This window comes from Mesorhizobium sp. WSM4823 (assembly GCF_055811195.1).
Window position 1 is genome coordinate 560,822 of record NZ_JBVVQL010000001.1, and the last position, 115,343, is coordinate 676,164.

A 115,343-nucleotide genomic window follows, 5' to 3' on the forward strand; every position below is an offset into this window, starting at 1 on the left:
TCACCGATCTCAACGAGTGGATCAAGGATCCGGCCAAGACCAACCCGAACTATGCCTGGGACGACTTCCTGCCCGGCGTCAGGAAATCCTGCGCCTGGAACGGCCAGCCCGGCGGAGTGCTCGGTTCCGACGACGCCAAGCAGTGGTGCATTCCGTGGGGTTTCGAACAGAACAACATCACTTACAACAAGGCGATGTTCGACACGGCCGGTGTCACCGTTCCCGGCAATATGGACGAGATGGTCGCCGCGGCGGCCAAACTCACCAAGGATGTCGGTGGCGGCGTCTACGGCATCGGCGTGCGTGGCTCGCGCTCCTGGGCGACGATCCATCCCGGCTTCCTGTCGGCTTACGCCAACTTTGACCAGAAGGACCTGAACGTCTCGGCTGACGGCAAATTGTCGGCCGCGATGAACACCGCTGAATCCAAAGCCTTCCACAAGCAGTGGGTCCAGATGATCCAGGAGAGCGGTCCCAAGGACTGGTCGACCTACACCTGGTATCAGGTCGGCACCGATCTTGGCGCCGGCGCCTCGGCGATGATCTTCGACGCCGATATCCTCGGCTACTTCATGAATGGCGGCGACAACAAGATGGCCGGCAAGCTCGCGTTTTCCGCCTTCAAGGCCAATCCCGCAGCCAAGGCGCCGACGCCCAACATCTGGATCTGGTCGCTGTCGATGTCCAATTTCTCGAAGGACAAGGACGCCACCTGGTACTTCATGCAATGGGCATCAGGGCCCGAGCATGCGCTGTTCGGCGCGACCAAGATGGATTTCGTCAATCCGGTCCGTCAGTCGGTGTGGAAGGACGAGATGTTCCGCGAAAAGCTGAACAAAAGCTATCCGGGCTATGTCGAAATGTTCGACGTCTCGGCGCCGGGCGCCAGCATCAAGTTCACCCCGCAGCCGCTGTTCTTCGATCTGACCACCGAATGGGCGGCGACGCTGCAGAAGATGGTGGCCAAGGAAGTGCCGGTCGACGAAGGCCTCGACATGCTGGCCACCAGCGTCGACGGCCAGCTCAAGGAAGCGGGGCTCGGCTAAGCCCAAGCGACGGCTGGCCCGCTTTTGCGGGTCAGCCAGCATTCCACTGCGAAGCGGCGCCTGCAGCATCGGACCCAAGGTGGAAACGGTTTTGGGAAAATCCGCTGCTCGACTACTGGCGGTGCCGCCACTCGCCCAACCGGCCGCCTAGCTCCCTGGGCGGCCGGCAGGGCGAAGCAACAGAGATGACGGAAACACCACGATGACTGCGGCGACAATGCAAAGAAACAGGCCTTCCGGCTTCAGGATCAGCAAGAGGGTGCTGCCCTATGTGCTCAGCCTGCCGGCCTTGCTCGTCTGCATCGGTATCCTGATCCCGTTCTTCACATCGGTGGTCTATTCTCTCCAGCGTTATCGGCTAAGCCAGCCCTGGGCGCGGCAGTTCAACTGGGGCGACAATTACATCTCCTTTTTCACCGACCCGAGGTTCTGGAATACGCTGGAGATATCGCTGCTCTATGCCGGTATCACCGTCCTGCTCGAACTGCTTCTCGGCCTCGGCATAGCCATGCTGCTGCAGAAGCGCTCGACGCTGAATAACTTCATCTCAATCATGCTGTTGATGCCGCTGATGACGGCGCCCGCGCTGGCCGCGCTGATGTGGAAGCTGATGACCAATCCCGGCTTCGGCGTGCTGAGCTATCTCGCCAGCCTGATCGGGCTGCAGGATTTCCGCTGGGCCTCCTCTCCGTCGACCGCGCTTTTCACCGTGGTTCTTGTCGACATCTGGGTCTACACGCCCTTCATCATGATCCTGCTGCTTGCCGGCCTGCGCAGCCTGCCGACGCAGCCGTTCGAGGCGGCAGCACTCGACGGCGTGCCGAGGAGTTTCGTATTCTTCCGCATCACCTTGCCGATGCTGACGCCCTACATCCTGACGGCGACGCTGTTCCGGCTGCTTGATTCAATCCAGCAGTTCGACATCATCTATGCCATGACCCAGGGCGGTCCGGGCGATACGCTGACCGTTTTCCAGGTCGAGGCCTACCTCAACTTCTTCCAGTCGACCAATGTCGGCCGTTCGGCGGCGCTGATGATCATCCTGTGGGCGATCACCTATTTCCTCTCGAACATTTTCATCAAGAATTGGCTGCGCCTGCGCGAACGCGCCCGCGGCCAGGCATAGGAGGCCGAGATGGAACACACCTCGCTTCTCGAACGCATCCTGCGCGGTGTAGCGCTGACGCTGGTCGTGATCTTCTTCATGTTCCCGATCGTCTGGATCTTTATGATGTCGTTCCAGACCAACGAGACCATCCTGCGGATTCCGCCGCAGCTTGTCTTCAAGCCGACGCTGGCCAATTACACCGCGCTGATCACCGGAAAGCTGACGACGGCAGCCGGCACGCTCGACATCGCCTTCATGCGCAATCTCTGGAATTCGGTGTTCCTGTCGGTCACCTCGGTCGCTGTCGCGCTGCTGCTCGGCGTTCCCGCGGCCTACGCCTTTGCGCGGCATAAGTTTCGCGGCTCGGAAGAGATCGCCTTCACGCTGCTGTCGTTCAGGTTTGCGCCGGCGCTGCTGGTGCTCCTGCCGCTGACCCTCTATTTCCAGAAGCTTGGATTGGCCAACACCTATATCGGGCTGATCTGGGTCTATCAGCTGATCTGCCTGCCGCTGATCCTGTGGATCGTGCGCGGCTATTTCGAGGACATCCCGGCCGACATCGAATATGCCTATCGCATCGCCGGTCATTCCTGGTTCGCCACCTTCCGCAAGATCGCGCTGCCGCTCGCCGGCCCCGGCATTGCGGCTGCCGGCCTGCTCGCCTTCATCTTCGCCTGGAACAACTTCGTCTTCGCGCTGGTGCTCGCCTCGGCCGACAAGCAGCCGGTGACGGTCGGCGCGCTGGCTTTCATTACCTCCTCCGGCATCCAGTATGGCCAGATCTCGGCGGCGATCGTGCTGTCGATCACGCCGACGCTGGCGCTCGCCCTCTATGCGCAGCGCTATCTCGTCGAAGGCCTGTCGCTCGGCGCGGTAAAGGGATAGTTCTCATGGCCAGCCTCGAACTGCGAAACGTCGTCAAGCGCTACAAGAGCCAGACTGTTCTCGACAATCTGTCGCTGACCGTCGCCGACGGCGAAACCCTGGTCCTGTTCGGACCGTCCGGCGCCGGCAAGACGGTGCTGCTGCGGCTCGTCGCCGGCGTCATCGATCCTGATGAAGGAAAGATACTCATCGGCGGCGAGGATATGACCGATCTTGACGCCGAATTCCGCGGCGTCGGCATGGCGTTCCAGAACTTCGCGCTCTTTCCGCACATGACCGCCTTCGACAACATCGCGACGCCGCTGGAAGCCAGCCGCTCGTCGCAAAGTGCGATCAAGGCCGGCGTCCAAAGCGTCGCCAACCTCCTTAAGATCGGCCATGTGCTCAGCCATAAGCCACGGGCGTTGTCCAACGGCCAGAAGCAGCGCACCGCGCTCGCCCGCGCCCTGGTCGGCTCGCCGCCGGTGCTGCTGCTCGACGATCCCCTGCGCAACGTCGATGCCAAACTGCGCTTCGAGATGCGGCTCGAACTGCCGAGGCTGCTGGCCGACCGTGGCGCGACCGTCGTCTACGTCACCCAGGACTACAAGGAGGCCATGGCGCTCGGCGATCGCATCGCGGTGATGTCGCAAGGTGTCATCAAGCAGCTCGGCACGCCCGAGCAGATCTATCGTGAGCCGGCGAACATCGAGATCGCGCGGCTGTTCGGTGACCCGACCATCAACCTGCTCGACGTCAAACCGTCGCGCGATGCCAAGGGCATCTATGTCGGCCTGTCGAATGTGCAGGTTCATCTGACAGGCGCCTATGACGCGACGGTCGGCCGCGATTGCGTGATCGGTTTGCGGCCGGAAGCGCTGAGCTTCGTCGACGAAGGCACGCCGGCTGCCATTCCGGTGACCGTCGAGGCCGAGACGCCGCTCAACGAAAAGATCGTCACACTGGTGCGCACCGTGCGTGGTCGCGAAATCCTGGTCTCCCGTCCGGCCGGGACACCGGGTCAAAGCGAGGGCAGGGCCTATATCGCCGTTGACGGCAAAAGCGCCCTTTTGTTCGATCGTGCGAGCGGCGACCGCATCGGCTCGAAGAACGTTGTCAATTTGCGCAGCGGAGAAGCGGCATGAGCCAGAGCGCACTCGCCATTTCAGGCGTCGACAAGTTCTACGGTCCGATCGACAGGGGCGTGCATGCCGTCCAAAATCTGACGATCGAAATCGACAAAGGCGAGATCGTCGCCCTGCTCGGCTCGTCCGGTTGCGGCAAGACCTCGACATTGCGCATGATTGCCGGTTTCGAGGAAGTCTCGCGCGGCACCATCTCGGTTGCCGGCCGCAAGGTGCACACGCTGCCGCCGGTCAAGCGCAATGTAGCGATGGCGTTCGAGGGCTATTCGCTCTATCCGCCGCTGACGGTGCGCGAGAACATGGCGTTTGCGCTGAAGGCGGCCAAGCTGCCGAGAAGCGAGGTTGACGCGAAGGTTGCCAGCATCGCCAAGCTGCTCGAGATCGAGGACATTCTCGAGCGCTATCCGAGCTCCATCTCCGGCGGTCAGCAGCAGCGCGCCAGCCTAGGCCGGGCGCTGATCCGCGAGGCGAACCTGCATCTGCTGGACGAGCCGATGGGCCAGCTCGAACCGCAGCTTCGCGCCGTGCTGCGCGGCCGCATCAAGCACTTCATCAAGGAGCGTGGCTTGACCGCGATTCTGGTCACCCACGACCAGACCGAGGCCAACGCGTTGGCCGACCGGATCGCGGTAATGGAGGGCGGCGTGCTGCAGCAGTTCGACACGCCCGACATGATCAAGCAGCGGCCGGCCAACCTGTTCACCGGCACCTTCGTCGGTGAGCCGCCGATGAATGTCTTCGAGGCCTATGTCGGCACGGCTGCCGACAAGATCAATCTGCGACTGCCCGACGGGCTTTCGCTCGACTATGACAAGGACGCGTTCAGCGGCTCGGTTCGCGACGAGTTGCTAAAACGGGAGCGGGTCGTCATCGGTATCAGGCCCTATGCGGTTCGCCGCTCGAAGGACGGCGTGCCGGCCACGGTTTCGGCCAACCAGTGGCTCGGGGACCAGACGCATATCGCGGCGGATTTCGCCGGCGGCTCACTGGTCCTGGTCGAACATGACCGGACCCGGCTGGAGCTTGGCGCGCCGATCAAGATCAGCATCGATCCGAAGAACCTGCACGTCTTCGACCAGGCCAGCGGCATGGCCATTTCGCACGGCATGGAGCTTGCCTGATGCGGGATGTGCTGATCGGCATCGACGCCGGCACGTCTGTCATCAAGTCCGTCGCCTTCGACACGGCGGGCCGGCAGCTCGCGGCCACGGCGGTGCCGAACCGGTACGAGACGTTGCCGGGTGGTGGCGCCGAGCAGGATCTGGCGCGCACCTGGGCCGACACCGCGACCACCTTGCGCCAACTTGCCGACAAGGTGCCGGACCTCGCCAGCCGCACCATCGCCATCGCCGTGACCGGGCAGGGCGATGGCACCTGGCTGATCGACAAGGAGGGTGAGCCGGTCACGAAGGGCTGGCTGTGGCTTGACGCGCGCGCTGCAGGGATCGTCGAGGAGATCCGTGCGCGGCCCGATGACCGACTTCGCTTCGAAAAGACCGGCAGCGGTCTGGCCGCCTGCCAGCAGGGATCGCAGTTTGCCTTCATGAAGCGCAACATGCCCGAAATGCTTGGCAAGGCGGCGACGGCGTTCCACTGCAAGGATTGGCTCTATTACAAGCTGACTGGCGAGCGCGCCACCGATCCGTCGGAAGGGACCTTCACCTTCGGCGACTTCCGCACGCGCGGTTACAGCGACGATGTGCTTGAGGTGCTCGACGTCGCCGATCTCAGGCATCTGCTGCCACCGATCGTCGACGGTACTAAACATAGCGCCGGCCTGTCGACGGCGGCTGCCGAGGCGACCGGGCTGCTTGCGGGTATGCCGGTCGTGCTCGCCTATGTCGATGTGGCCTGCACTGCGCTTGGCGCCGGCCTGCTCGATCGCGAGCGCAAGCCCGGCTGCTCCATCATCGGCTCCACCGGCATGCATATGCGGCTTGCGCAGACGCCGGACGAAGTGCTGCTCAACGAGGCCAGGACCGGCTACACGATGACGATGCCGGTGCCCGGCGTCTTTGCGCAGATGCAGTCGAACATGGCGGCGACCCTCAACATCGATTGGGTTCTGAGTCTGGCCTCCGGCATACTCGCCTCGCAAGGCATCACGCGCACCAATGGCGAGATGATCGCGCTGGTCGATGAATGGATATTGTCATCGGAACCAGCCTCGCTGCTCTACCAGCCCTATGTGTCGGAAGCCGGCGAGCGCGGGCCATTCGTCGATGCCAATGCCAGGGCCGGTTTCGTCGGCATTTCGTCGCGGCACGGCTATGCCGACATGGTCCGTGCCGTTTTCGAGGGACTGGCCTTCGCGTCGCGCGATTGCTATGCCGCCATGGGGCCGCTGCCGAGCGAAATCCGGCTGACCGGCGGTGCTGCCAGAAGCCCGGCTCTGCGCAAGATCCTGGGTGCTGTCGTCGGCGCCGCCATTCGCACCAGCGAGCGCGAGGAAGCCGGTGCTGCGGGCGCCGCAATGATCGCTGCGGTCTGCGTCGGCCAATACAAGTCGATGGATGAATGCGTCGGCGAATGGGTCACGCCGCTGCTTGGTGCAGCGGAGCCGAGCGACCGCGAACTTGCCGCGATCTATGAGCGGGCGGTTCCGTCCTACACATTGGCGCATGAGGCGCTGCGGCCGGTCTGGCGGTCGATGGCCGCATCCAGGGCAAACTGAGAAGTCGAGTATGCGTAGAAAGATTGCAATCATTGGCGACCGCTTCATGCTTCCCGAAGTGTTTCGCGAGAAAATCGAGAAGGCCTGCGGCGACAATCTCGACATCCGTACGCTTGAGGCGGCATGGCCCGACGAGCCGATGGAATTCGGCAATGCTGCGCTCGGCCTCGACAAGGTCAAGGAGTATTTTGGCAATCCGGACGAGGTGGTCGAATTCATCGGCGACGCCGAGATCTTCGTCACCCAGCTTGCGCCGCTCTCCGAGACCATGATGCAGCGTCTGCCCACGCTGAAGCTGGTTGCGGTCTCTCGCGGTGGCCCGATCAACATCGACATGGCCGCCGCCAAGGCCCACGGCATCACCGTCGTCAATGTGCCGGGCCGCAATGCAAGTGCTGTGGCCGAGTTCACCATCGGTGCCATCCTTGCCGAGACGCGGCTGATCCGGGTCGGGCACGAAGCCTTGCGCAAGGGGGAATGGCGCGGCGATCTCTACCGGGCCGACCGCACCGGCCGCGAGCTCAATGAAATGACCGTCGGCGTCATCGGCTATGGCAACATCGGCACCCGACTGGTCCGCCTTTTGCGCGCCTTCGGCTGCCGCATCCTGGTCTCCGATCCCTACGTGCAGTTGAGCGCCGAAGACCGCAATGCCGGCGTCGAGTTAGTCGCGCTCGACGATCTCCTGTCCCGCTCCGATGTGGTCACGCTTCATTCCCGAGTAACCGAGGAGACCCGCGGACTGATCAACAAGGACACCATCGCGCGGATGAAGCCCGGGGTGATCTTCGTCAACACTGCGCGTGGGCCGCTGGTCGACTACGACGCGCTATGCGATGCGCTCGTCTCAGGCCACATCGCCAGCGCCATGCTGGAGACGTTCGCGGTCGAGCCGGTGCCTGACGACTGGCCGCTGTTGCAGCTCCCGAACGTGACGCTGACGCCGCATATCGCCGGTGCCTCGGTGCGCACGGTGACCTATGCGGCCGAGCAGGCCGCCGAAGAGGTGCGTCGCTTTATCGCCGGTCTCCCGCCCATCAATCCATGCTGAAAGCGCAGCAGCCATGAAATACCTGTTACGCATAGAGGACCCGGCGAGATGAGCGGCGCCACTGAAATCGTCGATCTCTTCGTCATCGGCGGTGGCGTCAACGGTGCGGGCATCGCGCGCGACGCCGCCGGCCGCGGCCTTTCCGTCATTCTGTGCGAAAAAGACGATCTTGCCGAAGGCACCAGTTCCCGATCGGGAAAGCTCGTCCATGGCGGCCTGCGCTATCTCGAATATTACGAGTTCCGGCTGGTGCGCGAGGCGTTGATCGAGCGCGAAGTGCTGCTTGAATCCGCTCCCCACATCATCTGGCCGATGCGCTTCGTGCTGCCGCACAGTCCTGACGACCGGCCGGCCTGGCTGGTCCGACTCGGCCTGTTCCTCTACGATCATCTCGGCGGCCGCAAACGGCTGCCGGCCACCCGAACGCTCAACCTGCGTACCGCGCCCGAAGGCGCGCCGATCAAGGACGCGTTCAAGCGTGGTTTCGAATATTCCGATTGCTGGGTCGACGATGCCCGCCTCGTCATCATCAATGCGCTCGATGCCGCGGAGCGCGGAGCCAAGGTCTTCACCCGAACCGCCTGCACCGCCGCCCGCCGTGAAAACGACCTGTGGTCGGTGGAGATGCGCGACAGCCGAACCGGCGTCAGGACGACGGTTCGGGCACGCGCGCTAATCAACGCCGCCGGTCCCTGGGTCAACGACATCATCAACCGCGTGGCCGGCCAGAACTCCAAGCGGAACGTCCGCCTGGTCAAGGGCAGCCACATCGTCGTGCCGAAATTCTGGGAAGGGCGGCAGGCCTATCTCGTCCAGAACAGCGACAAGCGCGTGATCTTCATCAATCCCTACCAGAACGATCTGGCCCTGATCGGCACCACCGACATTCCCTATGACGGACGGCCGGAAGACGTAGCGGCGGATGCCAGCGAGGTCGACTACCTGATCAAGGTGGTCAACCGCTACTTCAAGCGCGGGCTTGCCCGCAGCGATGTCATCTATTCGTTCTCGGGCGTCCGGCCGCTCTATGACGACAACGCCGACAATCCGAGCGCGGTGACGCGTGACTATATTTTCGAACTCGACGCGCCGGCCGGGCAGGCGCCGCTGCTCTCCGTCTTCGGCGGGAAGATCACCACCTTCCGCAAACTGGCCGAGCATGCGCTGGACCGGATCGCCCCGTTTTTTCCGAAAATGGGCAAGCAATGGACATCGAAAGGCTATCTGCCTGGCGGCGATATCGCCAATGCCGACTTCGAACAGTTTCTCGGCGACCTCGGCCGCGAATATCCCTGGATGCCGGCATCCCTGGTCAAGCATTATGGCCGGCTCTACGGCACCAGGACGCGCGTTCTGGTCGGTGCGGCCAAGTCGCTAACTGACCTGGGGCGGTGCTTCGGCAAGGATTTTTTCGAACGCGAAGCCAATTATTTGTTCGAGCACGAATGGGCGCTGACATCAGCCGATATTCTCGAACGGCGCACCAAGCATGGGCTGCATCTGTCCGCCGCAGAAAGAGCCGCTTTCGAGGACTGGTGCGCGAGCCGGCTGGTGAAAGCAAGCTGATGACCTTTACGCTTTCCCTCAACACCAATCCGCTGGTCAACCGTTTCGCCGAACCGGACGATCTGATCGACGCGATCGCCTACGATATCGGCATCCGGGACGTGCAGCTCACGCATGAATTCGTCAATCCCGGGTGGCCGGCAGCGACGATCTCGAAATTCGTCCGCCTGTTTCGCGCCGCGCTCGACCGCACCGGCGTGCGCGTAACGTCAGGGATGACCGGCCCCTACGGAAGGCTCAACCATTTCGGTCATCCCGACGCCGACGTGCGCCGCTACTATGTCGATTGGTTCAAGACCTTTGCCGACATTTCGGCCGAGCTCGGCGCCAGCGGCATGGGCACGCAGTTCGCGATCTTCACCCACAAGGATTATGACGACGCCGAGCGCCGTGCGCGGCTTCTCGACATCGCTATGGAATGCTGGCGCGAGGTCGCCGAACACGCGAAGGCGGCCGGGCTAACCTATCTGTTTTGGGAGCCGATGTCGGTCGGCCGCGAGTTCGGCCATACGATCGAGAGCTGCCGGGCGCTGCATCGGGAGATCGAGGCCGCCGGCCTGGCTATCCCGCTGAAGATGATGGTCGATATCGACCATGGCGACGTGACCTCGAGCAACCCCGCCGACATCGATCCCTATGCCTGGGCCGAAGCGTTTCCCAAGGTATCGCCGATCATACACATCAAGCAGTCGTCGATGAACAAGGGCGGCCATTGGCCGTTCATTGCCGCCTACAACAAGGACGGTCGCATCACGCCGGAAAAATTCCTGGAGACGGTTCGCCGTGGCGGGGGCGTCGACAACGAGATCTGCCTCGAACTGTCATTTCGCGAGCGTGAGCCGGTCGATCACCAGGTCGTCGCCATGATCCGCGAGTCGGTCGACTACTGGGCGCCGTTTATCGAGACCGGCAGGGCGGCACTCTTGCCGAAAGCCGGATAGATGAACAGGAGCCGATGCGGCTCCTGTTCAGAACCAGAATACGTCAGCCAAATTTCGGATCGAGACTGCCCGACTTGTAGCGCTTGGCCATTTCCGAGACCGGCAGCGGCTTGATCTTCGGAGCGTTGCCGGCGGTGCCGAACTGCTCGAAGCGCTCCTTGCAGAGCTTCCTCATAGCGGCCATTGCCGGCGTCAGATACTTGCGCGGGTCGAATTCGCTCGGGTTCTCGGTCAGCACTTTGCGGATCGCGCCGGTCAGCGCCATGCGGTTGTCGGTGTCGATGTTGATCTTGCGCACGCCGTGCTTGATGCCGCGCTGGATCTCCTCGACCGGCACGCCCCATGTCGGCTTCATCTGGCCGCCATATTTGTTGATGATCTCCTGCAGCTCTTCCGGCACCGAGGACGAGCCATGCATGACGAGGTGCATGTTCGGCAGGCGGCGGTGGATCTCTTCGATCACGTTCATGGCCAGAACGGCGCCGTCCGGCTTGCGCGAGAACTTGTAGGCGCCGTGGCTGGTGCCCATGGCGACGGCCAGTGCGTCGACATGCGTGTCCTTGACGAACTGCACCGCCTGCTCCGGATCGGTCAGCAGCTGGTCGTGGCTGACGGCGCCTTCAACGCCATGGCCGTCTTCCTGTTCGCCGCCGCCCATCTCCAGGGACCCGAGAACGCCGATCTCGCCTTCCACCGACACGCCGCCCCAATGCGCCATGTCGACGACACGGCGCGTGATGCCTGAATTATAATCGTAATCGGCCGGCGTCTTGCCGTCCTCCTTCAACGATCCGTCCATCATCACCGAGGTGAAGCCGTACTGGATCGCAGTCACGCAGGTCGCTTCATTGTTGCCGTGGTCGAGATGCATGCAGACCGGAATATCGGGATGGATCTCGACCAGCGCGTCGATCAGCTTGGCCAGCACCACGTCGTTGGCATAGGCCCGCGCCCCGCGGCTTGCCTGGAGGATAACCGGCGATTTGGTTTCCTCGGCGGCCTCCATGATGGCGAGGCCCTGTTCCATATTGTTCATGTTGAACGCGGGCACGCCATAGCCGTGTTCGGCGGCATGGTCGAGCAATTGTCTCAATGTGATGCGAGCCACCCAATAGTCTCCCGTATTTGGTTTCAAGCCTATGGTTACGGGCCTTACAATCGTCGTTCAGCCCAATGATGCTTCTGGCCGGATTTCCAGAGAACCGCAACCTTTGGCCAGGCGGCCGGGGAGCAATTCTTGTTACAGGGCAGCGATCAGAAGCGCCTAATATCCCAAAATAATGTAACATTATCACAAGAAATTCGCCGACTATGCAATTACCTATGTTATAATACCTTTGACTCGCCGCTTTTCCGCTCCTTTGGATTCGCAACGAGCCGGATTCAGGAAACAGGCTGGACAATGAAGAGCGACGGCCGACGGCAAGGCATCATGGATTTTCTGATGGACACCGGCACGGCCAGTGTCGATGACCTTGCCTCGCGCTTCGGCGTATCGAAGATGACCGTTCATCGCGACCTCGACGAGCTCGAGGAAAGCGGCTTCCTGCGCAAGGTGCGCGGCGGCGCCTCGATCCAGCCGAGCGGCCTGTTCGAAAGCGATTTCCGCTACCGTCAGAAGCAATCCGGCGAGGAAAAGCAGCGCCTGGCGGCTGCCGCCGTGGCGATGATCGAACCGGGCCAGACGGTGATCATCGACGACGGCTCGACGGCTGGCGGCATTGCGCGCCACCTTGCGGATCTCCGCCCGCTGACCGTGATCTCCAACAATCTGGCCGTCATACAGGATCTGGCGGGCGTTGGAGGGATCACCCTGATCGCGCTCGGTGGCCAGTACAGCAAGAAATTCCACGGTTTCTTTGGCCTGCTTGCCGAGGACACGTTGAGATCGTTGCGCGCCGATGTGGCCTTCCTGTCGTCATCGGCCATCCATGGCGCTTCCGCCTTCCACCAGGACCAGGAAGTGGTCCATACGAAGCGGCTGATGATGGCCGCCGCCGCGCGTAAATATCTGCTGGTCGATCACGGCAAGTTCGGCCGCATGGCGCTACATTTCCTGACCGATCTCAAGGCGTTCGACGCCGTCTTCACCGGTCGCGAACTGGAACCCCAGATGCGCGAGGTGTTGGATGGCGCCGGTGTTTCGCTAAGAATAGTCGAAAAGGATTGAGGAGGACGCATGGTTTACTGGGTCGGCACAAGCTGGAAAATGAACAAGACGCTTGCAGAGGCGACTGAATTCGCCACGGCGCTGGCGGGGTTCGTCCCCGGTTTCGACGACCGCATCCAGCCCTTCGTCATCCCGCCTTTCACGGCGGTCCGCGAGGTCAAGAAGGCGTTGGCGGCGACGCGGGTCAGGGTCGGCGCACAGAACATGCACTGGGCCGACGCCGGCGCCTGGACCGGCGAGATTTCGCCCCTGATGCTGACGGATTGCGGGCTCGACCTCGTCGAACTCGGCCATAGCGAACGGCGCGAGCATTTCGGCGAGACTGACAAGGCGGTCGGCCTCAAGACCGCGGCGGCGGTAAAGCATGGTCTGGTGCCGCTCATTTGCGTCGGCGAGACATTGGCGCAACGCAACAGCGGACAGGCCGATGCGGTGCTGGCCTTGCAGGTGCGTGGCGCGCTGCAATATCTCGAACGCCAGGCAAAGGCGGCGACGATCCTGTTTGCCTACGAGCCGGTCTGGGCGATCGGCGACAAGGGCATTCCGGCAAGTGCGGATTATGCCGATAGGCAGCAGGCCCTGATCAAGAAAATCGCCAGCGACCTTCTGCCGGCCGTGCCGCCGGTGCTTTATGGCGGCAGCGTCAATCCGCAAAATGCCGCCGAGTTGATCGGTCAGCCCCATATAGACGGGCTGTTCATCGGCCGCTCGGCCTGGCAGGCGGAAGGCTATATCGACATCCTCGGACGCGCCTCGGCGGCGATCTGAACCAATCTAAAAAGCATTCAGTCAGGAAAGGACACGACCATGAAAATAGCCATTGGAGCCGACAGCGCCGGCAAGCCGCTGCTCGACGTCATCGCCGCGCATCTTGCCACCAAACCCGGCCTCGCCGTCAGCGACCTCAGCCAGGCCGGCTACTATGCCGACCTGTCGCAGAAGCTCGCCCAGACCATCCTCGACGGCGAGAACGATCGCGGCATCCTGTTTTGCGGCACCGGCATCGGCGTTTCGATCTCGGCCAACAAGGTGCCCGGCATTCGCGCGGCACTCACCCACGACACTTACTCCGCCGAACGCGCGGCGAAATCCAACAACGCCCAGATCATCACCATGGGCGCCCGCGTCATCGGCCCGGAACTGGCCAAGTCGATCGTCGACGCCTGGCTCGCATCGGAGTTCGACGAAAAGGGACCGTCGGCCGGCAATGTCCAGGCGATCGACAGGCTGGACGCGGCGAAGCTGGGCTAGAGCGCTTCATCGTTTCACGGAAACGCCGAACCGCTCTATCTCTTTGTTTTTGCGCAATTCCCTAGGGAAAGCGCTACGCGCTTTTCCCGGGAAAACCGTTTCACACTTTCCTGGAATTGCTCTAAGCCAGACCTTTCCGCATCGCGCCGATGACAGTGACAGCCGATGCTGCGCCCGGATCCATGTGCCCGAGCGAGCGCTCGCCAAGCCGCGACGAGCGGCCCTTCGCAGCGATCATGTCCTTGGTCGCCTCGGCGCCGCGCTCAGCGGCGGCGAACGCCGCGTCAAGACTTTCGGCCAGGGTCTTGCCGGCGGCATGCGCGGCCGCCGCCGCTTCGGCCGCCGGCTGCCAGGCGTCGACCATCGTCTTTTCGCCGATCTCGGCCTTGCCGCGATCTCTGATGCCTTGCGCCATCGCCTGGAACAGGGCGACCAAATCAGCGTCCGCCAGCACCGCCTTGCCCTTGACGGCGGCGGCACCGCGCATGAACGCCGTGGCATAGAGTGGACCGGACGAGGCACCGACCGCGTTGAGGAACGATTTCGCCGCGGTGTTGAGCAAGGCCGTCGGCTCGATCGCCGAAAGGTCGAGCGCGGCCAGCGCATCGCGCACCGCGCCGAAGCCGAGTTCCATGGCGATGCCGTGATCAGCGTCGCCGATGACGCCGTCGAGTTGGCAGAGCCTGTCCTTGTCGGCTTCGATCGCCACCGCGATCGCATCGAACATTCTTTTCAGATCGGCTGCGTCGATGGATGTCATGGATGCTGCTTTCAGCCGGCGCGGAACATGGCGCAGTCGCAAGGATGGTCGAGCATCGTCTGCAACTCGCCGTCGAGATGCATCAGCGTCACCGAGGCGCCGGCCATTTCGAGCGAGGTGCAATAATTGCCGACCCAGGTCGCGTGAACTGAAACGCCGATGTCATCCAGCCGACGCTTCACGCGCCGGTTCATGATGTAAAGCTCCATCAGCGGCGTCGAGCCGAGCGAATTGACAAGCACGGCGACCTTGTCGCCGCGCGCTGGCGCCATCTCGTCGAAGATCTTGTCCAGCATCTCGTCGGTGATCTCGTCGGCGGTTTTCAGTTTTCCGCGCGCAATGCCCGGCTCGCCATGAATGCCCATGCCGATCTCCATCTCGTCCGGCCCGATCTCGAAATTCGGCCGGCGGGTCTGCGGCAGCGAACAGGGCGATAGCGCCACGCCCATAGTGAAAGTGTGGTCGTTGGCTTTCCGGGCGATGCGCTCGCATTCGTCGAATGAGAGCATCCGGTCGCAGGCAGCACCGGCAGCCTTGAAGATGAAGAAGTTGCCGGCAACACCGCGCCGCTTCTGCCGCTGGTCACGCGGCGCCGATGCCACGTCGTCGGTAGTCAGCACGGTGCGCACCTCGATGTCGTCCATCGCCGCCATCTCGGCGGCCATGTCGAAATTCATCACGTCGCCGGCATAGTTGCCATACATGAACAGCACGCCGGCACCGCCGCTGGCCGCCTTGGCGCATTCGAGGATCGGGTCCGGCGGCGGCGAGGCGAAAACGTTGCCTATCGCCGCCGCGTCGGCCAGCCCCTTGCCGACGAAACCGAGGAAGGTTGGCTCATGGCCCGAGCCGCCGCCGATGACGAGGCCAACCTTGCCATCTCGCGGTCCGTCACGCGCGATGATGGAGCGCGGACTTCCCTCAGCGCTTTTAAGATGGCGGGGATGCGCGGCGAGAATCCCTTCCAGCATCTCGTCGACGGTGCGGTTGCCGTCATTGATGATCTTTTTGGTCTGCACCTGCATCCTCCCGATTTCGGTATTTTCGCAGATAGTACAGCGTGTTACCGGGATTTCCACCCGGCGGCGGATATTTCACGCCGCGATGCGTTCGCGCGCGGCCAGGATCTGCACACAGGCATTGGCTGCCTCTTTGCCCTTGACCTGGAAGTGCTCGGAGAAGAAGCGGTGATGCTCCGCACTGTCATGGTAGTTGTGCGGGGTGAGCACCGCCGAAAGCACCGGCACGCCGGTGGACAATTGCACATCCATCATGCCGTCGATGACCGCGCTCGCCACGAATTCATGCCGGTAGATGCCGCCATTGACGACAAATGCCGCGCCGAGGATTGCGGCATAGCGACCGGTCTGGGCCAAGGTCTTTGCATGCAGGGGAATCTCATAGGCGCCGGGCACGTCGAAGACGTCGACGGCAAAGCGGTTCTCCCCGAGGGCCGCAAGTTCGGCCTGGAAGGCATCGACGCACTGGTCGACGATGTCGGCGTGCCAGCGCGCGCGAATGACAGCAACGCGGACAGTTTCGTAGTCTTTTGGGGAATGCTGATTCATGGGTCCATCCTTCCGTTTCGAACCAGAATCAGGACGCACGATACGGAATCCGAACCGCGAACGCGGACCGTCTTCTGTTCGTTCTCTTCCATCCGGACTGTGACCGTCGGCTCCGGAATCACACCGGATCTGCTGACCTTCCCCGAATCAGAGAAGCGCTCGCGGGCTTGGGTCCCCCGCGCATGACCCCGAAAACCGGAACGGTTTTCGGAAAGGAATCATGCGCAACTAGGAGTTCTTACCGCCGGTGGGGACTTTCACCCCGCCCTGAGAACATCGACGGTGTTTGTATGGAAGGGCAGGGCGATGCTGTCAACTGCCGAGACCGTCGCGGATGACGGAGAAATAGCGATCGGTTCCGACCTGCCCGCCCTTCAGCGCGACCTCCAGTCCATCGATTGCCTTGACGCGCGAGTGGGCAACGCAGAGCGGCGAACCTGGCGAGGCGGGCAGCGGCATCCGCACCGTCAGCGCATCGACGCCCATCTGGCCGAGTGCGTGGCTCGAGGTGTCGCCGCCGGCGATGACCACGCGCTGCAATTTCTGCTCGACCGTCAGCTCGCGAAGAAGTTCGCCGAGGCCACGGCCAAGCTTGTGGCGGGCGCCTTCCTGCCGGTCGATTTCGGCGCCCCGGTCGGCTGCTGGTCCAAGCGCCGTGTAAAGGACGACGCTGCGCCCGGATTCCAGGCTGGCGCGACCGGCCAAGACCGCGCGCGCGATCGCCTTGTCGGAATTCTCCGAGACCAGTTCGACAGGGTCCACCTCGATCCCGTCGAAACCGTCCGTCAAAGCATGCCGTATCTGCCGCTCCGTTGTCGGCGAGCAACTGCCCGAGACCACTGCGATCCGGTCGGCCGCGCCCGGCGGCGAAAAGCCGGGCTCGGCACGGACGGTCCCGTTAGACGCCCATTCGGCCAGCAGCGCATATTCGATGCCCGAAGAGCCGACGACGAAAGTGCCGCCCGGCCTGCGGACGCGCCATATCTCCTTGCCGGCAAGCGCCTGAATTTCCAGGCTATTGACATCCAAAAGCACGATATCGCTGCCATTCTCGACCAGGCGATCGAACGCTTCCGAGCGGAACGCCGACTGCAGCGTCGCGAGATCGACCAGCCCTGAGGTGAGATTAGTCTGGCGCGACAGATGGATCAGCAGGTCCGACTCATCCATCGGCGTGGTCGGGTGGCGGCTCATCACGGGATGGCGGTCGATACGGAAATATTTGTCGCGGTAGGCCGCGAACAGATGGCCGAAGGCGGTATAGCGCTTGAGCTGCGGCGCGCCGACCACCAGCGGCACGCTGTCTTGGCTGAACACCGAGCGGCCGATCTCGATGGCCCGGCCGATGCTGCCGATCGTCGGGCTGGAATCGAAAGTCGAGCAGACCTTGTAATGGCAGATCTCGGCGTTCAGCGCCTTCAGCCAGGCGAAGGCGCCCTGCAGATGCGTGTCCATCCACTGCGGCGTCTCGCTGCGGCTGGTGCCGGCCAGGCCGATAGCCCGGCAATGCCTGAACTGCGAAAGCAGGGCCTCGTCCGGCTGGCGCATGAACAGCACGGTCGGCACACCGCCGAGCTCGAGCGCCTCCATGACGTCGGTCGAGCCGGTGAGGTCGTCGCCATAGTAGCTGAGAAGCAGATTTTGCATGGCGTCAGGCCGCTTTGCCGTCGCCGAATTTCTCGATCGACCGGGCCAGTTCGGGATGGGCCAAGGCAAACTCCGCCAGCGGTACGCCGTCGACCGCCGCCTGCCAGGCTTGCTGCACGGCGCGCACGCCGGCGCCCGGTCCGTCCGGATGGCTGACGATGCCGCCGCCGCAGAGATAGAGAAGATCGACCGTTCGGCCGGTTCGCTCGAAGGTTTCGGGGGCCTGTCCGCCCCACTGGCCGGAGCCGGCGACCGGCAATGCGCAATCGTCAGGCGAAAAGATCGGCGTGGTCACCGCCTTGAAAGACTCGACGAAGGACCAGTCCGGCTCCCAATATTTCGAGGCGATGCCGTTGATCTGGAACTGGTCGACGCCGAGCAGCCGCCAGAACTGCTGCCAGACCTTGAAATCCATGCCGAGGCCGGGGTGACGGGTGAGAATGTCCCAGCCGTTGCGGTGGGCATGGATCACCAGGCTGGAGCGCTTTCTGAGAAAAGCCATGCCGCCGAAGCCGACGGAATTGATGTTGACCACAGCGCAATTGCCGCCGGCCTTCGCCACCAGATCGTGATTTCGCATTATCTCGTCAGGGTCGGCATGCGAGATGCCGAAGGCATACATCACCTTCTTGCCGGTCTTCTGCTCATGGTCGAGGATCAGCGGCATGATTGCCTTCACCCGTTCCGACAGCGGCGAATAGGCCGGGCTCATCAGCTTCTCGTCGTCCTTGATGAAATCGACGCCGGCGGCAATCAGCTCGCCCACCATCTCCGCCGTTTCGTGCGGGCGCAGTCCCAGCGCCGGCTTGACGATCGTCCCGATGATCGGGCGATCCTCCACACCGGTCAGCCGGCGGCTGCCGGCGACGCCGAACTGCGGGCCTGGATGCGCGCCGCGGTATTCCTCCGGCAGCTTCATATCGATGATGCGAATGCCGGACAGGCCCTTGATCGAAAAGGCGCCGCCGATGGCAATGGTCATCAGCGCCGAAAGATCGGTGCCGATGGCATCGAGCGGGAACGCGATGTCGACATCCGCGCGCTTGAAGGGCCCGTCGCCGGCTTCAGGAAGGGAGGGGCGATCGGCGTCCGGCAGAGGCCGTATCTCCAGGACGCGCGCCGCTACCCGCGCCTTGAGCTCTTCGGTCTCGCCGGCCAGCGCGACAAAGGTTCCGGTCGACTGGTCGCTGGCGATCTTGGCCGCCAGCGCCTCGATGCTCGCCGAGGTCTCGATGCGATAGGTGAGGGTGATCATAGCTCGAAAAAAGTTCCCTGATCTTCCAAATCTGGTATAATGAGTACATAAGTATTGCAAGCGATATCCTGCTTGGGCAGGCATTCCGGGAATCGTGGTGGCAATGCTAAATAGACACCGGTCAAAGGAGTGATTCGCGACGATGAACCGTTCGGAGCCGATCGTCCGGCGCAAGCTTTCCGACGAAGTATTTTTGAGACTGAAGCGCTTGATCACCAGCGGCGAATTGCAGCCGGGTGACGACATGCCGTCGGAACGCGAGCTGATGGAGCGCTTCGAGGTCGGCAGGCCGGCGATCCGCGAGGCGATGCAGGCGTTGAGCAATATGGGTCTCGTCGCGATCTCGCATGGCGAGCGGGCGAAAGTGCTTCAGCTGACCGCCAAGTCGATCATCAAACAGGTCGACGGCGCCGCCAAGATCATTCTGTCGTCGTCGAAGGACACGCTGGAGCACCTCAAGAATGCGCGGATTTTCTTCGAGCGCGGCATGGTCAGGGAAGCCGCAGAAAAAGCCACCGCCGAGGACGTTCAGCAGCTCAGGGCGACGGTTGCCGAACAGCGCAGCTTTCGCGGCGATTCCGAAGCCTTCATATCGGCCGACATGAAATTTCATACTCAGATCGCGGCGATATCTCGAAATCCGATTTACGTCGCGGTCAGCGAAGCCATGCTTGGCTGGCTGAAGGAATATCACACCGAAATGCTGATCTGGACCGGCAAGGAAAATTTCACGTTGACCGAGCACGAAGAGATCATTGGGCGTATCGAGCAGAAGGACGCCGACGGCGCCGAGAAGGCGATGATCAAGCACCTCGAGCGCTCACGCGCGCTCTATGTGATGAATTCCGGCAACTGAGTTCACCCGATCCGGGTGATCGCGTAGGGCGCCATCACAAGCTGGCCTTGGCCAAGCACGGAAACATCAACCGTCAAATCGTTCGCCGTCAGGTTCGCCAGCCACATGACGGTCTCGCCCGAGGCAGAACGGCCAGCCTCCGCGAGCACCTTGGTCTCGTCGCTCGTGCTTGTCGCAACATGCGCAAGGCCGGCCATTTCACAAAGCCCCTGTACGGCCTGGAAGATCGGCCTGACATCACCTTCGCCGACGGGTTCCCCTGTAGCCGCCAGTACACCGAACGGTCCGGTAAAACCGGACAACGTGAGCATCTCCAGCCCGGCCGGGGCGACGCGTGCGGCATAGCCGATCGTCCATGCTGCCGCGAACAGGCCGGCATGGCGAGGATCCCGATCGGCCATGGCGATGCGCTGACCGCTAGCGTTGGCCTTGGTCGCGCCGCCATAGGGGTTCTGCCGCATGGCGATGGTCGATGGGCCGATCCGGTAGGGTTTTGGCCCGAAGATCGCCCGCGTCGAGGCGGTGATGAAAGGCAGCGCCTCCAGCGATTGCATGACGCTGAGATCGTCGGCGGCGTGCACGATCGGGCAGGTGCAATGGGTGACGAAATCGAGCAAGTCGGCGGGAACGCGCTTGCGGTTGAGTTCGGTGAAATAGCTGAACATGCCACCGCCGAGGCGGATATCGGGAAAGGCGCGGCGGGCGGCAGAATAGACGTCTTCGAGCGGCGGACATTGCGGCCATGCGCTGCCCGGCGGCGTCGACTGCCGGTCGACCGAAGGCGAAACGGCAATGGCTGAGAGCTTCAGCCCGGCCTGTCGCACCATGCCGGCGACTCCTGAAAGCTCCGCATCGAGATCGCCGACGCAGGAAACGACGCATTCGAGCGTCGTCTTGGCCGGATAGGCGGCGGCAAGCCGGGCATAGGACCGCAAGGTGTCGAGGCCGTCGCCGCGCGTCGGATCGTAGTGGAACATCAACTGTTGCGGGCCAAGCGCCGACAGTATCGGCAGGTTTGCAAGCGCTGCCTCGACCTCGTCCGGGTAGACAATCACGCCGATATCCGGCAGCACCGCTCCGGCTTCGCCGAGTTCGATGCGGACAGGTTCGGCGGTTGCTGCGGCAGCCGGCACCTTGTCGCCGCCGGTCATCCGCAAGCTGATCGTCTGGCGCACGGTCTCGCCGGCAGGCAGCACATAGGGCCATGGCAGCGCGAGCGGCCGAACATAGGTCTTGTAGGAGGCGTCCGACCAGTTCCTCTGGTCCTCCATCTCAAACGCGTCGCCTTCCATCCGGCATTCGGCGGTGACGCCGGGCCGGACTTCATGGGTGATCGCCCGCAAATCCTTGAAGGGCTGCCAAGGGTCGATCAAAAACGGAAGCTTTGTTTCCACCACGCTGCCGTCGGTGTGCTCGACCGTGACCGGGCTGCCGGCCAGGCCGGCGATCGGATGCAGGATGCAGAAGCCGCAGCGATTGGTCTCGAAATCGCTTTCGGGCAGCGCGCTGACGTCGAAAACCAACTGGCCGTCGGCGGAAGCCTCGATCGTCGCGCGAAAGTCGAGCCGGCTCCCCTTCGGTCCGACGCAACTTGCCGAATAGCTGACGGAGAAATTATCGGCACCCTGGTCTACAGTCAGGTCCGTGAGCGCCGGCTCGTAGGTGCCCCAGTCGCGATCCCTGACGATATAGGCGATGGCACGCAGCACTTCGACGCCGCCATAGCGGATGGTGCGCAGATTGCCATTAATGAAGTCCGCGGTGAGCGCGCCGGCGCGCAACCTGACGGGCTCGGCCTCGACCGCAGGCGTGCCATAGAGGAGAAAGGCGTCGGCGGTCATCTGAGCAGAGCGCCGAGCTGCACCGGCTCCCGGCTCGCAGCACCCGCATAGGCGGCCTCGACCAGCGCCAATGTCCTAAGATTGTTCGCACCCGAAGTTGCCGGCTCGGTCCCGTTCGCCAGGCAATCGACCCAATGCTTTTGGATAGCGACGACGCTTTCCTGGATGTTGTGCCACGGTCGCGATGCCCAGGACAGCAGCGGCGGTGAGACGTCGCTTACTACCGTTCCGTTCCTGCTGGTGACGGTAAGCTGGTAATCCTGTGCAAGCCGGATCGTGCCGTCGCTGCCGTCGATCTCGACCAGCGTCTGCGGAAACGGCTCAGTGGCGAGCTTGGTCGCATAGCTGCAATCGACCACGGACGTTGCGCCGCTCTGGTGGTCCATCAGCATGGTTGCGACGTCCTCGCCGGCGATGTTGGGATTAATGCGAGCGGTTCGTGTCGTGATCGTCGACACGTCGCCCAGCAGAAAGCGGGCAATGTCGAGGATGTGGATGCCAAGATCCTCGATGATGAAGCGCTTTCCCGTCGCCAGATAGGGTTGGCCGGAAAACACGTCATAGGCCGAGCGGAACGAGATCCGTCCGAAGAAGGGTGTGCCGATGTCGCCGCTGTCGAGCACGGCACGCACCGCCTGGACGGGTGACTGCCAGCGAAAGTTCTCGTGCACCATCAGCGGCACGCCTGCGTCAATGCAGGCCTTCACCATGGCCTTGGCGTCGGCCAGAGTCGGCGCGAACGGCTTTTGGCAGATTGCGGGAACGCCGTGCCGCGCCGCCATCTCGACAAGCGGACGGTGGCTCGGCGCGGTGGTGGCGATATCGACGAAATCGAGGCTTTCGCCGGCAAAAAGTGCTGCCGCGTCGGTGTAGCGCCGCGCAATGCCGAACTGTTCGCCGACCACCTCGAGCCGTTCCGGATCGCGGTCGCAAATGGCGACGATCGAGGCACCGGCGATGTCGCGCCAGGCGTGCATCTGGTTGACGGCAAAGAAGCCGCAGCCGATCAGCGCTCCACGCAGCTCCGCCATGCTCAGCCCGCCTTTGCCATCTGCATCAGTGTAACGCGTTGTTGCAGCCGGCGCTGCGCCTGGTCGACGACGACGGCGACGATGATGACGAGGCCCTTGATCACCATTTGCCAGAAGGAGCTTACGCCCATCATCACCAGCCCGTCGGAGAGAATGCCGATGACGAAGGCGCCGACGATGGTGCCGCCAATCGTGCCGCGGCCACCCGACATCGAGGTGCCGCCGAGCACGGCCGCGGCGATGGCGTTCAGCTCGAAACTTTCGCCGGTTGCCGGATGCGAGGCCATCAGTTCGGACGAGATGATCAGCCCGACGATCGCCGCGCAGAAACCGGAGAACATATAGACGAACATCTTCACCATGTTGACCCGGACGCCCGAAATCCGCGCCGCCCGTTCGTTGCCGCCGACGGCGAAGATGTGGCGGCCGAGCGGGGTGTATTTGGCGAGGTAGGCCGCCCCAAGTGCTACGACGACAAGAATCCATATCGAGACCGGCAGGCCGAGCAGCCGGCCGGCGCCGAGGAAGCCGAAGCCTGTCGTGCCCAGATCGGGTTTGCCGACGAGGTTCGGAAAAGTGCGGCCATCGGACGACAGCAGCGCCAGGCCGCGCGCCACATAGAGCACGCCGAGCGTGGCGATGAACGGCGCGACATTCAGCCTGGTGATCAGCAGTCCGTTGACTGCGCCGATCAGTATGCCGACCGCCAGCGTGATCAGCGCGATCTCGAAGACGTTGAAGTAGATCGTGTAGCCGATCTGCAGGTCGATGCCGTTGAGCACGAGATAGCCGGCCACCATGCCGCATAGGCCGACGATCGAACCGACCGAGAGATCGATGCCTCCGGTGATGATGACGAAGGTCATGCCCATGGCCAGGAACGCGTTCAGCGCCACGTGCTTGGACATCAGGATCAGGTTGGCGGCCGACAGGAAATTCGGTGCTGCGATCGAGAAGAAGATCAGGACGGCGATCAGCGCGATGAACGTCCTCGCCTTCATCAGCGTCAGCAGCACGGAGCCGTTCGAGGCGGAGGCAACGGAAGCCTTGGCGGGGATGTCAGTCATGGGCGGGGCTCTCCGTGCGGGACCGGTCCGTGGCCAAGCGCCGAAGCGGCGACGAGTGCCGCCTCCGTCGCCTCGGCGCGATCGAACATGCCGGTCAGTTTTCCATTGCTCATCACCGCGATCCGGTCCGACAGTGCCATCACCTCGTCGAGATCGGAGGTGGCGAAAAGTATGCCCAGTCCGTCGCGGGACAGTTTGCGCATGGTGCGGAAGACATCGGCCTTGGCGCCAACGTCGATGCCGCGGCTCGGCTCGTCCATCAGCAGCACCTTGGGTCCGGTGAGCAGCGCCTTGCCGATGACCACCTTCTGCTGGTTGCCGCCCGACAGCGACGAGACCTCCTGTGCCGGGTCGGCGACCTTGATCGCCAGCTCCCGCACCATCTGCGTCACCGCCTGGTTTTCCTTGGCGCCGCTGATATGGAACAGGCGCACAAACCGCGACAGGCTGGCCAGCGTCAGGTTGCTGGCGACGGAGAGGATCGACACCAGCCCTTCGCGCTGGCGGTCCTCGGGGATCAGCGCCAAACCGCGCCGGATGCGTCGCGTCGTGTCGCGCTCTTTCACTTTCTTGCCGGCGATGAAGATCGCTCCGGTCGCATGGCCGTGGCGTCCCATGATGCAGTCGAACAGCTCGCTGCGTCCGGCGCCCATCAGGCCATAGATGCCGAGGATCTCGCCGGCACGCAGCGACAGCGAGACGTGATCGACCGCAAGCCCGCCGGTCACGCGCGGCAGGCAGATATCCTCGGCGCGAAAGATCTCTTCGCCCGGAACATGACCGTCGGCCTTCGCAAAATCCTTGGCGTCCGAGCCGATCATCTGCCGCACGATCCATTGCGTGTCGACGTTTTTCATCTTCTCCTGGCCGGTGATCCGCCCATCGCGCAGCACGGTGATGTAATCGCCGATACGGATCAGCTCCTCGAGCCGGTGCGAGATGTAGACGATCGCCACGCCGCGCGCCTTGAGGTCGGCAATCACCTTGAACAGGATCTCGACTTCCGCCGCACTCAGCGCCGAGGTCGGTTCGTCCATGATCAGGATGCGCGCATCGAGCGAAACCGCCTTGGCGATCTCGACCAGTTGCTGCTGGCCGATGCGCAGGTCCTCCACCAGCATGTCCGGCCGTATACCGGCTTCCAAGCGCTCGAGAAATTCGGCCGCGCGGCGCTCTTGTTCTCGGCTGTCGATCTTGCGGAACCGGTTGGTGATCTCGCGGGTGGCGAAAATGTTCTCGGCGACCGTCAGGTTGCCGAACAGGTTCAGCTCCTGAAACACCATGCCGATGCCACGGTCCACTGCATCTCCGGATGACGAGAACGAAACCTCCTCACCCTCCAGGAGAATGCGGCCGAGCGTCGGCTGTTCGACGCCGGCGATGATCTTCATCAGCGTCGATTTGCCGGCGCCATTTTCGCCGACCAGCACGTTGACCGCGCCCTTGCGCACCTCGAAATTCGCGCGCTTGACCGCGACGGTCCCCGAATAGACCTTCGAGACGTCTTCCAGCTTCAGGATGACATCGTGATCGGCAGTCATGGCTTTGGCCCGATCTCTGCCTCCGCCGGCGTCACCAGCGGCAGGTCCTGGCCGCTGCCCATGACATAGGCGCCGACAATCCTGACGCTCCGGCCCTCCAGCGCTTCGCGCGGCAGCTTGGAAAGCACTGTCTTGTCGGCATGGATATTGAACGCCTTGCCGAACTGGGCGAAGTCGATCTGGTTGGTGAAGTCGTTGAACTGGATGAAGTCGAGGCTGTCGCGCAGCGCGGTGCCACGCACCGCGGGTCCGATCTGCACCCGCGCATCGGCCTTGCCGTCGCCGTCGGCATCGACATCCATGGTTGCCGCGCGCGATTGCGTATTTGCGGCGACGACCTTGCCTTCGAGGCGAACCGCGAAGGTCCATGGCGAATTCGCCTGCTTCTTCGGATTGCCATACTTGGCGCCGGCAGCCGCTGGATCGGCTTTTGCCAGGGCGTGAACCTCGGGAAATGGCCCGGCCTTCTTCTGGAGATAGGGCACCACCTTGGCAGCCCAGATATCCCCGACCATCTTGTCCGCATTGAAGGCTGGCGCATTGCCGCCGTTGTCCCCGGACGGTGTCGGCAGGATCTTGCAGGCGGTCAGGCTGATGCCGACCATCGCGGCAAGGATCGGCGCGGCAAGGATCGGCCAAGTTGGCTTGTTCAACATGTCGGCTTGTTCGGCATGGCGGTCAGGGCACCCAGGAAAATGGAAGCAAGGGACGAGCCGGAAGCTCGTCCCTTGCGATTGATGTCACGCCGGCTCAGTTGGTCAGCGCGAAGGTTTCCAGCTTGGCGGCATTGTCGCCATTGATCAGGACGCAGTCCATCAGCTGCTTTTCCTCGGCCGGAGACTTCTTGTTCTTGATGAAGTCGTTGGCCTGCTCGACTGCCATCTGCGCCTGCGCATAGGCCGGCTGCAGGACGGTGGCCTTGATGCCGCCTGAGGCGATCGAGTCGCGCACGTCGTTCGATCCGTCGAAGCCGACGACGATGACGTCCTTGCGTCCGGCGGCAGCAAGCGCAGCATAGGCGCCCATCGCCATCGTGTCGTTGCCGGAGATCACGCCCTTGATGTCAGGATTGGCCTGGAGGATAGATTCCATCTTGGAATAGGCCTCGGTCTGGCTCCAGTTGGCCGACTGCTGCGCCACCATCTTCAGGTCCGGATAGTCGTCGATGACGTCGTGATAGCCCTTCGAGCGGATGCCGGCATTGGTGTCGGATTCCTTGCCGACCAGCTCGACGAAATTGCCCTTCTCGCCCATCAGCTTGACGAATTCCTGCGCGCCGAGCTGGGCGCCCTGGTAGTTGTTGGAGACGATCTGCGCAACGGCGACGCCTGTGGCATTGATCTCGCGATCGATCAGGAACGACGGAACGCCGGCGTCCTTGGCCTTCTGCACGGCCGCGACCGTGGCGTCTGCGCCGGCATTGTCGAGGATGATCGCCTTGGCGCCGCGGCCGATCGCCGTGTCGATCAGCTCGGACTGCTTGTTGGCGTCGTCGTCATGGACGAGCACCAGCGTTTCGTAGCCGAGTTCCTTGGCCTTGGCTTCAGCGCCGACGGCTTCTGCCTTGAAGAACGGATTGTCATGCGAAGGCGTGATGATGGCAATGAGATCCGCCGCATAGGCGGGTGCGGCAGTACCAAGCGCCAGCATGCCGGCGAAGGCCGCAAGTGTCATTCTGCGAGTGAGTTTCATGATTTCCTCCCGTTTTGAAAAAGCCCTGATCAACTCAGGTCATTGTCTGCATTTCAATTCGTCATGTGGCACACGAGATCGCGGATCGCCTCAGTTCGAAACCGTTTGCCGGCTCCCTCTAGACGGATCGTCGCGCCCCGTCCCCCGGCCGTCCTCCGCTTGCCCAGGCCTCGAATTCCCTGGAGCGGCCAGATTGGCCTGAGCCTATGAACAGCTAAGCCAACTGGTATGATGAGTCAATCACTAATTCAGATGATATGTACCCGACCTTGCCTTCCCTGGGAAAGGAAAAGCGCCGCCGCCTCAGGTGATGCGCTGGATACTCGCTGCAATCTCTTCCGGCTCGAACACCCGCTTCCAGTCATCGCGCATCAAGACCGGCTTGCCGAATTCGATGGCCTTGTTGCAGGCATCGGAGAACACGCCTTTAGTCTCGCCGAAGATGACGGCGCCGAGCACGTTCATATGGCCGAGCAGGAAGTCGAGCGCAGCCTGCTGTTCGACACCGCGCGCGACGACCTCGTCGACGGCTTCCTTCATGACGACGAGCAGCGAGGCGCAGACGGTCTCCGAAAGACCCGGCTCGAGCAGCGCCATCTGGTCGACCGTGACGCGATGCGAGCGCATGACAGGAGCCCAGATGATCTTGGCGATCGCTTCGCCCTTGGCGAAATCTTCCTCCGGCCCCTGCATCAGCGCGCTGACCATGTGCTGCTTGGCCTTGACGCCGCCGAAATAGTCCTTCTTGGCCGCCATGTCGGTCTCGTCGTTGAAAATCGGCGGATGGCAGGGATGGGTGACGAAATAGGTCAGGTCCGGTCGCTTCGGCAAATGGCCGGCGAAAGGTGCTGCGGCGTCGAGCACGACGACCATCGTGCCCGAAGCAAGCTTGCCCTCGATGCTGGCCGCGACCTTGCCGATATGGGTGTCGGGAACCGCCAGGATAACCACTTCGGCGCTATCGAGGGCTTCATCGGCGCTGACCGCGTCGATGCCCAGCCCCGTCTTCAACCGCTCGCGGCCGGCTTCGCTGACCTCCACATGGCGTATCGTATAGGGAGAGCCGCGAAAATTCGTCGACAGGCGGTACCCCATTTTGCCGCCGGCACCGAACAGCGCAATCGTCGTCATCTAACCGTACTCCTGATCTCGAACGATGGCCCTGCCGATCGTCATCTTGTTAACTGGTATAATCACACTACCATGGCTTTGCAATCCGAATAGGATGGAAGCGGGCTATTTACGACGGCCCGCCCTTCGCCAGCGCCGCGGGGCCGTCGTCATCGCTCGCTGGGTCGACAGACGTTCGCCGTGCCATCGCCTGTCTGCCGGCAAGAGCGAGGACGAAGATGACGACGATGCCCTGGACGATGTCCTGGGCGCCGGGAGGCAGGCCGATGATCTGCATGGTCGTGACGATCAGGACGAGAAGAATGCTGGCAAACAAGGTGCCGACCGCGGTCGCCGAACCGCCGAAGATGAGCGTTCCGCCCAGCACCACTGCAGCGATCGACTGCAGCAGATAGGGCTGACCCATCTCGAGGAAGGCGCCGCCGATATAGGCGCCGAGCAGCAGGCCGTTAAGCGCCGCCAGCACCGACGAGATGATGAATGCCGACGCAATTATCGGGCCATTCCTGATAGCCGCCAGCCGCGCCGCGGTGCGGTTCTGGCCGACCGCCGACAGCAAATGCCCGAACACGGTGTAGCGTAGCACGAAGGACGCGATCGCTACGCCCAGGATTGCGATGATGGCCATGATCGGCACGCCGGAAATGCGGCCCGTCGCCAGATATTTAAGTGCCGGGCTGACGGCAAAGCCCGATATTGCCCGGTTCGACAGCAGCGTCGCGGTCGCCAGCACATAGCCGGTTGCCAAGGTTGCGATGATTGCGGGTATGGCGAGTTTGACGACGAGCAGTGCATTGAGGGCGCCGACGGCGAGGCCGAGCAGGATCGCGGCAAGGACGCCGATGGCGAGGTTGGCGTCCTGCCCCTTGATGGTGAGCAGCGCGACGAAGGCGCTGAGCGTTATCACCGAGGCGACCGAGAGATCGATATTGCCGCGACCGGTGGTCACGACGAACATCTGGCCGATGCCGACGACCGTCAGGAATGACGCCGAAAGCATGATGCCCGACAGGCTGGACAGGCTGAAGCGGTTGGTGACGACAGCAAGCACCAGCCACAGGACCAGCACGCCGATCGCCGACCAGACCCAGCGGTTCCGCTGAGCCCAGATGCTGAAGGCGATCAGCGCGTTCACTGTTCGCTCCTGCGGTCTGCGGTCAGGCTACGGAGCGTCAGCAGCGCGATGAGGATCAGCCCTTGCGTCGCGGCGTTGAAATCGCTGCTGACGTTCAGCATGCCGAGCAGCGCTCCGATCAGCGACAAGGTGACGGCGCCGACGACGGCGCCCACCGGCGAAATGATCCCGCCCAGCAAGGCGCAGCCGCCCATGACGACGGCAGCGACACTGAGCAGCGTGAACGAATTGCCGGAATTGATGTCGCTCGCCGTGTTGATCGCCGTCAGCGACAGGCCCGCGGCAGCGGCAAACAGCCCCGCCACGAGATAGCGCACCAGCGCATAGCGCGTCGGCGACCATCCGGAGCGGATCATCGCGGCCGGATTGTTGCCGAAGCCGCGCAGCACCACGCCGAGCGGCAACCGGTCGATCACCAAGACGATCACCGCGACGATGCCAATCATGATGATGGAGGTTGGCACGAAGCCGACCGACCAGTTGACCAGCGCCGACAGCCATTCCGGACTGGTACCGCCGGGCGTCGGCTGCAGCGAATAGCCCAGGCCCATCCAGATGAACGAAGCACCAAGCGTGACGACGATCGCCGGGATCTTTCGCGCCTGGATCAAGCCGCCCAGCCCCGCGTAAGCCGCCACGGCTGCCACCAGCGTTATGGCGCCAAGCCATGGCTGGTCATAAAGCAGCGTGGCGCTGAGCACGCTGACGAGACCGGCGAACGCGCCGACGCCGAGGTCGATCTCGCTGCCGCCGACGATGAACATCTGCGCAGCCGTCACCAGCACCAGCGACAGCGCCGGAAGCAGGAGCAGGTCAAGCCCAAAGATCGAGGCGACCGCCGGGTTGGCCCAGATCATGACGGCCAGAACGACGGCAAGGCCGACGAACGGCGCCGCATTCACCAGGCGACGGGCAAGCCTCGCCGCAATTCCGCTCCCGTCTCGATCACCGGCAAGCTTGTCGGTGGGCTGGGCGAAGGATGCCCCGACGATTGCCGATTCCGTGATCGCATCGCCGGCCAGTTCCCTGACAATCCGTCCGCCGGCGAAGACCAATACGCGATCGCAGGCAAGCAGTTCGGCATCCTCGGTGGTATGCCAGACCAGCGCCCGTCCGCCGCGCGCGATCTCGTTGCAGAGCCGGTAGAAATCCTGTTTGGTGGCGATGTCTACGCCACGCGTCGGGTCGTCGAGAAGGATGATCGGCGTGTTGGCGACCAGCGCTCGGGCGACCAGCGCCTTTTGCTGGTTGCCGCCGCTCAGGTCGGTGATATCAGATCCGAAGCGCTTGTCGTCGAGCCGCAGCCGGCCGGCGGCGTCTGCGGCCGCATCCCGGTTGACGCGGTCGGAAACGAGACCCAGTGCCGGGCGGCGGGCAAGGCTGCCGATGCTGATGTTCGACAGCACGCTCCACAGGGGGAACACGCCTTCCTTCTGGCGGTCTCCTGCTATGAAACCGGCTTCAGCATGTCTTGTGACCGCACCCTGTTTGCGGTCGGGCTTGAAGATCGCGTGCAGCAGGGCCTTCTGGCCGCTGCCCTCGAGGCCGGCCAGGCCGATGATCTCGCCGCGGACGATGTCGAGATCGCGACCGAGATCGGCCGTCAGAGGACCGGACAGCCGCACCAGCACGTCTGCGGTGGAGGCGGCGGTGGCGGCGTGCTGATGGATCGGATTGGCGTCGCCGCCCATGAGTTGCACCAGCTTGCCGATCGAGGCGTCCGCGACATGGCCGTGCCATGCGGTGCGTCCGTTGCGCAGCACCACGATCTGCGTGGCGATGTCGATGATTTCCTGGAGCTTGTGGCTGATGAAAATGAAGGCGAGGCCCGATTTCGCCCGCTCGCGGACGAAAGCCCTGAGCTGTTTCGAACGATCAAGGTCGAGAGACGATGTCGGCTCGTCGAGCACGATGAGCTTGACGCCGGGCGTTGCTGCCGCGCGCGCAATCTCCACCATCTGCCGTTCGGCGATGGAGAGGTGACCGACCTCGGCATCGACGTCGATGCCGTTTCCGGGAAAGACCGCGTCGAGCGCCGAGCGTGCCCGGGTCTTGTAGAGCGTTCTCCAGCCAGGCCGGCTCGCCGCGTCCTCGGGCGTCTCCAGAAAGAAATTCTCTGCGACGGAGAGATTGCCGCACAGCGACAGTTCCTGATGCACCATGCGGATACCGCGCTTCTGCGCCTCGGCGGTATCGTAATCGCTGAAGTTCACCACTTCGTCGGCAAACGAAATCGAGCCGAGCGTCGGCCACATCGTGCCGCACAGGATGCGCATCAACGTGGATTTTCCCGCGCCGTTGCCGCCGACGAGCCCAATCACATCCCCGGCATGGACGGAAAGATCAATCCCGGCATTCGCCAGCGTTGGCCCGAAACTCTTGCTTATCTGGGCAAGCGAGACGACGCTGTGCCGGGCGGGAGCAGGCGCCGCCGACGCAGCGCCTGCCTGATCGGCAACGGCAAGGTGGGACATTCTCGTCTCCGTTCTTTTAGAGTCGGGATCGGGCGCGGTCCGTCGAAGACGCGCCCGATCAAACGACGGCTAAGGCATGTCGCGCAAAAGTGCGCAGCGGTTTTGCGGTAACGACATGCATAAAAACAAGACTTTAAAGCGCGTCGCCTTTATCCGTTCAAACGCGACGCGCTTTAAGACTGGGTTACTTGGTCAGGAGATTTTCCTTGACCCAATCGAGCGAATAGCTGGGGCTGATGATCTGGCCGCCCGGCAGCTTCGCGTAGTCCTTGAGGTTGCCGTCGTCGACGGTTGCCACCGGCATGATCATCAGCTTGGGCGCCTCGGCCCCCTTCAGAAGCGACAGGCCGAGCCAGAACGCCGCGCCGCCGATGCCCGGGGTGGTGTTCATCGAGATGGTCTTATAGCCATTCTTGGCGTTTTCTTCGGCCCACCATTTGACGAAGTCGGTGCCGCCGCCGCCCTCGATGATCGGCATCTTGCCCTCATACTCGCCGCCATACTGGACGAAGGCCTGCGCGATGCCGACATCGTCGCTGCCGCCCTGGGCAAGCACCGCGTCGACATGCGGCAGGCTGGGCAGGACATTGGCGATGGCCGCCTGCGCGACCGAGGCGGTCGCCTGGCCGTAGACGGTCGCCAGCACCTTGATGTCTGGATATTTGGCAAGCACCGCCTGCTGCGCATTGTACATGTCGTTGTCCGGTGCCGAGCCTTTGACGCCGCGCACCTGCAGGATGCTGCCCTTGCCGCCGAGCATCTTGATGACGGCTTCGGCCTGGGCTGCCTTGTAGCCCTTGAAGTCGAAATTGAGCTGGTAATTGCATGGCGCGGACGCCACCGAATCGAAGGAAACGACAATGATGCCTGCGGCGCAGGCCTTCTGGATCACGCCGTTGACCGCGGTTTCCGAAGCCGCGTCGACAGCGATCACATCGACCTTCTTGAGGATCAGTTCGGCGATCTGGCTGTTTTGCTGCGCCACCGAACCGTCACCATTCATGATGATATAATCCGCGATCTGCCCGGCGGCCTTCGCTTCCTTGGCCGAGGCTTCGAACGCCTCCACCATCTGGTGCCGCCAGGTATTGCCGTAATAGGCATTGGCGAGCGCGATGACCGGCGCGTCGGGCGACGCCATTGCCGGCAGCACGGAAACACTCGCCAGCGCGGCGCTGGCAAGCGCCGCCACAATTGAAAACTTCATGGTATTTCCTCCCAAAAAGACCGGCCAACATGGTCGGCTTGCCTGCCATTCCACTATAGCGCACCCTCCGGTAGACGCTATATCAGGTACATGTTATACCAGCATACCAAATAGGCAAGCCGGCCCGGAACGTCCTTCCATGATTGTTGAGAGCGCGGCATCAGCCTTGACCGATCGGGCGGATCGTTCGCCGTTCCAGCCGGTCGATGATGCGTGTTCTCACTCCGTCGATGGCAACGGCGACGAAGATGATCGCTGCCGTGACCAGCGGGTAGATGTATGGATCTGCATTGATGATGTTCAGCCCGTTCTGGACCGTTTTGATGAGGATGGCGCCGAACACGGTCCCGAGTACGCTGCCGCGCCCGCCAAATAGCGAGACGCCGCCGAGCACCGCCGCGGCAATCGCCGAAAACTCGATCTGATCGCCATATTTAGGGCCGACCGCGCCGATTTGTGTAATCGATACAAAGCCGCCAATGCCAGCGCAAACACCGGAGATGACGAAGCAGAGGAAGACGATGCGGCGTACCGCCAGACCAGCCTTGCGAGCCGCTTCCGGATCGCCGCCGACCGCATAGACCTGACGGCCGAAAGATGTCTGGTGCAGCACCACCCAGGCGACGGCAAAGACGGCAACGAATGCAATGATCGCCGAGGGGATGCCGAACAGGGACGCGCGGTTGAGATCGGTGATCTGATCGGAAAACATCAGCGTGCGTGTATTGGACAGCCACATGGCGATGCCGCGCAGAATGAACAGTGTGGCCAGAGTGACGATAAAGGACGCAACTCCGAGCCATGTGATGATGGCTCCGTTGACGGCGCCGAGCAGACCCGCGACCACGATCACGGCGAGCAGGCCCTGCGGCCAGGCAATGTCGCCGCCATAAAGAGCGAGAAGGCTTGCGGTCAGGTACATGCTGGCGCCGACGGACAGGTCGATCTGTCCGGTGAGAAGAACGAACGTCATGCCGATGGCGAGAATGGCGATGGGCGCCGCCTGGATGATGATGTTTCGGAAGTTCGCAACGGCCAGGAAGCGATCGGACATCAGTCCGAAGACGACCAGGAGAATGATAAAAAGGACGTAGGGGGCATTCTGCAGGATAAGCAGGATGGCTCGATTGCCGGGTTTCATTGGACGGCCTCAATCTTTGCGGCAAGTATCTTTCCGGCAAGTATCTTTCCAGCAAGTCCGGTCGCTGCCGTCATAATCGCCTCACGATCGAAATTCTGCCGTTCGAACGAGCCTGTGAGTTCGCCGCGCGAGATCGTCAGGATGCGATCGGAAAGGCCGAGCAGTTCCTCGATCTCGGACGAGATCAGCAAGACGGCGCTGCCATCTTCCACCAACCGGTTGATGATCCGGTAGACCTCCTGCTTCGCTCCGACGTCGATGCCGCGCGTGGGCTCATCCAGGACAAACAGGCGCGGCTTGCGTCGCAGCCATTTGCCGATCACCACCTTCTGCTGATTGCCGCCCGATAGATGCTTGACGAGCGTATCGTCGACGCGGGTGGTGGACAGATGCATGGCCGTGCCCATCTCGCTTGCGGCTGCCGAGATCCGGCTGCCGTAGAGCAGGCCAAGCATGCCGGAAACGCTATCAAGCGATGCAAGCACGATGTTTTCGGCAATGCTGAAATCCATTATCAGCCCCTCGCCACGCCGATCCTCCGTCAGGAATGCCATTCCCGCCGTCATCGCCTTGGCGGGCGAGGGGTCGTGAAGCTCCTGACCGTCGAGATGAATGGTCCCGCTTGAAAAGCGATCGAGTCCGAAGAGCATGCGCGCCAGCTCTGAGCGACCAGACCCCATCAGACCTGCCAGGCCGACGATCTCACCGGCATGAATGTCGAAGGAGATGGCCTCACAAACGCCGGGCTGGCTGAGACCGCGAACCGACAGAACCGTTTCCGACGCCGGCCTGGCGTTGCGTTCCGGGTAGATTGCGTCGATCGAGCGGCCGACCATCATCGAGATGATCTGCTGCATCCCCAGCGTCGGGCGCGCGCCGCCGCCCGCTACGCGACCGTCCCGCAGCACGATTATGCTCTCGCAGACCGACATCACGTCCTCAAGAGCATGGCTGATATAGATAATGCCGATGCCGCGTTTCTTCAGCCTGCCGATAATGGCGAACAGTCGCTCGACCTCCGGTCGGGTCAGCGAAGTCGTGGGCTCATCGAAGATGATCAGCTTTGCGCTGCGTGACAAGGCCTTGGCGATCTCAACCAGTTGCCGTTCGCCTTGGCTCAGCTTCGAGACCGGCGTCGAGGGGCTATGATCAAGGTCGACCTGCAGCAGCAATTCAGCCGTGCTGCGGCGGATCCGCGATCGATCGATCAGCGGCAGACCGGCGCGGCGTGGGAAGGCATCGATGAAGAGATTCTCCTCGATCGTCAGGTTGGGAAAGAGGTTCAGCTCCTGATGGATGAAGGCGATCCCAGCCGCCGTGGCTGCCTTTGGATTTGCCGGCTGGTACGACAGGCCTTCAAGCCGCATCGTGCCGGAATCGGCCTGATACACGCCGCCAAGAATATTCATGCTTGTGGACTTGCCGGAGCCGTTTTCACCGACCAGCCCCAGCGCCGCGCCCCGATCGACGGCGAACCCGACGCCATTGAGGACCGTGACTCCAAAGAACGACTTGCTGAGGCCTTCGACTTCCAGAAGAGGTGCCACGATATCGTCCTCAACGTCCTGTCAGCAGCCGGTGGCGCAGCGTATCGACCATCGCCGCCAGCAGGATGACGCCGCCCTTGATGATGTAGATCGCAAACAAGGATGATCCGAGCAGCTTCATCGAGGTGTCGATCAGCAGCAGAAAGAGCACGCCGAATACCGTCCAGACGATCTTGCCCTTCCCGCCGAACAGGCTTGTTCCGCCGATGACGACAGCACCGATCACATCCAGCAGGATTTTTTCGCCAGCGATGGGCGAGCCCGTCTGCATACGCGAGGTGTACATCATGGCGGCTACCGAAGCGCATGTGCCGCTGATGATGAAGGTGATCATGATCGTGCGGCTGACGGGAATACCTGAAACCCGGGCCGCGCTTGCGTTGGCGCCTACCGCGTAGGCCCAGCGTCCGAATTGCGTCCGCGACAGCAGCATATGGGCAATGACGGCGATGACAGCCGTGAGAATTACCGTATAGGGAACACCCGCCAGGTCGCCCGTGGCGAAGGCTGCAAAACTGTCCGGCAGGTTGGCGATGGAGGACGATGTCGAACGGAAGGTGACGTACCAGATCGCCAGCCCGGCAACGAACATGCGCGTGGCGAGTGTCACGATGAAAGACGGCATGTTGAGTTTCACCACGGACAAGCCGTTGATGGCGCCGATCGCAAAGCCGACGAGTAGCATGGCCACGATCGCACCGGGAACGGCGAACACCGACCCGGCCAGATAACCGCCCGTCCCCGTCATGATCGATGCGCCGACGACGGCTGCCAACGACACAATCGCCGTTACGGAAAGATCGATACCGGCGACGATCAGCACGAAAGTCTGACCGATAGCGACAACCAGCAAAGGCATCATGTCGCCGAGAATATTCGAGGCCACTTCCCATGACAGAATTTCGGGCACGAAAGGATAGATGGCCGCGACATAAACGACGCAGAGCACCAGAACGAAGTACTCCGAAAGCAGAAGCTTTCCCAACCTCAGCGCGCGGGCTTGTTTATGCGCCGGAAACAGCGTCTCCGCTGGCGGTACGGCAGCCATCTCAACTCCCATGAATGCATGATGCGATACGGATATTTCCGGAGTGGACCCGTGGAAACCGCCACGGGCCCGTTGCCGGGAGAAATGCCGTTTCGGCTCAGCCGGGGTTCTTCTCCTTCCACAGGATGTAGCCCCACATCTCGCCCTGCTTCTCGGCTATATTGGCCTGGGTGATTGCAAAACCCGGGTCGATCAGCAATTTTTCGACCGTCTTGTCGGCTTGAAGGTCAAGGATTGCCTGAATGGCAAGTTCGGCTTCCAGGAACAGGTTCTGCACGCCGCAGGATTCCATGTAGCCGTCCTTCATGAGGCCATAGGCACTCGGGAACCCGTCGAAGCCGGCAAAGATCACGTGCCCTTCTTCTCCTATCTTGTGCCACTTGTCGGCCGACTTCAGTGCTTGCTGGATCTGCGGGATCAGGAAGTCCGACGACGTGAACAGGAAAGAGATATCGGGATTGGCCTGGAGTGCGTTGGTCAAGCCGGCAAAAGCGGTATCGGCATTCCAGTCAGTCGGGATCTTGGCGACAACCTCGATGACATCGGGAAATTGCGCGACAGCTTCTTCGAATCCGTCGCGGCGTTGAATGGCGTTTGGATCTCCGAGGTCGCCAATCAGGATGGCCGCCTTGTGCTTCTGGCCGGATTTCTTGGCGACGTCACAGGCATATAGGACCGCATCGCGGGCGATCTTCTGATTGTCCGCCTGGATGGCGACCGAAAATGCGTCTGACGGCGCCGGCGGTCGATTGAAATGCACCATCGGGATCTTGGCCGCGTTCGCGGCCTTGATCGCCGGAATGACGGCGTTGGAATCGGTCTGAACGATGATGATGCCGTCGACCTTGCGGGCGATCGCGGCGCGGACCTGTTCAAACTGCTTGTTGTCGTCCTTGTCCGATATGGCTTCCATGATTTCGAAGCCGCGTTTCTTTAGGTCGTCGCGAATGATCTGGATGCCTGCGACCCAGAACTCCGAATAGAGCCCATCGAAAAGGACAGCGATCGTTTTTGTCCCTTCGGCGCGCACGGCAAGCGTCATGCCACTGGTGGCGGCAAGGCTGGCGAGTGTCGCCACGGTGAATTCACGTCTTGTCAGCGCCATGAAGTTCTCCTCCCAAGAAACTCGGCTCATTTTCGGCAACCGTGTTGCCGCTCGGACCGGCGATATATCGACACCGACCCGCGACTGGACGTTAGGTCATCATATATGTAATGTCAATTGGCGAAAGAAGCCTTGTTTGTCGATGCGATTCGGATCGATATGCCGGGAAGAATGATCACGGAATGGAGGGGCAGATGGAGCCGGTCCAGAAGAAGAAGTTGTATGTGGAGGTGCTTGACCGGCTGATGGCGGCAATCTCGACGTCCGAGTTTCCGCCTGGTTCTCAATTGCCTTCGGAAAAAGAGCTGATGACGATGATCGGCGTGGGGCGCCCATCGATCCGGGAAGCAATGCTGTCGCTGCAGCAGATGGGGCTTATCAAGATTTCCCACGGAGAACGTGCCCGCGTGATCAACCCGACGCCCGAGGTGATCGTCGATCAGGTCTCCGCGGCAATGGTGATGATGCTTGCGACCAACTCTCGGGGCCTGGAAGAACTCAAGGAAGTCAGGCTCTTACTGGAAACCGGCCTTGTCCGGATAGCCACGCGGCGCGCCACGGCCAAGAATCTGGAACGCCTTGCCGAGACCTTGCGCCATTTGCAGGACGCAAAGGGCGACCAGGCGCGATTTGTTGCTGCCGACATGCAATTCCATGAAGTCATCGCCGAAATGAGCGGCAATTCGATGATAGCGGCGGTGGCAAAGGGAATGCTTGAGTGGTTGTCTCGATTCAAGCGGGACCTTGTGGCGGTCAAAGGTGCCGAGCGTCTGACGGTCGAGGAGCACGAACGGATCTACAAAGCGATCGCCAGCGGCGATGCCGAAGGCGCGAGCGCCGCCATGGCCGAGCATATTGGCCGCGCCAATGAACTCTATTCGAAACTGGCCGGCGGCGGGGCCGGCTGAATATTCCGATTGGCGGAATTTTTTTCCGGAGAAAGTCATATGATGACATAATGTCTTTTTGGTGCTAACGCTCGTCGCCATGAGTGTGATTGCAGCCGGGACGCGTGCATTGACGGGTCGAATCTCTGCCGCCTATCTGATCGAAACCCGCTACCCGCTGGAGGTGGCTGCAGCTGCAATGGCGGGCGAGCAATCAAGCGGAACGTTCCGGGCGGTTCCCGGAGAGACGCCGGAGCTTCTGCAGAGGTTTGGAGCCCGCGTCGAATTCATCGAGGATATCGCAGAGGTCGAGACGGAGGCATTGCCGTTTTCGCGTTCGCCGAAAACGCTTGGTGACACCAAACCTCGCCGGGCCAAGGTCGGGCTTTCCTGGAACATTGAAAATACAGGCACCGTTCTTGCTTCGGTATGGTCGACGGTTCTCGGCAACCTGTTTGAATTGCACCATTTTTCGGCCATGAGGCTGCTGGACGTCGCTTTTCCCGATGTCTTTGCCGATGCCTATCCAGGACCGGCTTTCGCTGTCGCGGGAACACGTCGCCTGACAGGTATCGAACGGCGCCCGCTGATCGGCACGATCGTCAAACCGAGTATTGGCCTCTCGCCGGAGGCAACGGCGGCCCTTGCCGACACGCTGATTGCCGCGGGCCTCGATTTTATCAAGGACGACGAACTGATGGGCGATCCACCGCATTCGCCATTCGAATACCGGTTTGAAGCGGTCATGGCGGTGATAGACAGGCACGCCGACAGAACGGGCCGAAAGGTTATGTATGCGGCCAATATTTCCGGAGATTTCGATGCCATGCGTCGTCAGCTGGATCTGATCGAGCGTCGTGGCGGGACCTGCGCCATGCTTGTCCTGAATTCCGTCGGCCTGTCGGGCGTCATCGAGGTGCGCCGTCATTCCGCTGTTTCGCTGCACGGTCATCGTGCCGGCTGGGGCCTCTTTGGCCGTTCCCCCGACGTGGGCATGACCTATCTCGCCTATCAGAAGTTCTGGCGGCTGGCCGGCATCGACCACATGCATGTCAATGGACTGTCCAACAAATTCTGCGAGCAGGACGAGTCGGTGATGGCCTCGGCTCATGCCTGCCTGACGCCGATGTTCGAGCGGGCGGACCGCCCCGATATAGCGATGCCGGTGTTTTCGTCCGGACAGACGGCGGTGCAAGCGGCAGAGACCTACAGGAGGCTTGGCTCGAACGATTTCATCTATTGCTGCGGCGGCGGCATCATGGCGCATCCAGGTGGACCGGCCGCGGGTGTCCAAAGCCTCCACGATGCTTTTGATGCCGCGGCGGCAGGCATTCCCGCGCATGATTATGCCGCCACACATCCAGAGCTTGAAGCCGCGCTGCAAGCGTTCGGTTAAATCTGCGCCATCGGCGCTTCATCAAGACAAATGGGAGAGAAGGAAATGACAATATCCGTAGCGTTGCTGGGAGCAGGCGGGAAGATGGGCTTCCGCGTGTCTCGCAAGCTGATCGAAGCGGGCTACGATGTCCGCGCCGTAGAGCTCGGCGATGCGGGCCGCTTACGCTTGGCGGAGGCCAACATCCAGGCTGTCGCCATGGAAGAGGGCATTCCCGGCGCCAAGGTCGTGGTGATGGCTCTGCCGGACAATATCATTGGCCAGGTGGCGCGGCAGATTTCGCCGATGCTGGCGAAAGGCACCATGCTTCTCATTCTCGATGCCGCGGCACCATACGCCGGCGACCTGCCGAAGGATCGGCCGGATCTGACCTATTTTGTCGGCCATCCCTGTCATCCGCCCTTGTTCAACGACGAGACGGAGTGGGCGGCTCGCCGCGACTATCATGGCGGCATCGCTAGGCAATCGATCGTCTGCGCCCTGATGCAAGGCCCGGAAGAGCACTACGCGCTTGGTGAAGAAGTGTGCAAGGCGATGTGGTCGCCGATCATCGAAAGCCACCGCGTGACCGTCGAACAGCTGGCGATCCTCGAGCCCGGTCTGTCGGAAATGGTTGCCATGCCATTCGTCGACACCATGGTCGAGGCTGTCTCGGAATGCGAGCGCAAATACGGCATTCCCAGACAGGCTGCCCTTGATTTTCTGATTGGCCATCTGAACGTCGAGATCGCCATGTGGTTCGGCTTCTCTCCGAAAGTACCGTCCGACGCAGCCCTGCGCCTGATGCGGTTCGCCAAGGGCGTCGTGGTCCGCGACGACTGGCGCGAGGCGCTGTCGCCGGCCAAGGTGAAGGAAGCCTCCGAACTGATCGTCTACGGCAAGGGGGCCTGAGCGCTGCCTTCGACGTCGCGCATCATATCGGTTTCGACCGCACTCTTCGACGGTTACTCCATGGAGTTGGCCATCGCGGAAATGGCGGCGGCCGGCGCCCATCATGTCGAACCGGCCTTCATTCGCGGTTATGTCGATTTCGATGAAGGCATGTTTACCGGCACAAAGGCGGTGAAGCTGCGCCAGACAGCCGAGAATGCCGGGCTTGGTATCAATGTCGTGTCGGCCCATCTCGACCTTTCGGCGCCCGATGCGGTGGATGCGTTGGTTCGACGCGTCGCCTTTGCCGCCGGTCTTGGTGCATCCTTCCTGATCACCAATGCCGGCCCGATCGTGGGCCGGGCGATCATCCGCAGAACGATCGATGCCGTTCTGCCGAGACTGGAACAGACCGGCATCGTTCTGGCGCTAGAAAACCCCGGACATGGCCATGGTGACTTGCTCGGCAGCGCTCAACTTGGGGCAAGCTTCATCCGCGAGATCGGATCACGGCATGTACGCCTGAACCACGACGCCGGAAACGTTTTCACCTATAGCTGCGAGACAGTGCAGCCGGCGCAAGATATCGCGGCCGCCATCGACACGGTCGGTCACGCTCATCTGAAGGATGTTGTCAGCACCGGGGCTGGGTGGGCATTCTGTGCCGTCGGTGACGGCTCGATTGACTATGGAGCGTACTGGGCAATCCTTCCCGCGGCGCTGCCGGTCAGCATCGAATTGCCGTTGCGATTGGAGCGCCCACGACGCCATGATCCCCGGCGGCGAAATACTCCCGTCGATATCGCCACCATTCGCAGCGCTCTGCAGCGCTCACTGCATTTCGTAAGCTCGCTGGAGATCGCACAGAGCCGCGATTTCTGAACTACGACCGGTGCCGAACTCGGGTCTTTGCGGAACTACCTAACCGCGTCCGGGAAACATCGCCTTCAAGCCTTCGCGCGACGCTTTGGCGACGCCGCGTTCGGTGATCAGTCCGGTGACCAGCCGCGCCGGTGTCACGTCGAAGGCCGGGTTTGCCGCGGGCGTCGTCTCCGGCGAGATGCGGACTTGCGCAATCTCGCCATTTACGGTCTTGCCCCAGACCAGCGAAACCTCGTCGCTGGAACGCTGTTCGATCGGAATTTCCGCCAGTCCGTCGCCCACCGTCCAGTCGATGGTCGGCGAGGGCAGCGCGACATAGAACGGTACGCCGTTGTCGGCCGCGGCCAGCGCTTTCAAATAGGTGCCGATCTTGTTGCAGACATCGCCGTCGGCGGTGGTGCGATCGGTGCCGACGATGACCATGTCGATCTGGCCGCGCTGCATCAGATGGCCGCCGGCATTGTCGACGATCAGTGTGTGCGGCACGCCGTGCCCGGCCATTTCCCACGCGGTCAGCTGTGCGCCCTGGTTGCGCGGGCGCGTTTCGTCGACATAGACGTGAACGGGAATGCCCGCTTCCGTTGCCAGATAGATCGGCGCCGTGGCGGTGCCGTAGTCGACGGTGGCCAGCCAGCCGGCATTGCAATGGGTCAAGATGTTGACCGGTTCGCCCGGCTGCTTGCGCGCCGCGATTTCCTTGATGATTTCAAGTCCGTTGGCGCCGATGGCGCGGTTGAGGCCGACATCCTCGTCGGCGATTTCGCCGGCGCGCCGATAAGCGGCCTGGGCGCGTTGCTCGGCTGGCAGAGGTCGTAGGAAACCTCGCATCTCGTCGAGCGCCCAGCGCAGATTGATCGCGGTCGGTCGGGTTTCGTGCAAAACCTCCCAGACGCCGTCGAGTGCTGCATCGGAAGGGTCGTCGGCCATTTGCATGGCGACGCCATAGGCTGCGGTGACGCCGATCAGCGGCGCGCCGCGCACCCACATGTCGCGGATCGCCGTTGCGATGCCGGCAACGGTTCCGACTTTTTCCACGCGGAAATCATGCGGCAGCCAGCGCTGGTCGATGATCTCCACCGAACGCCCGTCGTCGCTCAGCCAGATGGTGCGGTAATGGCGCTCGCCGACGTTCAAATCCTGCTCTCCTGTTCGATCAGCGCGGCCAATTTGTTGACCTCGTCGATACTATGGATCTGGCGCCGGTTGACGGCGAGGTGGCGGCCGAATTTCAGCGCCTTGGCCTCACATGTGGCGCGCAGATCCTCGTCGGCAATGGTCTCGAAATCGGCGTTGTGGGCGAGACCAAGAATGCGCCGATGGATCTCGATACCGGCAAAGCCCAGCAAATCGTCCCAGATCTGATGCAGCACATGATCGAGCGCCTGTTCGGCGCCGAGCCTGTCGCCCTGATCCTCGAACAGGCTCTTCTGGTAGAGCATGCCGGTGCGCTCGGTTCGCCACAGATGCGAGAACTCGGTGCGGAACACCGACCATGTCTCGACCGTGACGTCGAGCAGATAGGCGCGCATGGCGTCGCGCTTTCCGCTCTGCTCATGGCCGCGCTGCGAGAAGAACGCCATCCAGAAATTGGCAAGCAGCATGCCGACGTCGAAAGCGATCGGCCCGTAGAAGGCGAATTCGGGATCGATCATTCGCGTTTCGGTGTCGGTGACCATGATCGAGCCGGAATGCAGGTCGCCGTGCAGCAGTGTCTCCGCATTGGCCGCGAAGATATGCTTCAGCCGCTGCGCCTCGACCTTGAGATCGCGGTCGGCGCGCAACTCGTCGACGATGCGGTCGAGTTGTGGGCTCGTATGCCGATTCAACTTGGCATCGAAATAGGGATCGGAGAAGACCAGGTTCTCGGTGATGTCGCAGAGCTCGACATTGTCGGCGAACAGCGCCAGGTCGGCCTTGCGATCCTTGGTCGCCATGCTGAGGTCGGAGCCGCGAAACAGGGTGCGGGCCATAAACAGGCCGATGTCTCTTGCGATACCAGGCAGTTGCCGGCCCTCGATCAGCGCACGCCGCAGGATGATGTGCGGCGACAGATATTCCATGATGATCAGCGCCTGGCCCTCGTCGAAGTAATAGATGTCAGGCACCGAACCGGGCGCTCTCGCCTCTTGCCGCGTCAGCGCGTGATATTCGAAGAAGGAGCGCTTCAATGGCAGCGGCCAGCTGTCGCCGACCAGGCGGACATAGGGCAGGGCCTGCTTGACGACGGCAGCACCCGTGGCGCCCTCGACGATGAAGACCAGGTTCAGATTGCCGTCGCCGACTTCGCGGACCTTCCAGCGGGCCGTGTCCTTGCCGATATGCGAACACAGGGCCTCATTGGCGCCGAGGCGTGCCGCCAATGTCTCGACCGACAGTGCTTCGAACGGCGATTTCCCAGTCATCCTCACCCTCCCGCTTTGGTGCTCCCATCATAGTGAAGCCATGGCGGTTGGTCCAAGCTAGGAAGCTCTCTGGCAATTGTCAATCGTGTTGACAATTGCCGATATAGCCCATAGCGTCATGGCCAGGGAGGAACGAATGGGCAATGATGCCGTGTTCCGCGTGGACGGCCTGAGGAAATCCTTCGGCCATATCGAGGTGCTTGGCGGCGTCTCGCTCGAATTGCATGCCGGCGAAGTGACCGTGCTGATGGGCGCTAACGGCGCCGGCAAATCCACCCTCGTCAAGATCGTCAGCGGCGTCTACCAGCGCGGCGGCGGCATGATGAACCTCGCCGGTCATGAGTTCGCGCCGAAAACCCCGGCCGAGGCGATCCGCGCCGGCGTCGTCACCGTTCATCAAAACATCAATGACGGTGTCGTCGCAGATCTCGACGTCGCCACCAACTTGACGCTGGACAGACTGAGTGGCAGTGGCGCGCCAACACTGTTCAATCCGGGCCGGGTGCGCCGCGAAGCAAAGGCGGTCGCCGACCGCATGGGACTGACGATCGACTTGAAAGCCAGGATCAGCGATCTCTCGCTGGCCGACCGACAGATGGTGGCGATTGCCCGCGCCATGGCGCATCAGCCGAAAGTGCTGATCCTCGACGAGCCGACCTCCTCTCTGTCCAGCGCCGAGGCCGACCGGCTTTTCGCGCTGCTCGACAGGCTTCGCGAGCACGGTGTCGCGATCCTCTACATCTCGCATCGCATGTCCGACATCAGGCGGCTTGCCGATCGCATCGTCTCGATGCGCGACGGCGTCGTCTCAGGTGTTTTCGACCGCAAGCCGCTCGATTATGAAGGCGCGGTCAACGCCATGCTCGGCCGCAAGATCCACCTCGACCGGATCGTCGCCAGGAATTCGGCCAAGCCTGTCCTCACGATCGACGGGTTGCGGATTGCGGAGGGTTCCAGGTCGATCTCGCTGACGCTCGGTGATGGCGAGGTCGTCGCCATCACCGGCCTTGTCGGCGTCGGCAAGACCGCGCTCGCCGAGACGCTGTTTGGCGTGCGCAAGCCGCTCTCCGGCACCATGATGCTGAACGGCAAATTCTATGCGCCGGGATCGACGGGCGAAGCGATCGCCGCCGGCGTGTTTCTCGTCGCCAAGGACCGCGCGACGAGCGGGATCGTCGGCGATTTCAACATCCAGGAAAACATCAGCCTGCCGTTCCACAAGCGGATGTCGCGCCTCGGCGTTCTCAAGCGCCGCATCGAGCGCGCCATCGCCCGTCGCCAGATCCAGGAGCTGGGCATCGTCTGCCGCTCGGAGAAGGACGAAATGTCGGCCCTTTCCGGCGGTAATCAGCAGAAGGTGATGGTCGCCCGCTGGATGTCGCAGGCGGCAAAACTGTTCATTCTGGATGAGCCTTTTCAGGGCGTCGACATTTCGGCCAGGCGCGATATCGCGGCCAAGCTGCGGGCGAGCGCGAACGGCCGAGCGACGCTGCTGTTCGTCACTGAACTCGACGAGGCACTGGAGACCGCCGATCGCATCCTGGTGATGTCGGAGCAGACAATCGTTGGCGAACATCGCAACGCCGACATCGACCTCGATCGCCTGCTGGCTGAAGTGGCGGGCGGGCCGTTGCACAGCGCGGCCTGAGAAGGGGCGGATGATGAGAATTGGAATGGAGATGGTATGAGTTCGGGTTGGATTGAGATGGCAGCCGCGCGCGACCATGCCATCCGCTATGGCTTCATCGTTTTGCTGTTCGGGTTGATCGCCTATTTCGCCATCGCCGCCGATGGCTTTGTCTCGCCGCAAAGTGCCGTCTTCATCTTCCAGTCGGTCGCCATCACCGGCGTGCTGGCGCTTGGCGTCACCGCCACGCTGGTCGTCGGCGGCTTCGACCTGTCGATCGGTTCCGTCGCCACCAGCGCCATGATGGCGGCAGCCTATGTCATGGTGGTGCTGGAGCAGAACGCCGTCGTCGCGGTTATCGCCTGTCTCGCAATCGGCGTCATCGTCGGCCTCATCAATGGCTGGCTGATCGTCTATATGCGCGTGCCGGATCTTTTGGCGACGCTCGGCATGATGTTCCTGCTCGTCGGCCTGCAGCGCATTCCGACCGAGGGCCGCTCGATCGCCACAGGCATGACGATGCCCGACGGCTCGGTCGCCAATGGCACGTTCAGCGCCGCATTCCTGGCACTGGGCCGCCACCGCTTCGATTTCTTCATCCCGAACCTCATCCCGGTTTCGGTGGTGGTCCTGCTCGTGCTTGCAGCGCTGATCTGGTTCTTTCTCGAATACACCCGTTTCGGCCGCATGATGTACGCGGTCGGCAGCAACGAACGGGCGGCCGAGCTCGCCGGCGCGCCTGTCAAGGCATACAAAATCTGGGCTTACGTTATTTCAGGAGTTTTTGCTTCGATCGGCGGCATTTTGCTCGCTGCCCGGCTTGGACGCGGCGACATCGCCTCGGGTAATAATCTCCTGCTCGACGCAGTGGCTGCGGCGCTCATCGGCTACGCGGTCCTCGGGGCCGCCAAGCCGAACGCCTTCGGCACGGCCGTCGGTGCGGTGTTTGTCGGCGTGCTGCTGCAAGGCCTGACGATGATGAACGCGCCTTACTACACGCAGGATTTCATCAAGGGCGTGGTTCTCGTGGTCGCCCTTGTCTTCACCTTCGCCCTTTCCGGCAGGGGCAAGGGGTAGGATTTCGATCGGCTGAAATTTGAGTTCAACAAGTGGAGGAAACAACATGAAGATCACAAGAAGACTTTTGAAGGCAGCGCTTGGGCTTGCCGGCGCCGCGCTGCTGATGCAGACGCCGGCGATGGCGCAGGACAAACCGGCGCCTTTCGACAAGCCCGGCGCCGTCAAGATCGCGCTGGTCCGCTATCTCTCGACCGGCGACTTCTTCCAGGCCTACCTCTCCGGTGTCGAAGCGCAGGCCAAGGCGCTTGGCGTCGATCTGCGCGTCCTCGACAGCCGTCAGGATGCCGCCCTTCAGGCAGACATGGTCGACCAGGCCATCGCGCTCGGCGTCCAGGGCATCATCATCCAGCACGGACTGACGGAATCGATGAAGGAAGCCGCCCAGCGCGCGGTCGATGCCGGCATCAAGGTGGTCGCGTTCGACGTCAATGTCGAAAACCCCAAAATCCCGCAGATCGAGCAGTCGGACCGCGATCTCGCCCGCCTCGCCCTCGAACAGGCGATCAAGGACAATGGCGAGAGCTGGAAGGCCGGCTATGTCTACGTCGCCGGCATCGCGCCGCTCGACCGCCGCAACGAAACCTGGCTCGACTTCAAGAAGAAATATGCCGGCATCAACGAGGCTGCGATGTTCGGCACGCTCGACAATCCGATCGCCAATTCCGTCGCCAACCAGGCTCGCTCGGTGCTGTCGGCCAACCCCGACATCAAAGTGATGTTCGCGCCCTATGACGAATTCGCCAAGGGCGTGAAGATCGCTGTCGACGAGGCCGGCTTGAGCAAGGACATCAAGATCTATTCGGCCGACATCTCGACCTCCGACATCGCCGCGATGCGCGAGCCCGACAGCGCCTGGGCGGCAACCGCGGCGACCAACCCGGCCGTCGTCGGCCAGGTTTCGGTGCGCGCGCTGGCGCAGCTTTTGGCCGGCGAAGACCCCGGCCACAACGTCATCGTGCCGCCGACGCTGATCACCCAGAAGGATCTGATCGACAAGGACATCAAGAACATGGAAGACCTCTCGGCCAAGCTGCCGCAGTTCGCCCATGCCGATGTCGCGATGCCGGCCTGGATGCCGAACCCGAACGCGAAGTAGCTTCGAGACAGAGCCCTCAGCACTTGAACCTAGCCGCTTGCAGCAAGCTTGCTGCAAGCGGCTTTGTCTTCACAGCGGGGGTGCTGATAGGATCGCCGGGCTCTACTCGTTGAACAGATCGGAATGTGAGCCGGTGCGAGCAAGCTGGAGCTCGTCACCGGCAACACGATAGATCAAAAGCCAATTTGGTTCTATGTGAGCGTCACGATAGCCTTTCCAGTCCCCCTTCAGCGAGTGGTCCTTGTAGCTCGCCGGTAGTTCATTCCCGGCGAGTAGGAGGCCTAGCAGTTCGCGCAATTTCCCAAGGTCCTTGCCCCGCTTCTCCGCACGTTTCACGTCGCGACGAAATTGCCCAGAGCGAACGGGCGTCAGCACATCAGATTCCCAAATCCTTGAACAACTCCTCGGCCGAGGCGAAACGCTTGCCCTTGCCCTGCTCCAATTCGACCATAGCCTTTCGGGTGGTTGCGTTCGGCACTTTCACCGGAAAGGGAAACTCCTTGTCGGCGGCGACGCGGACAAGAAGTAGGCGGATAGCGTCGGAAACGGACAATCCCATTGCCGCCAAGGCCTCCGTTGCCTGATCCTTTGTCGCCGAATCGATCCGAGCGCGGACTACGGTATCCGTTACTGCCATGTTGTGACTCCCTGATGTTGGGCCACAATGTAGCTACAAAATACCAATTCGGCAAGGTGGTTGATCTACCTCAACGCCGCGGCGATGTTGCCGCCGTCCACCGTCGTCACATCGGCGGTGGTCCGCTCGGCTAGTGCATGATGCAGGAAGGCCTGGGCCACGTCCTCGGCCGTCACTTCCTGCCCGAGCAGATTGCCCGACATGTATTCCTTTTCCGATACGCCGCGCGCGCCCGAGCGGCTGGCGATCATGGAATCGGTCAATAGCCCGGAACGGATGCGGTCGGCGTTGACGGCATTCGAGCGGATGCCATGGGCGCCATAATCGAGGGCATATTGCCTTGACAGGAACAGCGTCGCCGCCTTCGGCACGCCATAGGCGCCGAACTTCGGGCCCGGATTGATTGCCTGCTTGGAGGTGTTGAACAGGAGCACGCCACCGGTGCCCTGTTCGAGCATGATGCGCACCGCGTTCTGCGCCGCCGACTGGTGGGCGAAGAAGTTGAGTTCAAAGCTCTTGCGCAAAGTGGCGTCGTCGAGCTCGCCAATCCTGCCCTCCCAGGCCGCACCGGCATTCGAGACGAGAATGTCGAGGCCGCCGAAGACGGCGACCGCCTTGTCGAACGCAGCGCGCATCTGCGCCGGATCTGTGATGTCGGCGCCGATGCCGATCGAACTGTTGCCGGCCTTTTTAGCCGCCTCGGCAGCCCTTGCCGCGTCGAGATCGACGACGACGGCATGGGCGCCGTTGTCGGAGAACAGCTTCGCCGTGGCGGCGCCGATCGCGCCGGCGCCGCCGGTGACCAGCACGACCTGGCCGGTCAGCGGCTTCGGCTTGTTGGAGGCGAGCTTGGCCTGTTCCAACGACCAGTATTCGAGCGGAAACAGATCGGCTTTGGAGAGCGGCCGGAAATCGCCGACCGCTTCGGCGCCGCGCACCGCCTCGATCCACATTTCACCGACGTCGGAGGCGATCTTCGCATCCTTCAGCGTGCGGCCATGGCCGAACATGCCGAGACCCGGCACCAGCGTCAGCCGCGGCATCTGGTCGAGCATCGTGCGCTTCACATCGTCGAGCGCGTCGTTGGTTTCGAAGTAGGCGCGATAGTCCTTGGCGAATTCCTCGACATGTTGGTGAATGACGGACTTGTAGTCGCCGATCTTGTCCGCATCGGGTGCCGGCAGCGCCATCGGTCCGGTCTTGATGCGGATCGACAGGTCGGGCGTGGACACGCCACGCCCGGCATAGTCGGCAATCCTGGCCGAATTGATGAAATCGACGATCGCGTCCGAGGTGCGGAAATCGCTGATCATGCGGTCGAAGCGGCCTTCGCCGCGCGCTGCCGCCACTGCGCCGCGCAGCATCGGTGCAATGTCCGCAGGCTTCGCCAGCCTGGCCGGCAAGTCCGCCTTTTCGGTGCGCGGCTTGCCGTGGCTGGCGATGAAATCCTCGGCGATGGTCACATGATGGATCATCCGATCGTAGGCCTGTTTGGCGTCGTCGCCGAAGGTGAAAATGCCGTGCTTGTCGAGGATCAGGCCTTCGATATCAGGGTCGGCGTCGAAGACGTCGGCCGCCGCCTTCGCCAGGTCGAAGCCCGGCATGATGTAGGGCACGAATCCCATCTTGTTGCCGAAGACTTTCTTGCTCAACGCCTCGCTGTCGTCCTGGTCGACGATGGCCAGAACGGCGGTCGAATGCGTGTGGTCGACGAATTTATGCGGCAGGAAGGCGTGCAGCAGCGTCTCGACCGAAGGGTTCGGCGAAGACGGGTCGATGAGGTTCACCCGCTGCAGGGCGACCATGTCCTCGTCGGAGAGTTTTTTGAGCGACCGCGCCTTCAAGAGCGCGCCGAGCTTGACCGCCGGCAGGCCTTGCGGCTCGATGACGCCCATGTCCCAGCCGCTGCCCTTGACGCAGAGCACGTCCCATTCGTCGCCGACAAGATCGGTGGCCTTTGTCTTGCAGGAGGTATTGCCGCCGCCATGCAGCACAAGCCGCGGTTCGCCACCCAGAAGCCTGGTCGTATAGACGCGCAGCGCCAGGTCGCGACTGACGCCCTTTTTTGCATAGTCGGCAACCAGCTTCTCCGCCTCGCCGTCATTCCACAGGTTCATCATGTTCGCTTCGTCCGATTTCTCTTTTTGTTGTGAACAGGAACGCCGCGACGCTTTGATGACAATGCGCCCGCGGCGGAGTTTTAATCTAGGCGACCTTCTCCGTTGCCGATCCGGCATGGTCGAGCAGCCGTCGCGCCATCCGGGCGCCGACCACCAGATGCGTGCACAGCCCACCCGCCATCGCCGCCACCAGCGGTCCGAACTTGCTGTCCTCCTGCACCACCACGAGGCGCTTTTCGATGTTGCGCAGCGATGACAGCTCTGCCGAAATGACCCGCCGGTTGTAGCTGCAGTCGAGCGCCTTGCCTTGGCCGTCGATGATCTGCCCGGCGATGACGCCGGCAGCGCCGGCCCGCCGCAGCACATCCATTTCGCTTGTCGTCAGCGCGCCGCATTTGACGACATGGCTGTCGGCGTCGACTGTGCCGACCGAGTAAAGCGCCAGATCGCATTGACTGATGCCCGACAATTGCCCGCGGATCACCGGCTCGGCGCGCAGGCCGCGCGCCAGTTCCTCCGTCGTCAGCACCAGCGGTGCGTAGAAGTTGAGCCCCTCTGCGTTGAGCCGGCGCGCGATTTCCATGGTGCATTGGTCGGGACGGTAGGAATAGGGGGCTCCGAGATTGCCGCAGAGCTGCACCACTGTGACATCCTGCAGATCGGCATAGGACATGACGTCGGCGATCGTATAAACGGTCCGCCCCCAGGCGACGCCAATACGGTCGCCTTTCTTGACCAGTTCGAGAAAGACGCTCGCCGCCAGCACCGCAATGTCGGTCGAAGGATCGGCGACGTGGCCGTTTTCCGGTGCGATCCAGACGGCGTCGAGCTTCAACGCGTCTTCGAGCTTGCGCGCCAGGACGTCGTCGGTGAAAAGCTGGGTCGATGTCGAGATATTGACGATGCCGGTCTCGCGCGCCTTGCGCAGATACATGGCCACCGAGGCTCGGGAAATTTTGAGCTGGCTCGCCACCTGGTCCTGGCGCAGGCCGTGGGCATAGTAGAGCCAGGCGGCCTTGTGAATAAGCTGTTCTGCCGGTCGGATCGCCATGCCATCTCCTTGCTGACATTATTCACGGCTCTCGACAAAAGTCAAATTGAGCAAGGGCAAACGATGCTCTTTCGTTCGCTTTATCTAGATCATCATTGTGCCAAAGGCGCTCTATCGTAACATCGTTGGTGATGACGGGCGGAAAGCCTATTGATAGAAGATCTTGATGACGACGGTGCGGGAGGACGGGATGGGCAATCCCTACGAACAGGATCTCGACAGGAATCCAGCCAATCACCAGCCGCTGACACCGCTCAGCTATCTGGAGCGGGCGGCAAAGACCTTTCCCGACCATGTCGCGATCATCCATGGCCGCCAGCGCACGACCTATCGCGATTTCTGGCGGCGATCGCTGAAGCTTGCCTCGGCGCTCGCCAAGCGCGGCATCGGCAAGGGCGACACCGTCACCGTCATGCTGTCCAACACACCGCCGATGCTGGAAGCGCATTTCGGCGTGCCGATGACCAAGGCGGTGCTGCATTCGCTCAACACCCGCCTCGATGCCGCGGTCATCGCCTTCCAGCTCGACCACGCCGAAACCAAGGTGCTGATTGCCGATCGCGAATTCGCAAATGTCGTCGGCGACGCGCTGGCGCTGGCTAAGGTAAAACCGCTGGTTATCGACTATGACGATCCCGAATACGCGGCCGATGCCCCCTATCCCAAGGGCCAGCGGATCGGCACGCTCGACTATGAGGATTTTGTCGCGGGCGGCGACGAGGACTTCGCCTGGTCGATGCCCGACGACGAGTGGGACGCCATTGCGCTCAACTACACTTCCGGCACGACAGGCAATCCGAAGGGTGTCGTCTACCACCATCGCGGCGCAGCACTGATGGCCTACGCCAACACCATCCACGCCGGCATGGGCAAGCACGCGGTCTATCTGTGGACGCTGCCGATGTTCCACTGCAATGGCTGGTGCTTTCCGTGGACGCTGGCCGTGCAGATCGGCACCCATGTCTGCCTGCGCTGGGTGCGGCCGAAGCCGGTCTACGATGCCATCGCCGATCACGGTGTCACCCATCTGTGCGGCGCGCCGGTGGTGATGTCGGTGCTGATCAATGCCAGGGAGGAGGACAAGCGGCAATTCCCGCAGACGGTCACCTTCAACACCGCCGCAGCACCGCCGCCGGAAGCGGTGCTGTCGGGCATGGCCGATGCCGGCTTCGTCGTGACCCACCTCTATGGCCTGACCGAGACCTATGGCCCGGCCGTTGTCAACGAATGGCATAGCGAGTGGGATGGGCTCGAAAAGGGTCTCAGGGCGGCCAGTAAGGCCAGGCAAGGCGTGCGCTATGCCGCGCTCGAAGATCTGACGGTGATGGACCCCGAGACGATGGCGGAGACGCCGGCCGACGGCGAGACCATCGGCGAGGTCATGTTCCGCGGCAACATCGTCATGAAGGGCTATCTGAAGAACCGCAAGGCGAGCGACGAAGCCTTCGCCGGCGGTTGGTTTCACTCGGGCGACCTCGGTGTCATGCATCCCGACGGCTACATCCAGCTCAAGGACCGCTCCAAGGACATCATCATTTCCGGCGGCGAGAACATCTCCTCGATCGAGGTCGAGGAGGCGCTCTACAAGCACCCTGCCGTCGCCTCCTGCGGCGTCGTCGCCAGGCCCGACGACAAATGGGGCGAGGTGCCGGTCGCCTATGTCGAGCTGAAGCCGGGCAGGACGGCGACCGAGGCCGAGATCATCGACCATTGCCGCGCGCTGCTCGCCCGTTTCAAGGTCCCCAAGACGGTGTTCTTCGCCGAAATCCCGAAGACCTCGACCGGCAAGATCCAGAAATTCAGGCTGAGGGAGATGGCGAAGGGGGTCTAGTGTGCCGCAGCTTGAGCCAGCGGCCGTCGACGCTCCAGAACGAATGAGCCTTGAAAGGTCGCAACTCTCTCACATTTCAGACAATTTCTAGCGAAGGTGGGAGAGCACGTTGAGCAGCTTACCGGTCGGGTCGGCAATGAAGAAACGTCTTACGCTCCACGGTTCGTCGGTCAAATCATAGACCACTCTGCAACCGATCTCTTTTGCGCGAAGATACACCTCGTCGACATTGTCGACCTCGATCGACAGATCGGGCACGGGAGTGCCTGAGCCGCCCTCGCTGGCGATGCTGATCTGAGGGATGGTTGTTTCGCGGGAGGCCAGCGTGACGAGCCACCCGTGATCCATGACGGCATCGAGCCCGAACAGGTCGGAATAGAACTTCCGAACATCCGGAATGCTGTCTGTCGCGATATTCGTGACGATGCGCAGTACGGTCATCCCATGATCTCCTTTTCCGCGGCATTGGATGACAATACATAGCCGCGTGGGGGACCGCGTCGATAGCGGGGTGCCTGTGCACTGACCGCAACAGGCTTCATTAACGCTGATCACGCCCAACTGGCGTCAACGGATGTTACCAATCGCCCAAGACGATATTGTCGCAGTTGACATCCAGTCGATTTCGAATTACGAGTGACGAAATTCAAAATTCGTCATTCGTAAGAGATAACTAAACAAGATGCACGATACCCTCGATACGGCCGACCTGGTCCGGCAGGAGAATGTCGCGCGCATCCTCGATTGCGCAGAGCGACTGTTCCGCCACTACGGCTACGGCAAGACCAATGTCGCTGACATAGCGCGCGAACTCGGCATGTCGACGGCTAACATTTACCGTTTCTTCGCTTCCAAGGTCGAGATCCACCAGGCCGTTTGCGGCCGCATGCTCGCCGCCTGCTATCAACTGACCTACGACGCCTGCCATAGTCCGGGAACCGCCAGCGAAAAGCTTCGCTGCTACGCGCAAACGCACTATCAGTGGACCCGCGACACCATGCTCGACCAGGAGAAGGTGCACGAAATGGTCGTCGTTGCCATCGAACGCGATTGGCATGTCATCGAAAAGCATATCGACCGGATCCGCAGCCTGGTGGCGGAGGTGATCAGCGACGGGATCGCAGCCGGCGAGTTTGCCGACCAGGACCCGGAAGTCGCTTCGCGGTGCTTCGGCGCCGCTATCATCACCCTCTGTCACCCGCAGATGGTCGCCCAGTGCCTTGCCAAAGAGAACCGGGCAATGCCGGACGAGCTTATCGAGTTTGCGATCAGGGCCTTGAAGAAATGACCGGCGGCGACCGCCGGTCTCGACAATTCCATCTCCAGTTCGGGAGTACGCAAGTGCCTTTGTCCATATCCATCATGAACAGGTTGTCGGCCGTCGGTCCGGCTCTGGTCTTCGTCGCGGGGCTTGGGCTCGCCGGCTGCTCGCAGGAAAAAGTAGAAGTCAAGGACACCGTCCGGCCGGTCAAGATCGTCGAGATCGCCAAGGCGAACGATACCCGTGAGCTCTCCTACTCCGGATCGGTGCGCGCCCGCACCGAGATGAATCTCGGTTTCCGCATCAACGGCAAGATCACCGAGCGCCTGGTCGACATCGGCCAGCGCGTGAAGCCGGGCGACGTTCTGGCCCGCATCGATCCCGCCGACTACGACCTTTCGGTCGACAGCGCCGAGGCCAGCCTCGAGGCTGCCGAGCGGCAGGTCGAGACAACAGGCCTTGCCCGCCGTCGCGCCGAACAGTTGTTTGCCAAGAACTTCGCGTCGAAATCGCAGCTCGAACAGGCAACGCTCAGCTATGACCAAGCGGTCGCCACCCGGAACTCCGCCCGCTCAACGCTTGACCAGGCAAAAAACCAGGTCCTCTACACCGACCTCAAGGCGGATAGGAACGGCATTGTCACATCAGTCACCGCCGATGTCGGTCAGGTGGTCGGCTCCGGCACGCCGGTTGTGACCGTTGCCGTCGATGGCGAGAAGGAAGTGCTGATCGCCGTTCCGGAAATGGATATCGCCCAGTTCAAGCCGGGCAAGGACGTCAAGGCAGGCTTCTGGTCCGACGATGCGCTGACGCTCGACGGCAAGGTCCGCGAAGTCGCCGGCAGCGCCGATCAGCAGTCGCGTACCTTTGCCGTTCGCGTCAGCCTGCCCAACGATCCGCGTGTGCTTCTCGGCATGACCGCCAACATCGAAGCTTCGGCGGCCAACAACCGCCCACAAAGCGTATCGATCCCGTTGAGCGCGCTGGCGCAAAAGGATGGCCAGCAGATCGTCTGGACCGTGGACCGCAACGGCGAGACCGTCCACGCGCGTCCGGTCAAGGTCGCCGAATTCACCGCCGACGGCGTGCGTGTCGCCGAAGGATTGAAACCCGGCGATGTCGTCGTTGCGGCGGGCACACAATTCATGGCCGAAAATCTGCAGGTCAAGCTGACCGGTGATGCGGTGCAACAGTCCGCATCGGCGGACGATGATGGTAACGCCGCCAAGCGCCTGCGCTGACGGCTAGCAGGTAAAACCGGCTTTTCCTCGCCTCGGCGCAAGCCACGAGGTCAAGCGGTTCATGGTTTCCGGGCGGCAGGGTGCCCGATTGTCGAGACGTCGGATCGATGTAACCCCCCAACATCGATCCTCGCGTCCCACAGCGATGAGTGTCTCTCCGCTCGGAAAGCCTCGCCGCCCGGAAGCCAGCATTAGAAGTTCCGTGGGCATGCCACGTGCGTGCGCTGACGATCAGACAAATGGACTGGCGCTATGACCACCGACACCAATGAAAAGCGGCCCTTCAATCTTTCGCGCTGGGCAATCGGGCATCCGAGCATTGCGCGGTTCCTGTTCGGCCTGATCATCGTTGCCGGTGCGCTCGGCCTGATGCGCATGGGCCAGAAGGAAGACCCGGATTTCACCTTCCGCGTCATGGTCGTCCAGGCCGTCTGGCCGGGTGCCTCGATCCAGGACATGGAGGACCAGGTCGTCAACAAGATCGAGCGCAAGCTGCAGGAAACGCCGCACCTCGATTTCGTCCGTTCCTACACGCGCGCCGGCAGCGCCATCATCACCTTGCAGGTGAAAGGCGACACCAATCCCGCTGAGGTCGCGGATGCCTTCTACCAGGTTCGCAAGAAGGTCGGCGATATCGCCAACGAGCTGCCTCAGGGGCTGCTCGGGCCCTACTTCAATGATGAGTTCGGCGACACTTTCATCACTTTGCATTCGATCAGCGGCGACGGCTACAGCTATCCCGAGCTGAAGAAACTAGCCATCCAGGCGCGTGACATGCTGCTGACGACGCCCGGCGTCGAGAAGGCCGTGATCATCGGCGACCAGCCGGAAAAACTCTATATCGACGTTTCGTCCAAGGTGCTTGCCGAGCGTGGTCTGACGCTCACCGATGTGCAGAACGCGATCAAGGGCCAGAACAATGTCGATCCGGCGGGTTCGGTCGATACCGGCACGAACTCGGTGCGTATTTCGGTCGAGGGCGACGTAACCAAGGCTGCCGACATCCGCGAACTTCGCTTGCGCGCCGGCAACCAGGTGACGCGCCTGGGCGACATCGCCACCGTGACCTCGGGCCTCGAGGATCCCTATCAGCGCAAATACCGCTTCAACGGCCACGACAGCGTCCAGGTCGGTGTCGTCATGGCCAAGGGCTTCAATGTCACCGATGTCGGCAAAGACGTCGAGGCGACCTATCACCGCTTCGAAGAGGCGCTGCCTTACGGCGTTTCGGTCGATCAGATCGCAGACCAGCCGGAAGTCGTGCGGGAAGCGGTGGGTGAGTTCATGAAGGCGCTTGGCGAGGCGCTGCTGATCGTGCTTGTCGTCTCGTTCCTGACGATCGGCTGGCGCTCGGGCCTGGTGATCGCGATCACCATTCCGCTCGTCCTGGCCGCGACCTTCGCCATCATGTACGAGATCGGCATCGATCTGCAGCGCATTTCGCTCGGCGCGCTGATCATAGCGCTCGGCCTGCTCGTCGACGACGCGATGATTGTCGTCGAAATGATGGAACGCAAACTCGAGGAAGGACTGGTCAAGGTCGAGGCGGCGAGCTTCGCCTATACCTCCACGGCCTTTCCGATGCTGACCGGCACGCTGATCACCACCGCCGGCTTCATCCCGGTCGGCTTCGCCGCCTCGACCGCCGGTGAATATGTGCGCACGCTGTTTTATGTCGTCGGCATCGCGCTGGTCGTGTCCTGGTTTGTGGCGGTCTATTTCACGCCGTGGCTCGGTAACATGATCCTCAAGCAGCGAAAACACGCCGGCAACCATCACGACGTCTTCGACACGCGCTTCTATCGCCGGCTACGCGCCACCGTCAGCTGGTCCGTGCGCCACCGCATCATCGTGCTGGTCATGACGTTGGTGACCTTCGCAACCAGCCTTTGGGCGTTCCAGTTCATCCCGCAGAATTTCTTCCCGCAATCGTCGCGTCCGGAAATCCTTGTCGATCTCTGGCTGCCGGAAGGCACCAGCATCAAGGAAGTCGAGACGCAGGCCAAGGCGCTTGAAACCAGGATGATGGACGACAAGGACAAGCGCTTCATCGCCACCTATATCGGCGAGGGCGCGCCGCGCTTCTTCCTGCCGCTCGACCAGCAGCTTCGCAATCCGAACTTCGCCCAGCTTCTGGTGATGGCCAATGACGAACCGGCGCGCGAGCGGCTGATCCTCAAGCTGCGCACCGTTCTGGCCGAGGATTTTCCGTCGGTCCGCGCCAAGGTCGACCGTCTGTTCCTCGGGCCGCCCACCGGCTGGCCGGTGCAGATGCGCGTCATGGGACCGGATCGCCAGGAGGTGCGCCGCATCGCCGACGAGGTGAAGGCGAAGTTCCAGGCAAATCCGCTGCTCGGCGCCGTTCACGACGACTGGCTGGAGCCTGTGCCGGAGATGAAACTGGTGATCGACCAGGATCGCGCCCGTGCGCTCGGCGTTACCTCGCAGCGCATCCGCCAGATGCTGCAGGCAACCATGTCGGGAGCGCCGCTCGACGATTTCCGCGACGGCGAGGAGACCGTTTCGATCGTCGCTCGCGAACCGGAAGCGAGTCGTCACCTGCTGTCGGCGGTCGACTCCGTTTCTATCCCGACGGATTTCGGTGGCTTCGTGCCGCTATCCCAGGTCGCCAAGGTCGTTCCCGTGCTGGAGCAAGGCGTCGAATGGCGGCGCGACCGCCTGCCGACCATCAGCGTGCGTGCCACGCTGCCGGATGGCGTGCAGTCGAACGATGTCGTGATGAAGATGTACAGCGAGATGCAAGGCCTGCGCGACGGCCTCGTACCCGGCTACAACATCGAGATCCAGGGCGGCGCCGAGGATTCGGCCGAAAGCCAGGCCTCGATTGCTGCAAAAGCTCCAATCATGCTGGCCGTCATCGTCGTGCTGCTGATGATCCAGCTGCAGCATTTCGGCAAGGCGATGCTGGTGCTGGCGACCGGTCCGCTCGGCATCATCGGTGCAGCCGCAGCACTTTTGATCAGTGGCGCGCCGTTCGGCTTCGTCGCCATCCTCGGCGTGATCGCGCTGCTTGGCATCATCATGCGCAACTCGATCATCTTGGTCGACCAGATCGACCAGGATATAGCGGCCGGCATGGAACGCTCGGAGGCCATCATCGGCTCGGCGGTCCGCCGCTTCCGGCCGATCATGCTGACGGCGCTGACCGCGGTCCTGGCGCTGATCCCGATTTCGCGCGGCGTGTTCTGGGGTCCGCTCGCCTATGCGATGATGGGTGGCATCCTCGTCGCCACGGTGCTGACCATCCTCGTCCTTCCGGCAGGCTATGCCTTGTTCTTCGGCCGGGAGCGCAAGAAGGCCAAGGACGCCGAGCCGGCGGCCGAGCCGGGGCTGGCAGACAACGACGACAGGCCGCGACTGCCCCTAGCTGCCGAATAGAGTGGCGGCCGAATAGAGCTGTTGGCAGACGTGACATCCAAGGGTTAAATCCGCCCACCGGCAGGAGCGCTGGAGGAGGACGTCATGACTATAGCTCAGACACCAGCGGTGCCGCTACAGCCGATCGACGGACGCCACCGCCAGATGTTCGTCGATGGCGCCTGGGTCGACGCCCGCTCGGGCCGGACCATGGAGACCCGTAATCCAGCCACCGGCGCGGTTATTGCCACGGTGCCGCGCAGCGATCGCCGGGATATCGACTTGGCGGTGGCCGCGGCGCGCAAGGCTTTTGACGGGCCGTGGAGCCGGTTCAAGCCCTATGAGCGGCAGGTGCTGCTGCTCAGGATCGCCGACCTCTTCGAAAAGCACTGGGAGGAGATCAGCCGCTCGGACACGACCGACATGGGCATGCCGATCGTGCGCACCCTGGCCAACCGCAACCGCGTCATCGGCATGCTGCGCTATTACGCCGGCATGGCGACGTCCCTGCATGGCGAGACGATCGAGAACTCGCTGCCGGGCGAAGTCGTCTCCTTCACCCGCAAGGAGCCGGTCGGCGTCGTCGGCGCCATCATTCCCTGGAACGCCCCGACGGCCGCTTCGATCTGGAAGATCGGGCCAGCGCTGGCCACCGGCTGCACGGTGGTGTTGAAACCTTCGGAAGAGGCGCCGCTAACGCCGCTTTTGATCGCCGACATCATGAACGAAGCCGGCGTTCCGCCAGGCGTCGTCAATATCGTGACCGGCACCGGCGCCGAGGCGGGTGCCGCACTCGCCGAACATATGGGCGTCGACAAGATCGTCTTCACCGGCTCGACGGCGACCGGCCAGGCGATCGTCCGCGCTTCGGCCGGCAACCTCAAGCGCGTCTCGCTGGAGCTCGGCGGCAAGTCGCCGGTCATCGTCTGCGCCGACGCCGATCTCGACAGGGCGGTGCCGGTGGCGGCGATGTCGGTGTTTGCCAATTCCGGCCAGATCTGCATCGCCGGCTCGCGTCTGTTCGTCGAACGCTCCATCCATGACGACTTCGTCGCGCGGCTGGCGGCCTATGCCAAGGGCCTCAGGATCGGCGACGGCATCGACCCGGCAACCGAGATCGGCCCGCTCGTCTCCGAAAAGCAGCTGCAGCGGGTCACCTCCTATCTCGAAGCCGGCACGGCGGAGGGCGCGACTCTCCTCACCGGCGGCACGCGCCTCGTGGAAGGCGCGCTTGCCGCCGGCAATTTCGTCGCGCCGACGGTCTTTGCCCATGTCTCGGACGACATGAAGATCGCGCGCGAGGAAATCTTCGGACCGGTGATTTCCGCGCTGCCGTTCGATACGCTCGATGAGGCGGTCGATCGAGCCAACAACACGCCCTACGGTCTTGCTGCCGGGGTCTTCACCCACAATGTCGCCACCGCGCACCAGCTGTCGCGAAAAATCCGCGCCGGCTCGGTCTGGGTGAACACCTATCACGCCATCGATCCGGCGGTGCCCTTCGGCGGCTACAAGATGAGCGGCTACGGCCGCGAGGGCGGCGCCGAGCACCTCGACGAGTATCTCAATACCAAGGGCGTGTTCATCAAGATCGATTGAGCGATCCGCCGAAATGGCCATGAAACGAAAAAACCCACCTCGGCGGCGGGTCATCATCGGCACGAATCATTAGCACAGCTAAATTAGTAGCATAACTGCAGGCACAAAGCAAGAACAAAACATGCAGGGATCAAGCGTGCATCGCGCGCTTGATCCCTGCAGGCGGGGTTAGATGACAAACAGCCAGTTGGCGAGCAGCATCACCACGACGCCGGCAATCAGCGTCAAATAGGGCAGGATTCCCGCTTTTCTGACCGCGAGATCGGACGACGTCATGCCAAGATCAGCCAGCATATGGTCGGGGAATTTGCCCTTGTCCTGGACGTAATGCCGGAAGCAGAACACCGGGATGATGAGGGCAGCCGTGATCAGTCCTGCCCACAATGCCATCGGGTTCCAGACCTTTGCGCCGGCGCCCATGAAGATCATGTTGACATAGGCAAAGATGGCGCCGAGGCCGAGCAGCCAGGTCGGCGCGCGCCACGGCCGCGCGATATGGCCGTTGTCGATGCGATGGATCCAGCCGGCGTTGAGGTTGAGGAAGTTGAAGATGATGTAGCCGCAGTTCGACACGGCGAGGATGAAGAAGAAACTCGTCGCGTCGGCCGAGGCGATGGCCAGCACGGCCAGGTTGAAGATCAGGTCGGTCCACATCGCCCGCGTCGGCGCGCCATGCTCGTTGACATGGCTGAGATAGCGCGGCAGCCAGCCATCGACGGAGCCTTGGTAAAGCGTGCGCGAGGACCCCGCCATCGCCGTCATGATGCACAGCACCAGTGCCAGGATCATCAGCATCACCAGCAGGCTGTGGATCAACTGTCCGCCACCGACCATGCCGGCCAGCGCGTCGGCAACGCCGGAGCCATCGACGATCGGGGTCGCCAGCATGCCGTTCAAACCGAGCACGCCCTGGAAGGTGAACGGCACCAGGATGAATAGCAGCATGCACAAGAGGCCGGAATAGAAGATCGCCTTGAACGTGTCGGTGCCGGGCGTCTTGAACTCCGACGTGTAGCAGACGGCGGTCTCGAAACCGTAGGTCGACCAGGCGGCGATGAACATGCCGCCGAGAACAAACGTCCAGCCGGCGATGTTCCACGCCCCGGGCTCCGGCGCGTAGGCGGCAGCCAGCGGCACCAGCGGCGAAAAATTCGCCCAGTCGATCTGGCCGGTGACGATCGGCACGACGCCGACGATCAGCATCGGGATGATCACGAACAGGCCGATATATTTCTGCACGTTGGCCGTGCCCAGGATACCGCGGTGCTGGATGGAGAAGATGATCAGCATCAGCACCGCGCCGATGAAGAAGGTGGCGTTGAAGGTGAAGGAGACCGGACCCAGCGTGTGCCCGTAGAGCGTCCAGTTGCGGATCGCCGGCGTGGCGGCCGCGGTCACCGCCGTGATGGCGTCGGCGGCACTCGTTCCGGCATTAGCCGCGATATAGGCAAGGACTTCCGGCGAGGTGTCGGTAAACAGCGGCACCGGCGCCAGCGCGTTGAGGATGTAGGCGGCGGCAATCGAGCAGCCGAGCGACAGCACCGGCGACCAGGCGAACCAATTGCACCACACCGACAGCGGCGCGATGAATTTGGAATAACGCAGCCAGGCGGTGGCGCCATAGATCGAGGCGCCGCCGGACTTGTTCGGGAACAGGCCGGCGATTTCTGCATAGGTGAAGGATTGGAGGAAGCCCATGATCATGGACATGGTCCAGATCAGGAAGGCCAGCTTCCCGGTCGTGCCGGCAATGCCGCCGATCGAAAACAGGACAAGAGCGGGAACGCCGCTTGCCACCCAGAAGGCGCCGCGCCAATCGATGTTCCGGTGCAACTTCCCTTCGGCAGCCGGCGCCAAGGCAGAGACTATCGTGCTCATTTACGTGAATTCCCCATTTCTAATGTTCCCCATCGGTGATGGCCGACACCTCGCAATGCGCCACCGACGCACGCGTGGAACGATCTCAAGTTTTTCCGCTCAGTAGTATTTTTTTCTTAACAGTGAAGATTGATCCGTCAGGCTTTCACGTCAAGCGTTTTGTGAAACTGTGCACATCGCAGGTGTGGAACACGCACCGGCGGCACTCGCCGCCAGCCGATTTCAGGCGAGAAATCGACTTCGCACTGGCATGGCTTGCGCCATTCCCGATCCTTGAAACCGGCGTCAGGAGCGCGGTCTGGTCTTTTGCGGGTCGTAGTGGGCGAAGGCGACGACCCGCGCCGGCAGCCGCTTGCTGTGGCCGTCGAGCTTGCCGATCGCGACCTCGGTGCCGATGGCAGCATGGGTGACGTCAAGCCTGGCCAGCGCGATATTCTTGTTCAGCACCGGCGAACGCATGCCCGAGGTGACTTCGCCGATCTGGGCGCGGCCGACATGGACGCAATCGCCATGGCCGACCGCGACATTGGCGTCGATGTCGAGGCCGACCAGTTTCTTCTGCGGGTTTTCCTTACGCCGGATCAGCGCCTCGCGGCCGATGAAATCGTCGGTCTTGGTCTTCAGCGGCACGGTGAAGCCGATGCCGGCCTCGAACGGATCGGTCTGGTCGGAAAACTCATAGCCGGCAAAGATCAGCCCGGCCTCGATGCGCACCATGTCGAGCGCCAGCAGTCCCATCGGCTTCAAGCCGTGCGGCTGGCCGGCCTCCCAGATGGCGTCGAACACCTTCTCGGCGTCGCGGGGATGGCACCAGATCTCGTAGCCAAGTTCGCCGGTGTAGCCGGTGCGCGAGACGACGACCGGAATACCATTGCCGCCGCCGATGCGGGCGACGGCGAAACGGAACCATTCGAGTTCCTCGATCGATGGCTGCAGCGGCGAGGTCCAGATGATCTCCTTGAGGATGTCACGGCTCTTCGGCCCCTGCACGGCGACATTGTGCATCTGATCGGTGGACGAGCGCACCAGCACGTTGAGGCCGAGTTTAGTCGCCGTCTCACGCAGCCATTCGCCGGAAAGATCGTCGCCGCCGACCCAGCGGAAATTGTCCTTGCCGAGCCTGAGCAGCGTGCCGTCGTCGATCATGCCGCCATGCTCGTAGCACATGGCGGAATAGACGACCTGGCCAACGCCGAGTTTTTTCACGTCGCGGGTCAGCGTGTATTGCAGCAGCGCTTCGGAATCCGGGCCGGTGACTTCGAACTTGCGCAGCGGCGACAGGTCCATGATCACGGCATCCTGCCGGCAGGCCCAGTATTCGGCGATAGTCCCTTCTTTGGCGAAGGAATTGGCCAGCCAATAGCCCCTGTACTCGACGAAGTCGCGGGTGTGCTTGGCAAAGCTCGAATGAAAGGCTGTCTCGCGGGTCATTTTCGGTTCCGAATCGGGCGTCATGCGTCTGGCGATCGCTCGCGAGAATTTGTGCTGGCCGGAATAGGTCCGCACATGGATGTCGGTCAGGTTCCAGCCATTGGCCGGCGTCGTGTCGTCGGGACAGGCGGACGAGACGCAGACGATGTCGGTCAAGGCCCGCAGCAGCACATAGTCGCCCGGCCGCGACCACGGCTCGTCCGACACCATGACGCCATGCGCGTCGATCGCCGTGTTGAAGAAGAAGTTGATCGCCATCCAGCCCGCGCGAGGCGTGACGCCCTTGTCCGCCAGCGCGCGGTTGAAATTCTCCGAACAGTTGGGATGACCGGGATAGCCGATGTCGTCGTAGTATTTGGCCGCGCAAGCGAGCGCGAATGCATCATGCCGGCCGCATGTGTCCTGCACCACCTCGACCAGCGGCTCCATGTCCTGATCGTAGTATTTCGAATGCAGGCCGGGCATTGGATAGCTCGAACCCATCAGCGTGCGGGTCGTGGTCACGTCGAGCGGATGGTCGCGCCCCTTGTCGAGCTTGCGTGCCGAAAAACACTGGAAGTCGGTGCATTGGCGCCCGTCGACATCGATGATCTGCAGATAGTCGCCCGCTTTGACGAAATAGGATTCCGCGGTCGCCGAATGGACGCGCAAATCGAGCACCGGGTCGGCCAGCGGGTCTGTAAGCCGCGACTTCGCCGCTGGGCGAATGGTGGCGCGCCGGACGATGACGCTGAGGGGCGTCGTCGTGTCATGGCCGTCGACCAGCATCGGCCCGCCCGGCGCGGCGATCAGCATCGCGCCATCGCGGGCGACGGTAAAACCCTGTTCGGTGCCGGCCGGGGTGGCGCCGCCGAAGACGCGAACCGCTTTTGGCTGATCAAGCTGCACCTGGCGTCGCTCCAGCCCCCGGCGCAACGATGCGAGGCTGTCGTCGCCATCGGCCAGCAGCGCCTTGATGCCGGCGGCATTGCTGTTCGATTTTTCACCGAAGATGCCGGGATCGGTAACGCCGCCCTTGTCCCATGCCAGCAGTTCGCAAGCCTGCCCGCCTTCGACATTGCGCACGGTGATCGTGTCACCGGACTCGATCTCGATGAGCACCGCGCCATTGCCTTGAACGAAATAGCGTTCCATGCCGGCCGGCAGCACGATCTGACCGGGCCGCAGGACGAGGCTCGGCCGAGGCGGCCCGGCTGCGACGGCGGGGTAGGGCGACTGGCTCATCTCGACCCTGTGGTTTAGGAAATAAGTTTGCCTGTGTGTGAAATTATTTTAGCAGCAAGAATAGCAGTGCTTGCCAGTTTGGCAAGGCGAAGGTGGCGTTCCGGACGCGGTCGGTTCACGTTGAATTTCGTCGATCACCCTTGTCTTCCGAACGTCGGCTCTGCCCCTCATCTGGCTGCCGCCATCTTCTCCCCGTAATCGGGGCGAAGGACGCTTCCATTGGCGGGGAGAAATGCCCGGCTGGGCAATGAGGGGCGGCGCCAAACTCCGCAATTACCGAACTAAAGTTCCTCGGAATACTTGATCTCGACACCATACTCCGCAGCCGAATCCAGCATCGTGTGCCACAGACTTTCAGCAAACGTTGCAAACACCAAAACGTTGAACGCCGCCTGTCCGTCCGGCTTGTCCGCGCCGCGCCAGAGCGTAACGCTGGTATGATCCATTGAGGTCGCAGCAGCAGCCCCAACCGGGAACGCCATGGGGTGCAAATCGATCGACGACAGCTTGGCCAGCATCGCCCGCGCCTTGGCGCCGGAGATGCTGATCAGCACTCGCGCATGCGATTGGTCCGACAGCGAAGCGGAAGATGCAAACGCCTGAGCGAGTGCTTCAGCCGTGTGCTTGCCGCCCTTCGACAGAACGAAGAACTGATCCGGTCCCGACCACACGAGCACGGCGTCCGAAGCGCTGACCACCTTCGGCACATCCGGAGCCGCCATGCCGAAACGGGCTTTGGCGTCGCTTGCCAGGTCCGCCGCTTTCCCGCGCCGCGCCATGATTTGGATCAAGTCGAAATTACGGATCTCGGTCAGCGAGACACCGGTATCACCGCGCGAGCCATAGGCGCCCGCAACAAGCGCGTGCTCCAGCGGACTGCGAGAAGCCCAAGAAAACTCAGCCACGCTGGCGCCCTCCATCCGGATCGTAGAAGACGGGATTGCACAGCTCGACGTCATAGTCTTCGCCGCGCAGCGGGTCATGCGCGTGGACGATCTCGCCGATTCGCTCGCGGCCGCGCTCGACAAGCGCCAGCCCGATCCACTGGTCGAGCGTCGGCGAGAAGCAGACCGACGTCACATAGCCTTGGTCGTTGGCGGAACCCGGTATCTCGCCCTTCGGAATGATATGCGCGCCGGAGCGCAGGCGGCGCGCTCTGTCCGTCGGCTTGATGCCGACCACCACCTGTCGGTTCGGCGCAACCAGCGCCTCTCGCCCGGCCATGACGCGGCCGATAAAATCCTTCTTGGTCGACATCATCTTGCCGAGCCCGAGGTCGGCGGCGATCGTGGTGCCGTTCAGCTCCGGCCCGGCGACATGGCCCTTTTCGATGCGCATGACGCCGAGCGCCTCGGTGCCATAGGGCGTCACGCCGGATGGCTTTCCGGCCAGCATCAGGTTGCGCACCAGCGCGTCGCCGTAGCGGGCGGGAACGGAGATCTCGAACGCCATCTCGCCGGAGAACGAGATGCGGAACAACCGCGCCTTGATGCCGCCGCGCAGCGCCACTTCCCGCGCTCCCATGAACGGAAAGCCCTCGTTAGACAGATCCTCGGCCGGATCGACGATTTCCCGAAGCAGGTCCCGGGTCTTTGGCCCGGCGATCGAGAATTGCGCCCACTGGTCGGAGACGGAGGTCAGCTGCACGTCGAGTTCAGGAAACAGCACCTGCCGGCAGAATTCGAGGTGCTGCATCACCGGCCCGGCCTTGGCGGTGGTGGTGGTCAGGAAATAATGACCCTCGGCCAGCCGCGACGTGGTGCCGTCGTCATAGACCATGCCGTCCTCGCGCAGCATCAGCCCGTAGCGGGCTTTTCCCACGGCGAGATTGGAGAAGGTGTTGATGTAGACGCGGTCGAGGAAGGCGCCGGCATCCGGGCCGTGCACATCGATCTTGCCGAGCGTCGAGACGTCGCAGAAGCCGACGCCGGAGCGCACCGCCTTGACCTCGCGGGTGACCGATTCCAGCCAGTCCTTCTCACCGGAACGCGGATACCATTGCGCGCGCTTCCACAGGCCGGTGTCGACGAACACCGCGCCTTGTTCGGCTGCCCAGTGATGCGACGGCGTCAGCCTTGTCGCATGAAAGTTCTTGTCGCGATGATGGCCGGCAAAGGCGCCGATGGCGACCGGCACATAGGGCGGACGGTAGATCGTCGTGCCGGTCTCGGGAATGGATTTGCCTGATACCGCCGCCATGATGGCGAGGCCGGCGACGTTCGAGGTCTTGCCCTGGTCGGTGGCCATGCCGAGCGTCGTGTAGCGCTTCAGATGCTCGACCGATTCAAAGCCTTCGCGCTGCGCCAGTTCGATATCCGACGCGGTGACGTCATGCTGATAGTCGACAAAGGCTTTGCCTTTTCCGGCAACATGCCAGAGCGGGGTCAGCGAAAAAGCCTCGTCGTCGGCGACTGGCGGCGTGCCGGCATTGCCGCTACGCCCGGCATTCCGTGCGGCTTGCGCGCCTGCCGCAAAGCCCTGGCTCAGGCAGGCGCCGAGGCCGAATGCTCCGTTGGCGGCCCCAGCGGCCACCATGCCCGGAGGCGTGCTATCCGGCACGAAGGCCGATACATCGTCCTGCCATTTCGGCCGGCCGCGATGGTAGGAGGTCAGCCCGACCGCCGGGTTCCAGCCGCCGGAAACGGCAAGCCCGTCGACTTCGACCTCGGCGCGTGCGCCGCCGGTGAGCGATACCGAGATCTTCCTGACACCGTCCTTGCCGCCATCGACCGCGCTGACCGAACCGTTTAGCACGGGGAAACCGCCTTTCGAGGCGAGCGAACGATGAGCAGGAGAGACATCCGGCCGCGCATCGACGACCGCTGCGATCTGCAATCCGGCGCCAAGTGCCGTCTCGACCGTGCGCCAGCCATCCTCATTGTTGGTGAACAGCGCGATGCGTTTGGCCGGCGTCGCCGCATAGCGCGCGACATAGGCCCGCATCGCCGAAGCCATCATCACGCCGGGCGTGTCGTTGCCGGCAAAGACGATCGGCCGTTCGATGGCGCCGGCGGCAACGATTGAGCGCTTTGCCACGATCCGCCAAAGCCGCTGGCGCACCTGATGCTCTGGCGGGGAGGGTAGGTGATCGTTGATCCGTTCGATCGCGCCATAGGTGCCGCCATCATAAACGCCGAACAATGTCGTGCGGTTCATAATGCGGACATCGGGCAGCGTCGCGAGCTCGGCCAGCGTGCGCGAAATCCATTCGGCGGCCGGCATGCCGTCGATCGTGCCGCCGTCGGCGAGCAGGCGGCCGCCGAGCGCAAAATCTTCCTCGCACAGGATGACGCGGGCGCCAGATCGGCCGGCAGCAAGTGCTGCCGCGAGCCCGGCCGGGCCGGAACCGGCGATCAGCACGTCGCAATACGCCCAGGCCTTATCGTAATGGTCGGGATCGGCGACGCCAGCTGCGCGGCCAAGACCGGCAGCGCGGCGGATCGCCGGCTCATAGATCGCTTCCCAGAATTTGGCCGGCCACATGAAGGTCTTGTAGTAGAAGCCGGCAACGAAGATCGGCGCGAACAACTGGTTCACCGCCATCAGATCGTGCCGCAGCGACGGCCAGCGGTTCTGGCTGGCGGCTTCGAGACCGTCGTAAAGTTCTGCCGTGGTCGCTTTGGTGTTCGGTTCGCGGCGCGCACCCGTTCGCAGCTCGACCAAGGCGTTGGGCTCTTCCGAGCCTGCGGTCAGGATGCCGCGCGGCCGGTGGTATTTGAACGAGCGCCCGACCAGCTTGACGCCGTTGGCAATCAGCGCCGAGGCGAGCGTGTCGCCCTCGAAGCCGGCAAAGGTCTTGCCGTCAAAGCGAAAGTTCAGCGGCGCCGAACGATCGATAAGGCCGCCGGTTTCCAGCCGGTGTGTCTGTGTGCGGCTAACCATCAGGCGCCAACCTTGGCGGCACCGACGCCCGCCGCCGGCTCGATCGACGAAATCTCGTGCGTCAGCGTGTTGCGGGTGATCTTCAGCCAGGCCCGGCAGCCGCCGCCATGATACCAATGTTCGCTCATCGCACCGGCGACATTGTCGCGCAGATAGACGTAGTCGAACACCTCGTCCTCAGAGGCGCCGGCCGCCGGACGCGCCGGCTTGGCATCGCCGAGATAGGTGAACTCGCCGAGTTCTCGTTCGCCGCAGAAAGGGCAGACAATACGCATGTTTTTCGGGCCGTCCTCAGTGCAGGTTCGGTTGGGCGCCGACGCCCTTTTCATCGATCATCGCGCCGCGCCGGAACCGGTCGAGGCGGAACCGAGCCGCCTCCTTGTGCAGTTCGTCGCGCGCCAGAAGATGGGCAAAGACAAAGCCGGAGCCCGGCGTCGCCTTGAAGCCGCCATAGCACCAGCCGGCATTGAGATAGAGCCCGTCGACCGGCGTCTTGTCGATGATCGGCGAGCCGTCCATCGACATGTCCATGATGCCGCCCCACTGGCGCAAGAGGCGCACGCGACCGATCATCGGCATCAACGCCATGCCGCCCTCGCAGACGTCTTCCATCACAGGCATGTTGCCGCGCTGGGCATAGGAATTGTAGCCGTCGATGTCGCCGCCGAAGACCAGTCCGCCCTTGTCGGACTGGCTGACATAGAAATGGCCGGCGCCGAAGGTCATGACGTTGGGGATCAGCGGCTTGATCGCTTCGGAGACGAAGGCCTGCAGCACATGGCTTTCGATCGGCAGACGCAGGCCAGCCATCGCCGCGACGCGCGAGGAACTGCCGGCGACGGCCATGCCGACCTTGCCGGCGCCGATTGTGCCGCGCGAAGTCTCGACGCCGGTCACCTTGCCATTGGCGTCCCGCACAAAGCCGGACACTTCGCAGTTCTGGATGATATCGACGCCGAGCGCGCTCGCCGCATGGGCGTAGCCCCAGACCACCGCGTCGTGGCGCGCCGTGCCGCCACGTCGCTGCAAGAGGCCGCCTTGCACGGGAAAGCGCGCATTGTCGAAATTCAGGAACGGCATCATCTTCTTGACCGCCGTTAGGTCGAGCAGTTCGGCATCGATACCGTTGATGCGCATGGTGTTGCCGCGCCGCGCATAGGCGTCGCGCTGCGCGTCGGAATGATAGAGGTTGATGACGCCGCGCTGGCTGACCATGGTGTTGTAGTTGAGGTCCTGCTCCATGCGCTCCCACAGCTTCATCGACAGCTCGTAGAAGCCGGTATTGCCGGGCAGCCCGTAATTGGAGCGGATGATGGTGGTGTTGCGGCCGGCATTGCCGGAGCCGATCCAGCCTTTTTCCAGCACGGCGACATTCCTGATGCCGTACTCGCTGGCCAGGAACCACGCCGTCGCCAGGCCGTGGCCGCCGCCGCCGATGATCACCACGTCGTAATGATCCTTAGGGCTGGCATCGCGCCAGGTGCGCTGCCAATTCTTGTGGCCGGAAAAGGCGGCGCGGGCCAGGGAGAAGATCGAGTATTTCATAAATCTATTCCGAGGTCGCTCGCGCCACGCAGGATCTTTCTTGACGCATCGGAACCATCCGAAAACCGCTTCGCACGTTTCGGTCCGATGCTCTAGATATCCAGCGTGTGGTCGCGCTCCCACTGGGTGAAGTGGGAAGCATAGGAATTCCATTCCTGGTGCTTGAGCTTTAGATAAGCCGACGAGAATTCCTCACCCAGCGCCGCCTTGAGCGATTTGTCGTTGTCGAACTCGCGCAATGCATCGAGCAGGTTGAGCGGCAGCTTCGGCGCGCCCTCCACCGTATGTCCGTGCTGGTACATGTCGATGTCGTAGCGCCTGCCGGGATCGGCCTTCGAGCGGATGCCGTCGAGTCCGGCGGCGATGATGACGGCCTGCAGCAGATAGGGGTTTGCCGCGCCATCGGGCAGGCGCAGCTCGAAGCGGCCGGGGCCAGGCACGCGCACCATATGGGTGCGGTTGTTGCCGGTCCAGGTCACCGAGTTCGGCGCCCAGGTTGCGCCGGAAATCGTGCGCGGCGCATTGATGCGCTTGTAGGAATTGACCGTCGGGTTGGTGATGGCCGCAAGTGCCGAGGCATGCTTCATGATGCCGCCGAGAAAATTCCTGCCCTTCGCCGACAGGCCGAGCTCCATGGCATTATCGGCAAAGACATTGGTCTTGCCGTCCTTGTCCCACACCGAGATATGGGCGTGGCAACCATTGCCAGTCAGGCCGGGAAATGGCTTCGGCATGAAGGTGGCGCGCAGGCCGTGCTTTTCGGCAACGGACCTCACCATGAACTTGAAGAAGGAGTGCTTGTCGGCGGTCGCCAGCGCGTCGTCGAAGGCCCAGTTCATCTCGAACTGGCCGTTGGCGTCCTCATGGTCGTTCTGGTAGGCGCCCCAGCCGAGCGCCAGCATGTGGTCGCAGATCTCGGCGATGACATCGTAGCGGCGCATCACCGCCTGCTGGTCGTAGCAGGGCTTCGACGCCGTGTCGTATTCGTCGGAAATCGTCTTGCCGTCCGGCGAGATCAGGAAGAACTCGGCCTCGACGCCGGTCTTGATATGCATGCCGTCGCCAGCCGCCTCGGCAATCAACCGCTTCAGCGTATTGCGCGGCGCCTGGGCGACCGACTTGTCGTCCATGATGCAGTTGGCGGCGACCCAGGCGACATCAGGTTTCCATGGCAGCTGGAAGACCGAATCCGGATCCGGCACCGCCAGCATGTCGGGATGCGCCGGCGTCAGGTCGAGCCAGGTGGCAAAGCCGGCAAAGCCGGCACCGTCCTTCTGCATGTCGGCAATGGCTTGCGCCGGTACCAGCTTGGCGCGCTGCCCACCGAACAGGTCGGTGTAGGATATCATGAAATATTTGACGCCGTTCTCTTTGGCGAATGCGGCGAGATCGTTCCCCATTATAGTTCCTCGCTTATGGAATTTTGGTGGCCTGATTGTCTTAGAAGCCGTTCTTCCCCGGTATCCAGTTGGTGCCGGCCAGCGGCACACCGGCCATGGCGGCGGCTTCGATGGTGAGCGCGACGAGATCCTCGGGCTCGAGATTGTGCAGGCTGTTCTTGCCGCAGGCGCGGGCGATGGTCTGCGCCTCGAGCGTCATCACCTTCAGGTAATTCGCCAATCGCCGTCCGGCGGCGACCGGATCGACCCGCTTCATCAGTTCGGGATCCTGCGTGGTGATGCCGGCCGGGTCGCGTCCCTCATGCCAGTCGTCATAGGCGCCGGCGGTGGTGCCAAGCTCGTTGTACTCCGCTTCCCAGCGCGGGTCGTTGTCGCCGAGCGCGACAAGTGCTGCCGTGCCGATCGATACCGCGTCGACGCCGAGCGCCAGCGCCTTGGCGACATCGGCGCCGTTGCGGATGCCGCCGGAGATGATCAGCTGCACTTTGCGGTGCATGCCGAGATCCTGTAGCGCCTGCACCGCCGGCCTGATGCAGGCAAGCGTCGGCTGGCCGACATTCTCGATGAATACCTCCTGGGTTGCGGCGGTGCCGCCCTGCATGCCATCGATCACGACGACGTCCGCGCCTGACTTCACGGCTAGGGCTGTATCGTAATAGGGACGCGCGCCGCCGACCTTGACGTAGATCGGTTTCTCCCAGTCGGTAATTTCGCGCAGCTCCAGTATCTTGATCTCGAGATCGTCCGGCCCGGTCCAGTCTGGATGACGCGAGGCCGAGCGCTGATCGATGCCCTTCGGCAGCGTCCGCATTTCGGCGACCCGGTCGGAGATTTTCTGGCCAAGCAGCATGCCGCCGCCGCCGGGCTTGGCGCCCTGGCCGACAACGATCTCGATCGCATCGGCCCGGCGCAAATCGCGCGGGTTCATGCCGTAGCGCGATGGCAGATATTGGTAGACCAGCGTCTGCGAGTGACCGCGTTCTTCCTCCGTCATGCCGCCGTCGCCGGTGGTCGTCGAAGTGCCGGACAGCGTCGCGCCGCGCCCCAAAGCCTCTTTGGCCGGACCGGACAGCGAGCCGAAACTCATGCCGGCGATGGTGATCGGGATTTTCAGCTCGATCGGCTTCTTGGCATGGCGCGAACCCAGCACGACACTGGTGTCGCAGCGCTCGCGATAGCCTTCGAGCGGATAGCGCGAGATCGAGGCGCCGAGGACCAGCAGGTCGTCGAAATGCGGCAGCCTGCGCTTGGCGCCGGCGCCGCGGATATCATAGATGCCGGTCGCCGCAGCGCGGCGGATCTCGGAAAGCGTGTAGTCGTCGAAGGTCGCGGATTTGCGCGGCGTCGTCGGCGGGTTGCGATAGGTCATTGAGCCTCAATACGCGTCGGCGTTGTCGATGTTGAAATTGTAGAGCGTGCGCGCCGAACCGTAACGGGTGAATTCCGTCGCTTTGACGCCGGTCACCCCGGCACGGTCGAGCAGGCCTTGCACGAATTCCAGATGCTCGGGACGCATCTCCTTGACGATGCAGTCGGCGCCGAGGCTGCCGACCTTGCCGCGCACGAACAGCCGCGCCTCGTAGATGGAATCGCCGAGCGCATCGCCGGCATCGCCCAGCACCACAAGGTTCCCGGATTGCGCCATGAACGCCGACATATGGCCGATATTGCCATGAACGACGATGTCGATGCCTTTCATCGAAATGCCGCAGCGCGACGACGCATTGCCTTCGATGACCAGCAACCCGCCCCGGCCGGTGGCGCCGGCATATTGGCTGGCATCGCCTTTCACCGTTATCGAGCCCGACATCATGTTTTCGCCGACGCCAGGTCCGGCCGAGCCATGCACGGTGATGGTGCTGCCGTCGTTCATGCCGCCGCAATAATAACCGACGCTGCCGCGGACATCGATGGTGATCGGCTGGTCGACGCCGACGGCGACCGAATGGCTGCCTTTCGGATGGAGCACTTCCCAGGCGGTCTCGTTCGAACCAGGGGTCAAATCGTGAAGCGCCTGATTGAGATCGCGCAGCGGCGTCTCGCTGAGGTCGAAGACACGCGATGCATGGCTTTGATCCCGCGCGGCCTTGGAGACGTTGATTGCTGGCATGAACTCAGTGCTCCCAGAAATAGACGGTTGCGGGCTCGGGTTCCCAGACCCTCGCATTGTCTATGCCGGGCAGTTTGGTGAGCGCGCGATATTCCGAGCCGAAGGCGACATACTGGTCGGTCTCGGCCATGACGGCAGGTTTGCAGGCGATCGGATCGCGCACCACGCCGAAGCCGTTCTTGGTGCCGACGACGAAGGTGAAGAAGCCGTCGAGGTCGCTCAGCGTGCCTTCCAGCGCCTCGCCGAGATTCTTGCCATGCGCCATCTGCGAGGAGAGATAGGCGGCCGCGACTTCCGTATCGTTCTCGGTCTCGAATTTCATGCCTTCGCGTATCAGCTCGCGGCGGACATTGTTGTGATTGGACAGCGAGCCATTGTGCACAAGGCACTGGTCGGCGCCGGTCGAGAACGGATGCGCGCCCATCGTTGTGACAGCCGATTCCGTCGCCATGCGGGTATGACCGATGCCGTGCGTGCCGGTCATCGAGCGCACGTCGAACCGATCGACGACCGCCTCCGGCAAGCCGACTTCCTTGTAGATCTCGACAACGTCGCCGGTACCCATGATACGGATATCCGGGCGAAGCGTCTGAATGGCCTCGCGCGCTTCATCGATCTTGGCGGGGGTGGTCCTGACGACGGCATGGGTCGACTTCACTGCAATGCTGACCGGGGCTCCGATGGCCTTGGCCAGTTCGGCGTCGAGGCCGCGGAAGTCGCGCTCCGGCTTTGCCGACTGGATGGTGATCTTGGCCTCATTGCCTGTTGGCGCGCCGTAGATGGCGATGCCGGCGCTGTCGGGACCGCGATCGCTGAGCGAGATCAGCATCTGCGACAGCATTGAGCCGAGCTGGGGCTCGAGCGACTTGTCCTTCAAAAACAGTCCGACGATTCCGCACATGTCAGGCTCCTGAGATGAGGTATGATTTAGGTGCTACCAGCTTCATAGGTCGAATTCAACTCGCATGAAAGTTTTTTTCATCTTGGACAAGTCGCATGGCGCAAATGACGCGCCAGGCGACCCGATGGTGGCTTAATGGCGGTCGATCGCCTTTCTGGTTTCCTCTCCAGTGCGATCCGCAGCCATGTCGGCTTCGATTTCAGCGTTCTCGTGGCGCGTCTGGAGGACGTGCCACCCGATCCAGAAGACGAGGCCGATGATGACCATCACGACTTCAGAGCCCTGAAACGGGTAGATCGCGCCGACGTCCTTGAGATCGACGGCCCAGCTTTCCATTCCATTGGTCGACATTGCGAATTCTCCTTGTCCTTTGACTATTTCATCATGGCCTTTTCGGCGGCTCCCACTTCGCGCACCGACGCCTCGAACGCATGGTTGAGGGCAAAGTCGACGCCCTCGAGTTCGACCTTCGCCGGTACGCGCAGGAGGTTCATGCTGTTGAGGATCTTGCAGACGATAAAGGTGGGGACGAAGCCGAGCACGAACATCAGCACCGCGCCAGCGAAGTTGCCGAGCGGGTTGATGTGCGCGAAGCCCTCATAGGGTGAGGACGGCTGTCCCCACAGCATGAAGCCCGCCACGACGACCCCGAGGAACCCGCCATAACCATGCACGGCGACGGCGCCTACCGCATCGTCGATCTTGAAGCGACGCTCGACGAAGTAGTGCAGCTTGTAGCAGATGCTAGGGACGATCGCGCCGATCAGCATCGCCTGGATCGGGTGGTAGAGGTCGTTGCCGGCCGAGGTTGCAATTACGCCGCAGAGCCCCATCGAGAATGTCCAGAACGGGTCGCCTTTGGAGACGATGTAGCCGGCCAACATACCGCCAGACAGCGACATCAGGAAATTGAAGGTGATCGCCGAGAGCGTGGTCGGCGCGAGATAGATGTTGGTCGCCGTCCAGGTCTCGCCGGTGATCTGGCCGGCGATCGTGGCCGGGCTGATCAGCGGAATGTTGCACGCGGCATAGAAGCCCCAGAAGCCGGTGAAAATCAGGAACAGGCCGATCGTGACCAGCCACACATTGTGGGGCGGGATGTCGCGCGGCGTGCCGTCCGGCCTGAACTTGCCGATGCGCGGACCAAGCACAATGAGAAAGGCGAGCGCCGCTCCGCCCGCGATCGCGTGCACGACCCCCGATGCATACGCATCATGATAGCCCCAGAGCTTCACCATCCAGCCTTGCGGATGCCAGCCCCAGGATGCGTCGAGGATCCACAGGACCGAGCCGACCAGCACCGCGACGATCCAGAATGCGCCAGAGCGCGCGCGCTCGATGATCGAACCCGAGACGATCGACGCCGTGGTGATGGAAAACAGCAGGAAGGCGCCCCAGAACACGCCGTTGAGGCGATGCCACAGCGCGGCATCGGTAGGCGTGACCCCCGTCTCGCCCGGATTGACGCCGGAGAGGTGGGTGCCCATCAGCGGATTCCACGGTTCGGCGAAAGGTGCCGCGACAAGTCCGCCCGCGATGCCCGGCCCGTTGGGGAAGCCGAAATAGATCCACCAGCCGAAAAAATAGAAGGTGATCGTGACGAGCGGGATCGCCATCGCGTTCTTCATAAGCGTTTTCAGATGATTGCGTCGGCGCGACACGCCGACCTCATACATGCAGAACCCGACATGGATGAGGAACATCATGACGATGGTCACCCAGTAATAGAATTCCGTGAAAATGGTCGTTAGCGCGTTGAGATTCCCTTCCATTTCATGTCCCCTCCGTTCAGTTGCGTTCCTTGCCTCTCAGTAAAACTTTTTGCATCTTAGTATTGCGCGCTTTTGGAGTTTTGAGTCAATATGCGCGGACCGTCCCAGGGCACCGCAGTCCCCTGCAGTGGCGGAACGTCGGCAATCGTGTTGAGGAGAAGCAAGTCCATGACGGCATCCTGGAGATTTTCGACCTTGGCGGATCGCCATCGCGCGCTCGGTTCGAAGCTCGAAGACTGGAGCGGGATGGGCACCGCCTGGACCTACGACAAGGACGCCGACGAGGAATACATCGCCATTCGCACCAAGGCCGGGCTGATGGACGTGTCGGGCCTGAAGAAGGTCCACATCACCGGGCCGCATGCCTCGCATCTGATCGATCTGGCGACGACGCGCGACGTCGAGAAAATATATCCCGGCAAGTCGGCCTATGCCTGCATGCTCAACGAGGCGGGAAAATTCACCGACGACTGCATCCTCTACCGCACCGGCCCGAATGCCTGGATGGTCGTGCACGGTTCGGGCACCGGCCATGAGGAGTTGCAGCGGGCCGCCATGGGCCGCGATGTCTCGCTGCGCTTCGACGACAATCTGCACGACCTTTCGCTGCAGGGTCCGACGGCAGTCGACTATCTGGCAAAGCACGTGCCAGGCATTCGCGACCTCGCCTATTTCCACCACATGCAGACCCGGCTGTTCGGTTTTCCGGTGATGATCTCGCGTACCGGCTACACCGGCGAACGCGGCTACGAGATCTTCTGCCGTGGCCAGGACGCCGGCACGATCTGGGACACCATTCTCGACGAGGGCAAGAGCGCCGGCATCATTCCGTGCCGGTTCACCACGCTCGATATGCTGCGCGTCGAGAGCTATTTGCTCTTCTACCCCTACGATAATTCCCAAAAATATCCGTTCGAGAACGAAGGCCCCGGCGATACGCTGTGGGAGCTCGGCCTCGATTTTACCGTCAGCCCGGGCAAGACAGGCTTTCGCGGCGCCGAGGAGCATTACCGCCTCAAGGGCAAGGAACGCTTCAAGATTTTTGGCGTGCTGCTCGAAGGCAAGGAGCCGGCCGACGAGGGCGCACCGGTCTATCGCGACGGCAAAAAGGTCGGCGTGGTGACCTGCGCCATGTATTCACCGCTGGTCAAGAAATCGATGGGCATCGCACGGCTCGACGTCGACTGCGCCGTCCAGGGCACCAGGCTCGAGATCCGCAACAAGGGCGGCGCCATCGGCGCGACCGCCGAGCCGCTCCCGTTCGACGATCCGAAGAAGACCAAGCGCACGGCGAAAGGCTGAGGCATACTGAGAGGATGACAGCGAAGAGCATCATCAGCCGGCCGGTCTATGGAACTCTGTCCCCGCAGCCCGGCAGGCACCATCTTTTCGTGGCGGATGCAGAAGGTGCGCTGGCAATTACGGATTTGGCTCCCAAAGCGCCCGCCGGCTTCTTTGCCGATGCCCACATCATCTTCATCCCCGGCCCCACCCCCGGCCATGACGGTAAGCATGTCGCGGCGCTCGAGGCGCTGAAGCCGGCGCAGTTCTACCAAGGGCCGTCCTTCGCCAGCGCCTTGCCGCGGCTGAAGCAGACGCTGGCCAACGCCCATATGGGCCTGCGGCTCTATCTCGCCGGCACCGAGGGACTGATTGGCCAGGCCATGCAGGCGGCGCTCGAAGCCGGCATCGATCACACCTCGATCCAGACCGAGCATCGCGGCTCGCTGGCGCGTCGCATCCAGTGCGTCCACTGCAAGGGCATCACCGAAAACGTGACGACGCAGCCGGCGACCTGTTCGCATTGCGGCCTGCTTCTTCTGGTACGCGATCATTATTCCAGGCGGATTGCGGCCTTCCAGGGCGTCTGCATCAATGCGGAAGACCGCAGCGAAATTCCTCCGACGGAGGAGATCTTTCGATGAGCACCGGCACCACCAAGCTCGACGTCGTGGTCAGCGACGTCGTCCCGGTCAACGAACTGGTGACGCGCTTCCATTTTCGCAGCCGCGACGGACAGCTTTTGCCGACATTTTCCGGCGGCGCTCATGTTGTGGTCGAGATGCGCGACGGCGAGCGCACCAGGCTCAACCCCTATTCGCTGATGGGCTCGCCGCTCGACACGCGCGAATACACGATCTCGGTGCGCCGCGACGATGTCGGCCGCGGCGGCTCGCTATTCATGCACCGGAGCGTTAAGCCCGGCATGGAGATGGTGATCAGCTATCCGGTCAATCTGTTCTCGCTCGACTTGCGCGCTAAAAAACACCTGATGCTGGCGGGAGGCATCGGCATTACGCCGTTCATGGCGCAGACCGCGCAGCTGGCGGCGGAAGGCGGCAATTTCGAATTGCACTACACCTGCCGCACCGCTTCGCTCGGCACCTATGCCGATGTGCTCAGGGAGCGTTACGACCGCCGGGTCAGGCTCTACCACGACGACCGCGACGAGCGCATCGAGCTTGATCGGCTGCTGTCGTCGCAGCCGCTCGGCACGCATCTCTATGTCTGCGGCCCGTCCGGCATGATCGGCTGGGTGCGCGACCGTGCCGCCGCGCTCGGCTGGCCGACGGAGACCGTGCATTTTGAGCATTTCGCGGCACCGCAGCCCGGTGCGCCATTCGACGTGACGCTGGCCGTCAGCGGCAACACGATCCGCGTCGGCGAGCAGCAGAGCCTGCTCGAAGCGATCGAGGCCGCCGGCGTCGACCCGCCCTATCTCTGCCGCGGCGGCGTCTGCGGCCAGTGCGAAACCAACGTCATCTCGCATGACGGCAAATTCATCCACAACGACCACTGGCTGAGCGAGGAAGAGCATCGTTGCGGCAAGAAGATCATGCCCTGCGTCTCGCGCTTCGAGGGCAGGTCGCTGGTGCTGGAAAGATAGGAGGCGAGCTTGGGCATCACCTTTCGCAAAGAAACGTTCCGCGACGACTTCACCTTCAAGAACAGCCCGGAGCACATCAGGCGGTTTCCGTTCCCGTTCCACGAAGACAGCTACATGTATGCGGTCAATATCGAGCCGCATGTTCTGGGGCCGAAGGGCAGCGTGCTCGAAAACCTGATCGACGTCGACGAGCACTATGTCGCCGAGATGCAGGACCGCGCGCTGGTGCTTGCCGAAGACCCGCTGCGCTGCCAGTCGCTGCCGCACATGACGCTGGCCGGCTGGGACCTGCTCGAACTCCTGATGGAGCAGCAGGCGCTCGGCTATCCCGAGCATTTCACGCTGACACGCGACGGCGACAAATGGCGCTGGATCAACCGGCCGCTCGGCATCGACGACAGCTTCACCTTCGGCGACGTGTCGACGCTGCCTTACGGGCCGATGGAATACATCACGCGCCAATCACAAGGCGATTTCTGCATCCTCGACCAACGCGACGGCAATCTGTGGATGGATGCCGGCATGGTCACCACCCAGGCCGACTGGTCGCTCGATTTCGACATCGGCATGAACTTCTTCGAGTGGCATGCCCCGGTGCCGCTGGCGCATGAGAAGGGCATATTCGTCAGGGCGCTGAAGTTCCTCACCAACATCCAGCAAGGCAAGCCGGCGCGCCGGTTGAACTGGACCATGACCATCAATCCGCGCCTCGACACCAGCCCGGAAAACTATCACAAATGGGGTCCGGACCGGGCGACGGTGACATCAGAAAATGTTGGCGACAAAGTCCATCTGCGCGTCGAGCTGCAAAGCTTCTGGCGCCTGCCGCGCTCGAACGGCATCGTCTTCCCGATCCGCTGCTACCTGATCAAGATGGACGAACTGGTGACGCAGCCGAAATGGGCAAGGCGCCTGCACCGCGTCATCCGCGACCTTCCCGAGGAACTCGTCAATTACAAAGGCCTGACGCGCTATCGCCCGACGCTGCTCGAGTGGCTGTCGAAGCTGGATGATGGCAGCCCGACGAGCCCGGGCTTTGGGCCGGATTGAGTTTTTCTGCGCTTGTCAGCGGGGTTCCCCCTCAGGATTTGGGTTCCTCGCCCCCGCGAAGCGGGGGAGAGGTGGCCGCGAAGCGGCCGGAGAGGGGGCCTTCGTAGAGCGCGGCTTCCCCTCTCCGTCTCGGCTTCGCCGAGCCACCTCTTCCCCACTTTCGTGGGGGCGAGGAACCCAAGCTAGAGTCTCAACCCGCACTACTCTGCGGATAGCAGATGATCGAGAGATAGCGCATTGGCAGAACCGTCAGCACCTCCGGTCCGTGCGGTGCATCGGCGTCGAAGAACAGGCTGTCACCCGGCTTCATCGGATAGAGATTGCTGCCGTGCCGGTAAACGACCTCGCCTTCCAGCATGTAGAGGAACTCCATGCCCTCATGCTGGAAGGTCGGAAACACATCGGAATCCTCGGTCAGCGTGATCAGATAGGGCTCGACGACAACGCCGCTGGTGTTCGAGCCGATATGGCCGAGAAGATTGTACTGGTGGCCGGCACGCGTGCCGCGCCGCTCGACATCGAGCCCTTCGCCTGCTTTGACAAAGACGGCGCTACGCTCCTCCTCGAAGCGGCGAAAGAAGGCGGTGACCGGAACGCCAAGCGCTCGCGACAGCGCCTGCAGCGTTGTTAGCGACGGCGAGGTGATGCCGTTTTCGATCTTCGACAGCATGCCCAGCGAAATGTCGGTGGCGACAGCAAGATCGGCGACGGTGATGCCGAGCTTCTTGCGAAACGCCCGCACCTCGCGGCCGATCGCCACCTCTAGGACTTTTTCACGGATGTCGCGAACGGCGTGCGGGTCCTGGGTCAGTGGCGCCCGGATCGTTGCCGCGCCCTTCGGCTTTGGCTTGGTCTTGGCGGGAGCTGTCCCATTCCTGAAATTCGAAGCTTTCTTCGCCATGTCGCCACCCCGGGATTCTCAGGATTTATTTCACTCACGGTGAACATATTCGCTGCGGATACCTGAGCGCAACTGCGGCAGCAAGCCGCTTCATGTCGAAACTTGTGCGCGCCGGATTTCCGCCGCCAGCAGTTTTGCTGAAAATCCGGTCTGGTGAAACGCGGTTTCAGCAGAAGGCCTGTTGACAGTATCGAAGGGGCAATTACTGTCCTGTCAGTGAAATTTGTTTCGCTGGGGAAATGAGAACGGGAGGCCCGCAATGAAAAGTCGTGTTGCCGTCATTGGAGCCGGACCGTCCGGCATGGCCCAGCTTCGAGCCTTCAAGGCGGCAGCCGACAAGGGCGCGGATATCCCTGAGGTCGTCTGTTTCGAAAAGCAGTCCGACTGGGGCGGCCTGTGGAATTACACCTGGCGCACCGGCCTCGACGAGCATGGCGACCCGGTGCATGGTTCGATGTACCGCTACCTCTGGTCGAACGGGCCGAAGGAGTGCCTCGAATTCGCCGACTACACGTTCGAGGAGCATTTCGGCCGGCCGATCGGCTCCTATCCGCCGCGCGCCGTGCTGTGGGACTATATCAAGGGCCGCGTTGAAAAATCCGGCGTGCGCGAATGGGTGCGCTTCAACAGCCCGGTGCGCATGGTGACGTTTTCGGACACGACGAAAAAGTTCACCGTCACCGCGCATGACCGCACTAACGACGTCACCTATTCGGAAGAGTTCGATAACGTCGTCGTCGCCTCAGGGCATTTCTCCGTGCCCAACGTCCCTTATTTCGAAGGCTTTTCGACCTTCAATGGCCGCATCCTGCACAGCCACGATTTCCGCGACGCCATGGAATTCAAGGACAAGGACATCCTCATCATCGGCCGCTCCTATTCGGCCGAGGATATCGGTTCGCAATGCTACAAATACGGCGCCAAATCGATCACCTCCAGCTACCGCTCGAAGCCGATGGGCTTCAGATGGCCTGACAATTGGAAGGAAGTGCCGCTGCTGCAGAAGGTCGTCGGCAAGACCGCGCATTTCAAGGACGGCAGCACCAGGGATGTCGACGCCATTATCCTGTGCACCGGCTACCTCCATTCCTTCCCGTTCCTGACCGAGGATCTGAAGCTCAAGACCGCCAACCGCATGTGGCCGGACGGGCTCTATGAGGGCGTGGTCTGGGAGAAGAACCCGCAGCTGTTCTACATCGGCATGCAGGACCAGTTCTACACCTTCAACATGTTCGACGCACAGGCCTGGTTCGCGCGCGACGTCATCATGGGTCGCATAAAACTGCCTTCGGCGGAAGTGATGGCGGAGCACGGCGCGAAATGGCGGGCGCGTGAGGAAACGCTGGAAGATGCCGAGCAGATGATCTGGTTCCAGGGCGACTACACCAAGGAACTGATGGAGCAGACCGATTATCCGGGCTTCGATGTCGAGGCTGTCAATCAGACCTTTATGGAGTGGGAGCACCACAAGATGGAGAACATCATGACATTCCGCGACAATGCCTACCGTTCGCTGATGACCGGCACAATGGCGCCGCTGCACCACACGCCCTGGCTGCAGGCGATGGACGATTCGATGGAAAGCTATCTGGAAGTGAAAGGGGTGGCGGCGGAGTAGGCCATGATCCCGAGCCGAATGATTGGCTCGGGCAGAAGCGGGAACCGGTTCGAAAAAAGATCATCGTCACAACAAAAGAAAATAGAGTCTTCGCCTAGGGTTGAAAAACCGATCCAGGCAGACTCACCATGGAATTTTCTGCTCGCAACCGGTGGGTTTCATAAGCAACGCATCGATTATGCGAGGCTCGATAGAAATCATCTCATTGTACGTCGTGACTTGTTTCGCCGCACTACGGCCATTGTGCCGCCACGATCCGTGATTACCTCAAGGGTACACCGACCGTTCTTCTTGTCTTTTTCGACGTTGACGGCGCAGCGTTGGAAATAGATCTGTCCGAAGGCATCTGGGCAGCTAGACAAGGAACGGAGGGGGACCTGGCGTCACTCCAGAGCACACGTGAATTCTTGGCTTGCGGAGGCGTTCTCCTTTCGGGCAGACGACCTTTGTCGAAAATGATCGCGGGACTTGGCTTGGCGGCAACAGTGGCGATCGTGCCTTGGCCGCTCTATTCGGGAGTTATGGCCAACGGAGTGACCGAGTTCGCGGTTGCCACGGCCATTCCTTCTCCTTTTCTGGATTTCCTCTCATCCGCCCCCGAGTTCGACATCATCGATCCAGGCACAACGTCGACCTCCGGACGCGAGGGAGAACGCACGCTGGCCGACGCCCTGAAAAGCACCGTCTCCATTCTTTCCGAAGGCGCCGAACAGATCGTCACCGGTATGTCGGTGCACGAGTTCGGCACGTACAAGGTGTCGCAGCACGTCGCCAGTGAAATCCTCCGCGCAGCCAAGGACACCCAATTTCCCGCCGATACGCTTTTCGCGATCGCCGAGAAGGAATCCTCCTTCGACGTCGACATTCGCCCGCCTAAAGGGTCGGCACTTGGTCTTATGCAATTCCTCGACCAGACATGGCTCGAGGCCGTGAAGAACCACGGTGCAGAATTCGGCCTGGGCGAAGAAGCGGAACTGATCCGGACCCGCCCCGATGGCAAGCGCGAACACCATTTCGTCGAGGACAAGGCCGAAGAACAGCGCATCCTTGAGATCAGGCGCGATCCCTATCTGTCGGCGGCGTTTGCGGCCAAGAACCTTCTTGCGGCCAAGGAAACTATCGAGGCCCGTCTTGAGAAGGTCATGGACGAAAGGGATCTCTACCTCCCCCATTTCCTTGGCACGAACGGGGCAGCAACGCTCCTGTCGAATGCCGATGAGAAGCCAAATGTCAAAGCCAGCAAACTCTTCCCCAAGGCAGCGCGCTTCAATACCGCGATATTCAAGGCCAACGGAAGACAGCTCACCGTCGGCCAGTTTCACCAGCGTATGCGCTCCTTCTTAGAAGCCCGCATCGGCAAATACAGCGATGTCGAGAACCGCGTGAAAGAGGCTGGCCTGTCGTCCTGGACAGCCGACATCGAAAATCTCGTCTACGCTTTGAGCGAACGGCTGACGACGGCAAGGCAGCGATACCAGCCAGGCTGAGCCGCTTCATTTCGGAGGGCTTTCCGGCCTCCCGGCCTTCGGCCAGGCCGGGATCGGATGACTGCGCCGGCCCTACGGCAACGGTCCCACTGGAGCCGCCGTTTTGCGACAATGCGCGAAGCTGTGGTCAGCGATCGCCGCCCTTTGCGGGGTAGAAGGATAGGAAAGTCCGAATGATATTGGAACTAAGCGGCTCCTTGGTGGTTTGATTTCCCACGCAGCTTTGCGGGCCGAACCCAATGACAGGGGGATCAGGAAAGAACGCCGGACATCGGTCTTGCCAGCGGCGATCCCGTCGGAGATTGGGGCGGCACCCCCATCGTCCGAGCTTCCGCCGGTATGTCTCAGCCGGCCGAGCCACATGCCGATCGATTGAGGATCGCCGGATGAGAGGTCCGCGATGTCGTCAACTGTCCCAGGCCCAACTGCTGCCCTAGGCCCAATTTTTTCGGGCAAATCATCCAGGCCGCTTGCGATGGTCGGCCTCTTTGTCATTGCGCTCGTCGTGACGGCAACCGTCGGTTTGCTGCGGCAGCCGCGACAATACCGCGTCGATCCCCCCGTATCGGCGGCACTTGAGGGGCTGCGCCTGATGCCGAACGGCATAGCGGGCGCTCCTCCGGAAGTCTATTTTGCGCTGGGCCAACCCTATGAGAGGACGGCTTACGACCTTAACCAGGGCAAGCGCCTCTATTCCTGGTTCGGCTGCGCATCCTGTCACGGTGACGGAGAAGGTGGGGCCGGGCCATCGTTTCTGGATGGGTGGTGGCTTTACGGGCCATCGATGGTCTCGATTGCGGCTTCCATTCGTGATGGGCGCCCGCACGGCATGCCGGCGTTCCGCGACAGGATGACGATCGCTGAAATTTGGCAGCTTGCCGGCTACATCAAAGCCGTCGGGGCCTATTCCGCCAAGCTGACCGCGCCCAGCCGCAACGACGAGCGGCAGACGCGGCCCGCCGAGAACCGTGCCCCGGCTGCGATCCTCTTCGAGCAGCATCCGGCTCCGGTCCATCCAGAGCAGGGACCGTCGCCTTGAAGAGAGCCGCGATTTCCCTCTCGTTCCTGCTTTTGCTTTCAGGATGCGGTGGCGTTCAGTCGGCTCTCGACGCGCACGGGGACAATGCCATCCTCCTCAAAGGCCTGATCGTCTTCGTCGTGGCGACCTGTTTCGCCGTGTGGATCGTCGTCATGCTCGTGCTCGTCTGGTCGCTCGTCCGCCGCCGTGACCGGCAAGCGATGGACGATGGAAGCTTGGATCGACGCATGACGATAGCCGTATCCGGAGCGGTCGCGGCGACGGCGCTCATCATCAGCGGTTTGACGATCGCCAGCTTTTACACGACGCGTGGCCTTGGTTCGGCTCGGGACGCCGACCTGACGATCCGTGTCCGCGCCCAGCAATGGTGGTGGCAGTTCATTTACGAAGACGCCGATCCAGCGCGGTCCTTCCAGACTGCCAACGAAATTCATATTCCGGTCGGGAAAGACGTGCGTATGCTGCTCGAAAGCAGCGACGTCATCCACTCCTTTTGGGTGCCGAGCCTTGCGGGAAAGCAGGATCTTATACCGGGACGAGAGAATGTCCTGACGTTTCGGGCGGAGCGGCCAGGCGTCTATCGCGGTCAATGCGCCGAGTTCTGCGGGCTTCAGCACAGCCATATGGCTCTTTTTGTCATCGCGGAAGATGAGGAGAGCTACCGGCAATGGGCATCAGCACAGCGGAAAGAAGGGCTGGAGCCGCGCGAGCCGGAAACGGCCGCCGGCAAAGCCGCGTTCATGGCGAGACAATGTGCGGCCTGCCACACGATCCGCGGGACCGAGGCATCCGGTATCACCGGTCCGGATCTGACCCATATGGGAAGCCGCCGCACCATCGCCGCCGGGCTGCTAGAGAATACCCGCGGCTCGCTTGCAGCCTGGATCGCCGACCCGCAGACGCTCAAGCCCGGAAACAACATGCCGATAGTGCCGCTCTCGGCTGACGAATTGCGGCAGATCTCCGCCTATATGGGCAGTCTGAAATGACGATCGAGCAGAGATCGTCGGCAGCGACCGACGTCGATCTGGACGATGTCGAACTCGACCGTCGGCTCGATCGGACATGGGTCCGACGAACGGGCTTTTGGGGTGCAATCGCTGCTGTTGACCACAAGGTGATCGCGCGGCGCTACATCGTGACCGCGTTCGTGTTCCTTATCCTCGGCGGCATGCTCGCGCTTGCGATGCGCATGCAGCTGGCGCAGCCGGAGGCACGCTTTATCGACGCGGATCGCTACAATCAGATATTCACCATGCACGGGTCGAACATGATGTTCCTGTTCGCCGTGCCGGTGATGGAGGCCATGGCGGTCTATCTCGTGCCGCTGATGGTCGGCACCCGCAACATAGCCTTCCCGAGACTGAACGCCTTTTCCTATTGGATATTCCTGGCCGGCGGGCTGCTGCTCTGGATCTCCTTTGCGCTCGACACGGCGCCGGACGTTGGTTGGTTCGCATACGTGCCTCTCTCGGGGCCTGAATATGGCTCGGGCAAGCGCGCTGACATCTGGGCGCAGATGATCACTTTCACCGAATTGTCGGCGCTCGCGGTCGCGGTGGAAATTGTCGTCACCGTTTTGAAGCAGCGCGCGCCCGGCATGTCGCTCGATCGGATACCGCTGCTGGTCTGGTCCATGCTCGTCATGGCGTTCGTCGTCATCATGGCGATGCCGGCCATCATGTTCGAGAGTTCGACGCTGATCATGGACCGGCTTGTCGGAACGCAATTCTACAATCCAGCCGAAGGCGGCGATGTGCTGCTCTGGCAGCACCTGTTCTGGTTCTTCGGTCATCCGGAGGTCTACATCATCTTTCTGCCGGCGGTCGGCATGGTTTCAGCGATCCTGCCGACATTCGTGCAGCGTCCGATATTCGGTTACCTACCGCTGGTGATGGCGCTGATCGCGACCGGAGTGTTGGCGTTCGGGCTGTGGGTGCATCACATGTTCGTGGTCGGCCTGCCCAGGCTCGGTGAAAGCTTTTTCACCGCATCGAGCATGGCGATCGCGATACCCGCGGGCGTCCAGATCTTCTGCTGGCTGGCAACGCTCTGGGCGGGGCGTCCGGTATTCAAGACGCCCCTGCTCTTCGTGATCGGCTTCATCGTCACATTCGTGATCGGTGGCCTGACCGGCGTTATGGTGGCGTCGGTGCCGTTTGACGCTCAGGTCCACGACACCTATTTCGTCGTCGCGCACTTCCATTACGTGCTGATCGGCGGCGCGATCTTTCCTTTGATCGCCGGCATCTACTACTGGTTTCCCAAGATGACCGGCCGGATGATGAGCGAGCGGCTCGGGCGGTGGGCATTCTGGCTGATCTTCGTCGGCTTCCACGTTACCTTTTTCCCGATGCACATTCTCGGGCTGCAGGGCATGCCGCGCCGCATCTATACCTATCAGCCGGAGATGCCCTGGGGCGGGCTTAATCTGTTCATCAGCCTCAGCGCAGTCATCCTGTCCTCAGGCTTTCTCGTCTTCTTCATCGACGTCGTCCGCAGTTGGTCGGTCGGCCGGCCGGCCGGGCAAAATCCATGGAACGCATCGACCCTTGAATGGGCAATGAATTCGCCGCCTCCTTCCTATAATTTCCGGCGCATTCCGGTCGTCGATGCGCGCGATCCTCTTTGGTGTGGATCTGATGAACTGCCGGTGGCGTCCGGCCTGCGCGCCGATCGTCGCGAACTTTTGATCAGCAGCGTCGTCGAAGCCCTGCCAGAGGCGCGCGAGTCGTCGCCGCGGGATTCCGTCTGGCCATTCTGGGCGGCCATCGCCACGTCGATCATGCTGATCTGGTCGATGTTTTCGCCCTGGGCCATCGTCTGGGGCTCCATCCCGATCGCGATCACCCTGATCGGATGGTTCTGGCCGAAGGGCATTGCGGAGGATGAGTCGTGAAGGAACGGCCGGTCCTGGACGTCTCGAAACTGCCGCTGCACGGCATGGGGACGGCAAGTCCGGCCTGGTGGGGCACATGCACCTTCATGCTCATCGAGGGATCCGCCTTCGGCCTCGCCATAGCCGTCTATTTTTACCTGATGAGCCTGGCGCCGCACTGGCCGCCCGATGCGCCACCGCCCGATCTGTTTGCCGGAACAGGTTTGACAGTTCTTCTCCTGGCGAGCGTCGTGCCGAACGTCCTCGTATCCCGCTGGGCGCGGCAGAGAAAACTGCGAAGGGTTCGCATCGGCCTCATCGTGATGGCGCTGTGCGGCATAGCGCCACTCGCGTTGCGCATCTTCGAATTTCCGGCTCAGCATGTGAGCTGGGATGAGAGCGCCTACGGCTCGATTGTATGGACCATACTCGGCCTGCACACCGTCCATATCATTACGGATCTTATCGACACGCTGGTGTTGACGTGCCTGATGTTTTCTCGGCACGGCGACAACGTTCGTCGATATGGTGATGTCGAAGACAACGCGCTCTATTGGAACTTTGTCGTCATTGCGTGGCTTCCTTTGTATGCCTGCATCTACTGGGTGCCACGTCTATGAGTATCGGAGCGGCGAGGTATACAGGATTTTTGGCGCCGGGCGCATGGGCGATCAACACCCAACTCGGCCAAATGCTTCCCCATCTGGACTGTGCCAGCAGCACAGGCTGGACGGCTGGCGCGGCATTCGCCGCTACCGTTCTGGCGCTGACGGGCGTGCTCGTCGCGCGCAACGATGGCGTTTCGACAGCCTCTAGAACGAAGCTCTTCATCAGCAGGCTAAATGTACTCCTCGGCCTTGCCTTCGTCTTTGCGCTTGTCCTGCAGGGGGCAGCTACGCTGCTGCTGAGTGCATGCGAACGCTGACCGCCATCATGCTGCTTCTGATGAGCGCCAGCCAAGTGGCGGCGCATGACGGGGACGGGCATGGCTCGGCATTCGTCTGGACTTTCGATCCGTGGATCGTCGTTCCGATCGTCGTGGCCGGCGCTCTCTACGCAGCCGGTTCGTTCAGGCTGGCGCAGCGGTCGAACAGTCGTCAGTCCCTGATCAGATCCGCAGCCGCCTATTGGTTGGGATGGATCGTGCTGGCAGCTGCCTTGGTATCGCCTCTGCACTATCTAGGCGAGCACCTGTTCACCTTCCATATGATCGAGCATGAGCTCGTCATGGCGGTTTCGGCGCCGCTTTTTGTGCTCGCGCGACCAATTGGCGTGCTGCTCTGGGGCCTGCCGCGGTCGATCCGGCATCTGGTTCGCAACGCCATGAAAACGGCTGTTGTAGGAAAGGCCTGGAACGCCTTGGGCACAGGACCCGGCGCAACCATCCTGCACGGCCTCGCCATATGGGTCTGGCATGCGCCAGTCCTGCTCGACGCAACGGTGAGCGACATAACGCTTCACCGGCTGCAGCATCTGAGCTTCTTCATCACGGCGATCCTCTTCTGGTGGGTAATGGTCTGGCGAAGCGACCGCGGCTTTGCCTCGTGGCACCTGTTCCTCACCATGTTGCATACCAGCATTCTCGGCGCCCTGATCGCGCTTGCACCGCGCGCCATCTATGTGGCGCAAACGCGAACCGCCGATGACTGGGGCCTTACGCCGCTCGAAGATCAGCAATTGGCAGGCATCCTGATGTGGGTGCCCGGCGGCATCATCTATGCCGGAGCGGCGCTGACGATGCTTGCGCTGTGGATCGCACATTCGGGCAAGGGAGGTCTCGATGCCAGTCGTTTCCCTTCGCCCTGACTTCCGTCTTGTTCTGGCGAGCGCCCTGCTGGTGTTGCTGTCGGTCGGGATCGGAGCCAACCTCATCAAAGACCGGGAGCAGCGTCGCTCGGTGGCGATGGCGATGACCGGCGGTGATCCGTCACGGGCCCCGGCGATTTTCCGCAGATATGGATGTGGAGGATGCCACGTCATCCCCGGCATTTCAGGCGCGGACGGCAAGGTCGGCGGCCCGCTTGTCGATCTGCGGCAGCAGGTCTATGTCGGCGGGGTCGTCAACAACACCCCGGACAATCTCGTCCAATGGATTGTCTCCCCGCAGCGCTTTTCACCGCGGTCGGCGATGCCCGCAACCGGTATTTCGCAAGCGGAGGCGAGGGATCTTGCGGCCTATCTCTACGCACGCTGAGTCAAGGATGCGGCGTTGATCGAGCCGGTAGCGATTTGATGTAGCGTGCGATCGCCACGCGGTCGCTTTGCGGCAGTTGAGCGATATTGGAGACGACATCGACCATCGACGATCCCAAGCGCCGGCGTTCCGGCGTTCTCCCGCTCGTCAGAATTTCTGCTATCTCGGTCTCGGACCAGTGGCCGATACGGCTCGGCGTGATGTTCGGTGCAAATCCCGTGCCCTCTGGATCGGGACCTCCCGCGAACCGCGTCGACGGCTTGATTGCCCCAAGGATGTTGCGCGTCGAATGGCAGTCGTCACAATGCCCAAGCACCTCAACGAGATAGGCGCCCCGGTCATGAAGGGGATCGCCGTTCAGGCGTGCCTCTGATCCGCGCTCATGGAAGAACAGCAGTTTCCAGAGGCCAAGAAGGCGGCGGATCCGAAACGGCAGAGGCAGGTCGTGCGGCGGCGGCCGCCCCGAAACGGCCGGCAGCGTTCGCAAATAGGCGTAGAGATCCCCAACGTCCTCGATGCGCATGCCCGTGTAATTGGGATAGGGGAACGCGGGATAATAATGTTCACCGGCCGGCGAGACGCCGGAGATCAGCGCATTTGCCAGATCGGCGGCCGACCATGATCCGATTCCGTCGATGGGGTCAGGTGATATATTGGGAACGCGGAACGTTCCGAAAGGGGATGCGAGTGCCAGACCTCCACCGAGATCGAGCGGATCGGGTTGGCCTGGCCTCGCATGGCAGGAACCGCACCCTGCCGCAGCAAAGACGAGCCGCCCACGAGCCACGTCGCCTCCCATCAATGTTCGATCGTCAGGGGCAAACCGAGGGGTCGCCGCCGTGATGAACCAAAGCGTGGGAAGCAACCCCGCGATGATGACGGCGAGCACCCATAGCCAGCGTAGACTTGCTCGGCCACGGTTTGCCAGTAGACGATGCTCGAGTAAGGCGCCCTGATGCGCTGCGTAACGAGCGGGACCATCGCCGTCTTTTGTCATCGGTTCATCGCGCTTGGGCAGCTGCAGCTCACCGTCTTCGAAATTCCGCCACCTCAGCGGCATGACTAGAACAAATGCCCGAGGGACAAGTTCCCGATTTCCGGTGACGTTGCCGCGTTGGTGGGCCCAATGAATGCAGGAATGCAGCGAGCGGCTATTCCTGGCTGGGAACGTATCTGCGAGCCAACCCGCGCCAGCGAAAAGGAGATACCTTCAAATCCCCTGTGCAGAGATATTAGTTGCTGCGAGCCTCGCGCACGTCTTTCGTCGCCTCAATGATCCGCTTGAGCAGGGCATGGAGATCGTCGCGGTGGCCGCTGCGGCCGGCGGGGCCATTTTCATCGGAAGTCATGACCACGGTCAGCGCGCGCCCGGGCACAACATAGACCATCTGCCCGCCATACCCCCACCCGTAGAAGACCGCTTCGCCTGCGATCTGACGGATGAACCAACCATAGCCATAACCGTCACCGGTGAAACGGGAGGCGGTGCGTGGCTGCCAGGAGAGCTTGATCCAATCGGCCGGCACGAGCTGCCGTCCGCCGCGGCTCATCCCGCCGTTGCGGTAGAGCTCGCCAAAGGCGAGCAGCGAGCGCGGGCTCATGGCCATCTGGTTGCCGCCGAGATAGATGCCCTGTGGGTCCCGGTCCCAGGCGGCGATTGAAAAGCCCTCCTGCGGCCCCAGCCATTCGCGCGCCAGTTCCAGCGTTGAGCGGCCGGTCCGGCGCGTCAGGATCGCCGAAAGGAGATGGGTTGAGCCGGTGGAATAGAGCATGGTACCGCCCGGTTCGCCGTCGAAGGGCATGGCGAGCGCTGCCCGCACCCAGTTGTCGCTTGCCACCCAGCGCCCGTAGTTTGGGCCGGAGGTCCGACCCAGCCCCGCCTGCATGGAAAGCAGATGACCGATCGTAACCTCTTGGAGCCGCGGATCCACGTCGGCGGGCAGGTCGGCCTGAAGAAGCGGAGCGATCTTCTGGTCAGTGCCTTGGAGCACGCCCTTGTCGATGGCAATGCCGACGAGCGCGGAGATGATCGACTTGGAGGCCGATTTTATGTTGGCAGGACGTGACGGAGAGTGGCCGCGATAGCCACGCTCCGCCACCACCGCGCCCTCATGCGCGACGGCAACCGTGCGCAGCGGCGCCAGGCGCTCTGCCTCATCAAAGAGCTTTTCAAGCCGCTGCTCCAGGCCGTTCGCTCCGTGCGCAGTGACGGAAAGGATGAGTAGAAGGGCTAGAACCACGGTGGAGAACTTCAGCATGAAGCCAGCTTGGGGTGCATTTTGGGCAAGACGAAGGTGGGGCGGCGGCAAAGACGCCTGCCTTGCAGGAGGTCAGTCGACATGGCTGGCCGCTTGGGGCACGGACGGTCGAAACTTGCAAGCCCTGAATGCGCTCGTTGAGTACCGCCAAATCGTATCGCGCCACTTGGTTATTTCCAGATCTATGATAGCCCGGCGGCACGGGCTCTGGATGTCTGCTCTTAGGCAATGCTGAAAGCAGCCAGTCCTCGTTCGGCCCATAGGCGGCCGGGCGATCGAAGGCCTCTCCAGGTCTTGGTTGCTTGCAGGCCCCGGCCCCTTCCTATTGCATGATTCGAAATCTGCCCTGAGTTGTGTTCTAATGCATCGATCCATCGTTCGACCCTGGGAAGAGTGGGATATGGGCGCTGCGTTCGATTTGGACTCGATCAGCTCGGCGTTTGCCGAAGCTGCACTTGACCCGGGACTCTGGGGATCGGCAATGGAGGCCGTCTCGCAGGCCACTCGGAGCTACGGTGCGATCCTTTTTGACGTGAACAATCACTTGCCCGGCATCCCGCGCGGCCGCGCGTTAGAACCTTCGTTTGATGAGTACGTGAGAGGCGGTTGGATCGACAGGGACATCCGCTACCGAATAGCTCCCGTCCTTCACCAACGGGGTGCCGGTGTCGATCTCGACATCGTCTCGGAAGCCGAAATGGCACGCCATCCATATTATCAGGAATTCCTCGCCCCATTTGGTTTGCGGTGGTTTGCCGGAGTGAAGGTGGCTGCAGGAGATGACCTTTGGTGCCTCTCGATCCAAAGAACGAGCCGGCAGGGACCATTCAATCGCCGGGAAGTCATTGAACTGGCGGATTTGTCGCAGCGATTGGGAACTGCGGCCGCCTTTGCCTGTGCGATCGGCTATGCGCGGTTCGAGGCGGCGTGCGACGCCTTCATGGCGACCGGGACGCCGGCTGCGATGTTGGGGCGCGACGGTGCCGTTGTCGGGATCAACGGACCGGCCGAGGCCCTGCTAGACCAGGACCTCAGGATTGTATCCGGGCGGCTTGTTTCCGGGAGCAGGAATGCCACCGATACATTCGACAGGAGCCTGAACGAGTTGCTCCGAACTCCCGGCTCGGCCGCAATGATGCCGCCCGTCCAGCTGCCGAGACCGCACGCCGGAGGACGTCCGCTGCTGGCTTACCTGCTGCGGCTACCGAAGGTCACGCACAATTCCCTTTCGCCCTGCCAGGCCGCCGCGGTCTTCGTCGACCCCGACATTCGGTCGCGGCCCACGGAGACGGTTTTGATGTCCTGTTTCGGGCTGACCCGGGCTGAGGCTAAACTGGCGGGGATGTTGGCTGGGGGAGATTGCCTGCTCGCCGTAGCCGAGCACCTCTGCATCACGTATGAGACAGCCAGAAACCAGCTGAAGGCTGTTTTTGCGAAGACCGAAACCCATCGCCAGTCTGATCTGATGGCTCTGCTCTCCAGGCTTCGGGTAGGAGCACAGTAGGCATTACCCAATTGGGTCATGCAGACGGCAACCATTCCCTTTTATGATGTTCTCGATCGGGCGTACGCCAATTTTTGGCAAGGAGGACGCCATGTCGACGAGAATTCCATCAATGTCGCGAAGGAGCCAGGTCATGCCTTTGGGCTATTCCGCGATAGGAAAGGCAGTCCTTTTCACGGCAATGGCCTGCTTTGTTTCAACAGCGACGGCTGGCGGGTTGATTGGCGATTTGGTCAACACGGTCGCCCCGGGCGTCGGAACCAGGCTCGATGACGCGCATCGTGAAATAAAGGAGGCAATCCCTCCATACAAAGCCATAGAGGAGGGAACGTCGCAACTCGTGAATGAAACCCTTGTCCAGTCCGGTGCGCCTATCCTGCAGGAATTGATTGCCCGCTCAAGAGACGATGCTTTGAACAATGGGGTGGAGCCAGTACCTCCCGAGATTCGGAACAATTTGGTCGGATTTATCCCGAACCACATCCTCGATGCGGCAAGATTTAGAGTTCAGGGCGGCGGCGATCTTACGCTCCAGGTGAACTCAATTCGATATGGCGAGGCGCAGGCGATTACGCTGGATTACGTGATCGTCTTCAAGGACAAAAATGATGCCCTCTACAATCCAACTCTTTGGGTTCATGAACTGACGCACGTTGGGCAGTATCAGCAATGGGGCTTGCATGACTTCGCCATCCGCTATCTCAGGAGCCACGAAAGCGTCGAGCGTGAAGCTTACGAAGCCGAGACAAGATATTTGGCATGGGCAGCCATTCGCAACTCCAACGAGTTTTCTTCGACAGGACAAACGACCGAGTTCATGGTCAACCGTCCGGTCGCCAATTTTTCGGCGAGCGGAAGCTCCAATGTCTGCCATACCTGGATAGGTCCTTGCCAAGTCAATGGTTCCGCTCCGGTTGGAACTCCCTGTTGGTGCGACACGACTCAAGGGCCGATTACGGGCGCACTCGTGCCGCTTGCCATAGTGCCGACCCCGGCGGCTGCCGGAGCAGGGTTCCCGCCAGGCTTTGGAATGCAGGTTTGCGGGTGCTGGGGGCCAACACCCGCTTCAACTGCACCTGAACCCCGTTGCGCAAACCAAATGGTCCAGATCAATATTTGTCCTGCGATGTGTGCTCCGGGACATCCCGCATATGCCTATGTTTGCATGTAAATAGAAGCGAGATGTGTTGATCAGCAACCGTTGGAGCAAGCAATGCGAACGCTGAGAATAGCTTGGGCGGCCGCCGTCCTTCTGGTCGGCGCTGTGATCGCCATATCCTTTGCAAGCAGCGCTTTCCTTTTCTTCAAGGAGCAATCAGCAAACAGCAGAAGCTTTGAACTCCATCAGAACTTTTTGGAATCCGCTGTTGCGAAACACGTTTCGGTCGTCATGCCTATCGATACCATCAACAGCGCCGCTTCCGAATTCGCAACCAGTTTCCGGGTCGCACCCCTTCGGTCCGTATTGCAGATTCATCGACTGAAATTCTTGCCATCCAGTGGTTTTCCTGAAATTGAAGGCTCGTTTGTCTTGGAGAGCGAGTTGTCGGTCGTTCCCAGCATCCAAGGGACATTCTCCGCGCAGGTTGAGATCACAAAGGGAGATCGAGAGGCCAAACTCGGTATAGCCTTTCTCGATATTGATAAGTTGCGCATCGGTGCTGAAGGTTTGGATACGCCTATCCCACGATTGATTTCCCGCATCATTTCAGCCGCCGGCCTTGTCTTTGCAGCTGATGGCGTCATCTCCTTCGATCCGACATTCGAGTTGTCCCAGGACGTCAGTGCGACAATTCCGAACTTCTCGAAGAGAATCGGCGGATCAGGCGTTACGTTCGGTTTCTCAATGAAGCCTGTTTCCCTCAAGGCTGCAGTCGGCGATGCTCAAATTGTAGGGGACGGCGCTGTCATTTTGGCGCTTGCGTCCATCGACAACGGAGGGTGATCCGATGCGACTATTCCAGGCGACAGTGCTCGTAGGCCTTTTGGGGGCTGCCTCACACCTTGCCGCGCACGCTCGTCCCGCTGAAACAGAGACTGAAAACGGCCGGGTAAGTTCAGCGGTCGAGATTTGCCCATCGTTCAAACCGGAAGCGCCGCAGTTTTTGGCAGTGGCCGATTTGGAGAAGCTGCAGGAAGTCTTGTTAGCGCTCATTCGCGCGAATATTCCCTTGGCTGTGGCTGGGCGAAGCGTCGCCATAGACGGTCAGATTTGGGCGAGCGGCAACAACTTTCTCGAGTTCCACGACAGACCATCCATAACACTGGGTGTTCAGATAACGGATTTTCAACTTGGTCCCCATGAAGAAGGCCCTATCAGGTGGACGGGCAGCTTCACCACAAATGTTCAAGGCGCCGTACATCTGAAAAAGATGCTGGCCAGGATCGGTTCTCACAACACTGTCGCGGTCCGCAAAGACGGGGTTTCCGTTGCTTTTGCAATCAACCTGTTTTCCGTTGCAAACAAATGGGCCAGCGGCAAAGTGGACCTGCTGTCGCCAACAGAGGTCCCGGTCACGATCAACGCCTCTCTGTGGGGCATAGGAATCGGCCACCCGATAGCCGTTCCTGTTCCTGTCGGGCCAGTCCTTGAGTTTGCCTTCGACACACAGAGCGCCATTGACTTCTCAGGAACGAGATTCGAATTGAGACCTGTTCGATCCGATGCTGGCAAGGAACATTCGTTCTGCGTAGTCGGCTCTTTGACAAGCTTGAAAATCCAGGAAACAGCTCGCAATAACTGAAGGCAGCCGGGTGTATCGGGAGCCCGACCAAGGACTTGCTCACGCGTCTGGGACTAAACGCGCCCGCATTCGACCCAATTGGGTCATGCGGGCGATGGCAATCCCACTTATGATGCCTATCGACGCGCTTCCACCCTTGAGGGTGAAGCGCTCAATGCTTCGGTTCCTTACAATGAGGCTAATCTCTCGCTCCGCCGAATCGGTTGTGGGGAAGGCAATGAAATTGCGCAGACTTTGGTACGTCGCCGCGCTGGTGTCTTCTTTCCTGGCGAGCGAAGCCCAAGCGACTGACTATTTGTTCCACGTATCGTGCCAGAACGCCAACCTCGTGGTGGAATGGAAAACGGGAGACATCGACCCAGGACGCGAGTTCCTCAGGGTGTCGACCGGCACCAAATACCCCAACTGCACGGTTTCGGATTACAACCAAGCCCGTGACAGCAATTTGCCTCGCGAGAAATACGAGCATGTTGCTGGCGTGATAGCCGGGATACCCCTGATCGGACCGATGATTTGCTATTTCTTCGGCTGCGGTTAGGGGGTGGATGCGAAACAAAACCGTTGCGCCCCTGCCGATTACGCTCGGCGATCCCGAATCGGACCTTGTACTCGTTGTTGACCCTATTCCCGAGTTGACCCGCGCATTGCGCGTGCTCACGCATCCCGACGGCCGTCACCTACAGCACGTCAAAGCCTTCTTCGAATTCGTGGTCTCGGACGTCGAGGCGATGAAACCGATCTTGAACGTCCGCTCTGAATATTTACCGCCCGAACCCGTCAATCCGCACCGGCCCCAGAGCTGACATTTTTGCGATCAGCTTGCCAAGGACAGCTTCTGGAAGCCGACGTTTCGCGGCGCGCGCCCTCTATTCCGGCTACCCAAGCCTTGCCCGTGCCTTCGCCGTCCAGGCGTTGAACAGCCGGTCGGCGACGATGCCGATGAAGGCGATGGCGAGGCCAGCGACGATGCCGCGGCCGGAATCGGCCTTGGACAGCGCGATGAACACCTCCTGGCCGAGATCGCGCGTTCCGACCATGGCGCAGATGATGATCATCGCCAGCGCCATCAGGATCGTCTGGTTGACGCCGAGCATGATCTCCGGCAACGCCAGCGGCAATTGCACGCGCAGGAACGTCTGGCGCTTGGTGCAGCCCGAAACCTTTGCCGCCTCGATCAGTGCCGGCGGCACCTGCCTGAGGCCGTGATTGGTGTAGCGGATGGCCGGCACCACGGCGAAGGCGACGGTGGCGATCATCGCCGTCACGTCGCCGACTCGAAACAGCATCACCACCGGAATGATGAAACAGAACGACGGCAGCACCTGCAGCGTGTCGATAACAGGGGTGACGATCTTTTCGACACGGTCGCTGCGCGATGCCATCAGCCCGATCGGGATACCGATCAGGCAAGCGATGAAAGCCGAGATGCCGCAGAGATAGACCGTTGCCATGGTTTTTTCCCAGAGGCCGGTCACCGCGCAGAACACGGTCAGCGCCGCGACCAGAGCGGCGAGGCGCAGGCCGCCAAGCTGGTAGCCGGCAAGGCCGAGCAGGAACACCGCGCCCAGCCATGGGAAGCCCTCGCAGAAGGCGCGCACCGGGTTCAGCACATTGAGGATCAGCGCCACGCGGAACGCTTCGATCGTGTCGAAGAAGTTGATCGTGATCCAGCTCACCGCTGTCTTCCACATTGGTGCGGTGGTCAAGGTGATCGCCTTCGGCACTGCGGCGAAGGCCGGCACGAACAGGCCAAGCAGCGTCGTTGCTGCAAGGATGGTGATGGCCAGCGTCAGATTCGGATAGCGGCGCCAGAAGCTCGGGCTAGCTTCCTGATAGACATGGCCCTGCGCGTGATTGCGCGCGATCGCCTGGCTCAGCCGGTCGAGCGCGATCGCCAGTGCGACGATGGCGAGGCCGGCTTCCATCGCCTCGCCGACCTTCAGCGCCCTGAGCGCCAGCAGCACGTCGTAACCGAGGCCGCCGGCGCCGATCATCGAAGCGATGATCACCATATTGAGCGCCAGCATGATGACCTGGTTGACGCCGACCATCAGCGTTGGACGCGCCGACGGCAAAAGCACGCGCCACAATTTCTGGCGCGCGGTGCAGCCGGCCATTTCGCTGAAATCGTCGATTTCGGACGGCACCCGCGACAGCCCCAGCATGGTCGCACGCACCATCGGCGGGGTGGCGAAAATGGCCGTCGCGATCATCGCCGATACCGGGCTGTTGCCGAACAAAAGCAGCATCGGGATCAGATAGGCGAAGGTCGGTATGGTCTGCATCAGGTCGAGGGCAGGGGAGATCAACAGCCTCTCCGCCCAAGGCTTGCGCCAGGCCCAGATGCCGACGAACAGGCCGGTAACGATGCAGAACGGCACGGCGATGGAAATCAGCCCCAGCGTCAGCATGGCGCTGGTCCATTGGCCGAACAGCGCGATGTAGAGGAAACAGCCGCCGACCAGCGCGCCGAGCTTCCAGCCGCCGGCGGCGCGTCCGGCCAGGAATGCGGCGGCACAGACGCCAACCCATGACAGACGCGGCAGAACGATCATATCCGCGCCATGGCCGATCTTGAAATTCTTGGCCAAAAGATTGAGCGCGAAATCGAGCGGCACGTTGAGCGCCGCGGTGATCGACCGCGTCAGCCAGGCGAGGTTCCGCTTCAGCCAGTTCATCAGCACGCTGACCCAGTCGGCAACGGGAACGACTGCATCGGCCGGATAGTTGACGGCCCAGGGCATTCTGTCCTGCAGCAGGAACACGATGAGCACGGCGGCAAGCGCGCAGGCCCAGATCGCCAGCCAGGTCTGAACCGGCCGGGGTCTCGCTGCGCTGGCGCTTGCCGTCACCGTCATGCGCCGGCCCCATGACGATCGATGCCGGCCAGAAGATCGATCACCGCTTGCGGCGTGACCTCGCCGATCGGCTTGCCGGTGCCGTTGACCACCGCGAACGGCTTGCCGGCCGAGACGATGTCGGCCGAAAAACTTGATATCTTGGCATCCGGCGTAACCGCGCCGCCATGCTCGGTGCCGTCGCAGGCGCGCATCAGGCTTCGCGCCGAGATCACCTTGGCGCGGTCGACGTCGCGGGTGAATTCGGCGACATAGTCCGTCGCCGGATTGACCACCAGCTCTTCCGGCGTGCCGATCTGGATGACCTCGCCGTCCTTCATGATGGCGATGCGGTCGGCCAGCCGGATGGCCTCGTCGAAATCATGGGTGATGAAGACGATGGTCTTGTGCAGCATGGTCTGCAGCCGCATCAGCTCGTCCTGCATCTCGCGGCGGATCAGCGGATCGAGTGCCGAGAACGGCTCGTCGAGAAACCAGATCTCCGGCTTGGTGGCGAGACTGCGGGCGATGCCGACACGCTGCTGCTGGCCACCGGAAAGCTCGCGCGGATAGAAATGCTCACGGCCGCGCAGGCCGACAAGCTCGATCACTTCCCGCGCGCGTTTCTCGCGCGTAGGCCGATCCTGCCCCTGAATGCCCAAGGGAAAGGCGATGTTCTCCAGCACGTTCAGATGCGGCAGCAGGGCGAAATTCTGGAACACCATTCCCATCCGGTGGCGCCGCAATTCGATCAGCGCGGCATCGGAGATCTTCAACAGATCCTTGCCCTCGAACTCGACCTTGCCATGCGTCGGCTCGACCAGCCGCGACATGCAGCGCACCAGCGTCGACTTGCCCGAGCCCGAAAGCCCCATGATGATGAAGATCTCGCCCTGGCGGATTTCGAGGTCGACGGCGCGCACCGCCCCGACCAGCCCGGCCGCCGCGACGTCCGCCATGCTGGCTGCGCCGTTGCGCTGGCGGATGAAATTGGCCGCGTTCGCGCCGAACAGTTTCCAGACGTTGCGGCAGGCAAGTTTTATCGGGCGGGCATCCCTTGGCGTGCCCGCCGCTTGCGGCACCTGTTCAGTCGTATCGGCCATGCAGTCGTCCTTCTGGAATATGGGATAGAGACCCGGCCATGAATGACCGGGTCTCGCAGTTTCCAGTTGGAACGATCACTGCGCCCAGGCTTTCCAGTCGGCTTCATGGGCGGCGATCCAGGCAGCGGCGACGTCTTCCGGCGTCTTGCCTTCGAGATCGATCTCGCCGCTCATCTTGTTGAGCTCGTCGGTGTCGACCGTGTAGTTCTTCGCGACCTTGTAGGCGACCGGCCATTTGTCCTTCATGCCGGCCCAGGAATATTTCCAGATCTCGCCATGCGGCTTGCCGCAGTCATATTTGGCGTCCGGGTTCGTGCCCCATTTCGGATCGTTGTAGCACTCCGCCGTATGGTCGGGGAATTCCACCCATTCGCCCTTGTATTTGGCCGGCGCCCAATGCGGCGAATAGACCCACAGCATGATCGGCGCCTTGCGCTGATAGGCCGAATCCAGTTCGGCGAACATCGCCGCATCGGTGCCGGCATGGATGACGGTGAAGGGCAGTTTCAGCGCCTCGACGCGTTCGTCGTCAAAGCCTTCCCATGTCACGGGACCGCCGAGGTAGCGCCCCTTCGGCGCGGTTTCCGCCGTGGAAAAGGCCTCGGCGCATTTCGGGTCCTTCAGCGCCTCCCAGTTCGGCAGGCCCGGGCATCTCTCCTTCATGTATTCGGGATACCACCATTCTTCCTTGGCCTTGGGTCCCAGTTTGCCCAGGCGTTCGGTCTGCCCGGTCGCATCCGACGCCTTCATGGCTTCGCCGGCCGTCGTGTCCCAGAATTCCATGGCGACAGCGAGATCGCCATTGGTAAGTCCGGTCGTCAGGCTGGAGAGATAATCGGCAGTCGGGTACTCGACCGTGTAGCCAAGCTTTTCAAGAATGCCGCCGAGGATTTTCGCGTTGAGATTGACACTGGTCCAGTCGAACAGCGCGATCTTGATCGGGTCGTTGGATTCCGGCGCCGCAGCCTGGGCCGAAGGCGTCAGCACACTTGCCGCGGCAAGTGTTAAGGCTCCCATTGATAGTCTAGAAATCATACTCCGCAGTGGCATGCTTGTTCTCCTGTCAAGCTCTGGTGGAAGTTATCGTTCGTTCCCTTCCGGCGTCTTTTTTTGATTGTGTTGGCAAAGCCGGTCGTTGCGCAAGACCCAATGGCACGACATTACTGTCGGCGCGGAGGAAATAGTGCCCAATTCGATAAGGATGTCGTGCGGGACGGGTCGCGTCATGACTGCCGAGCTGCCGAAGCAGTGATCCGCGGATCGATCGCCGGTCTTGCGGCGCCCTCAAGCTTGCGAGCCATCAAGGTCCCATGATGTCGGCTGCCGGCGGTCACCGACGCCATTTTCATGGGATGAAATTATATATACCAACGTTCATGTCGCGCAACGACTAACGCCGTGCCGACCATGAAATTCGAACGGCGCACTGCCGTCCGACTATCCTCACGACATGATCAGGCCGCCATCGACATTGATGGTCTGGCCGGTGATGTAGGCGGCGTCGTTGCTGGCCAAAAAGCTGACCAGGCCGGAAACATCCTCGCCGCTGCCGGCACGGCCCATCGGGATATTCTTTACCCATTCGGCCATCAGCTCGCCGGGCTTGTAATTGCCCATCAGCTTGCCCCACGCAGCGTCGTTGTAGGCCCACATGTCGGTGTCGATGATGCCGGGGCAGATCGCGTTGACGGTGATCTTCTCCTTGGCCACTTCCTTGGCCAGGCTCTGGGTGATGCCGACAACGCCGAATTTCGACGCCGCATAATGCGGCGTGTAGATAAAACCCTGCCGCGCCTGGCCGGAGGCGGTGTTGATCAGCCGGCCGCCCTCGCCATGCTTGCGGATGCGCGCGATCGCCTCCTGGCAGCACAGGAACACGCCCTTGGTGTTGACCGCCATCACCTTGTCCCATTCGGCCTCGGTCATCGCCTCGATCCTGGCGATGGTGATGACGCCGGCATTCTGCACGGAGATATCGACGCGGCCGAATTGCTGTTCGGCCAGGTCGTAGAGGGCGGCGACCTCGTCCTTTTTCGTCACATCCATACGCAGCGATGCGACCTTGGCACCTTCCGCTTTCAGTCCGGCGGCGACCTCGTCAACGCGCGGGTCGATGGCGCTGACGACGACCGCGGCACCTTCCGCCGCGAAGCGTCTGGCCATGGCCGCGCCGATGCCGCCGCTGGCGCCGGTGATGACCGCCGTCTTACCTTCAAAACGCTTCTGCATTTTCTCTCCTACCAGCAGACAAAGCCGCCATCGACGATCAGGTCGATGCCGGTGACGAAACTCGAGGCGCGGCTGGCCAGGAACACGGTGGGGCCGACCATCTCTTCCGGCGCAGCCATGCGCCCCATCGGGGTGTCGCGCTCGAAGACCCTGACCTGCTCGGCGACCTCCGGCCGCCTGTTCATCGGCGTCAGCGTGTAGCCGGGGCTGACGACGTTGACGCGCAGGCCGCGATCAGCCCATTCCATGGCGAGACTCCTGGACATGTGGATGACGGCGGCCTTCGACGAATTGTAATGCGCCTGGGTCAGGCCGCGGTTGACGATCGAGCCCGACATCGAGGCGATATTGATGATCGAGCCCTTGGCGCGCGTCAGCATCGTGCGCGCTTCGGCCTGGCAGGACAGGAACACGCCGCTGACATTGACGTCGTAGAGCTTCTGCCATTTCTCCAGCAACAGCGTCTCCGCCGGTTCGGCTCCGGCAATGCCGGCATTGTTGACGGCGATACTCAGCGCACCGAGCTCCTTCTCCGTGCGCTCGACCGCTGCTGCGAGATCGGCCTCGGAAGTCACGGTGCCGGTCAGCACCAGTGCCTTACGCCCAAGCTGCGTGATCCTGTGCGCCGTCTCCTCCAGCCCGCCGTTTGAGGCATGACCGAAACAGGCGATGTCGGCGCCGGCCTCGGCCAAGCCGATGGCGATCGCTTGCCCGATGCCGCTGCCGGCGCCGGTGACGAGAGCAACGTCCCCATGAAGATCGAAGAGTTTCATCGAAATGTTTCCTGTTGAGCCGCCGGTGCTGCCTAGGGAATGAAAGGGCGCCAGTCTCGGCTGGCGCCCCGCGCGGTCCGGTGCTTGGGAGGATATCACCTGCTGCGCTTTGTTCCGATTTCCGTTACGCCTTAGCTCGTGGCAAGTTCCATGACGGCAACGTTGCTGGCCTCGCTGCGGTCGAGAATGCCGCGCTGGCGGCCACGGCTCAGCACCAGCACGCGATGCGACAGGCCGAGCACTTCCTCGAGGTCGGAGCTCACCACCACCACCGCCATGCCGGAGCGGGCGAGGTCGGCGATGACATCGTAGATCGCCGCGCGGGCGCCGACATCGATGCCGCGTGTCGGCTCGTCCAGGATGAACACCTTGGGCGGCCGTGAAATCCATTTGGCGATAATCACCTTCTGCTGATTGCCGCCGGAAAGTTTGCTGACCGCCTGGTTCGGCCGACCCTTGACGCCGAGCCGGCCAATGCCGGCCTCGGCGAATTTCTGCACCGCCTTCGGAAACACCCAGCCGCTCGGCGCGACATGGTCGAAATTGCCGATCGCCAGATTCTCGCCGATCGTCTGGTCGAGCACCACGCCTTGCGCCTTGCGGTCTTCAGGCACCAGCACGACGCCGGCCTTGATCGCTGCCGCTGGGCCATTGAGATGCACCGGTTTGCCGGCGACGCGCACCGACCCCGATGAAATCGGATCGGCGCCGGCGATCGCCCGCACCAGCTCCGTGCGGCCGGCGCCGATCAGCCCCGCTATGCCGAGAATTTCGCCGGCCCGCACCGAAAAGCTGACATTCTGAAAACTGCGTTCCGGCGAAGACAGGTTCTCGACTTCGAGCAACATCTCGCTGCCTGGTTCGGAGAGCGGCGGGAACATCCGCTCGACGCTGCGGCCGACCATCTGCTCGACCACGGTGCGCACCGGAATGTCGGCGCGCTCGTGCCGGGCGACGATGCGCCCGTCGCGCATCACCACCACACGGTCGGCGATCTCAGCGATCTCGTCCAGCCGGTGGCTGATATAGATGAAGGACATGCCTTCCGCCTTGAGCTTGCGGATCTGCTTGAACAACAGCTCAGTTTCTTCGCTGCCAAGCGCTGCTGTCGGTTCGTCGAAGATCAGAAGCTCGGCATTGAGCGTCAGCGCCTTGGCGATCTCGACCTGCTGCTGGGCGGCGATGCGCAGCGTGCGCACCTTGCGCTCCGGCGAGACATCGAGGCCGAGGCGCCTCAGTTGCGCCGATGCTTGCGCATTCATCGCCGCGCGGTCGATGCGGCCGCCGCGCATCAGCAGGCGCCCGACATAGACGTTCTCGGCCACCGACAGGTCCGGCAGCAGCTTCAATTCCTGGTGGATCATGCCGACGCCGGCGTCGATGGCCTCGGCGGGAGAGGCGGGGGAATAGGGTTTCCCCCGCCATGTGATGCTGCCGGCATCGGGTTTGGTCGAACCCGCGATGATGTTCGAAACGGTGGACTTGCCGGCGCCATTTTCACCAAGCAGCGCCACGACCTCACCCGGCCGCACCTCGAAGCTCGCATCGGCCAGGACCTGGACCGGTCCGTAACTCTTGCAGAGGCCGCTGACGAAGAGCCCCAGGTGGGGGGTCTGCGTATGGCTTGGATCCAAGGACATCGTTCCGTTACCGGTTGTCAGGGATGCTTGGCGATGAACTGATCGACATTGTCCTTGGTGGTCAGCGTCGCGTCCTGCAGCTGTTCTGCGGGAACGGTTTCGCCGGCCACCAGCTTGATCGCCGCATCGACGGCAAGCCGGCCCATGCCTTGTGTCTGCTGCGTCGCGGTCACGTCGAAGACGCCGCCCTTCAGAGCCTTGAGCGCCGCCACGTCGCCGTCGAAGCCGGCAACCCAGACCTTGTGACCGGGATTCGCTACCTTGACCGCCTGCGCGGCACCGAGCGCCAGCGCATCGGCCTGGCCGATGACGATCGACACGTCCGGATGCGACTGTAAGAGATCCTGGGTCAGCTTGAAGCCTTCGTCCTGATGCCAGCCTTCGCTCCACAGCTCGCCGACCACCTTGATATCGGGATAGGCGCTCAGCGCTTCGCCGCAACCCTTCGAGCGGTCGACCTCCGGCGTCGTGCCTTTCTGGCCATGGATGATGATCAGCTCGCCCTTGCCGCCGGCCTGCTTGGCGATGTAGTCGCAAACCGCCTTGGCCGATGCCACGCTGTTGGTGGCGATGAAGGTGTCGCCGGGCGCGCCTTCGGCGTTGCGGTCGACATTGATGACCGGGATGCCTGCAGCCTTGGCCGTCTTGGTCGGCACGGTGGCGGCGGTAGCGCCGGCCGGGATGTAGATCAGCGCATCGATATTTTGCGTAATCAGATCCTGCACCTGGCTGACTTGGGTCGCCGAATCGCCCTTGGCGTCGACGGTGACGATTTCGATGCCCTTTTCCTTGCCGTAGGCTTCGACCGACTGCTTGATCTGGTTGAAGAAGTCGGCCTGTAGATTGGCGACGGCAAGGCCAAGTTTCTTGGCCTCCTTGGCCGACGCCATGTCGGACAGTCCGAGCAGCGGAATGACGGCTGCGGCAGCAAGCAGCAATGAACGTTTGGTCAGCATGTGTTTCCTCCGTTGATGTTCAAATCTGTTCCGCCGCGCATCACCGCGCCCTTGGCCGAACAACTCCCAGTTCGGATCACCGATCCGTTTTCGCCCGGACACCCGGGTGAATCTCATTGCGCTCTACGCCGCCACGTATCCGTGGCTACCGCCAGCGCGATCACCACGCCGATCACCACCTGCTGGATGAAGGGCGACACGCCGAGCAGGTTCAGCCCGTTGCGCAGCACGCCGATGATAAGCACGCCGATGGCGGTGCCGCCGATCGAGCCGACGCCGCCCGACAGGCTGGCGCCGCCGATCACCACCGCCGCGATCGTGTCGAGCTCGTAGCCGAAGCCGGAGCTCGGCTGGACGGAATCGAGCCGCGCTGCAAGGACAATGCCGGCGAGCCCGGCCAGCACGCCGCAGATCGCGTAAACCCAGTTGGTCAGCGACTTGACCGGTATGCCGGACAACCGGGCGACCTCGGCGCTGCCGCCGATCGCGTAGAGGCTGCGGCCGGTCGCGCGATAGTTCAGGAAGATCGCGAAGATGATGGCCAGCACGATCATCAGCCCGACGGTGACCGACAGGAAGCCGAAATGGCGGATGATCGACAGGCTGGTGAACCAGTCGGGAAAGCCGATGATCTGCGAGCCGTCGGTGATCATGTTGGCAAGACCGCGCGCCACCGACATCATGGCCAGCGTGGCGATGAAGGGCGGCAGCTTGGTGACGGTCACGAGCAGGCCTGATACCAACCCGCAAAGTCCAGCAACGATAAGCGCCGTGACGATGCCGGCGGGCATGCCGAGGTTGAGGTGGTCGGGATGGGCGACGAAGCCCATCACCATGGCGGCCAGCGCCAGCACGGAGCCGACGGACAGATCGATGCCGCCGATCAGGATGACCAGCGTCATGCCGATCGCCATGATGCCAAGCACGGTGACTTGGTCGAGGACATTGAGGATGTTGCGCACGGTCAGGAACGTGTCGGTGGTCAGCGACAGCGCAAGGCACAGAAGAACCAGCCCGATCAACGGTCCCATGGTCCCGGCGAACAGGGTCGAGAGCTTCGCGCCCGCCGCGGCTGGCGTGCCCGGGCCGGCCTTCAAGTCGCTTGCACCGTTGCTCACAGCCATTTTATCTCCTCCATCAGCAATCCGGCGTTGCGTCGCCGGCTTACTCTTGTTCACCAGGCACCTCCCTGTGAACAATTTATCTTTGATATGCAATTTTGTTCAGCTAAACTGTTCGTCGGAAAATTGTCAAGGCCCGCGGCATCATTCCACGCCAGTTTGCGCCACCAGCCGGTTTGTCTTACGGAAGGGCACGAAATGTCGCGTTTCGGGTCTGGTCTCATCCTGCGAATTCGTTTCGGTTGATTGAGGCAGGGCAGGTCGGCCAAGACAAAGTAAATGTTGACCATTTTGGATTTCATCTCGCGTTGTGGACGATATCCTGTCGATGTCTTAGATCTTGAACGCTGGGTACGCAGAACGATTTGCATCGCTCGGTCGGATGCGCCGTCTGAATGACATCGAAGGATCCGCGGGAGGGCAAAAAGATGGCGATGACGGAAAATGACAAGGCCTCGCGCTTCCCGGATGGCGAGCTGAAGGCCCGTGCTGCGTGGCACTATTATGTCGAGGGCCTGACGCAGGAGAGGATTTCGGAGATCCTCGGCATCGGTCGCATCAAGGTGCATCGTATCCTCTCCGCTGCGCGCGAGGAGGGCATTGTCCAGTTCCGCATCCGCGACAGCGTCGTCGAATGCATGGTGCTGGAAGAGGCCCTGAAGCAGCGTTTCGGCCTCAGCCAGGCCGTTGTGGTGCCGTCGGCCGCCGATCGAAGCAACGCACCGCTGATGATCGGCCATGCCGCGGGCGCCTATCTGGCCGACAATGTGAATGCCGGCGATGTCATTGCACTGGGTTGGGGGCGGACGCTGAAATTTGCCATCAACGAACTGCCGCGGCGGCCGATCGCCAGGACGACGGTGGTCTCCATGCTGGGCGGCCTGACGCATGCCCAACCGCTCAACCCGACCGAGAGCGCCTGGGAATTCGCCGAAAAGATCGGCGCCGAGTGCTTCCTGCTGCCGGTGCCGGTCTATGCCGACCGGCCGGAGCAGCGCGACGCCTTCATGAGCCAGCGCAGCGTTCAGGACGTCGTCTTTCGCGCGCGCCGGGCAAACATCGCCGTGCTCAGCGTCGGATCGTTTTCAAACGACAGCCCGATCGCCAATTACGGCTTCATCAAGCCCAGCGAACTCGAGGAGCTGCAGGCGGCCGGCGCGGTTGGCGATATTTTATGTCATTTCATCGACGCCGAGGGTCGGCTCGTCGACCATGAGGTCAATCGCCGGGTCTGCGCCTATCCGCTGCAGGATCTGGCGGACATCCCGGCCATCATCCTGGTCTCGGGAGGACAGGAAAAGATTGCCATCATGCGGGCGGCGCTCGCCAACACCAAGGTATCGGTTCTAATCACCGACGAGGATGCGGCCAAGGGCCTGCTCAACCGCTAAACCTTTCTAAGCGCCTCAAGGCGGGCATGGGTGTCGCGCGTCGCCTGATAGAGGTCGCGGTAGATTTCTTTGCGCGCGCGGTAGTCGGAGACCAGCCCTTCGACCGGGGCGACATGCCTGGTCGGCGGCGCCGTCATCGCCTCGGCCGCAGCCTCAGGCGAGGCAAACCATCCGAGAGCCGAGGCCGCCAGCATGGCAGCACCCAAGGCTGCCGCCTCGTTGATGGGCGAGACGAAGAGCGGCCGTTCGAGCACGCTCGCCATGATCTCCATCAGTAGCGCGCAATTGGTGCCGCCGCCGGCGGCAATCATCGCCGCCGGTTTGCCGCCGGCTTGAGTTTCCATTGCCTCGCTGGCGATGGCCTGTTCGAAGGCAATGCCTTCCAGAACTGCCCGAAAAAGGTGCTTCGGCTCATGATCCAAAGACAGGCCGACAATGGCGCCGCGCGCCGCACCGTCCCAATAAGGGCTCATAACGCCGGCCCAGTACGGCATGACAAGCAGGCCTTCGCTGCCGGCGGCAACGTCCACCGCCGCTTTTTCAAGTGCGGCGGCAGACGGCGAACCGGTCGTGCGAACGATCCAGTCGACCAGCTGCATGCCCGAGCGCAATACGGTCTCCAGCATGAATCCCGAGCCGGTCGGCGAGACCAACGTTCGAAACGCGTCCGACGTCGTGATCCCATGGGAATAGCTGCCGCTGACGACGCCCGAGCCAAGCGAGAGATAGCTTTTGCCTTCGCCGTGGACACCCATGCCGAGGCCCATTGCCTGGCCATCGCCGGCGCCGGCGACGACAGGCGTGCCAGCCTTCAGCCCGGTCAGCCGGGCCACGCTTTCACTAAGTCCGCCGCAGATCGCGCCGGGCGCGACCAGTTCCGGCAACTGGTCCGGGCGCAGCCCTGCGGCCGCAACGAGCTCAGCGTGCCAGGTGCTGGTCTTGATGTCGAGCAGCCCGAGCGGATCCGCACTTGCCGTGCTGGTGACCAGACGTCCGGTCAGCCGGTGGACGAAGAAGCCATGCACATCGACGAGTGAAGCTGCCTCGTCGAGCGCTTGCGGCTGGTGTTCGGCAAGCCAGCGAACAGCATAGAGCGCCGGCGTCGGGTCCGGCGGCTTGCCGCTCCAGTCGCGGATCGTCTCGCGACCGAGTTCCGCCGACAGCCTGATAACTTGCGGGCGGGCGCGCTCGTCTAGCCACAGGATTGCCGGAATAAGCGGCTTGCCGGCATGATCGATCAGCGTGAAGGTCTCGCGCTGGTGCGCGATGGAGACCGCCGCCACTCGCGCAGCGCCAACCGCCTCAGTGACCCGATTTAAGGCACCGACCAGTGCGGTCCACCAATGTTCGGCATCCTGCTCGAAATGGCCAGGCTTGGGATTTGAAAGCGGATAGGCTTCGCGCGCCTGGAACAGCTCCTTGCCGTCGCGGGTGAAAGCGATCGCTTTCACGGCCGTGGTCGAGGCGTCGATCCCGATTACGACATCGTCCATCAGGCAGTGATCCGGTGGAGTCAGGCTGCGTTTGTAACGAACCGCCCGTCCGACTGGTCGAGACGACGGCGGATCTGGGTTATCACCATCGAATCGTCGGGTACACAGTTTTCATAAGTGAGGAAATCGCCCGTCTTGACCGGCTTGACCACCTTGGCTCGCTCGGCGAGGCCGAGCGGCAGGGCGCCGCGGGCGCGCGCGTCCTCCCAGGTCATGGCGAAGCCGCGATAGTCGTTCTCGCCGATCATACCCAGCGACTGGCCGAGGCCAAGGTCGCTCTTGGCCACAGCCACCGCCTCGGCGACCGGATGGTCGAGCGGCTCCATGTCGGCGCGCTTGTAGACAACGGCGCGTGCCGCCGACAATGGCACTTCCAGGCTGGTCAAATGATAGGGACGGAAGATCGTGAAATAGGGGCCTTTGCCGACCTTGAGGTCGACCATGCGCTCCAGCACGCGCGGATGCCTTGTCTCGATGATGCAGAACACGCCGGGCGCCACGCCCTTGCCGATCGAATAATCGACGACGCCCTTGCGATGCAACACGCCGCCATCCTCGCGCGGGCAGAGCACGCTGGCCAGTTCCTCGAGCGTCGCGGTCGGGCCGTGCATGCCCGGCACGTCGGGCACCAGGCCCGTGGCGTTAGCGATAGCCACCATCTCGATCGCGGTCTTCGAACCGTCGACGAACTCGACCAGCATGCGCGCATTCATGTTGCGCTCGGCCGCCTCCTTCTCGTAGTCGGCCGGCATGGCGTCGATCTTCAGCGGATTGTTCTTGCCCTTGCCGGCGGCGATGATGTTGAAGCCGAGGCTCCTGGCAAAGCCGATGATCTCCAGCGTGCAGGCCGGCTCGTCGCCGGCCGCACCCGTATAGACGACCCCGGCCTTGCGCGCTTCCTCTTTCAGGAAACGCCCGATCGTGATGTCGGCCTCGACATTGAGCATGACGATATGCTTGCCGTTCTTCATCACTTCGAGCGCGAACAGCGTGCCGATGTTGGGATTGCCTGTCGCGTCGATAATGACATCGATGCGGCCGGCCGCCGCCAGCGCATGCAGGTCTTCGGTCACCGCGATCTTGCCTCCCTCGATGGCGCGGTCGATGGCCGCTGCATTGCCGGCCTGCACGATGTCGGACCGGTCATGGCCGGCGAGCAGCGCCGCGTCGATCGCCGCCTGCGGCCTGACTTCGGAAATGGCGCCGATCCGCATACCCGGCATCAGCGCGACCTGAACGACGATGTCGGTGCCCATCTGCCCGGCGCCGGCAAGCCCGATGGTGATCGGTCCCTGCTTTTCAGCGCGCTGCAAAAGTTCCGCTGCGAATTGCGGATGGGACATATCGCTTCCTCCAATTCCTGGGACGCGCCGCAGCGCCGAACTCATCTTTTGAACATTCCTATTTCTATTTGAAAAATATTTCAATCGGCAATTCGGCAAATCTTCGACGGGCGGTGCAGGTGTCAGCAACGCGAACTACTCCAGGGATTTGTGAAGAGGCAGCGTCGGATCACTGCAATGCGACGCAAACACATAGCCCCGGCGACTGCGCGTTGCAGTTACTGCGGCTACTGGATTTCAGCGGACGTTGGGGGAGAACAGCTCAGAAATAGCCGTCCGACGCGGCCGTGGCTTCCTTCGGGATTTCGACGCCGTCGACGAGGATCTTGTCGACCAGTTCATGGTGGAAGCAGACCAGCCCCTTGATGCGCTCGGCTTCGTGCACCGGTTCGGGATAGTACCAGACGAGGTTCTCGTGGCGCTTCTTGGGAGTCGTCACGTGATAATAGTTGGAGATGCCCTTGTAGGGGCAGCGCGAGATGTAGCGGCTGGGCGTGAACATATCGAGCCGCGTGTCTGAGATCGGCAGATAGTGGCGCACCGGATGGCCGGTCTCGAACAGGAACACGCCGCGACGTGAATCCGCGACCTGCTCGCCGTCGAGGATGACCTGCACTCGCCGTGACGACGGCAGGCAATCGACCCGGCGGAACGGGTCGCGCGCATGGACGAAGATCTCTTCGTCCTCCTCGAACCAGTGACCCATCTTGCTCCAGTGGAAGGACATGTAGTCCGCTATCGGCGGGCAGCCCTTGACCGGGTTGAGGTAACGCCAGGCGCCGTCCTCGACCAGCGTGATGCCGGTGTTCAGCGAATAATGAGTGGCCACGCCCTTGAACGGGTCCTCCGTTGTCGTCCGGCTGGGCAGCAGGAACTCCTCGCGCACGTCGCCGATCGGGAAGTAATAGACCGGCAGATGATCTGACTCGTAGAAGACCAGCGCCTTGGTAGTGTCGGCAACGATTATCGAGCCGACCTGTACGCGCAGCCGCTTGGGGCAGGGCATGGTGAAGGCGACGTAGCCGGGTTCGAACTCGTACTGGACGATCGTGTCGAGCAAGGGAAAATGCGGCCCCCGGCCGCGCAAATGGGGCTTGCGAATGGTAGTCTCCCGTTTCTTTTCTTTCGCGATCTGGCGTTGGTGCGCAGTCATGGTCAGCCTATCGACACGCGGTCGAGCAGCAGCCCGGCGGCGATCGGCGGCAGGCCGCTGACATTCTTGCGCACAGGTACCAGCAAGTCCGGGAAATAGCTGAAGATCACCGGCGTCTCGTCGAGCAGCAGTTTCTGGATCTCGGAGGCAGCATTGCGCTGCGCGCCGATGTCGAGCGCCTTCAGATAGCTGGTGACCAGGCCGTCATAGGCGGTGCTCTTGAAGTGGGCCGCGTTCCATGGCCCGTCGCTGACCAACGGGCTTTTCAGGAATACGTTCGGCACGCTGCGATGCGCGTAGTCGGTGATGCCAAGCGGGCTGTCCAGCCAGTCCGACTGGCCGAACACCGCCTTCCCATAATATTTGTCCTGATCCTCGATGTTAAGCGCGATGCGGGCGCCGATCTCCTTGGCGAAATTCTGGAACAATTGCGCATAGCCGGGGATGTCCGAATAGCGCAGCGTCGTCAGCGTCATGTCGAAGCCGCTGGCCAGTCCCGCCGCTTCGAGCAATTGCTTCGCCTTGGCGATATCCTGCATGCGCTGCGGCACCGACTTGTCGGTCGCGGGAAAGGCCGGCGCGAACGGGCTGTCATTGCCGGTCGCGGCCATGCCGCGGCACAGCCCGTCGACCAGTTTGCTGCGATCGATGCTCAGCGCCAGGGCCTGGCGCACCCGCTTGTCGGTGAAAGGCGCCATGTCGCAGCGCATGTGCAGCTGTCGGTGGGCGGTCGAGGCCACACGCAGCACCGTGATGTCGGGATTGTTCAGCATGACCTGGCTGACATCGAGCGGAATGGCGTCGAGAAGGTCGACCTCGCCTGCCTGCAGCGCCAGGATGCGCGGCTGCACGTCGCCGTAGAACTTGAATTCCAGACGATCGGGAAGCGCTTTTTCACCCCAATAGTCTGGATTGCGGATGAAGGTCGCGCCAACCTTCGGCGTGTAGGTTTCGAGCCGGAAGGGACCGGTTCCCTCGAAGGTCTTTTCGTAGTCGCCCTTGTAGCTGGCCGGCAGGATGACGGCGTTGTAGTTATCGATCGATACCGAATAGGGAAAGCTGCCGTTCGGCGCGTCGAGATGAAAGGCGACGGTGTGGTCGTCGACCTTCCGGGTGCCGCCTTTCGACAGCAGCCCCTTGAACACCGACAGCGCGTTGGACGAGCCGCTCGGGTCGGCGAGGCGGTCGAACGTCGCAACGACATCGTCGGCTTTGAAATCCTCGCCATTGTGGAACTTGACGCCCTTGCGCAGTTTGAAGGTCCACACACTGCCGTCCTCGTTCGGCGCCCAGCTTTCCGCCAACACCGGCCGCAGCGTCAGGTCTGGTTCGGTGACGCAGAGGAATTCGGCGGTCTGGAAAACCAGCTGATAGCTGCCGC

The 115,343-nt window shown here is 62.2% G+C and carries 99 protein-coding genes and 1 riboswitch (2 of these 100 running past the window's edge); of the genes, 45 read left to right on the top strand and 54 right to left on the bottom strand.

The window, feature by feature from the left end; all coding sequences use genetic code 11:
* From AC0L26_RS02730 to AC0L26_RS02770, 9 genes are all read left to right on the top strand, one after another.
* Positions 1 to 1,046, top strand: partial view of an ABC transporter substrate-binding protein gene (locus AC0L26_RS02730; RefSeq protein WP_352936042.1) — the 3' portion only. It extends 400 nt beyond the left edge of the window; only the last 1,046 of its 1,446 coding nucleotides appear in the window; its start codon lies beyond the left edge, outside the window; its stop codon occupies positions 1,044 to 1,046.
* Between the two features lie 202 nt (positions 1,047 to 1,248).
* Entirely contained in the window at positions 1,249 to 2,172 is a 924-nt protein-coding gene (locus AC0L26_RS02735; RefSeq protein WP_352936043.1) for a carbohydrate ABC transporter permease, read from the top strand.
* 9 nt (positions 2,173 to 2,181) lie between these two features.
* Positions 2,182 to 3,039 (top strand): carbohydrate ABC transporter permease, encoded by an 858-nt coding sequence (locus tag AC0L26_RS02740; protein WP_473631136.1) that lies wholly within the window; start codon positions 2,182 to 2,184, stop codon positions 3,037 to 3,039.
* Positions 3,040 to 3,044: 5 nt separating this feature from the next.
* Positions 3,045 to 4,163 (top strand): ABC transporter ATP-binding protein, encoded by a 1,119-nt coding sequence (locus AC0L26_RS02745; RefSeq protein WP_473631137.1) that lies wholly within the window; start codon positions 3,045 to 3,047, stop codon positions 4,161 to 4,163.
* Positions 4,160 to 5,284 carry an ABC transporter ATP-binding protein gene (locus tag AC0L26_RS02750; RefSeq protein WP_473631138.1) on the top strand — a complete coding sequence of 375 codons (1,125 nt, stop codon included), beginning with the start codon at positions 4,160 to 4,162 and terminating at the stop codon, positions 5,282 to 5,284. The genes AC0L26_RS02745 and AC0L26_RS02750 overlap by 4 nt, the downstream gene beginning before the upstream one ends.
* A complete protein-coding gene (locus AC0L26_RS02755; RefSeq protein ID WP_473631139.1) occupies positions 5,284 to 6,837 on the top strand; it encodes an FGGY family carbohydrate kinase in 1,554 nt (517 codons plus the stop codon). Before AC0L26_RS02750 ends, AC0L26_RS02755 begins: the two co-directional genes overlap by 1 nt.
* Positions 6,838 to 6,847: 10 nt before the next feature.
* Positions 6,848 to 7,888 carry a 2-hydroxyacid dehydrogenase gene (locus tag AC0L26_RS02760; protein ID WP_473631140.1) on the top strand — a complete coding sequence of 347 codons (1,041 nt, stop codon included), beginning with the start codon at positions 6,848 to 6,850 and terminating at the stop codon, positions 7,886 to 7,888.
* A gap of 48 nt (positions 7,889 to 7,936) precedes the next feature.
* Positions 7,937 to 9,454, top strand: a complete 1,518-nt coding sequence (locus AC0L26_RS02765) for a glycerol-3-phosphate dehydrogenase (protein ID WP_473631141.1) — start codon at positions 7,937 to 7,939, stop codon at positions 9,452 to 9,454.
* A complete protein-coding gene (locus tag AC0L26_RS02770; RefSeq protein ID WP_473631142.1) occupies positions 9,454 to 10,395 on the top strand; it encodes a sugar phosphate isomerase/epimerase family protein in 942 nt (313 codons plus the stop codon). The genes AC0L26_RS02765 and AC0L26_RS02770 overlap by 1 nt, the downstream gene beginning before the upstream one ends.
* 43 nt (positions 10,396 to 10,438) lie before the next feature.
* Here AC0L26_RS02770 and fba read toward each other — a convergent pair whose 3' ends face one another.
* A complete protein-coding gene (gene fba, locus AC0L26_RS02775) occupies positions 10,439 to 11,503 on the bottom strand; it encodes a class II fructose-bisphosphate aldolase (RefSeq protein ID WP_095483847.1) in 1,065 nt (354 codons plus the stop codon).
* A 294-nt stretch (positions 11,504 to 11,797) separates the two neighbouring features.
* Here fba and AC0L26_RS02780 point away from each other — a divergent pair, with 294 nt between their 5' ends.
* Genes AC0L26_RS02780 through derI form a run of 3 tightly spaced genes read left to right on the top strand, consistent with a single transcriptional unit; the run spans position 11,798 to position 13,816 of the window.
* Complete coding sequence (locus AC0L26_RS02780; protein ID WP_473631143.1) at positions 11,798 to 12,565, top strand: DeoR/GlpR family DNA-binding transcription regulator; 768 nt, start codon at positions 11,798 to 11,800, stop codon at positions 12,563 to 12,565.
* A 9-nt stretch (positions 12,566 to 12,574) separates the two neighbouring features.
* Positions 12,575 to 13,333 carry a triose-phosphate isomerase gene (locus AC0L26_RS02785; protein ID WP_473631144.1) on the top strand — a complete coding sequence of 253 codons (759 nt, stop codon included), beginning with the start codon at positions 12,575 to 12,577 and terminating at the stop codon, positions 13,331 to 13,333.
* Between the two features lie 39 nt (positions 13,334 to 13,372).
* On the top strand, positions 13,373 to 13,816 hold the full coding sequence (gene derI / locus AC0L26_RS02790; protein WP_095483850.1) for a D-erythrulose-4-phosphate isomerase: 444 nt from the start codon (positions 13,373 to 13,375) through the stop codon (positions 13,814 to 13,816).
* 121 nt (positions 13,817 to 13,937) lie between these two features.
* Here derI and dhaL read toward each other — a convergent pair whose 3' ends face one another.
* The 5 genes from dhaL to oiaX all read right to left on the bottom strand — a co-directional run bounded on the left by dhaL (position 13,938) and on the right by oiaX (position 19,046).
* Entirely contained in the window at positions 13,938 to 14,576 is a 639-nt protein-coding gene (gene dhaL, locus AC0L26_RS02795; RefSeq protein ID WP_473631145.1) for a dihydroxyacetone kinase subunit DhaL, read from the bottom strand.
* A gap of 11 nt (positions 14,577 to 14,587) precedes the next feature.
* Entirely contained in the window at positions 14,588 to 15,595 is a 1,008-nt protein-coding gene (locus tag AC0L26_RS02800; protein ID WP_473631146.1) for a dihydroxyacetone kinase subunit DhaK, read from the bottom strand.
* Between the two features lie 75 nt (positions 15,596 to 15,670).
* On the bottom strand, positions 15,671 to 16,144 hold the full coding sequence (locus tag AC0L26_RS02805; RefSeq protein ID WP_473631147.1) for a 6,7-dimethyl-8-ribityllumazine synthase: 474 nt from the start codon (positions 16,142 to 16,144) through the stop codon (positions 15,671 to 15,673).
* 76 nt (positions 16,145 to 16,220) lie between these two features.
* A riboswitch (FMN riboswitch) is annotated at positions 16,221 to 16,423 on the bottom strand.
* 33 nt (positions 16,424 to 16,456) lie between these two features.
* Positions 16,457 to 17,791, bottom strand: coding sequence for a four-carbon acid sugar kinase family protein (locus AC0L26_RS02810; RefSeq protein WP_473631148.1), 1,335 nt, complete (start codon positions 17,789 to 17,791; stop codon positions 16,457 to 16,459).
* 4 nt (positions 17,792 to 17,795) lie between these two features.
* Complete coding sequence (gene oiaX, locus AC0L26_RS02815; protein ID WP_473631149.1) at positions 17,796 to 19,046, bottom strand: 3-oxo-isoapionate-4-phosphate decarboxylase OiaX; 1,251 nt, start codon at positions 19,044 to 19,046, stop codon at positions 17,796 to 17,798.
* A gap of 142 nt (positions 19,047 to 19,188) precedes the next feature.
* Here oiaX and AC0L26_RS02820 point away from each other — a divergent pair, with 142 nt between their 5' ends.
* The gene (locus tag AC0L26_RS02820; RefSeq protein WP_473631150.1) at positions 19,189 to 19,902 is read left to right on the top strand and encodes a transcriptional regulator NanR; all 714 of its coding nucleotides are present in this window, start codon (positions 19,189 to 19,191) and stop codon (positions 19,900 to 19,902) included.
* Between the two features lie 2 nt (positions 19,903 to 19,904).
* Here the strand turns inward: AC0L26_RS02820 and apnL are convergent, their stop codons facing one another.
* The 14 genes from apnL to AC0L26_RS02890 all read right to left on the bottom strand — a co-directional run bounded on the left by apnL (position 19,905) and on the right by AC0L26_RS02890 (position 37,862).
* Positions 19,905 to 21,743: a D-apionate lactonase gene (apnL, locus tag AC0L26_RS02825; protein WP_473631151.1), complete on the bottom strand. Its 1,839-nt coding sequence runs from the start codon at positions 21,741 to 21,743 to the stop codon at positions 19,905 to 19,907.
* Positions 21,740 to 22,774 carry a Gfo/Idh/MocA family protein gene (locus AC0L26_RS02830; RefSeq protein ID WP_473631152.1) on the bottom strand — a complete coding sequence of 345 codons (1,035 nt, stop codon included), beginning with the start codon at positions 22,772 to 22,774 and terminating at the stop codon, positions 21,740 to 21,742. Before AC0L26_RS02830 ends, apnL begins: the two co-directional genes overlap by 4 nt.
* 2 nt (positions 22,775 to 22,776) lie before the next feature.
* Positions 22,777 to 23,841 carry an ABC transporter permease gene (locus AC0L26_RS02835; protein WP_473631153.1) on the bottom strand — a complete coding sequence of 355 codons (1,065 nt, stop codon included), beginning with the start codon at positions 23,839 to 23,841 and terminating at the stop codon, positions 22,777 to 22,779.
* Positions 23,838 to 25,382: a sugar ABC transporter ATP-binding protein gene (locus AC0L26_RS02840; RefSeq protein WP_473631154.1), complete on the bottom strand. Its 1,545-nt coding sequence runs from the start codon at positions 25,380 to 25,382 to the stop codon at positions 23,838 to 23,840. Before AC0L26_RS02840 ends, AC0L26_RS02835 begins: the two co-directional genes overlap by 4 nt.
* Positions 25,379 to 26,038 (bottom strand): DUF2291 family protein, encoded by a 660-nt coding sequence (locus tag AC0L26_RS02845; RefSeq protein ID WP_473631155.1) that lies wholly within the window; start codon positions 26,036 to 26,038, stop codon positions 25,379 to 25,381. Before AC0L26_RS02845 ends, AC0L26_RS02840 begins: the two co-directional genes overlap by 4 nt.
* 94 nt (positions 26,039 to 26,132) lie before the next feature.
* Positions 26,133 to 27,074, bottom strand: a complete 942-nt coding sequence (locus AC0L26_RS02850) for a D-ribose ABC transporter substrate-binding protein (protein ID WP_127316071.1) — start codon at positions 27,072 to 27,074, stop codon at positions 26,133 to 26,135.
* Between the two features lie 303 nt (positions 27,075 to 27,377).
* Complete coding sequence (locus tag AC0L26_RS02855) at positions 27,378 to 28,205, bottom strand: phosphogluconate dehydrogenase C-terminal domain-containing protein (RefSeq protein ID WP_473631157.1); 828 nt, start codon at positions 28,203 to 28,205, stop codon at positions 27,378 to 27,380.
* 109 nt (positions 28,206 to 28,314) lie between these two features.
* Complete coding sequence (locus AC0L26_RS02860) at positions 28,315 to 29,340, bottom strand: ABC transporter permease (protein ID WP_473631158.1); 1,026 nt, start codon at positions 29,338 to 29,340, stop codon at positions 28,315 to 28,317.
* Complete coding sequence (locus AC0L26_RS02865) at positions 29,337 to 31,814, bottom strand: ATP-binding cassette domain-containing protein (protein WP_473631159.1); 2,478 nt, start codon at positions 31,812 to 31,814, stop codon at positions 29,337 to 29,339. The genes AC0L26_RS02860 and AC0L26_RS02865 overlap by 4 nt, the downstream gene beginning before the upstream one ends.
* A gap of 184 nt (positions 31,815 to 31,998) precedes the next feature.
* Positions 31,999 to 33,021: a substrate-binding domain-containing protein gene (locus tag AC0L26_RS02870; RefSeq protein ID WP_473631160.1), complete on the bottom strand. Its 1,023-nt coding sequence runs from the start codon at positions 33,019 to 33,021 to the stop codon at positions 31,999 to 32,001.
* Between the two features lie 160 nt (positions 33,022 to 33,181).
* Positions 33,182 to 34,162: an ABC transporter permease gene (locus tag AC0L26_RS02875; protein ID WP_352936089.1), complete on the bottom strand. Its 981-nt coding sequence runs from the start codon at positions 34,160 to 34,162 to the stop codon at positions 33,182 to 33,184.
* Positions 34,159 to 35,709 carry a sugar ABC transporter ATP-binding protein gene (locus AC0L26_RS02880; protein WP_473631161.1) on the bottom strand — a complete coding sequence of 517 codons (1,551 nt, stop codon included), beginning with the start codon at positions 35,707 to 35,709 and terminating at the stop codon, positions 34,159 to 34,161. Before AC0L26_RS02880 ends, AC0L26_RS02875 begins: the two co-directional genes overlap by 4 nt.
* A 10-nt stretch (positions 35,710 to 35,719) precedes the next feature.
* A complete protein-coding gene (locus AC0L26_RS02885; protein ID WP_473631162.1) occupies positions 35,720 to 36,757 on the bottom strand; it encodes an ABC transporter permease in 1,038 nt (345 codons plus the stop codon).
* 97 nt (positions 36,758 to 36,854) lie between these two features.
* The gene (locus AC0L26_RS02890) at positions 36,855 to 37,862 is read right to left on the bottom strand and encodes a sugar ABC transporter substrate-binding protein (protein ID WP_473631163.1); all 1,008 of its coding nucleotides are present in this window, start codon (positions 37,860 to 37,862) and stop codon (positions 36,855 to 36,857) included.
* Between the two features lie 194 nt (positions 37,863 to 38,056).
* On the opposite strand from AC0L26_RS02890, the gene nanR reads away from it, so the two are divergent.
* From nanR to AC0L26_RS02910, 4 genes are all read left to right on the top strand, one after another.
* Positions 38,057 to 38,770, top strand: a complete 714-nt coding sequence (gene nanR / locus AC0L26_RS02895; protein WP_473631164.1) for a transcriptional regulator NanR — start codon at positions 38,057 to 38,059, stop codon at positions 38,768 to 38,770.
* A gap of 79 nt (positions 38,771 to 38,849) precedes the next feature.
* Positions 38,850 to 40,145 (top strand): ribulose-bisphosphate carboxylase large subunit family protein, encoded by a 1,296-nt coding sequence (locus tag AC0L26_RS02900; RefSeq protein ID WP_473631165.1) that lies wholly within the window; start codon positions 38,850 to 38,852, stop codon positions 40,143 to 40,145.
* A gap of 45 nt (positions 40,146 to 40,190) precedes the next feature.
* Entirely contained in the window at positions 40,191 to 41,036 is an 846-nt protein-coding gene (locus AC0L26_RS02905) for a phosphogluconate dehydrogenase C-terminal domain-containing protein (protein WP_473631166.1), read from the top strand.
* A 60-nt stretch (positions 41,037 to 41,096) separates the two neighbouring features.
* Positions 41,097 to 41,897, top strand: a complete 801-nt coding sequence (locus tag AC0L26_RS02910) for a sugar phosphate isomerase/epimerase family protein (RefSeq protein WP_473631167.1) — start codon at positions 41,097 to 41,099, stop codon at positions 41,895 to 41,897.
* 39 nt (positions 41,898 to 41,936) lie between these two features.
* Here AC0L26_RS02910 and mtnA read toward each other — a convergent pair whose 3' ends face one another.
* Positions 41,937 to 43,031, bottom strand: a complete 1,095-nt coding sequence (gene mtnA / locus AC0L26_RS02915) for an S-methyl-5-thioribose-1-phosphate isomerase (RefSeq protein WP_473631168.1) — start codon at positions 43,029 to 43,031, stop codon at positions 41,937 to 41,939.
* The gene (mtnK, locus tag AC0L26_RS02920; protein WP_473631169.1) at positions 43,028 to 44,299 is read right to left on the bottom strand and encodes an S-methyl-5-thioribose kinase; all 1,272 of its coding nucleotides are present in this window, start codon (positions 44,297 to 44,299) and stop codon (positions 43,028 to 43,030) included. Before mtnK ends, mtnA begins: the two co-directional genes overlap by 4 nt.
* 136 nt (positions 44,300 to 44,435) lie before the next feature.
* Here mtnK and AC0L26_RS02925 point away from each other — a divergent pair, with 136 nt between their 5' ends.
* From AC0L26_RS02925 to AC0L26_RS02935, 3 genes are read left to right on the top strand one after another with little or no spacing between them, the layout of a single operon-like run.
* Complete coding sequence (locus AC0L26_RS02925; RefSeq protein ID WP_473631170.1) at positions 44,436 to 45,947, top strand: sugar ABC transporter ATP-binding protein; 1,512 nt, start codon at positions 44,436 to 44,438, stop codon at positions 45,945 to 45,947.
* A gap of 36 nt (positions 45,948 to 45,983) precedes the next feature.
* On the top strand, positions 45,984 to 47,003 hold the full coding sequence (locus AC0L26_RS02930; RefSeq protein WP_354488473.1) for an ABC transporter permease: 1,020 nt from the start codon (positions 45,984 to 45,986) through the stop codon (positions 47,001 to 47,003).
* Between the two features lie 46 nt (positions 47,004 to 47,049).
* On the top strand, positions 47,050 to 48,102 hold the full coding sequence (locus AC0L26_RS02935) for a substrate-binding domain-containing protein (RefSeq protein WP_473631171.1): 1,053 nt from the start codon (positions 47,050 to 47,052) through the stop codon (positions 48,100 to 48,102).
* 102 nt (positions 48,103 to 48,204) lie between these two features.
* On the opposite strand, the gene AC0L26_RS02940 is transcribed toward AC0L26_RS02935, so the two are convergent.
* The 4 genes from AC0L26_RS02940 to AC0L26_RS02955 form a co-directional block, all read right to left on the bottom strand.
* Positions 48,205 to 48,477, bottom strand: coding sequence for a type II toxin-antitoxin system YafQ family toxin (locus AC0L26_RS02940; RefSeq protein WP_473631172.1), 273 nt, complete (start codon positions 48,475 to 48,477; stop codon positions 48,205 to 48,207).
* Between the two features lies 1 nt (position 48,478).
* Positions 48,479 to 48,739 carry a type II toxin-antitoxin system RelB/DinJ family antitoxin gene (locus AC0L26_RS02945; RefSeq protein WP_473631173.1) on the bottom strand — a complete coding sequence of 87 codons (261 nt, stop codon included), beginning with the start codon at positions 48,737 to 48,739 and terminating at the stop codon, positions 48,479 to 48,481.
* Between the two features lie 65 nt (positions 48,740 to 48,804).
* On the bottom strand, positions 48,805 to 50,859 hold the full coding sequence (locus AC0L26_RS02950; protein ID WP_473631174.1) for a bifunctional aldolase/short-chain dehydrogenase: 2,055 nt from the start codon (positions 50,857 to 50,859) through the stop codon (positions 48,805 to 48,807).
* A gap of 85 nt (positions 50,860 to 50,944) precedes the next feature.
* Entirely contained in the window at positions 50,945 to 51,910 is a 966-nt protein-coding gene (locus AC0L26_RS02955; protein ID WP_473631175.1) for a sugar-binding transcriptional regulator, read from the bottom strand.
* Between the two features lie 190 nt (positions 51,911 to 52,100).
* On the opposite strand from AC0L26_RS02955, the gene AC0L26_RS02960 reads away from it, so the two are divergent.
* Positions 52,101 to 53,741: an acyl-CoA synthetase gene (locus tag AC0L26_RS02960; protein WP_473631526.1), complete on the top strand. Its 1,641-nt coding sequence runs from the start codon at positions 52,101 to 52,103 to the stop codon at positions 53,739 to 53,741.
* An 87-nt stretch (positions 53,742 to 53,828) separates the two neighbouring features.
* On the opposite strand, the gene AC0L26_RS02965 is transcribed toward AC0L26_RS02960, so the two are convergent.
* A complete protein-coding gene (locus tag AC0L26_RS02965; protein WP_126103364.1) occupies positions 53,829 to 54,182 on the bottom strand; it encodes a VOC family protein in 354 nt (117 codons plus the stop codon).
* 241 nt (positions 54,183 to 54,423) lie between these two features.
* On the opposite strand from AC0L26_RS02965, the gene AC0L26_RS02970 reads away from it, so the two are divergent.
* The 4 genes from AC0L26_RS02970 to AC0L26_RS02985 all read left to right on the top strand — a co-directional run bounded on the left by AC0L26_RS02970 (position 54,424) and on the right by AC0L26_RS02985 (position 61,220).
* Positions 54,424 to 55,029, top strand: coding sequence for a TetR/AcrR family transcriptional regulator (locus tag AC0L26_RS02970; protein ID WP_473631176.1), 606 nt, complete (start codon positions 54,424 to 54,426; stop codon positions 55,027 to 55,029).
* Between the two features lie 53 nt (positions 55,030 to 55,082).
* The gene (locus AC0L26_RS02975; protein WP_473631177.1) at positions 55,083 to 56,243 is read left to right on the top strand and encodes an efflux RND transporter periplasmic adaptor subunit; all 1,161 of its coding nucleotides are present in this window, start codon (positions 55,083 to 55,085) and stop codon (positions 56,241 to 56,243) included.
* Between the two features lie 252 nt (positions 56,244 to 56,495).
* A complete protein-coding gene (locus tag AC0L26_RS02980) occupies positions 56,496 to 59,642 on the top strand; it encodes an efflux RND transporter permease subunit (RefSeq protein ID WP_473631178.1) in 3,147 nt (1,048 codons plus the stop codon).
* Positions 59,643 to 59,726: 84 nt separating this feature from the next.
* A complete protein-coding gene (locus AC0L26_RS02985) occupies positions 59,727 to 61,220 on the top strand; it encodes an aldehyde dehydrogenase family protein (protein ID WP_473631179.1) in 1,494 nt (497 codons plus the stop codon).
* Positions 61,221 to 61,388: 168 nt separating this feature from the next.
* Here the strand turns inward: AC0L26_RS02985 and AC0L26_RS02990 are convergent, their stop codons facing one another.
* The 12 genes from AC0L26_RS02990 to AC0L26_RS03045 all read right to left on the bottom strand — a co-directional run bounded on the left by AC0L26_RS02990 (position 61,389) and on the right by AC0L26_RS03045 (position 77,363).
* Entirely contained in the window at positions 61,389 to 63,098 is a 1,710-nt protein-coding gene (locus AC0L26_RS02990) for an APC family permease (RefSeq protein WP_473631180.1), read from the bottom strand.
* 285 nt (positions 63,099 to 63,383) lie between these two features.
* On the bottom strand, positions 63,384 to 65,753 hold the full coding sequence (locus tag AC0L26_RS02995) for a DUF1989 domain-containing protein (protein ID WP_473631181.1): 2,370 nt from the start codon (positions 65,751 to 65,753) through the stop codon (positions 63,384 to 63,386).
* Positions 65,754 to 66,034: 281 nt separating this feature from the next.
* Positions 66,035 to 66,658 (bottom strand): sarcosine oxidase subunit gamma, encoded by a 624-nt coding sequence (locus tag AC0L26_RS03000; protein WP_473631183.1) that lies wholly within the window; start codon positions 66,656 to 66,658, stop codon positions 66,035 to 66,037.
* On the bottom strand, positions 66,651 to 69,635 hold the full coding sequence (locus AC0L26_RS03005) for a sarcosine oxidase subunit alpha (protein ID WP_473631184.1): 2,985 nt from the start codon (positions 69,633 to 69,635) through the stop codon (positions 66,651 to 66,653). The genes AC0L26_RS03000 and AC0L26_RS03005 overlap by 8 nt, the downstream gene beginning before the upstream one ends.
* A complete protein-coding gene (locus AC0L26_RS03010) occupies positions 69,635 to 69,910 on the bottom strand; it encodes a sarcosine oxidase subunit delta (RefSeq protein WP_473631185.1) in 276 nt (91 codons plus the stop codon). Before AC0L26_RS03010 ends, AC0L26_RS03005 begins: the two co-directional genes overlap by 1 nt.
* 16 nt (positions 69,911 to 69,926) lie before the next feature.
* Positions 69,927 to 71,180: a sarcosine oxidase subunit beta family protein gene (locus AC0L26_RS03015; protein WP_473631186.1), complete on the bottom strand. Its 1,254-nt coding sequence runs from the start codon at positions 71,178 to 71,180 to the stop codon at positions 69,927 to 69,929.
* Between the two features lie 92 nt (positions 71,181 to 71,272).
* Positions 71,273 to 72,580, bottom strand: a complete 1,308-nt coding sequence (gene glnT / locus AC0L26_RS03020) for a type III glutamate--ammonia ligase (RefSeq protein ID WP_473631187.1) — start codon at positions 72,578 to 72,580, stop codon at positions 71,273 to 71,275.
* A 40-nt stretch (positions 72,581 to 72,620) separates the two neighbouring features.
* Positions 72,621 to 73,949: an FMN-binding glutamate synthase family protein gene (locus tag AC0L26_RS03025; RefSeq protein ID WP_473631188.1), complete on the bottom strand. Its 1,329-nt coding sequence runs from the start codon at positions 73,947 to 73,949 to the stop codon at positions 72,621 to 72,623.
* Between the two features lie 6 nt (positions 73,950 to 73,955).
* The gene (locus AC0L26_RS03030) at positions 73,956 to 74,690 is read right to left on the bottom strand and encodes a GltB/FmdC/FwdC-like GXGXG domain-containing protein (RefSeq protein ID WP_473631189.1); all 735 of its coding nucleotides are present in this window, start codon (positions 74,688 to 74,690) and stop codon (positions 73,956 to 73,958) included.
* 4 nt (positions 74,691 to 74,694) lie between these two features.
* On the bottom strand, positions 74,695 to 75,591 hold the full coding sequence (locus tag AC0L26_RS03035; RefSeq protein WP_473631190.1) for a class II glutamine amidotransferase: 897 nt from the start codon (positions 75,589 to 75,591) through the stop codon (positions 74,695 to 74,697).
* Positions 75,592 to 75,723: 132 nt separating this feature from the next.
* Positions 75,724 to 75,942, bottom strand: coding sequence for a hypothetical protein (locus tag AC0L26_RS03040; protein WP_027152229.1), 219 nt, complete (start codon positions 75,940 to 75,942; stop codon positions 75,724 to 75,726).
* Positions 75,943 to 75,965: 23 nt separating this feature from the next.
* Positions 75,966 to 77,363 (bottom strand): ammonium transporter, encoded by a 1,398-nt coding sequence (locus tag AC0L26_RS03045; protein ID WP_473631191.1) that lies wholly within the window; start codon positions 77,361 to 77,363, stop codon positions 75,966 to 75,968.
* Positions 77,364 to 77,531: 168 nt separating this feature from the next.
* Between AC0L26_RS03045 and AC0L26_RS03050 the strand changes: the two genes are divergently transcribed.
* From AC0L26_RS03050 to AC0L26_RS03065, 4 genes are read left to right on the top strand one after another with little or no spacing between them, the layout of a single operon-like run.
* A complete protein-coding gene (locus AC0L26_RS03050; RefSeq protein WP_473631192.1) occupies positions 77,532 to 78,665 on the top strand; it encodes an aminomethyl transferase family protein in 1,134 nt (377 codons plus the stop codon).
* Positions 78,666 to 78,679: 14 nt separating this feature from the next.
* On the top strand, positions 78,680 to 79,288 hold the full coding sequence (locus AC0L26_RS03055; RefSeq protein WP_473631193.1) for a dimethylamine monooxygenase subunit DmmA family protein: 609 nt from the start codon (positions 78,680 to 78,682) through the stop codon (positions 79,286 to 79,288).
* Positions 79,285 to 80,250 carry a PDR/VanB family oxidoreductase gene (locus AC0L26_RS03060; protein WP_473631194.1) on the top strand — a complete coding sequence of 322 codons (966 nt, stop codon included), beginning with the start codon at positions 79,285 to 79,287 and terminating at the stop codon, positions 80,248 to 80,250. The genes AC0L26_RS03055 and AC0L26_RS03060 overlap by 4 nt, the downstream gene beginning before the upstream one ends.
* 9 nt (positions 80,251 to 80,259) lie before the next feature.
* Complete coding sequence (locus tag AC0L26_RS03065; protein WP_473631195.1) at positions 80,260 to 81,300, top strand: heme-dependent oxidative N-demethylase family protein; 1,041 nt, start codon at positions 80,260 to 80,262, stop codon at positions 81,298 to 81,300.
* Positions 81,301 to 81,490: 190 nt separating this feature from the next.
* Here AC0L26_RS03065 and AC0L26_RS03070 read toward each other — a convergent pair whose 3' ends face one another.
* Positions 81,491 to 82,201, bottom strand: coding sequence for a helix-turn-helix domain-containing protein (locus AC0L26_RS03070; protein WP_473631196.1), 711 nt, complete (start codon positions 82,199 to 82,201; stop codon positions 81,491 to 81,493).
* A 259-nt stretch (positions 82,202 to 82,460) separates the two neighbouring features.
* On the opposite strand from AC0L26_RS03070, the gene AC0L26_RS03075 reads away from it, so the two are divergent.
* From AC0L26_RS03075 to AC0L26_RS03115, 9 genes are all read left to right on the top strand, one after another.
* A complete protein-coding gene (locus AC0L26_RS03075) occupies positions 82,461 to 83,819 on the top strand; it encodes an NAD(P)-binding domain-containing protein (RefSeq protein WP_473631198.1) in 1,359 nt (452 codons plus the stop codon).
* 455 nt (positions 83,820 to 84,274) lie between these two features.
* Complete coding sequence (locus tag AC0L26_RS03080) at positions 84,275 to 85,306, top strand: transglycosylase SLT domain-containing protein (protein ID WP_473631199.1); 1,032 nt, start codon at positions 84,275 to 84,277, stop codon at positions 85,304 to 85,306.
* A 475-nt stretch (positions 85,307 to 85,781) separates the two neighbouring features.
* Positions 85,782 to 86,345: a c-type cytochrome gene (locus tag AC0L26_RS03085; RefSeq protein WP_473631200.1), complete on the top strand. Its 564-nt coding sequence runs from the start codon at positions 85,782 to 85,784 to the stop codon at positions 86,343 to 86,345.
* Positions 86,342 to 87,334, top strand: a complete 993-nt coding sequence (gene coxB / locus AC0L26_RS03090) for a cytochrome c oxidase subunit II (protein WP_473631201.1) — start codon at positions 86,342 to 86,344, stop codon at positions 87,332 to 87,334. The genes AC0L26_RS03085 and coxB overlap by 4 nt, the downstream gene beginning before the upstream one ends.
* Positions 87,331 to 89,244, top strand: coding sequence for a cytochrome c oxidase subunit I (ctaD, locus tag AC0L26_RS03095; RefSeq protein ID WP_473631202.1), 1,914 nt, complete (start codon positions 87,331 to 87,333; stop codon positions 89,242 to 89,244). The genes coxB and ctaD overlap by 4 nt, the downstream gene beginning before the upstream one ends.
* Complete coding sequence (locus tag AC0L26_RS03100) at positions 89,241 to 89,843, top strand: cytochrome c oxidase subunit 3 (RefSeq protein ID WP_473631203.1); 603 nt, start codon at positions 89,241 to 89,243, stop codon at positions 89,841 to 89,843. The genes ctaD and AC0L26_RS03100 overlap by 4 nt, the downstream gene beginning before the upstream one ends.
* Entirely contained in the window at positions 89,840 to 90,148 is a 309-nt protein-coding gene (locus AC0L26_RS03105; protein WP_473631204.1) for a hypothetical protein, read from the top strand. Before AC0L26_RS03100 ends, AC0L26_RS03105 begins: the two co-directional genes overlap by 4 nt.
* Positions 90,136 to 91,029, top strand: a complete 894-nt coding sequence (locus AC0L26_RS03110) for a cytochrome c oxidase assembly protein (RefSeq protein WP_473631205.1) — start codon at positions 90,136 to 90,138, stop codon at positions 91,027 to 91,029. Before AC0L26_RS03105 ends, AC0L26_RS03110 begins: the two co-directional genes overlap by 13 nt.
* Positions 91,004 to 91,417, top strand: a complete 414-nt coding sequence (locus tag AC0L26_RS03115) for a c-type cytochrome (RefSeq protein WP_473631206.1) — start codon at positions 91,004 to 91,006, stop codon at positions 91,415 to 91,417. Before AC0L26_RS03110 ends, AC0L26_RS03115 begins: the two co-directional genes overlap by 26 nt.
* Position 91,418: 1 nt before the next feature.
* Here AC0L26_RS03115 and AC0L26_RS03120 read toward each other — a convergent pair whose 3' ends face one another.
* Both AC0L26_RS03120 and AC0L26_RS03125 read right to left on the bottom strand, forming a co-directional pair.
* A complete protein-coding gene (locus AC0L26_RS03120; protein WP_473631527.1) occupies positions 91,419 to 92,294 on the bottom strand; it encodes a cytochrome c in 876 nt (291 codons plus the stop codon).
* Positions 92,295 to 92,649: 355 nt separating this feature from the next.
* Complete coding sequence (locus AC0L26_RS03125; RefSeq protein WP_473631207.1) at positions 92,650 to 93,675, bottom strand: serine hydrolase domain-containing protein; 1,026 nt, start codon at positions 93,673 to 93,675, stop codon at positions 92,650 to 92,652.
* A 400-nt stretch (positions 93,676 to 94,075) separates the two neighbouring features.
* Here AC0L26_RS03125 and AC0L26_RS03130 point away from each other — a divergent pair, with 400 nt between their 5' ends.
* The 6 genes from AC0L26_RS03130 to AC0L26_RS03155 all read left to right on the top strand — a co-directional run bounded on the left by AC0L26_RS03130 (position 94,076) and on the right by AC0L26_RS03155 (position 98,726).
* Positions 94,076 to 95,179: a helix-turn-helix transcriptional regulator gene (locus AC0L26_RS03130; RefSeq protein WP_473631208.1), complete on the top strand. Its 1,104-nt coding sequence runs from the start codon at positions 94,076 to 94,078 to the stop codon at positions 95,177 to 95,179.
* Positions 95,180 to 95,270: 91 nt separating this feature from the next.
* Positions 95,271 to 96,350, top strand: a complete 1,080-nt coding sequence (locus AC0L26_RS03135; RefSeq protein WP_473631209.1) for an eCIS core domain-containing protein — start codon at positions 95,271 to 95,273, stop codon at positions 96,348 to 96,350.
* 42 nt (positions 96,351 to 96,392) lie between these two features.
* Entirely contained in the window at positions 96,393 to 97,124 is a 732-nt protein-coding gene (locus tag AC0L26_RS03140) for a hypothetical protein (protein ID WP_473631210.1), read from the top strand.
* Positions 97,125 to 97,128: 4 nt separating this feature from the next.
* The gene (locus AC0L26_RS03145) at positions 97,129 to 97,923 is read left to right on the top strand and encodes a hypothetical protein (protein WP_473631211.1); all 795 of its coding nucleotides are present in this window, start codon (positions 97,129 to 97,131) and stop codon (positions 97,921 to 97,923) included.
* Between the two features lie 217 nt (positions 97,924 to 98,140).
* Positions 98,141 to 98,461, top strand: coding sequence for a hypothetical protein (locus AC0L26_RS03150; RefSeq protein WP_473631212.1), 321 nt, complete (start codon positions 98,141 to 98,143; stop codon positions 98,459 to 98,461).
* Positions 98,462 to 98,468: 7 nt separating this feature from the next.
* Entirely contained in the window at positions 98,469 to 98,726 is a 258-nt protein-coding gene (locus tag AC0L26_RS03155) for a hypothetical protein (RefSeq protein ID WP_473631213.1), read from the top strand.
* 72 nt (positions 98,727 to 98,798) lie between these two features.
* Here the strand turns inward: AC0L26_RS03155 and AC0L26_RS03160 are convergent, their stop codons facing one another.
* From AC0L26_RS03160 to AC0L26_RS03195, 8 genes are all read right to left on the bottom strand, one after another.
* On the bottom strand, positions 98,799 to 100,781 hold the full coding sequence (locus AC0L26_RS03160) for an ABC transporter permease (protein ID WP_473631215.1): 1,983 nt from the start codon (positions 100,779 to 100,781) through the stop codon (positions 98,799 to 98,801).
* Entirely contained in the window at positions 100,778 to 101,863 is a 1,086-nt protein-coding gene (locus AC0L26_RS03165) for a quaternary amine ABC transporter ATP-binding protein (protein ID WP_352937745.1), read from the bottom strand. Before AC0L26_RS03165 ends, AC0L26_RS03160 begins: the two co-directional genes overlap by 4 nt.
* A gap of 75 nt (positions 101,864 to 101,938) precedes the next feature.
* Positions 101,939 to 102,913, bottom strand: coding sequence for an ABC transporter substrate-binding protein (locus AC0L26_RS03170; RefSeq protein WP_473631216.1), 975 nt, complete (start codon positions 102,911 to 102,913; stop codon positions 101,939 to 101,941).
* A 393-nt stretch (positions 102,914 to 103,306) separates the two neighbouring features.
* The gene (locus AC0L26_RS03175) at positions 103,307 to 104,092 is read right to left on the bottom strand and encodes an SDR family oxidoreductase (RefSeq protein WP_473631217.1); all 786 of its coding nucleotides are present in this window, start codon (positions 104,090 to 104,092) and stop codon (positions 103,307 to 103,309) included.
* Between the two features lie 8 nt (positions 104,093 to 104,100).
* Entirely contained in the window at positions 104,101 to 104,865 is a 765-nt protein-coding gene (locus tag AC0L26_RS03180) for an SDR family oxidoreductase (protein WP_473631218.1), read from the bottom strand.
* Between the two features lie 131 nt (positions 104,866 to 104,996).
* Positions 104,997 to 106,505 (bottom strand): sugar ABC transporter ATP-binding protein, encoded by a 1,509-nt coding sequence (locus AC0L26_RS03185; RefSeq protein WP_473631219.1) that lies wholly within the window; start codon positions 106,503 to 106,505, stop codon positions 104,997 to 104,999.
* 17 nt (positions 106,506 to 106,522) lie between these two features.
* Positions 106,523 to 107,461, bottom strand: coding sequence for a substrate-binding domain-containing protein (locus AC0L26_RS03190; RefSeq protein WP_473631220.1), 939 nt, complete (start codon positions 107,459 to 107,461; stop codon positions 106,523 to 106,525).
* 113 nt (positions 107,462 to 107,574) lie between these two features.
* Positions 107,575 to 108,585 carry an ABC transporter permease gene (locus AC0L26_RS03195; RefSeq protein WP_473631221.1) on the bottom strand — a complete coding sequence of 337 codons (1,011 nt, stop codon included), beginning with the start codon at positions 108,583 to 108,585 and terminating at the stop codon, positions 107,575 to 107,577.
* Positions 108,586 to 109,010: 425 nt separating this feature from the next.
* Here AC0L26_RS03195 and AC0L26_RS03200 point away from each other — a divergent pair, with 425 nt between their 5' ends.
* Complete coding sequence (locus AC0L26_RS03200) at positions 109,011 to 109,973, top strand: sugar-binding transcriptional regulator (protein WP_473631222.1); 963 nt, start codon at positions 109,011 to 109,013, stop codon at positions 109,971 to 109,973.
* Here AC0L26_RS03200 and AC0L26_RS03205 read toward each other — a convergent pair.
* From AC0L26_RS03205 to AC0L26_RS03220, 4 genes are all read right to left on the bottom strand, one after another.
* Positions 109,970 to 111,466 (bottom strand): xylulokinase, encoded by a 1,497-nt coding sequence (locus AC0L26_RS03205; protein ID WP_473631223.1) that lies wholly within the window; start codon positions 111,464 to 111,466, stop codon positions 109,970 to 109,972. The genes AC0L26_RS03200 and AC0L26_RS03205 overlap by 4 nt on opposite strands.
* Before the next feature lie 20 nt (positions 111,467 to 111,486).
* A complete protein-coding gene (locus AC0L26_RS03210; RefSeq protein ID WP_473631224.1) occupies positions 111,487 to 112,809 on the bottom strand; it encodes an NAD(P)H-dependent oxidoreductase in 1,323 nt (440 codons plus the stop codon).
* A 262-nt stretch (positions 112,810 to 113,071) separates the two neighbouring features.
* Complete coding sequence (locus tag AC0L26_RS03215) at positions 113,072 to 113,962, bottom strand: DUF427 domain-containing protein (RefSeq protein WP_473631225.1); 891 nt, start codon at positions 113,960 to 113,962, stop codon at positions 113,072 to 113,074.
* Positions 113,963 to 113,964: 2 nt separating this feature from the next.
* Positions 113,965 to 115,343: the 3' portion of an ABC transporter substrate-binding protein gene (locus tag AC0L26_RS03220; RefSeq protein ID WP_473631226.1), read on the bottom strand. The gene runs 277 nt beyond the window's last position; only the last 1,379 of its 1,656 coding nucleotides appear in the window; its start codon lies beyond the right edge, outside the window — the gene reads right to left on this strand; the stop codon is at positions 113,965 to 113,967.

Coding starts and splice junctions, on each gene's coding strand:
- AC0L26_RS02965 (WP_126103364.1), bottom strand. CDS start 54,182: ATGACCGTACTGCGCATCGTCACGAATATCGCGACAGACAGCATTCCG.
- AC0L26_RS02845 (WP_473631155.1), bottom strand. CDS start 26,038: ATGTTGAACAAGCCAACTTGGCCGATCCTTGCCGCGCCGATCCTTGCC.
- AC0L26_RS02835 (WP_473631153.1), bottom strand. CDS start 23,841: ATGACTGACATCCCCGCCAAGGCTTCCGTTGCCTCCGCCTCGAACGGC.
- AC0L26_RS03200 (WP_473631222.1), top strand. CDS start 109,011: ATGGCGATGACGGAAAATGACAAGGCCTCGCGCTTCCCGGATGGCGAG.
- AC0L26_RS03190 (WP_473631220.1), bottom strand. CDS start 107,461: ATGCTGACCAAACGTTCATTGCTGCTTGCTGCCGCAGCCGTCATTCCG.
- AC0L26_RS02910 (WP_473631167.1), top strand. CDS start 41,097: ATGGAGTTGGCCATCGCGGAAATGGCGGCGGCCGGCGCCCATCATGTC.
- apnL (WP_473631151.1), bottom strand. CDS start 21,743: ATGACCGCCGACGCCTTTCTCCTCTATGGCACGCCTGCGGTCGAGGCC.
- mtnK (WP_473631169.1), bottom strand. CDS start 44,299: ATGACTGGGAAATCGCCGTTCGAAGCACTGTCGGTCGAGACATTGGCG.
- AC0L26_RS03045 (WP_473631191.1), bottom strand. CDS start 77,363: ATGGAAGGGAATCTCAACGCGCTAACGACCATTTTCACGGAATTCTAT.
- AC0L26_RS02840 (WP_473631154.1), bottom strand. CDS start 25,382: ATGACTGCCGATCACGATGTCATCCTGAAGCTGGAAGACGTCTCGAAG.
- AC0L26_RS03060 (WP_473631194.1), top strand. CDS start 79,285: ATGAGCACCGGCACCACCAAGCTCGACGTCGTGGTCAGCGACGTCGTC.
- AC0L26_RS02950 (WP_473631174.1), bottom strand. CDS start 50,859: ATGATGAACCTGTGGAATGACGGCGAGGCGGAGAAGCTGGTTGCCGAC.
- AC0L26_RS02745 (WP_473631137.1), top strand. CDS start 3,045: ATGGCCAGCCTCGAACTGCGAAACGTCGTCAAGCGCTACAAGAGCCAG.
- AC0L26_RS03075 (WP_473631198.1), top strand. CDS start 82,461: ATGAAAAGTCGTGTTGCCGTCATTGGAGCCGGACCGTCCGGCATGGCC.
- AC0L26_RS03035 (WP_473631190.1), bottom strand. CDS start 75,591: ATGTGCGGAATCGTCGGACTGTTTTTGAAGGACAAGTCGCTCGAGCCC.
- AC0L26_RS02970 (WP_473631176.1), top strand. CDS start 54,424: ATGCACGATACCCTCGATACGGCCGACCTGGTCCGGCAGGAGAATGTC.
- AC0L26_RS02905 (WP_473631166.1), top strand. CDS start 40,191: ATGACAATATCCGTAGCGTTGCTGGGAGCAGGCGGGAAGATGGGCTTC.
- AC0L26_RS02785 (WP_473631144.1), top strand. CDS start 12,575: ATGGTTTACTGGGTCGGCACAAGCTGGAAAATGAACAAGACGCTTGCA.
- AC0L26_RS02885 (WP_473631162.1), bottom strand. CDS start 36,757: ATGGCTGCCGTACCGCCAGCGGAGACGCTGTTTCCGGCGCATAAACAA.
- ctaD (WP_473631202.1), top strand. CDS start 87,331: ATGACGATCGAGCAGAGATCGTCGGCAGCGACCGACGTCGATCTGGAC.
- derI (WP_095483850.1), top strand. CDS start 13,373: ATGAAAATAGCCATTGGAGCCGACAGCGCCGGCAAGCCGCTGCTCGAC.
- AC0L26_RS02985 (WP_473631179.1), top strand. CDS start 59,727: ATGACTATAGCTCAGACACCAGCGGTGCCGCTACAGCCGATCGACGGA.
- AC0L26_RS03160 (WP_473631215.1), bottom strand. CDS start 100,781: ATGACGGTGACGGCAAGCGCCAGCGCAGCGAGACCCCGGCCGGTTCAG.
- AC0L26_RS02765 (WP_473631141.1), top strand. CDS start 7,937: ATGAGCGGCGCCACTGAAATCGTCGATCTCTTCGTCATCGGCGGTGGC.
- AC0L26_RS02755 (WP_473631139.1), top strand. CDS start 5,284: ATGCGGGATGTGCTGATCGGCATCGACGCCGGCACGTCTGTCATCAAG.
- AC0L26_RS02945 (WP_473631173.1), bottom strand. CDS start 48,739: ATGGCAGTAACGGATACCGTAGTCCGCGCTCGGATCGATTCGGCGACA.
- AC0L26_RS03085 (WP_473631200.1), top strand. CDS start 85,782: ATGGTCGGCCTCTTTGTCATTGCGCTCGTCGTGACGGCAACCGTCGGT.
- AC0L26_RS02810 (WP_473631148.1), bottom strand. CDS start 17,791: ATGCAAAATCTGCTTCTCAGCTACTATGGCGACGACCTCACCGGCTCG.
- AC0L26_RS02770 (WP_473631142.1), top strand. CDS start 9,454: ATGACCTTTACGCTTTCCCTCAACACCAATCCGCTGGTCAACCGTTTC.
- AC0L26_RS03140 (WP_473631210.1), top strand. CDS start 96,393: ATGCGAACGCTGAGAATAGCTTGGGCGGCCGCCGTCCTTCTGGTCGGC.
- AC0L26_RS03025 (WP_473631188.1), bottom strand. CDS start 73,949: ATGACCTATCGCAACCCGCCGACGACGCCGCGCAAATCCGCGACCTTC.
- AC0L26_RS03030 (WP_473631189.1), bottom strand. CDS start 74,690: ATGCCAGCAATCAACGTCTCCAAGGCCGCGCGGGATCAAAGCCATGCA.
- AC0L26_RS03125 (WP_473631207.1), bottom strand. CDS start 93,675: ATGCTGAAGTTCTCCACCGTGGTTCTAGCCCTTCTACTCATCCTTTCC.
- AC0L26_RS03015 (WP_473631186.1), bottom strand. CDS start 71,180: ATGAAATACTCGATCTTCTCCCTGGCCCGCGCCGCCTTTTCCGGCCAC.
- AC0L26_RS03145 (WP_473631211.1), top strand. CDS start 97,129: ATGCGACTATTCCAGGCGACAGTGCTCGTAGGCCTTTTGGGGGCTGCC.
- AC0L26_RS03210 (WP_473631224.1), bottom strand. CDS start 112,809: ATGTCCCATCCGCAATTCGCAGCGGAACTTTTGCAGCGCGCTGAAAAG.
- AC0L26_RS02930 (WP_354488473.1), top strand. CDS start 45,984: ATGAGTTCGGGTTGGATTGAGATGGCAGCCGCGCGCGACCATGCCATC.
- AC0L26_RS03005 (WP_473631184.1), bottom strand. CDS start 69,635: ATGGTTAGCCGCACACAGACACACCGGCTGGAAACCGGCGGCCTTATC.
- AC0L26_RS03010 (WP_473631185.1), bottom strand. CDS start 69,910: ATGCGTATTGTCTGCCCTTTCTGCGGCGAACGAGAACTCGGCGAGTTC.
- dhaL (WP_473631145.1), bottom strand. CDS start 14,576: ATGACATCCATCGACGCAGCCGATCTGAAAAGAATGTTCGATGCGATC.
- AC0L26_RS03130 (WP_473631208.1), top strand. CDS start 94,076: ATGGGCGCTGCGTTCGATTTGGACTCGATCAGCTCGGCGTTTGCCGAA.
- AC0L26_RS02960 (WP_473631526.1), top strand. CDS start 52,101: ATGGGCAATCCCTACGAACAGGATCTCGACAGGAATCCAGCCAATCAC.
- AC0L26_RS02855 (WP_473631157.1), bottom strand. CDS start 28,205: ATGACGACGATTGCGCTGTTCGGTGCCGGCGGCAAAATGGGGTACCGC.
- AC0L26_RS02780 (WP_473631143.1), top strand. CDS start 11,798: ATGAAGAGCGACGGCCGACGGCAAGGCATCATGGATTTTCTGATGGAC.
- AC0L26_RS02995 (WP_473631181.1), bottom strand. CDS start 65,753: ATGAGCCAGTCGCCCTACCCCGCCGTCGCAGCCGGGCCGCCTCGGCCG.
- AC0L26_RS03175 (WP_473631217.1), bottom strand. CDS start 104,092: ATGCAGAAGCGTTTTGAAGGTAAGACGGCGGTCATCACCGGCGCCAGC.
- AC0L26_RS03215 (WP_473631225.1), bottom strand. CDS start 113,962: ATGACTGCGCACCAACGCCAGATCGCGAAAGAAAAGAAACGGGAGACT.
- AC0L26_RS03080 (WP_473631199.1), top strand. CDS start 84,275: ATGATCGCGGGACTTGGCTTGGCGGCAACAGTGGCGATCGTGCCTTGG.
- AC0L26_RS02925 (WP_473631170.1), top strand. CDS start 44,436: ATGGGCAATGATGCCGTGTTCCGCGTGGACGGCCTGAGGAAATCCTTC.
- AC0L26_RS02980 (WP_473631178.1), top strand. CDS start 56,496: ATGACCACCGACACCAATGAAAAGCGGCCCTTCAATCTTTCGCGCTGG.
- glnT (WP_473631187.1), bottom strand. CDS start 72,580: ATGGGGAACGATCTCGCCGCATTCGCCAAAGAGAACGGCGTCAAATAT.
- AC0L26_RS03110 (WP_473631205.1), top strand. CDS start 90,136: ATGCGAACGCTGACCGCCATCATGCTGCTTCTGATGAGCGCCAGCCAA.
- AC0L26_RS02830 (WP_473631152.1), bottom strand. CDS start 22,774: ATGGCGGAGCTGCGTGGAGCGCTGATCGGCTGCGGCTTCTTTGCCGTC.
- AC0L26_RS03205 (WP_473631223.1), bottom strand. CDS start 111,466: ATGGACGATGTCGTAATCGGGATCGACGCCTCGACCACGGCCGTGAAA.
- AC0L26_RS03135 (WP_473631209.1), top strand. CDS start 95,271: ATGTCGACGAGAATTCCATCAATGTCGCGAAGGAGCCAGGTCATGCCT.
- AC0L26_RS02805 (WP_473631147.1), bottom strand. CDS start 16,144: ATGAATCAGCATTCCCCAAAAGACTACGAAACTGTCCGCGTTGCTGTC.
- AC0L26_RS02850 (WP_127316071.1), bottom strand. CDS start 27,074: ATGAAACTCACTCGCAGAATGACACTTGCGGCCTTCGCCGGCATGCTG.
- nanR (WP_473631164.1), top strand. CDS start 38,057: ATGGAGCCGGTCCAGAAGAAGAAGTTGTATGTGGAGGTGCTTGACCGG.
- AC0L26_RS03170 (WP_473631216.1), bottom strand. CDS start 102,913: ATGCCACTGCGGAGTATGATTTCTAGACTATCAATGGGAGCCTTAACA.
- AC0L26_RS03165 (WP_352937745.1), bottom strand. CDS start 101,863: ATGGCCGATACGACTGAACAGGTGCCGCAAGCGGCGGGCACGCCAAGG.
- AC0L26_RS03115 (WP_473631206.1), top strand. CDS start 91,004: ATGCCAGTCGTTTCCCTTCGCCCTGACTTCCGTCTTGTTCTGGCGAGC.
- AC0L26_RS02875 (WP_352936089.1), bottom strand. CDS start 34,162: ATGAAACCCGGCAATCGAGCCATCCTGCTTATCCTGCAGAATGCCCCC.
- AC0L26_RS03195 (WP_473631221.1), bottom strand. CDS start 108,585: ATGGCTGTGAGCAACGGTGCAAGCGACTTGAAGGCCGGCCCGGGCACG.
- AC0L26_RS02760 (WP_473631140.1), top strand. CDS start 6,848: ATGCGTAGAAAGATTGCAATCATTGGCGACCGCTTCATGCTTCCCGAA.
- AC0L26_RS03055 (WP_473631193.1), top strand. CDS start 78,680: ATGACAGCGAAGAGCATCATCAGCCGGCCGGTCTATGGAACTCTGTCC.
- AC0L26_RS02735 (WP_352936043.1), top strand. CDS start 1,249: ATGACTGCGGCGACAATGCAAAGAAACAGGCCTTCCGGCTTCAGGATC.
- AC0L26_RS03105 (WP_473631204.1), top strand. CDS start 89,840: ATGAGTATCGGAGCGGCGAGGTATACAGGATTTTTGGCGCCGGGCGCA.
- AC0L26_RS02990 (WP_473631180.1), bottom strand. CDS start 63,098: ATGAGCACGATAGTCTCTGCCTTGGCGCCGGCTGCCGAAGGGAAGTTG.
- AC0L26_RS02740 (WP_473631136.1), top strand. CDS start 2,182: ATGGAACACACCTCGCTTCTCGAACGCATCCTGCGCGGTGTAGCGCTG.
- AC0L26_RS02870 (WP_473631160.1), bottom strand. CDS start 33,021: ATGAAGTTTTCAATTGTGGCGGCGCTTGCCAGCGCCGCGCTGGCGAGT.
- AC0L26_RS02865 (WP_473631159.1), bottom strand. CDS start 31,814: ATGTCCCACCTTGCCGTTGCCGATCAGGCAGGCGCTGCGTCGGCGGCG.
- AC0L26_RS02820 (WP_473631150.1), top strand. CDS start 19,189: ATGAACCGTTCGGAGCCGATCGTCCGGCGCAAGCTTTCCGACGAAGTA.
- AC0L26_RS02890 (WP_473631163.1), bottom strand. CDS start 37,862: ATGGCGCTGACAAGACGTGAATTCACCGTGGCGACACTCGCCAGCCTT.
- oiaX (WP_473631149.1), bottom strand. CDS start 19,046: ATGATCACCCTCACCTATCGCATCGAGACCTCGGCGAGCATCGAGGCG.
- AC0L26_RS02750 (WP_473631138.1), top strand. CDS start 4,160: ATGAGCCAGAGCGCACTCGCCATTTCAGGCGTCGACAAGTTCTACGGT.
- AC0L26_RS02900 (WP_473631165.1), top strand. CDS start 38,850: ATGAGTGTGATTGCAGCCGGGACGCGTGCATTGACGGGTCGAATCTCT.
- AC0L26_RS02955 (WP_473631175.1), bottom strand. CDS start 51,910: ATGGCGATCCGACCGGCAGAACAGCTTATTCACAAGGCCGCCTGGCTC.
- AC0L26_RS03070 (WP_473631196.1), bottom strand. CDS start 82,201: ATGGCGAAGAAAGCTTCGAATTTCAGGAATGGGACAGCTCCCGCCAAG.
- AC0L26_RS03180 (WP_473631218.1), bottom strand. CDS start 104,865: ATGAAACTCTTCGATCTTCATGGGGACGTTGCTCTCGTCACCGGCGCC.
- AC0L26_RS03040 (WP_027152229.1), bottom strand. CDS start 75,942: ATGTCGACCAATGGAATGGAAAGCTGGGCCGTCGATCTCAAGGACGTC.
- AC0L26_RS03150 (WP_473631212.1), top strand. CDS start 98,141: ATGAAATTGCGCAGACTTTGGTACGTCGCCGCGCTGGTGTCTTCTTTC.
- AC0L26_RS03050 (WP_473631192.1), top strand. CDS start 77,532: ATGACGGCATCCTGGAGATTTTCGACCTTGGCGGATCGCCATCGCGCG.
- AC0L26_RS03155 (WP_473631213.1), top strand. CDS start 98,469: ATGCGAAACAAAACCGTTGCGCCCCTGCCGATTACGCTCGGCGATCCC.
- AC0L26_RS03185 (WP_473631219.1), bottom strand. CDS start 106,505: ATGTCCTTGGATCCAAGCCATACGCAGACCCCCCACCTGGGGCTCTTC.
- AC0L26_RS02935 (WP_473631171.1), top strand. CDS start 47,050: ATGAAGATCACAAGAAGACTTTTGAAGGCAGCGCTTGGGCTTGCCGGC.